The organism is Amycolatopsis sp. SB7-3 (assembly GCF_041021335.1).
GTDB classification, from domain to species: domain Bacteria; phylum Actinomycetota; class Actinomycetes; order Mycobacteriales; family Pseudonocardiaceae; genus Amycolatopsis; species Amycolatopsis japonica.
Genome location: NZ_JBFPJQ010000001.1, coordinates 1015373 through 1129321, shown reverse-complemented (window position 1 = coordinate 1129321; position 113949 = coordinate 1015373). Strand labels below are relative to the sequence as shown.

Below are 113949 nucleotides of genomic sequence, written 5' to 3'. Positions count from 1 at the left end.
CAGCACGCCGACGAGGGCACCTCGATCCGCGAACTCGCGAAGATCCTGGACGTCGACCATATTTCCGAACACATGTACACCTCGGGCCAGCCCGATCCGGATCTGATTATCCGCACCTCGGGTGAGCAGCGGCTTTCCGGATTCCTGCTCTGGCAATCGGCGCATTCCGAATTCTGGTTCACCGAAGCTTATTGGCCCGCATTCCGCCGCGTCGATTTTCTCCGCGCGATGCGCGATTACGCGTGGCGGCATCGGCGCTTCGGTTCCTGACCGGTGACATGACGAAGGCCCCGGCGTGCACTCCGGGGCCTTCGACGTCGTCACTGAAGATCAGTGGTGGTGGTGCTCCAGCGAGTGGGCGATCAGCGCCGGGGTGAGCGCGACGCCCGTGTAGGCACCGGCGACCAGCGAAGCGGCACCGTAGCCCAGCGCGCCGCCGCCCTCGATGAACGTGTTGTAGGCGTCGCCGAACGTGGGGTCCGGGGTGCCGGAGGTGTCACCAGTGGCGGCGAACGCGGTCCCGCCGACCATCATGATGCCCGCGGCGACGGCGGAAACGAAACCAGCCTTCTTCAGCACTTCGCACACTCCTTGGTAGAGATATTCAGGGATCGGGGGCACCGAAATCCGGTGGGGGTGTCCCGCAGTGAGAAAATTACTCGCTATTCAGGAGTTGTGACCGTTGCGTAAGCCCATTGTGTGAGCCCGAAAAGGCGCGTTTCACTCGGTCCGGTTCTCTGTCTCGGGCACAAAATGCGACCGGCTACCAAGCGTGGTAGAACCCTCGATCCCATCAGGTGAACGCCCTGCGTCGCGTTAATCCATCCGGGTCGCATCGACGAGCGTCCCTGAATGGAGATCATCACTACGGACTGTGATGGTGACCAGGCGTTGATGTCACGCGACCGACAGTGAGATGACGGTTTGGCGAATCACCGTGGTGGCTGCCTGCGCGATCGGCCGGACGCAGGTACCTTCCGGAAGTGAGGGTTCGCGTCCCATGCGGACTCTCGCGGGAGGCCCTGGTCGTGGCGGTTGTCGACAGGGCGGCACAGCCGCCCAGTGGATGCACGAGGGGGCCGGCACCCGGCCCTCGCGGCCGTGCCGACTGACGTCGGAAGACGTCGGAAGGAGCGGTTAGCCAGGGAGGTGCCCGGCCCAGCGAGTGCGGGCGTGGTGCCACGCCCACGAGGGAGATGCCGTCGTGACTGCGCAGCGTTCACCCCGCAAGGCCTCTGGCCGTTCTTCGACCGGTGCCTCTGGCCCGGAGAAAGCCTCGATCTCGCCCGAATCCCAGCGGTCCACTTACGTGCTCGACACGTCGGTCCTGCTCTCTGACCCCTGGTCGGTGACCCGTTTCGCCGAACACGCGGTCGTGCTCCCGCTGGTCGTCATCAGTGAACTGGAGGCGAAACGTCACCATCCCGAACTGGGGTGGTTCGCGCGCGAAGCGCTTCGCATGCTCGACGACCTGCGTCGTCAGCACGGCAGGCTCGACGCGCCGATCCCGATCGGTGAGCACGGCGGCACCCTGCAGGTGGAGTTGAACCACTCCGATCCCACGGTGCTCCCGGTCGGCTTCCGCACCGACTCCAACGACCACCGCATCCTCGCCTGTGCGCTCAATCTGGCGGCGGAACGCGCGTCGGTCACGCTGGTGACCAAGGACATCCCCCTGCGCGTCAAGGCGGGAGCCGTCGGCCTCGAAGCCGACGAGTACCGCGCGCAGGAGGTGACGCCCTCGGGCTGGACGGGGATGGCGGACGTGGACGTTCCGCAGACCCTCGTCGACGCGCTGTTCAGCGGCTCTTCGGTGGATCCGGCGGAATTCGGGATGCCCGAGGTCGGTGAACTGCCCTGTCACACCGGGTTGAGGCTGCTCGCGGGCAGTTCGAGCGCGTTGGGCCGGGTCACCGCGGACAAGCGGATCCGGCTCGTGCGCGGCGACAAGGAGGCGTTCGGGCTGCACGGCCGCTCGGCCGAACAGCGGGTGGCGCTGGATCTTTTGCTGGACTCCGACGTCGGCATCGTCTCGCTGGGCGGACGGGCCGGGACGGGTAAGTCGGCGCTCGCGCTCTGCGCGGGGCTGGAGTCGGTGATGGAACGCCGCCAGCACCGCAAGGTGGTCGTGTTCCGGCCGGTCTACGCGGTCGGCGGCCAGGAACTGGGCTACCTGCCCGGTTCCGAGAGCGAGAAGATGCAGCCGTGGGCGCAGGCGGTGTTCGACACCCTCGGCGGGCTGGTCAGCCAGGACGTCCTCGACGAGGTCTTCGACCGCGGCATGCTCGAGGTGCTCCCGCTGACCCATATCCGCGGCCGGTCGCTGCACGACACGTTCGTCATCGTCGACGAGGCGCAGTCCTTGGAGCGCAACGTGCTCCTGACCGTGCTTTCGCGGCTGGGCACGGCCTCGCGGGTCGTGCTCACGCATGACGTCGCGCAGCGCGACAACCTGCGGGTCGGGCGGCACGACGGCGTTTCCGCGGTGATCGAGAAACTCAAGGGGCATCCGCTGTTCGCGCATGTCACATTGACCCGTTCCGAGCGTTCGCCGATCGCGGCGCTCGTCACCGAGATGCTGGAGGACCACGGCTAGGCACATGTCATGAAAGGGTCGTTCAGGACGTTTTCTGTCCTGAACGACCCTTTCATGACACTCACGACACCGGTTTCGCCCAGGGGAGCGGCCGTCCGTCCACGTCGTCGGTGAGTTCCACGCCGAGCATGGCCGAAAGGGTCGAGCCCAGATCGACGACGTCCAGATCCGGCAGTTTCGCGCCCGGCTCGAAACCGGGACCGCTGGCGAGCAGCAGCCCGTCCGGCCGGTGGTCCCCGGTGCGCCAGTGCTCGTCCGGGCCGTAGACGACGCCGGTCTTGGGCGACCAGACGGTCTCGATCGGCCCGGTGCGGGCCCAGTCGATCAGCAGATCCGGCAGCGTGTCGTCGGCTTCCCGGTCGTAGTGGTCGCTCGTGCGGGAAACCTCGCGCACGACGGGTTTCCCCGACGCGACGTTCACCAGCGAGAGCAGGTCTTCGGTCAGTCTCTCGCACACGGCTTCGTATTCGGCACCGGGCCGGACGACGCCGTGCGGTTCGCGGCCGGCCAGGTTGATCCGCACCCCGCCGAAGACGAAGTTGTTGGGAGACAGATAGAACCGCTGCTTCGACCGCTGTTCGGCGGTCGCCCAGTTCGGCACCGCGGGCAGCGGGGAAGAAGCGAGACGCTTGCGCAGCAAGGGCATCGCGGCCGAAGCGAGCTTCGTCCGCAAAGGACGGGGGAGTGCGGAGTAGGCGCGCTTGGCCGTCGTCATCGCACCGCCGCCCCGCAGTCCTTCGGTCTCCACCGTGTCGAGGAGCCGCAGGATTTCGTGCAGCAGATGGCTTCCCTCGTACCGTGATCCCATGCCGTGGCTCAGCAGCACGAAGACCGTGGTGTCCGGTCCGGCCAGCGCGAGATGCTCGCCGATCGCCTCGTCGAGGCCGCGGTAGACCGCGCGGATCGGATCCAGTTCCGCGGCGAGCGCGACGTCGTGGTCGCGGTGGCCCGGGTCGTGCAGATGCCACTGCTGATGGCCGATGCTGTGGGATTCCCCGTACACCGAAAGGAAAAGGTCCCAATCGCCCTCGGCGAGCAGTTTCGTCGACACCTGGGTCTTCTGCCCGATCCCGGCGACGAGGCCGTGGGTCAGCGCGCGTTCCTCGTCCGGCGTGCGGTGCGGTCCCTCGCGGTGGAGGTAGTCGTCCGGCGCCCAGTCGCGGACCAGATCGGGCTCGGCGGTGAGGATGGGAGTGAGCCCGAACTCGGCCTCGATCTCCTTCGCCAATTCCGGTGGCGAGGTGTGGAAGCCGAAATGCCGGTCGTGGCAGGCGTATTCGCTCACCATGGCGCCGTTGATCGGTTTGTCCGCACGGGAATGCGGGACGTCGAGCACGGCGACCCGTTTGCCCGCATCGGAAAGCGTCTCCCAGAACGGGGTGCCCCGGATCTCCAGCGGGCTGGTCAGCCGCCGTTCGTAGGTTTTGGTGTCGACCTCTTCCCAGCAGTGGAACCCGGTCCGCGCGGCGGTGCGCGCGGTGAAGAAACTGCTCCACAACGAGCCGACGAACAGACCGTAGGGATTGTGCGTGGTCGCCGAAGCGCTGGTTTCGAGCAGGCGTGCCAACGTCGGCACCTCGCCCGCGGCGGCGAGTTCGCGGATCGTGGTGGGGTCGCACGCGTCGAGTGCGACCACGAGGATCTTGGCGGGCTCGGTCATACTCGGTGCTCCGGTCCTGAATGCTTGCGGCGGATGGCGGCGAAATCGTCGTCGTAGGTCGGCCCGTGGGAAAGCCGGTCCCCGGAAGTCGTCGTGTAAAAGCAGGAGATCGCCGGGACGACCAGCGGCGCGCGGTCCGCGGTCAGCGCCAGGAGCAGATCCCAGTCGCCCATCTCGACCAGCGATTCGTCGAACCGGGCCTCCCGAAGACCGGCTCGGTGCGCGACGGCGCCGATGTCGGCGAGATTCTCCCGCTCCAGGGTTTCCCGGTCGTAGCGGCGCAGGAACAACGTCGGCAGCCCGCCGATGTCGTCGATGACGAAACCGCCGTAGGCCGCCGTGATCTCCGGATGTCCGCCGAACGCCCAGCCCAAAGCCTTGAGCCACAAGGGATGCATGGTGTTGTCGTCGTCGAGGTAGGCGACCACGTCGCCGGTGACCTCGGCCAGCCCGGCGTTGCGGGCGGCGCAGACACCGCCGTGCTCGACCCGGATCGAACGGATCCGCGGATCCTCGAAACCGGCGATCACCTTCGGCGTGGAATCCGAACTGGCGTCGTCGACGATCACCAGTTCCCAGTTCTCGTAACGCTGCGCCAGCACCGAAGCGACGGCGCGCGGCAGCAGCGCGGCCCGGTCGTGCGTGGGCAGGACGATCGAGATCTTCGGTGCGGCAAGGAGTTCGTGCTGATCGATCCAGTGCGTGAACGTGCGGACGTCACGCGCGGCTTCGAGGTTTTCGGTGCGGAGGTGCAGGCCTTCGAACGCGGTGTCGTGGCCGCCGAGCCAGCCGTCGAGCGCTTCCTGTCGCGCGTCGAGGGCGGCTTGCCGGTCCTCGACGGTGGAGATGCGCGCGTCGCCGTCCCGCAGGGCTTTGCCGTGGTCTTCGAGCCAGGCGGTGCGATGCTCCAGCGTGGCGCGCAAGCGCTCGATCTCCGCCGCCTGCTCCGCGAGCGCGGTCCGCAGCTCGGCGATTTCCCCGTTTTCCGCGTGGCGGCGGTCGTCCTTCGCCGCCGCCACGATCCGTCTCAGGCGTCTCACCCGGTGCACCTTAGTGCTTCGGGTGCGCTGAATCACCAGCCCGACGGCAGCGGACGTCCTTCCGCGAAACCGGCGGCGGACTGGATCCCGAGCAGCGCGCGCTCGTGGAACTCCTCCAGTGTCCGGGCACCCGCGTACGTGCAGGCCGAACGGACACCGGAGCCGATCGAGTCGAGCAGGTCCTCGACGCCGGGGCGAGCCGGGTCCAAGGCCATCCGCGACGCCGAAATGCCCTCTTCGAACAGGCCCTTCTTGGCGCGTTCGAAGACGTTGTCCGTACGCGTGCGGGCGCCGACGGCGCGTTTCGACGCCATGCCGAACGATTCCTTGTACGGCTTGCCCTGCTCGTCGTAGCGCAGGTCGCCCGGGGATTCGTGGGTGCCGGCGAACCACGAGCCGACCATCGCCGCGGACGCCCCGGCGGCCAGCGCGAGCGCGACGTCGCGCGGATGCCGCACGCCGCCGTCCGCCCAGACGTGCTTGCCCAGTTCACGCGCCGCGGCCGCGCATTCGGCGACGGCGGAGAACTGCGGGCGCCCGACGCCGGTCATCATCCGGGTCGTGCACATGGCGCCGGGGCCGACGCCGACCTTGACGACGTCCGCTCCCGCGTGGATCAGGTCGCGTGTGCCCTCCGCGGTGACCACGTTCCCGGCGACCACCGGCACCTGGGGATTCACCGACCGGACGGCCTTGAGCGCGGAGATCATCTTCTCCTGGTGGCCGTGCGCGGTGTCGACCACGAGCACGTCGACGCCCGCCGCGAGGACGGCCTCGGCCTTCGCCGCGACGTCGCCGTTCACGCCGATCGCGGCGGCGACCCGCAGGTTGCCGCCGTCGTCGACGGCCGGGGTGTAGATCTCCGCGCGCAGTGCCGCGATCTCGGTCAGGACGCCCGCGAGCCTGCCGTTCTCGTCGATGCCGAGGGCGAGGCGGCCACCGTGGTCGTGCAGCCGCTCGAACACCTCGCGGGGCGGAGTGTCCAGCGGGACCGTGACGACCGCGGGCTCCGCGACGTCGGCCAGTCGCGCGAAGCGGTCTACGCCGGCGCAGGCCGCTTCGTCGACGACGCCGACGGGCTTGCCGTCCTCGTCCACCACGACGACGGCGCCGTGGGCCCGTTTGCCGACCAGGTTCAGCGCGTCGGCCACCGCGTCGCCGCCGGTCAGCACGAGCGGGGTGTCCCACACGGTGTGACGGCTCTTGACCCAGGTGACGATGTCGGCGACCGCGGCCACGTCGACGTCCTGCGGCAGGACGACGAGCCCGCCGCGCCTGGCGACCGTTTCGGCCATCCGGCGGCCCGCGACGGCGGTCATGTTGGCGACCACGATCGGGATCGTCGCGCCGGTGCCGTCCACAGTGGACAGATCGACGTCGAAGCGGGACTCCACGTCCGACCGGTTCGGCAGGAGGAACACGTCGTCGTAGGTCAGGTCGTGAGCGGGCCGATGCCCGTCGAGAAAGCGCACGAGGCCCCAGGATACCCGCGTGGGACAATGGCGGCATGACGGACCGGGACCGTGACGAAGCCGGACGAGCCCGCAACGCGCGCCCGCGAGACGGTCTCGGCAGGCCGCTCCCGTACGGCGCCGACGGTGTCGAACGGCAGCCCGAGGGCATCGAACGCAGCCCCGAGGACACCATTTCCGAGGCTCAGCGCCTGCTCGACGCGGGCCGTCCGTTCCACGCGCACGAGGTGTTCGAGGACGCGTGGAAATCCACCGACGGCCCGGAGCGTGAGCTGTGGCGCGGCCTCGCGCAGCTCGCCGTCGGCCTGACCCACGCGGCCAGGGGCAACGGCAACGGCGCGGCTTCGCTGCTGGAGCGTGGCGCGGACAACATCGAGCCGTTCCGCGAGGCCGGGCCACACGGGATCGACATCCCGGGATTGCAGGCTTGGGCGCGGGCGATGGCCGAAGAAGTGAAGGTGCGGGCTCGGGTGGAGCCGGTCGCGCCTCGTCTACTGGGCCAGTAGGGCCGAACCCGAGCGGTACAGCTCGATCAGCAGCGGCCGCAGCTCCAGTCCCGCCGGGGTGAGCCGGTAGCTGGTCCGGCTCGGGAAGCCGGGCAGCTCTTCGCGCACGGCGAGGCGTCGCGCGGTCAGGTCGCCGAGGCGTTCCGTCAGCACCTTCGCGGACAGGTCGGGCAACGCCGCGCGTAGGTCGCTGAACGACCGAGGCCCGCCCATCATTTCCCGCAGCACCAGCGTCGTCCAACGACCCGAGATCGCGGCGAGCGCGACCTCGACCGGGCAGTCCGGCTCAGGCCGCCGGGTGCGGCCGCGGGCGTCCGGGACGAGTTCGCCGTCGAAGGTTTCCGTTTGGTGACCTGCTTCGCGGTCGGTTTCGCTGTCCGCATGACGCATTCCCCCAGTGTGCCTTTGACCACCGACCCGGCTGAACATCCCTTCGTCTTCCAGGCCGCCTTCAACACCGGATCCGCCGAAATCCTCGACACGGTCTACGAACCGGACGCCGTGTTCGTCCGCCGGGACGGTGTGCGGGTGAGCGGCGCGGAACGGCGGGCCGCGAACGGTGGGATCCTCGCGCTCGGGCGGCCGATCCGGGTGACGCCGCGCCAGGTGCACGTCGCCGGTGACCTGGTCTTGCTGATCGTCGACTGGAGCATCGAAGGGCACCTCGCCGCGACGGCGACCGATGTCGCGAAGCGTGGCGAGGACGGGCTCTGGCGCTACGTGATCGACAACCCCTTCGGCATCGCCGCGCCTTGAGTACTCGACATACCGCGAGTATGTTACTTCGAGTAGGGATACTGCTCAGTAGGTAACGGCGGGAGAAAGCGCGATGAGCGAGCCCAAGGAACTGCTGGCCGAACCGCTGAAACTGCGATGCGGCGCGACCCTGTCGAACCGGCTGGCCAAGGCCGCGCTCAGCGAGCAGCTCGGCGACCGCCGCAACCGGCCGACCGCCGAACTGGCCGAGCTGTACCGGACGTGGGCTCGCGGCGGCGCCGGGACGCTGATCACCGGCAACGTCATGGTCGATCCGACCGCGCTCGGCGAACCGCGCAACGTCGCGGTGCCGCGGGAACCGGACGCGACCGAGTTCAAGCCGTGGGCGCGGTCGGTCGACGGGACCGAGACCCGGTTGTGGGCACAGCTCAACCATCCGGGCAGGCAGAGCCCGCGTTTCCTGTCCCGTCAGCCGGTCGCGCCGTCGGCGGTGCCGTTCGGCGACCGCGGCATCCGCTCGGTCTTCGCGACGCCGCGCGCGCTCACTGTCGCCGAGATCGAGGCGATCGTCGACCGGTTCGGCGTCGCCGCGCGGACCGTCGTCGACGCGGGATTCGACGGCGTCCAGATCCACGGCGCGCACGGCTACCTCGTGTCGCAGTTCCTTTCCCCGCTGACCAACCGGCGCACCGACGGCTGGGGCGGCGACGCGCTCCGGCGGCGCCGCTTCCTGCTCGAAGTCGTCGCCCGCGTGCGCGCCGAGGTCGGCGACGCCGTGCCGATCGCGGTCAAGCTCAACAGCGCGGACTTCCAGCGCGGCGGCTTCAGCGAGGAGGACTCGCTCGAAGTCGTCCGCGAACTGGGTGAAGCGGGCATCGACCTGCTGGAAGTCTCCGGCGGGACCTACGAGAAGGCCGTCATGATGGGCTCGGCCAAGGCGAGCACCCTCAGCCGTGAGGCCTACTTCCTGGACTACGCCGCGAAGGCGCGGCAGGTCACCGACGTCGCGCTGATGGTCACCGGCGGCTTCACCAGCCCGGAGGGGATGGCGGAGGCGCTGCGTTCCGGGTCGCTGGACGTCATCGGCCTCGGCAGGCCGCTGATCGTCGACCCGGCGCTGCCCGGGCGGCTGCTGGGTGGCGAGGAGGTCCGTGCCCAGCGCACGGCTCCGAAGACCGGTATCCGGCTGGCCGACAGCCTGCTCGAGATCCAGTGGCACACCCAGCAGATGCACCGGGTGGCCGCCGGGAAACCGGTGGACCGGCGGCTCGGGGCGGTGCGGACGCTAGTACGTGCCGGCGTCGCGGATCCGCTCAACGCTTTCCGCCGGGTCCGGGGCTAGGTAGTCGTCGGGCTCGTCGCGGCGGCTGAACGTGCGGTCGAAGCCGACCGCGGCCGCCGCGAGACCGATGAACAGCACACCGATCAGCACGCAGTTGAAGGCGACACCGCCGTAGCTGTTGATGCCCGGGTCGACGAACGGGTACGGGTAGAACCCGATGATCGCGCCGCGCACCAGCGTGACGGCGAGCCAGGCCAGCGGGTACAGCAGCGACCACCACAGCACCCGCCACGACAGCTGGCCGCGCGGCCCGAACAGCAGCCAGCCCGCGACGCACATCAACGGCGACACCTTGTGCAGCATCGTGTCGGCGAACACCGCCCAGCCGTGCAGTTCGTAGAGATCGGCGAGCGCGACCTGGAAGACGACCCCGGTCACGGTGATGCCGACGAGGCCGGTGAGCCGCAGCACGCCGAACAACGTCGACCGGCCCGCGACGCCGAGCGCGAGCAGCAGGCTGCCGGCGCCGACCAGGATGTTCGAGTCGATGGTGAAGAACGCGAGCAGGTTGGCCACCCGGCCGGCCGGGGTGTGGAAGGTGCCGCCGGTGGTGCCCGCGGAGACCGGGATCTGCGCGGCGAGACCGGCGATCACCACCAGCGCCGTCAGGGCGAACCAGGCACGCGCGATCTTGGAAGCCTGCATTCGCCCACTTTATGGGTGATCGGGTGGCGACGTCCCGTCACCACCGCACGCCGCCACTCGATCGGGGGCGGGACGCCGCCGGGTCTTCCCGCCCATCGGGTCATATCGTGGGCACCGATGGACGTCGAGCGGAGGCCCGGACGCCGCGGCCGGGTCGCGCGGGGTCCGGCGGAGGACAGCGGACCCGTCGCCGGGTTCGCGCGACGGCTGTGGGAACTGAAACGGGCCGCCGGTGACCCTTCTTACGACCGGATGCGTGACGAGTACGGCGCGCTCGCGTCGAAATCGGCGCTTTCGGCCGCGGCCCGCGGGGAGCGGCTGCCCAGCTGGGAAACGTCCTGGGAGTTCGTCCGCGTGCTGGCCGTCGGCGTGCTCGGCGGCGACGAGGACGAGGTCCGCCACGAATGGCGCGGCGAGTGGGAACGCGCGCGGGACACGCTGACCGCCGGCGCCGTGCCGGAACCCGCGCCCGAGCCCGCGCCGGAGCGGTCACGGCGGACGGCGTTCGTCCTCGCCGGTGCCGTGGCGCTCGTGCTCGTCGCGGCGCTGGTGTTCGTCTTCGCCGTCCCGTTCGGATCCGAGCCCGCCGCGCCGGCCGGTGACGCGTCGGAATTCGTCGCCGACGTGACCGTGCCCGACGGCAGCGAGGTCGCGGCAGGCTCGGTTTTCGTGAAGACCTGGGAGTTCCGCAACGCGGGAACGGTCGGATGGATCGGCCGCTACCTGGTCCGTGCCGGATCGTTCGGGAATCCGGGCGAATGTGCCACGCCCGAACGCGTCCCCGTTCCGCAGACCGCCCCCGGCGAACATGTCCGCGTCTCCGTCGAGGTGCGCGCGCCCGACCGTCCCGGGCATTGCCAGGTGTACTGGAAGATGGCCGACGAACAGGGCCACATCCTGCTGCCGAACACGCGCGCGGTGTTCTTCTCGGTCCGCGTCATTTGACTTTCCGGGCCGATGGCCAAAGCGCTGACCTGCGCGGACATTGTTCGTTCGGCCATGGCCATTCCGCGGTCGTGAATCGCTTCCGGAGTGGCTTCGGCGGCCTTTAACGTCATCGGCGTCCGGGAATTCCGGGCGGGGATTTTCCGAAACACTCTCACATTATTCGCGGAAAGGGAATCCATGCGTCCGTACGTCAAGGTCGCCGCACTGGGCGGGGCCGCGCTCACCGTGGCGCTCCTGCCGGTCACCGCCGCGCAGGCGGCTCCGGCGCCCGCTTCGGGCAGTGATCCGATCATCACCTGCGAATCCGGCTATCACGGCTGGATGCGCAGGGCCGGGAAGGACGCGATCTGCCTCAAGCCGGGCACGCGCACTTGGGACGTCAAGGTGTTCGAATGCGCCGGGGATCTGACGGTGCATTTCAAGAACGGCGAGAAGGCCTACTGCGGGGGAAACATGAAGATCGGCCTCGATCTGGCCGTCCAGTCCAATGTCGTCAAGACCGTTGTGGGGAACCGATGAAGAAGAAACTGTTCGCCGTCGTCCCGGTCGCGCTGGCCGGCACCCTGCTGATGGCACCGTCCGCTTCGGCGGCGTCGAAGGTCTGTGAGGGCGGACCGCTGATGGGCGGGAAGACGAAGGTCGTCGAGGTGAGCGCGGGGCAGAGCATCGACATCACCGTGCACAACCACGACTACCGGGGAATGCTCGTCCAGATCATCGACGACGTCTTCGACAAGGGCCTCTGGAGCGGGGCCATCGCGCCGGGCAAGGAGCGCACCGTCAAGCACGGCGTGCTCGGGGAGCCGCCGGTGTATCACAAGATCCGCTTCGAGGTGACCTCCAACCTCTCGAACAACTACACCTACAAGATCTCCTCGGACCGCTGCTACTGACGCGTTTCGTCCTCTGGATGCGGTCGTTGCGCGCGCAAGGATCGCATCCAGAGGACTAAATGCGGGGAGGGGTCAGGGCTTCAGGAGGCCGCGCACGGTGTCGATGGTGTCGGCGTCCGCGGCCTCCTTGTCCGGCCGGTAGCGCACGACGCGCGCGAAGCGCAGCGCCAGCCCGCCCGGATACCGCGTGCTCACCTGGGCCGCGTCGAGTTCGATTTCGACGACGAGCTCCGGCCGCACGTGGACCACCCAGTCCGTGCGATGGGTCTCGATCTCCTGGAACGTCTTCGTCTGCCAGGCCAGCAGCTCGTCGGTCATACCCTTGAACGTCTTGCCGACCATGATCGGCGGACCGCCGTCGGGGTCGCGGGCGCCGAGATGCAGATTCGACAGCGTGCCGGTGCGCCTGCCGTGCCCCCATTCCGCGGCGAGGACGATCAGATCGATCGTGTGCACCGGCTTCACCTTGAGCCAGGCGCGGCCCCGGCGCCCCGCCGCGTACGGCGAATTGAGGTCTTTGACCATCACGCCTTCGTGCCCGGCGGCCATCGCCGCTTCCAGCACTCCCTCGGCCGAGGCGGGCCTGACCTCGCCCGGGATGACGTGCTCGCCCGCGACCCGGCGCAGGGCGGCGTTCCGTTCGGAGAGCGGCGCGTCCAGCAGGTCGACGCCGTCGAGGTGCAGGCAGTCGAAGAAGTACGGCCGCAGCAACAGGGCCTTGACCTGCTCCTCGCGGCTGCTGCCGAACCGGCTCATCGTCTCCTGGAACGGCCTGGGCCTGCCGTCGTCGGTCAGTGCGAGGGTCTCGCCGTCGAGCACCACCGACGTGCACGGCAGGGACCGCACCAGGTCCACCAGTTCGCCGACGCTGCCGGTGATCTCCCGCAGGGTCCGCGTGTAGATGTGCACCTCGTCGCCTTCGCGGTGGACCTGGATCCGCGCGCCGTCCATCTTGTACTCGACCAGCGCCTCGGCGTGTTCGGCGGCCGCCTCGTCGAGCGACTCCGCCGGGGAGGCCAGCATCGGCCGGATCGGCCTGCCCAGCGCCAGTTTGAACTCGGCCAGCCGCTCGCGGCCGCCCGTCATCGCGGCCAGGCCCGTCACCGGGAGCTGCCCGGACAGCATGAACGCCCGCCGGACGTCCTCGGCCGGGATCTCGGACGCCGCCGCGATGGCGTCCACCATGATCCCTTCGAGCGCGCCCTGCCGGAGCTCGCCGCTGATCAGCCTGAACAGGAACTCCTGCTCCTCTTTGGTCATCTTGACGAGCAGGGCCCGCAGCGTGTCCGCGCGCAGCTTGACCGACCCCGAACCCGACGCCGCCCCGACCGTGTCGAAGGCCGTGTCGACCTCGGACACGGTCAACGACGGCTCGGTGGCCGGGGTCGCGTCCAGCGCGGCCAGTGTCCGCCAACCGGTGCCGATGCGGCCCTGGGTCAGCTGCCCGGTGAGGAACGCGATGACCGCGGGGAGCTCCAGTTCGCCCGCGGCGCGCAGGACCGCGGCCAGAGTGGCGATCTTCGCCTTCCTGGACCTCGTGGCGGCCAGTTCGGCCGAAGCGGTCACCACCGCGGTGAGCAACATGGATCCATCATGGACCCGGACACCGACAGTTTCGCGTTCAAGCGTGCGCGGGATCGGTGACCCAGCTGGCGAGCAGGCGCAGCGCGCGGTCGCTGTCGGAGCCGGGCTCGGCGGTGTAGATCACCAGGGCCTGGTCGGGATCGTCGGGCAGGCGCAGCGTCTCGTAACGCAGCCGGAGCTCACCCACGATCGGGTTGACCATCACCTTCCACGCGTGCGCCTTCTCGCGCACGGTCTGTTTCGCCCAGAGCTTCCGGAAGTCCTCGCTGCCGAGGGAGAGTTCGCCGACCAGCTGGGCGAGGTACGGGTCGTCCGGATAACGCCCGCTCTCGGAGCGCAGGTTCGCGACGATCTCCTTCGCCACGGTTTCCCACTCGGGATGCAGCTCGCGGGCGTGCTCATCGAGGAAGAACATCTTCGGGATGTTGCGCTCGCCCGCCGGCCGCGAGGCCAGATCGAAGGAGAGCGAGCCGCCCAGGGAATTCCAGGCGAGTACGTCGCCGTAACGGCCGAGGACGATCGCCGGGGAGTGGATGGCGTTCAGCATCATCTGGAGTTCCGGCCGGATCCGCTGAGCCTTCGGCCGCGCGACGCGTTTGCGTTTCGGGGTGGCCAGATTGCGCAGGTAGGTGTCCTCGTCCCGGTGCAGCCGCAGCGCGCGGCTCAGCGAATCGAGGACGGAGTCGGACACGTTGCGTGCCCGGCCCTGCTCCAGGCGCGTGTAGTAGTCGACGCTGATCCCGGCCAGCTGCGCCAGCTCCTCGCGCCGCAGCCCGGTGACCCGCCGCTGGTTGAACCCCGTCGGCAGGCCGAGGTCCGCCGGGTCCAGCGCGGCCCTGCGTGCCTTGAGGAATTCGCCCAGTCCGGCCGTCTCGGTCATGTCTTCGAGTATCCCGGATCTCGCGGGGTGGTTGCCTGGTCCTGGCAGACCCAGGCTGGTTATGGTCCTGTGCGGCGACTCCGATTTGGACCTTCGCTCAGGGCCAAAAACCCGCCATCGTGAAAGGCATGGACAACGACAGAAGAGCCGTGACGATCGGCGTACTGGGGGTGCTGATCGTCGGCGCGTCCGTGCCGGTGACGGGAATGCTCGACGGCTACCCCGTCATCACCGGGCAGGCGCTGCGATACGCGCTGGCGGGAGTGCTCCTGCTGGCGTGGGCGCGGCTGAGCGGACGTCCGCTGCCCTTGCCGGGCGCGCGCGACCTCCCGTCGCTGATCGCTCTCGCGGCGACCGGGATGATCGGATTCCAGGCGTGCCTGCTGTTCGCGCAGCGCTACGCCGAACCCGGTCTCGTCGCCGCCTTCCTCGGCGGGACACCGCTCGTGCTCGCACTCGCCGGTCCGCTGGCGAAGGGGAAACGGCCGTCGTGGGCGCCGGTGACCGGAGCGGTACTCGCGGGGCTCGGGATCGCGGTGCTGTCCGGCGGCGGCGCGGCGCGCTGGCAAGGGCTGGTGCTCGCGGCGCTGGCCATGGTGTGCGAAGCGCTCTTCACGCTGCTCGCCGTCGGCGTGCTCGAAAGGCTCGGGCCGTTGGCGACCGCGACCTGGGGGTGTTTCGCCGCGGGAGCCGGCGGCGCGGTCGTCGGGACGATCATCGACCCGTCCGGCGCCTGGGCGTGGCCGGACGGGCGTGAACTGCTTGCGCTCGGCTACCTCACTGTCGTCGTCACCGCGATCGCGTTTCTTCTTTGGTATTCGGCGGTTTCCGTGCTCGGCGCGGACCGGGCCGGGGTGCTGGTCGGCTTGATGCCGGTCTCCGGGCTCGCCGTTTCACTCCTGCTGGGAATGCAGGATTTCCGCTTCTCGCAGGTGATCGGGGTGGCGCTCGTTTCGTCAGGCGTCGTGATCGGCCTGCGCCGCCGCCAGCTCGACGAGCCTGGCGCACTTGACGTCGAAATGCTTCACGACGTCGCCGCCGATGACCGCGACCATGACCGCGCGCATCGGCCCGCCGAGGGTGATCTCCTGGACGAACTCCGTCCCGCCGTCGACGGCGGTCAGCCGCAGCACGAGATCCATGGCACCGAAGGGAATCGGCTGGCGAAGGGCGATCTCGCGGTCCTGGATCAGGGACGTGATCGTGAACGGCTCGGCGACCCGTGAGTGCACGCGGCCGCGAAAACCGTTCGGGACGAGGAAACCGGTCGTCCCCGTCGCGGCGGGGCCGTGCAGTTCGGCGGCGCTGAGGTCGGGATCCCAGTCGGGCCAACGGCCGAAGTCGGCCAGCGAGGGCCAGAGCGCCGACGGCGGACAGGGAAGGATTTCGCGGGAGGTTCTCGTCCACGTCATACCCGGACGATATACGGAACTGTCAGTCTCGTAAACTGCGGTCATGGCGAGAGGCAGGCCGAGGGAAGAGGGAATCGACGACGCGGTCCGCGAGGCCGTGCGGGCGTTGCTGACCGAAACCGGTTACCAGCGCTGCACGATCGACGCGGTCGCGGCGCGCGCGAGCGTCGGCAAGGCCGCGGTGTATCGGCGATGGCGGTCGAAGGCGGAACTCGTGTTCGCCGCGGTGATCCATCCGGTCGAGCTCGAACCGCCGTCGGACACCGGCTCGCTGCGGGGCGACGTGGCGGCGGTACTCGAAGTGGTCCAGTCCTCTTTGGACGGTGTGGAACTGCGGCAGGCGTTGCCGTCGCTGCTCGCCGACGTCCGGGCGGATCCAGTACTGGAGGCCAGGTTCGGCGAGGTCTTCCTCGGCCGCGAACGTGGCTATCTGGTCCAGATGCTGGATCGGGCCGTCGCGAGAGGGGAACTCTCACGACGGCCCGATCCGGCTCTCGTGCACGCGATCCTGCTCGGTCCGGTGCTGACCTGGCTGCACCTGTTCACCGAGACACCGCCTTCGGGTGGGCTGGCGGCTTCGCTCGCCTCACCGCTTCACGCGGCTGTGGTCGCTCTCGGCGCTTAGCGTCCTCCGCGTGCCATGCGGAGGACGTCGAGTGCTTCGTCCAGTTGCGCTTCGGTGAGCTTGCCGTTCGCGACGTGACCGCGTTCGATCACGACCTCGCGGATTGTTTTCAGCTCTTTGAGGGCCTGCTTCGCGATGGCGGCGGCCTCTTCGTAGCCGATGTACTTGTTGAGCGGCGTGACGATCGACGGCGAACCTTCGGCGTACTCGCGCGCGCGGTCGTCGTTCACCGTCACGCCCGCGAACACCTTGTCCGCCAGCAGTCGCGAGACCGCGGCGAGCAGCCGCGCCGATTCGAGCACGTTGCGCGCGATCACCGGCAGGTTCACGTTGAGCTGGAAGTTGCCCGCCGCGCCCGCGAAGGCGACCGCCGCGTCGTTCCCGATCACCTGGGCGACCACCTGCAGCGTCGCCTCCGGGATCACCGGGTTCACCTTGCCCGGCATGATCGACGAACCCGGCTGCAGATCCGGCAGCGCCAGCTCGGCGAGCCCGGTGCGCGGGCCGGATCCCAGCCAGCGCAGGTCGTTCGCGATCTTGTTCAGCGACACCGCGACCGTGCGCAGATGCCCGGACGTCTCGACGACGCTGTCCTGCGTCGCCTGCGCCTCGAAGTGGTCGCGCGCCTCGGTCAGCGGAAGGCCGGTCACCGAAGCCAGTTCCTGCGAAACGGCCGCGCCGAAGCCCTCGGGCGCGTTCAGCCCGGAACCGACCGCGGTGCCGCCGATCGGCAGTTCGCCGAGCCGCGGCAGACCCGACTTCAGCCGCTCGACCCCGAACCGGACCTGAGACGCCCACGCGCCGGCCTCCTGGCCGAAGGTGATCGGCACGGCGTCCATCAGGTGTGTGCGGCCGGACTTCACGATGTCCGCCCATTCCGTCGCCCGCGTCTCGATAGCGGCCGCCAGGTACTCCAGAGCGGGGATCACATCGGAGAGCACTGCTTCCGTCGCGGCGACGTGGATCGTCGTCGGGAAGGTGTCGTTCGACGACTGCGAAGCGTTGACGTGGTCGTTCGGGTGCACGTCGCGGCCGAGCGCCTTCGACGCGAGCGTCGCGATGACCTCGTTGGCGTTCATGTTCGACGAGGTCCCGGAACCGGTCTGGAACACGTCGATCGGGAAGTGCGCGTCGTGCTCGCCCTCGGCGACCTCGTCGGCGGCCTTCGCGATGGCCTCGGCGACCTCGGCGTCCAGCACGCCGAGCCGCGCGTTGACCCGCGCCGCGGCGGCCTTCAGCAGGCCGAGCGCGCGGATCTGGGCGCGCTCCAGGCCACGGCCGGAGATCGGGAAGTTCTCGACGGCGCGCTGCGTCTGCGCGCGGTAGAGGGCGTCGACGGGGACGCGCACCTCGCCCATGGTGTCGTGTTCGATCCGGTATTCCTGTTCAGCCATACCCCAAGTCTCGCGCAGCGTCTCTCGGCGCGCTCCGTGTCTTTCGGCACGCGAGGGCTAGGATCGAATGTGTTCTCGATCACGCCGCCCACCACCGGCCGGGAGAGTGCCGAATGAGCGAGTCCGCTGGGGAAACGTCGTACGACCTCGTCATCATCGGGGCAGGTCCGACAGGTCTTTTCGCCGCCTACTACGCGGGATTCCGCGGCCTTTCGATGGCCGTCGTGGATTCTCTGCCGGAAGCGGGCGGTCAGGTCACCGCGATGTACCCCGAAAAGATGATCTACGACGTCGGCGGATTCGCCGAGGTCCGCGGCCGCGATCTGGTCCGGGGCCTGCTCGACCAGGCGGCGCCGTTCAAACCCGCGTACTTGCTCGGACGCAAGGCCGAGAAACTCGAAAGCGTCGAAGGCGGCGTCACCATCACCCTCGACGGCGGGCAGGTCCTGCGCGCCGGCGCGGTGCTGATCACCGCCGGGATCGGCGAGTTCACCCCGCGGCCGCTGCCCGCGGGCGACGGCTGGCTCGGCCGCGGCATGGTCCATTTCGTGCCGTCGCTGAAGGCGCACGAAGGACAGCACGTGGTCGTCGTCGGCGGCGGGGACTCGGCGTTCGACTGGGTGCTCGCGCTGCATCCGGTCGCCGCCAGCGTCACCCTCGTGCACCGGCGCGCGAAGTTCCGCGCTGCCGAGTCGATCGTGCGGCAGGCGCGCGAACTCGGCGTGCGGATCGTCACCGACGCCGAAGTCACCCGGTTCCTGGATCGCGACGGCGCGCTTGCCGAGGTCGAGATCCAGATCAAGGGCGCCGAGCCCGAGGTGCTGCGCGCGGACACGGTGGTCGCCGCACTCGGGTTCACCGCGGATCTCGGGCCGATCGAAAGCTGGGGACTCCAGATCGACCACCGGGCGATCGCCGTCGACTCGACCATGGCGACCCCGCGAGAACGGGTCTACGCGGCGGGCGACGTCGCGGCGTATCCGGGGAAGGTGAAGCTGATCGCGACCGGGTTCGGGGAAGCGGCGACGGCGGTGAACAACATCGCGGTCGCTTTGAATCCGGAGGCGCATCTGTTCCCCGGCCACTCGAGCAACGCCGAGTAGCGCGTGCCATGAACGGGACGTTCCTTGCAAATTTCGCAAGGAACGTCCCGTTCATGGCATCTCTCAGGCGGGCGTAGGCGGCGTGATCTTCTCCGCGATCCACTGCGCGTAGGCCACCACCGAAGTCGCGATCGACGGCGAGGTCGCGCACACCGGATCCGCGTTGCCCGGACGGCTGATCGTGCCCAGCAGCACCCACTTCTCGTCGACCTTGGCGATCTCCGGGCCACCGGAATCGCCGTAGCACGAACCCGTGTTCCCACCGGGGTTGTCGGTGCACAACTCGACTGCCCCGTCGAACTTCGCGGTGCAGCGCGTGCCTTCGACGATCTTCGTGTCCAGTTGCTGCAGCTTCGCGGGACCCTTGCCGCAGCCCGAAGTCGGGCACGTCTGGCCCCACCCGAGCAGCCGCGTCGCCGTCCCGGGCGCCACGACGGCCCCGATCGCGATCGGCGCCGTCTTCACCGGGGCGGCCAGCCGCACCAGCGCGAGATCGCCGCCCGCGTGCTCGGGTTCGGGGTTGTAGGACGGATTCACCACGATCTCGGCGAGTTTCGCGATCTCGCCACCCTGGGTGTTGTCGTTGCTGCCGACCCGCGCGCCCAGATTCGCCGGGTTCTTGCCCTCGACGCAGTGCCCCGCCGTCACGAGCCAGTCCGCCGCGATCAGCGTCCCGGCGCAGAAAGCCTTACCGGAGGCCGAATGCAGCGAAACGATGAACGGGTAGTGCTCGTCGGCCTCTCTGCCGCCGACGAGGTCGCCCGCGCCCGTGGCCTGCCCGACCGGCGTGAGGACCATCGCCGCGAGCAGGACCACGAGCACGCGCTTGAGCACGGTTTCTCCTTACGGGAGCGGGGGAACGACGTCGTCTTCCAGTGTGTCGTCGAGGTGGCCGTCGAAGTTGACGGACGAGTACGAGCGGAGTTTGGTCAGCCGGTGGTAGCCGTCGATCATCCGGACCGTGCCGGACTTCGACCGCATCACGATCGACTGGGTCGTGGCGCCGCCCGCGCGGTAGTGCACGCCGCGCAGCAGGTCGCCGTCGGTGACGCCGGTGGCGCAGAAGAACACGTTGTCGCCGCGGACGAGGTCGTCGTTGCCGAGCACGCGGTCGAGGTCGTGGCCCGCGGCCAGTGCCTTTTCGCGCTCCGCGTCGTCCTTCGGCCACAGACGGCCCTGCAGTTCGCCGCCGAGGCACTTCATCGCGCAGGCCGCGATGATGCCTTCGGGGGTGCCGCCGATGCCGAGCAGCATGTCGACGCCGGTGCTCGGCCGGGCCGCGGCGATCGCGCCCGCGACGTCGCCGTCGGAGATGAACCGGATCCGGGCGCCCGCCTCGCGGACCTCCTTGATCAGCTGCTCGTGGCGCGGCCGGTCGAGGATGCACACGGTGACGTCGGAGACGCTGGAGTTCTTGGCCTTCGCGACCCGGCGGATGTTCTCCGCGATCGGGGCGGCCAGGTCGACCTTGCCCGCGGCGTCCGGGCCGACGGCGAGCTTCTCCATGTAGAACACCGCGGACGGGTCGAACATCGCGCCGCGTTCGGCGACCGCGAGCACGGCCAGCGCGTTCGGCATGCCCTTGGCCATCAGGGTCGTCCCGTCGACCGGGTCGACCGCGACGTCGCAGTCCGGCCCGTCGCCGTTGCCGACCTCTTCCCCGTTGAACAGCATCGGGGCTTCGTCCTTCTCGCCCTCGCCGATGACGACGACACCGCGCATCGACACGGTCGAGACCAGCTGGCGCATCGCGTCCACGGCGGCACCGTCCCCGCCGATCTTGTCCCCGCGGCCCACCCAGCGGCCCGCGGCCATCGCGGCGGCTTCGGTCACGCGGACCAGTTCCATCGCGAGGTTGCGATCGGGGGCTTCAGGACGTCGCGAAGAGCTGGCGGACGAGGTGGGGGTGGGCATGCGGCCTCCCGGGTCAGGAACTCGGCGGGGTCCCAGTCTCTCAGATACCCACGGTGGTTCGGTGGCGCAGGAGCATGGTGAACGTCACTGACCGTCGCCGGCCTCGTCCTCGACGGACGACAACGCGGCCTCGATCCGCTCGCGCGCGCCCTCGAGGTGGTGCTCGCAGACCTTCGCCAGCTGCTCGCCCTTCTCCCACAGGGCGAGCGACTGTTCCAGGGACAGCCCGCCCGCTTCGAGCTCGCGGACGACCTCGACCAGCTTGTCGCGGGCCTGCTCGTAGCCGAGTTCGGCGGTCTCGCTCACGCTGTGCTTCCTTCTACCGGACGTCGGTGTTTGCCGATACCCGCGCACACTACCGCGCCGGCCATGGCGTTGTCGTAACCCACGAAGGCGAGAGCGAACTCCTGGCCGTCACCCTCCGCGATCGCCGCGACGAGGTTCTCCTGCGCCCGCGCCACCCGTTTACGGTGCACCGAACCGTCCGCGAACCACCATCGGGTGCCGACGTGCTCGGCCGTCGCTTCGGAGAGTTTGCGCAGCTGGGCGTCGAGACCCCGCTTTGTCGAAAACTCACATCCCGCCAGCAGCACGGTCCAGCATTCGGCGGCCGCGTGGTCGGTCAGCAGCGCGTTGCGCAGGACCTCGGGGGCGTCGGCCCGTCTCGCGGCATCGATGGTCAAAGGCAGGAAACTCGCCGTCAACGCCCCTCCTCCGGCTCTCCCGAGACGACGGCGCCGAGTGCGCCGTCGACCACGCGGACGCGCAGTTTCGCGCCGTCCACGACCTCGGAGACGGACCGGAGTACCTGGAGGTTGCCTTCGGGATCGGTGTACTGCACCACGGCGTAGCCGCGTTCGAGGGTCGCCGCCGGGCCGAGCGCGGTCAGCCGCGCGCGGGCGCTGGCGATCTCCGCCTGGTCCTTCGCGAGCAGCGTGAGCATCGCGCGGCGCCCGCGTTCGCGATGGATCTCGACGTCGTCGGAGCGCCGCTGGATCGGGCCGAGCGGATCGGCGAGCACGGGGCGGCTGCGCATCTGGTTCAGCAGCCTGACCTGGGTGTCCACCCAGCCGTGCAGGGCGCGGCGGCCGCGGTCGCGCATCTGGCGGACGCGCTGGGTCTCCTCGCGCACGTCGGGCACGATCCGCTTGCTGGCGTCGGTCGGCGTCGAACAGCGGAGGTCGGCGACGTGGTCGAGCAGCGGGGTGTCCGGCTCGTGCCCGATGGCGCTGACCACCGGGGTCCCGGCCGCGGAGACGGCGCGGCACAGCGCTTCGTCGGAGAACGGCAGCAGGTCTTCCACGCTGCCGCCGCCGCGCGCGATCACGATGACGTCGACATCCGGGTCACGGTCCAATTTGGACAGTGCCTGGAGGATCTGCGGGACGGCGAGCGAACCCTGGACGGCGGTGTTGATCACCTTGAACGCGACATGCGGCCAGCGGGCCTGCGCGTTCACCAGCACGTCGCGCTCGGCGGCGGACGCGCGGCCGGTGATCAGTCCGATTCCCTTGGGCAGGAACGGGATCTTGCGTTTGCGCTCCGGTGCGAACAGACCCTCGGCGGCCAGCAGCCGTCGCAGCCGCTCGATCCGCGCGAGCAGCTCACCGATGCCGACCGCGCGGATCTCGTTGGCGCGCAGGCTCAGCGAACCGCGGTTCATGAAGAACGTCGGCTTCGCGTGCACGACGACGCTCGCGCCTTCGCGCAGCGGCGGTTCGATCGTGCGCAGCAGACCCATCGGGCAGGTCACCGACATCGAGACGTCCGCGGACGGGTCGCGCAGGGTCAGGAACGCGGTGTTGGTGCCCTGGCGGGCCGAGATCTGCGTGACCTGGCCCTCGACCCAGACCGCGCCGAGGCGGTTGATCCACTCGCCGACCTTGCGGGCGACCGTGCGGACCGGCCACGGGTTTTCGGCCGTGGTGGACGGACCCGCCGTCGCGGAGGTGGGTTCGGCGCTCACTGGCCTTCCGTGCCGTCTCCGTCGGCCTTCTTCACGTTCCCGATGCGCCGCGCGAGCATGCCGACGAACGACGCCCTGTCGGCGTTCGCCTTTTCGTAGGTCAGCAGCTCTTCCAGCTGAGCGAGGTCGAACCGGCGCAGACGGGCGCGCAGCTGCGGCAAGGTGAGCGTGTCGTAGTCGTCGAGCCCGGCCGGACCGGAGGTCACGGGCGCGCTCGCACCGGCGGCACTGTCGAATTCGCCGTCGGGGTGCTCCTCGGCAAGCGCGCGCTCTTCCTCGGCCCACGGGTCTTCGGTGAGCGCTTCGAGGTCGTGGAGGTGGCCGTTGGTCTCGGCGCGAGGCTCGGGAACCTCGGCGTCCTCCCGCAGCGGGATGACGCACGAGTCGCGTTCGTACCGGCGTTCGCCCAGGTCCGGCGGGAGATCTTCGTCGAAGGTCGCCCAGCTGGGCGTGTCCTCGACCGGGCGAAGGCCCGATAGCGCGTCGTCGCCCTTGATGGCGAGCTCGGTGACGTGCTGCTGGACGCGCATGGAGAACTGGAGCACCTGGCTGACCACCGTGACGGGGAGCCCGGTGAGCTGCTTGGGAAGTTCGCGAACCCGCTCGGCGGTGGTGACGGCGAGGCCCGCGGCGACCCGGAGGGGGAGCGGGAGAGGCTTCATACGTCTAGCCTGCCGTATCCGGCCCATCCTGCCCAACCGAACGGGTGTGTCGGCTCACAGGACGTGACTCCCCGCACATACTTTGGAGGGGTTCGCTGGTCACCTGAACGTGAGTGCGAGGAGCCCCCGGGGCAGCCCGTACCCTGGGGGCATGAGTTCTGCGAGTCCCGGAATCACGCCCGCCGGCAGTCCGACGATCACCGAGTCCGGTGTGCCGGCAGGTGGCAAACGTGTCCTGCTCGCCAAGCCTCGCGGCTACTGCGCGGGTGTCGACCGCGCGGTCATCGCCGTCGAAAAGGCACTCGAGCTCTACGGCGCACCCGTGTACGTGCGCAAGGAGATCGTGCACAACCGGCACGTCGTGGAGACCTTGCGCGAGCGCGGGGTGATCTTCGTCGACGAGACCTCCGAGGTGCCCGAGGGCGAACTGGTAGTGTTCTCCGCGCACGGCGTCTCGCCCGCGGTGCACGCCGAGGCGGCCGAGCGCAACCTGCGGACCATCGACGCGACCTGCCCGCTCGTGACGAAGGTGCACAAGGAAGTCAACCGGTTCGCGAAGGACGACTACGACATCCTGCTGATCGGCCACGAAGGCCACGAGGAGGTCGAAGGCACCGCTGGCGAGGCTCCCGACAAGGTGCAGCTCGTCGACACCGCCGAGGACGTCGACAAGGTCCAGGTCCGCGACCCGTCGAAGGTCATCTGGCTGTCGCAGACCACCCTTTCGGTGGACGAGACCATGGAGCGCGTGGATCAGCTGCGGGACAAGTTCCCCGGCTTGGCCGACCCGCCCAGCGACGACATCTGCTACGCCACCACGAACCGCCAGGTCGCGGTCAAGGCCATGGCCGCCGAGTGCGACCTGGTGCTGGTGGTCGGCTCGACGAACTCGTCCAACTCGAAGCGGCTGGTCGAGGTCGCGCTGAAGGCTGGGGCGCGCGCGTCGCACCTGGTCGACTTCGCGCACGAGGTCGACGAAGCCTGGCTCGAAGGTGTCGAGACCGTCGGTGTCACCAGTGGTGCTTCGGTGCCGGACGTGCTGGTCATGGATCTGCTGGCGTGGCTGGCCGAGCGCGGCTGGGACAGCGTCGACGAGGTCACCACCGCGAACGAGAAGATCGCGTTCGCGCTCCCGCACGAGCTGCGCAAGGCCGCGAAGGCCTGACGTTCCTTACGGGAAAGGGCCGTCCGAGGAAGTCCTCGGGCGGCCCTTTTCGCTGGTCAGCGGCTCAAGTGGTAGCAAAGGTCCCTTGCTTCACCGCTCGTCGTCCCACGGCCGGCGGCGGGGCGGCTGCCCTCCGCGGCGCGGGTCGTCGGCACGCGGCGGGCGGCGGCGCGGGGCGCCGGGGGCGCCGGGGGCGCTTTCACCACGGGGATCGCGGCGGCGGGGTTCGCCGTCTTCCGGGCGCGGCCGCCGGGGCTGACGGCCCGGGGGCGGCGGTTTGCGGGCGCCGGGTTCGGCGTCGCGGCGGGGACGGCGCTCGTCGTCGACCGGACGGCGGCGCGGCGGAGCACCGTCTCGCGGCGCGGCGTCCCGGGGCGCACCGCGACGGGAAGGCGGGGGCGGGGTCTGACCGGTCCGGGACGCCGGACGGCCACGGCCCGGCGCGGCGGCCGCGGCGGGACGGGCGGCGGGCTTGGCCTCGTCGCGGCGTTCCGGTTTGGTGCCCGGCTTGACCTTCACCGGGGCCTCGGGATCGCGCTCGCGGTAGATCCGGAAGATGCCGATCGCCAAGGTGATGCCGGTGGTGATGGCCATCGTCGGGAAGCCGTTGATCAGCGGCGTGCCGACGTCGAAGGCTCTCGAAAGAAGGTCCGTGCCCTTGCTGCCGTCCGAGGTCAGGAGGATGACTCCCGGGACGGTCACGGCGAGGACCAGGGGCGGCTGCACCATCGGGCCGAACAGCCCGCGGCGCTGGACGGCCACCACCGCGGCCACCGCGCCGAGCGCGTAGCAGGCCTTGAACAGCAGGCCCAGGTCCTTCTGCATCATCATGTCGACGAAGGCGCCAAGGATGGCGAGCCCGAAGCCCACCAGGACGGCCGCCCACCAGGGCAGCCCACGCCTGGCGCCGACGAGCGGACGCTCGTCCCAGGCAACGGGGACGTCGTCGGCATCAGGATCGCTCTGGCGATCGCGAATCGCGGTCACAGGCTCCACCGTATATCCAAGCTGCGGGCATACCGCCAACAGGCGGTGTGTCTATCGCCTGGTAGTGGTCATTCCGGACCACCCGGACGGACCGTCCGGGCACTTACCGGAAGTACTACGAGTAAGCGGGCGACAAGGTTGTCTTCCGGGCTGAAACGGAGCTCGCGATTCCGGAAACCGCTGGTGGGGCGGGTGTGGTCGGTGTGCTGAGTACCTGCGGTACCTGAAGGCCTCCTTCCTGTACTTAGGCGCAAGTAAGGGGGCCTTCAGGCGCAGCCGCTGTGACTGCTGGTGCTGATGGGGCTTGTGTGACGGCATGCGAGTCCGTGAAGGCCTCCTTGAGGGACCCAGAGTCCCTCAAGGAGGCCTTCACGGACCGGACCTGGACCACTACAGGCGACACCTCACGACGCGGGGAGTTCGTCCGCCTTCCTGATCAGCGGCACCGGTGCCGGGCTGCCCGCGGCGTCCGTCAGCGGCGAGACCGTGCTCCGGAAGCTCTCGAGCGCCTCCAGCTCCCGCCGCCGAGCCGAGATGAAACGCTGCAGGTGGGTGCTCGACAGGTTCAGCGCGTCGACCGCGTTGCCCGCGGCCCGGTGCGCGGCCGCGGCGCCCGCCCGCACCTGCTCGACGTCCTCGACCAGTGCCCGTTCGGTCGCGGCGAACAGCGCGGCGGAGGCCAGTACGGCGAATCCCGTCGGTCCGCACAGGAAGACCCGCCGGTCCAGCATCCAGCGCAGCAGTTCCGGGTCGGTGTCCAGCGCGGCCACGACGGCCGCGTCGGACGGGACGAACATGATCGTCCCGTAGATCGCGTCGGCCCAGCGCTGGTAGCCCTTGCCCGCCAGCTCGGCCGCCCGCGACCGGAGCTGCCGGACGTGGACACGCAGCGCGTCCAGCCGTTCTTCGGGGTCGTCGGTCTCGACGGCCTCGGCCCAGCAGGCCATGCTGGCCTTCGCGTCGACGGGGACCGTCCGGCCGCCGCCGACCCGCAGCACCATGTCCGGTTTCGCGGCGCCGCCGCCCGCCAGATCCGTCTGCAAAGTGAAGTGCAGCTCCTCGCGGAGCCCGAGCGCGCGTGCGGTCTCGAGGAGCACTTGCTCGCCCAACTCGCCTCGGCCGCTGATCGAGGCGAACGCGACCTCGTACCGGCGCAGCGCGAGCTGCTGCTGATCCGCCTTCGCCCGCTCGGCCGCGACCTGTTTCGCCGCCGCGTCCGCCCGCCGCATGCCGTCGTTGTACAGCCGCCACAGCAGCGCGACGGCCGCGAGCAGCAGCAACGCGAGCACGACGGCCGCGGTGGTGATCACCGTCGCCACCGGTACCTCCCCTCCGGATCCGAGTCGGAGGACATCATGGCGGAACCCACCGACAAAACCGGAGCGGCGCGGTCGCGCTCCGTATCTGACCTGCGTCGTCCCCGGCGTGTCGGAAAGCGCAGTGCCGCCAAGGGCGCGCCTCCGCTGTCCGGCCGGTGTGCGGCCCTACCTTGGGCTGCGTGAAGCTCCTGCACACCTCCGACTGGCATATCGGCCGCACCTTCCACGGCGCCGATCTGCTCGCCGAACAGGAAGCCGTGCTGGGTCATCTCGCCGAGCTCGTGGTCGCCGAGTCGGTCGACGTCGTGCTCGTGTCCGGGGACATCTACGACCGTGCGGTGCCCTCGGCGGAGGCCGTCCGCGTGGCCACCACGGCGCTGGGCCGGATCCGGCAGGCCGGGGCGAAACTGGTGATGACCCCGGGCAATCACGACTCCGCGCCGCGGCTGGGCGCGTTCGCCGAATTCGCCGCGGCGGGCGGGCTGCATCTGCGCGCCACGATCGACGGGCTCGCCGAGCCGGTGCTGCTGCCCGACGAGCACGGCGAGGTCGCCCTCTACGGCATCCCGTATCTGGAACCGGAGCCCGCGCGTCACGCCCTCGGCGTCCCCGAGGCCCGCGGTCACACCGGCGTTCTCACCGAAGCGATGCGGCGGATCCGGGAGGATCTCGCCGGGCGGCCGTCCGGGACGCGGTCGGTGGTGCTCGCGCACGCCTTTGTCACCGGCGGCGAGCCGACCGAATCCGAGCGGACCATCGCGGTCGGCGGCGTCGAGCAGGTACCGGGTTCGGTGTTCGACGGCGTCGATTACGTCGCGCTCGGCCACCTGCACGGCCCGCAGACCCTCGCCGAGCACCTGCGCTATTCGGGCAGCCCGCTGGCGTACTCGTTTTCCGAGACACGCCAACGAAAATCGGTGTGGCTGGTGGAACTCGGCGCCGACGGGCTGGCCGAGGTCCGGCGCCACGAACTGCCGGTGCCGCGGCATCTCGCGATGCTGCGCGGCGAGCTGGCGGAGCTGCTTTCGGATCCGGAGCACGACGGCCTCACCGAACATTTCCTCTCGTTCACGGTCACCGATCGGGTCCGCCCGATCGACGCGATGCGCAAACTGCGTGAGCGGTTCCCGTACGCGGTGCACATGGACTGGCAGCCGGAAGGCGGGCACGACGGGGCCGCGCTGAAGTACGCCGAAGCCGTCCGCGGGCGGTCCGACGTCGAGATCACCCGCAGTTTCCTGGAGGACTGCCGGGGCTCCGCGCCGTCGGAGAGCGAGGAGCGGCTGGTGCTGGCGGCGCTGGGCGCGGCGGGCAGGGAGCGCGAAGTATGAGACTGCACCGCTTGGAGGTCGCCGCTTTCGGTCCGTACGCGGGCCGTGAGGTGGTGGACTTCGACGCGCTCGGCGCGGACGGGCTGTTCCTGCTGCACGGTGACACCGGCGCGGGGAAGACGACGCTGCTCGACGCGATCGCGTTCGCCTTGTTCGGCACCGTTCCCGGCGCTCGCGGCGAGGTCAAACGGCTGCGCTGCGACCTCGCCGAGCCGGATCAGGTCACCGAGGTCGTGCTCGAACTGACCGTGCAGGGCCAGCGGATGCGGATCACGCGCAACCCCGAGTACCAGCGGCCCAAGCGCCGGGGCGAGGGGATGACCGTCCAGCAGGCGAAGGCGGTGCTCAGCTGGGTCGGCACGGTGCCCGCCGGCCACGTGGCCGAGGGCATCACACGGATCGACGAGGTCGCGCGCACGGTCGAACGGCTCATCGGCATGACGCACGAGCAGTTCTTCCAGGTGGTCCTGTTGCCGCAGGGCGAGTTCGCACGGTTCCTGCGCGCGAACACCGCCGAGCGCGAGGAGCTGCTGGAGCGCCTGTTCGGCACCGAGCGCTTCTCGGACGTCGAGGACTGGTTCGCGAACCTGCGTGCCGAACGCGGCCGCGAGTTGCAGGCCCGGCAGCAGTCGCTGCGGGAATGGGTCGCCCGGTTCGCGCAGGTCGCGGGGCAGGAAGCGCCCGAAGAGGGGCAGGCCGAGTGGGTCGACGAGGTGCTGGCCGAGTCGGCGCGCCGCGTCGGCGAGGCACAGGAACGTGACACGAAAGCCCGTGCGGCGGCGAAGAAGGCCGAGGCCGTCTGGCAGGAGAACCGGTCGACCGCCGAACGGATCCGCCGCGTGCGCACCGCCTATACGCGCTTGTCGGTGATCGCCGAGCAGGCGGACCAGCGGGCGGAGTGGGCGGAAGAGGTCGAGGCGGCCCATCGCGCGGCCGGGGTGGTCGCCGAGGCCGATCTCCTCGAACGCAGGCTGGACCAGCTCGCGGAGGCCGAAGCGGCCGAGGCTCTCCGGGCCCAGGAGGTTCCTGACGCGGCGGACAGTTCCGCCGCGGAGCTGCGCGCTCGGGCGGGTGGTTTGCGGGAAGAGGCGGGCGCGCTCGCCGAGCTCGTGGCGGAAAGCGAGCAGCAGCAACGGGATCTGGTCCGGCGCGAGCAGCTGACGGCCGCCGCGGGCAAGGCGGAGAAGCAGGCCGAGGAGTTCGCCGCCGAACTGGGTGCCGCGCCGGAGAAGGTCACGGCTTTGCGTGCCGAAGCGGCCGCTGCCGCCGAAGCCGAAGCGAGGCTCGACGGCGCCCGTGCTCGTGTCGACGAGCTGACCGCGCTGGCCCGCGACGCCGACGAGATGCCTCGGGTGAAGCAGGTCGTCGAGCGGGCGCGGGTGGCGGTCAGCGAGGCCGTGGACGGCCATCAGCAGGCCCGGCAGCACCGGCTGGACCTGCGGGAGCGGCGTCTCGAAGGGATGGCGGCCGAACTCGCCGCCGGTCTCCACGACGGCGAGGACTGCCCGGTCTGCGGTGCGACGGACCACCCGTCGCCGGCGACGCATACCGGTGGCCTGGTCGATCCCGAGGACGAACGCCGCGCCGAAATCGCGGAACAGCAGGCGCATATGCGGCGCGAGAAGGCGAAGGCCGCGTTGCAGGAGGCCGAAAACCGCCTGACCGTCCTGATCGAGCGGCTGGGTGAACACACCGCCGAGACGCTGCGAGCCGAACTCGGCGAGGCGCGCGCACTGGTCGCCACACTGTCGGAAACCGCACGCCAACGGCCCGCGCTCGAGACACAGGTCGTCGCCCTGGAACGGAAGATCGAGCAGCTGACCGAACAGCGCGGCGCGGCCGAGCGTCGTGCGGTCGAGATCGCGACCGAGGTACGCGGTCTGACGGAGCGGCTGACCGAACGCGAGCGGCGGTTGGAGAGCGCACGAGGCGAGTTCGCCGATGTCGCCGCCCGGCGGCGGCATCTGCTCGGCGTCGCGACCCGCCTCGACGCGCTCGCCGAAGCGCGGCTAAGTGTCGCGGGTACCCGTGAGCGGCGGGACGAGCAAGCGAAACTGGTCAAGGAAGCGTTGCTGGCCAAGGGATTCGCCGATCTCGACGAGATGCGCGCCGCCGCGCGGCCGGACGAGCAGATCACGAAACTGGAGGCCAGTCTCGCCGATGCGAAGGTGATGGAGCGGGCCGCCCGCGAGGAACTCGCGCAACCCGACCTGTTCGGCATCTCGCCGGAGGACGAGATCGACGTCGGTGCTTCGGCGGACGCGGCGCGGGACACGCGAAGCGAGGCCGAGCAGGCACTCGTGGCGCTGCGAGCGGCCACGTCACGGCACGCCGACCTGACGAAACTGGCCGAGCGGATGACGTCCTTGATGGCGGATCTGGCGCCGGTCGAAGAGCGGTACCTCGAACTGAAGGCGCTGGCCGAGGTGGTCAACGGGCGCGGCCAGAACGCGCGGAAGATGTCGCTGCGTTCCTATGTGCTGGCCGCGCGGCTGGAGGAGGTCGCGGTCGCGGCGACCGCGCGGCTGCGGACGATGAGCCAGGGCCGCTACTCCTTCGTGCACTCGGACGCGGCCGGGGCGCGGGGCACCCGCGGCGGCCTCGGGCTCGACGTGCTCGACGACTACTCCGGCACCATCCGGCCCGCGAAGACGCTGTCAGGCGGCGAGTCCTTCCTCGCGTCGCTCTCGCTGGCCCTGGGGCTCGCCGACGTCGTCGCCGCCGAAACCGGCGGAGCGCTGCTGGACACGCTGTTCATCGACGAGGGCTTCGGCACGCTGGACGCCGAGACGCTCGACATCGTCATGAACATCCTCGACGAGCTTCGCGCCGGAGGGCGAGTGGTCGGGCTGGTGTCGCACGTGGAGGAGCTGCGGCAGCGGATCCCGACGCGGCTACGCGTCCGGAAGGCGCGTACGGGCTCTTCGGTGGAGATCCACGCCGCCTGACCCGCTCCTTGAAATGTCATGAAAGGGCCGTTCAGGACATCTTTTGTCCTGAACGGCCCTTTCATGACACTCGGGACGGGCAGGTCAGGCCGCTTCGTGGGTCAGCAGCCACTGCTTCGCCGGAACACCCCACCGGAAGTTCCCCACACCGCCGCCGGTCCGCACCACCCGGTGGCACGGCACGAACAACGCCGCCGCGTTCTTCGCGCACGCCGACGCGGCCGCCCGCACCGCCGCCGGATTCCCCGCCAGCGCCGCGTACTCCGCGTAGCTCACCGGCTCCCCGGCGGGCACTTTCCGCAGGATTTCCCAAGCGTGCTCCCGGAAAGCGCCGGACCGTTGCCGCACCTCGACATCGGCGACGGCGTCCAGGTCGCCGTCGTGGTACCGGCGGATCGCGGTGCTCACCGGCCCCAGATCCCGTCGTTGCTTCACCTCGCCGGGGGCGAGCGACGGCGAGATCAGCGTCGTCAATTCGGCGACGTCGCCGGTCCAGCCCGAGGCGAGCACGGCCCCGTCACCCGCCACGACGGCGGTGAACGGGCCGATCTTCGTGTCCATTGTGGACCAATACGCGATGCTCATGGTTTTCCTTTCAAGCGCGCAGCAGGTACATGCCGGCGTACGAGGACCAGGGCTGCCAGGCCCGTCCGCGTTCGGCCAGCGTCTTTTCGTCGTCGGGGATGCCCAGCGCCGCCGCTCCACGGCGCAGCGCCGGGTCACCGGTCAGCAGGACGTCGGGCGCGCCGAGCACCCGCATCAGGACGTAGTCCGCGATCTCCGGCCCGATTCCCGGGAGCTCCAGCAGTTCCGCCCGCAGCTCCAAGGGATCGCGGCCGACGTGGACCGACACCTCGTCCGCCAGCGCGCGGGCCACGGCGGCCACCCGTTCCGGGCCGTGTTCGGCGACCTGGGCCGTCGTCGGGAACACCGTGGTCAGCCCTTCGAGTGACTCGTCGCAGCTGGGCACGCGTTCGCCGAGGCTCTCGGCGAGCGCGGCGGTCTCGGCGGGGGAGAGCATCGCGCGCAGCACGAGCTCGTCGCCGTCGACCGCGCCGGGCACCCGGATGCCGGGGATCGCCTCGACCAGCGGTGCGAGGGCCGGGTCGGCCCCGAGGACCCGCGAGACCGCCTCGGGATCGGCGTCGAGGTCGAGCAGCCGCCGCACCCTGGCCACCGCGCTGCTCAGGTCACGCAGGTCGGTGAGCCGCAGGTCGCAGCGGACGTGGTCGTCCTTCGCCGTCAGCCACACCACGCCGATGCCGTGCGCGAGCCGCAGCGTGCGGCCGTAGCCGGTCACGCCGGAATCGTCGCGCGTCACGTGCTCGACGCCGGGGACGGCCCGGTCGGCCAGGAAGTCCAGCACCCCGTCCGCGTCGAACGGCTTCCGGAACGGCAGCCGCAGGCTCAGCCGGGTCCCGGTCGGCAGCTCCTCGGCCTTGCGACGCCGCAGGCTCGCCGCCCGAAGCTGTGAAGGCGTCGTCGCGAAGACCTCTCGGATCGTCTCGTTGAACTGGCGGACGCTGGAGAACCCGGCCGCGAACGCGACGTCCGTCAGCGGAAGCCCGGACATCTCGATCAGCAGCCGCGCCGAATGCGCCCGGTGCGCCCTGGCCAGCGCCAGCGGCCCCGCGCCGAGTTCCGCGGTGAGGACGCGTCCGAGCTGGCGTTCGGAATAGCCGAGCCGTCGCGCGAGCCCCGGGACGCCGTCGCGTTCGACGGTGCCGTCCGAGATGAGCCGCATCGCCCGTGCGGCGAGGTCGGCCCGGATGTCCCAGTCGGGGGAACCGGGGACCGCGTCGGGCAGGCAACGGCGGCAGGCGCGGAAGCCGTGCGACTGCGCGGCCGCCGACGTCGGGTAGAAGCGGACGTTCTGCTGCTTCGGCGTCGACGCGGGGCAGGACGGACGGCAGTAGATCCCGGTGGTGGCGACGGCCATGATGAACTGGCCGTCGAACCGGGAATCACGGGCGGCGACGGCGCGGTAACACCGTTCGGTGTCGCGCCACACGGCCCGTTCGGCCAGGGTCTGCTCGGTCATGACATCGATCGTGCCACCAGGTCGGAGGCGCGGCTGGCGGAAATCCGACACGGCGATCAAGGCCTCGGCGGATGGGGCGGCGGGCGGCACGTAGACTTCTGGCCCGTGAGTCTCACCCTCGGCATCGTCGGCCTGCCCAACGTCGGCAAGTCCACCCTGTTCAACGCGCTGACCCGCAACGACGTGCTCGCGGCGAACTACCCGTTCGCGACGATCGAGCCCAACGTCGGCGTCGTCCCGCTGCCGGACCCGCGGCTGGACCAGCTCGCCGAGGTCTTCGGCTCCGAGCGGACCGTGCCCGCCGTCGTGTCCTTTGTGGACATCGCGGGCATCGTGAAGGGCGCGTCCGAGGGGGCGGGCCTAGGCAACAAGTTCCTCGCGAACATCCGCGAGGCCAACGCGATCTGCCAGGTCATCCGCGTGTTCGACGACCCGGACGTGATCCACGTCGACGGCCGGATCGACCCGGGCAGCGACATCGAGACGATCAACACCGAGCTGATCCTCGCCGACCTGCAGACCCTGGAGAAGGCGCTGCCGCGGCTGGAGAAGGAAGCGCGGACGAAGAAGGAGAACAAGCCCGCGCTCGACAACGCGGTCAAGGCCAAGGAGATCCTCGACGCCGGGCGCACCCTCTTCCAGGCGCAGAAGGAGGTCGACTTCGAGGCGCTGCGCGAGCTGAGCCTGCTCACCACGAAGCCGTTCCTCTACGTCTTCAACGCCGACGAAGGCATCCTCACCGACGAGTCGCGCCGCGAGGAGCTGGCCAAGCTGGTCGCCCCGGCCGACGCGGTGTTCCTCGACGCCAAGGTCGAAGCCGAGCTGCTGGAACTGGACGACGAGGAGTCCGTGCGCGAGCTGCTGGAGTCCGTCGGCCAGCACGAGCCGGGCCTCTACTCCCTCGCGCGCGCCGGCTTCCACACCCTCGGCCTGCAGACGTACCTGACCGCCGGCCCCAAGGAGTCGCGCGCCTGGACGATCCCGCAGGGCGCGACCGCCCCGCAGGCCGCGGGCGTCATCCACACCGACTTCGAGCGCGGCTTCATCAAGGCCGAGGTCGTCTCGTTCGACGACCTGATCGAGAACGGCTCGATGGCCGCCGCCCGGTCCGCCGGCAAGGTGCGCATGGAGGGCAAGGACTACGTCATGGCGGACGGCGACGTCGTGGAGTTCCGCTTCAACGTCTGATGCCCCGAGGAGCCAAGGGCATGAGCGCCGATCGCTGGGGTGTCGAGATCGAAGACGACATCTCCGTCGAGGCCTTCGGCGCGCTCAACGACGATGACGATGCCGAGCACGTCGTCGTCGACATCAACGACAGCGACGACTGGTTCGTCGAGTTCACCCGCCGCTCCGTCTGTTTCCAGCAGGCGGAACGCGGCGGGGAAGTCGTCGGCACCCTCGACTACGCCGACCGCGGCGAGGCTCTTCGCGCACGCTCCTGGAAGTCCGACGGGTGAATCACACGCCGTAGCGGTCCTGGAACATCGTCGCGGGTGCCTCGCCGTGCCGCGCCGTGTAGGCCGCCACGATCTCGTCCGCCACGTCCTCACCGGCCTGAAGACGGACGAGGTACGGAACCGCCCAGTGCAGCTCGGCGGCGTCGAAGTCCTTTTCCCAGAGCGGATCGAGCCCGGTTCGCGTCTCGTCGAGCACAGCGGAGAGCGGAACCTGTCCGCCCGCGTTCACCGGATGCGGGCCCACCGAGATCGAGAAGCGGGAAGCGGCGCCTGCCGGGTTGACGGCCATTTCCATGGGGTGCGGGTGGTGGCCGGGCGCCGTGCGCGCGATCACGAGGAACCGCAACGGCCGCCGTTTCGTCTTCTTCATGCGGCCATTCGAGCACGCCGCCACGGACCGAGGATGAACCGCATGACGAGCCCCGCCCTCTCGCCGCTTGCCCGCGCTCTGGCGCGCACGGACTTCGCGGAGAACTGGTACCGCTGGTGCGACGCCCGGCGCGACTGGGCGGCCGAGGCGACGGGTGTCTACGACGAAGACTCCCTGCTGACCGCCAGCGGCGTCGTGTGCAGCCTGACGGTCCAGCTCGGACGCGGACTCAACTCCCAGGAGTGCCGCCTGGCGGTGCTCGCTAGCGGCGAGCGGCAGGGGGAGCCCGAGATGCTGCACGCGATCACGCGCGCCATCCGGCTCTCCCAGGGCGAGCCGGAACCGGACCCGCCCTACCCTCGGCCGATCATCGGCAGCCGCGGTCAGCTGGAGGTCGTGTCGCGCGAGATCGTCGACGTTCTCGGCCAGGTCGCCCGAGGCTGGGCGTCATGACCGAGGTCCTCTTCGCCCGTGAGAACGGTTGGATCCCGCGAGTGATCCGCGAGAACGGCGAGCTCGTCCTCGAACTCGGCGCCGGAGCCGACGCCAACCACGACCCTCGCAGGTTCACCCTCCCGATTTCGGAAGCCCATTTCGCGGTGATCCGCGGCGATCTGGTCCGGCATCTGCTGCTGTGGAGCGCGATCCTGCCGCTCTGCACGGCCGCCGGGATCCGGCGGCCGCTCGACGAACGCGCGGCGGTCGCCTTGCTGGACCCGATCCGTCTCGGGGCTCCCGCCGAAGTGGAGCTGTTCTTCCAGGACATCCGCTGGGACGTACGGCGGCTCGTCGCCCAGGGCGCGGACGTCGAACTGCTCGGGCGCGGACGGCTCTTCGCCGCGTTGGGTTCCGCGACCGAGCGGTCCGACTGGTCGCTCGTCCAGCGGTACGACGCCAACCGTGGGCGCGCCCGATGAGTTTCCCGCTGTGTTCGGAAGGACGACGATGAGGCCACTGACCTTCAGTGACGACAAGGAAAACGAGCAGAAGTGGGTGCCGGGCGGTGCGCGATCCGCGCCCGACGCGTTCCGGGAGTTCGTCGACCGGCACCGTGCCGACGACAACGCCACGTTCTGCATCGAGGACGAGGAGAACGAAGAGGCGCTGCTGCTCATGTACGACGCCGGCACCATCTGCCGGATCAAAGGCGCGCAGGATTCGCAGGTCGAGTACCGCCTCGTCACCAACGGCGGCGACTACCGGAGCCAGGTGGCGAACTTCGTCCGCGGCGGTTCGGCCGCGCTCGACCGCAGCGGGCCGTGGTTGCCGGACGTCGCCGCCCTCGACCGGGCGAGGCTCCGCTTCGAGTTCGACGGGTCCGTGTTGCGGCGGACCCATCCGCGCGAGCTGCGCCGTCGCCTGGAGATCCTGACCGTCATCGACGGACACGAGCCGACGACGGTCGACGGGGTGACGCACTTCGGCTTCGGCAACGGCGGCGGCGACACGGTCAACGCCTGGTTCACCGCCGACGGACGCGGCCTGGTGACGACCTTCGACCACACCAGCGCGCTCAACTTCTACGAAGACCCGGAGGCACAGGCCGCCCTGTACGACGGTGTGCCGGCGGACCTCCTCGCCATGGTGAAGGACGCGCCCGAGACGGAGACGACGATCGAGGTCGGCGGCCTGGTGGCCGCCGGTGGCATCTTCACCTTCTCGGGACCGTGCACCATGTCGGAAGGACTGGTGTCCCGGCTGCAGGAGGCACGACTGGACGTCAGGGAGACCGGGGTCGGCTGGTTGCTGGAAGGTCTTCTCTCGTTGCAGGACTTCACCCCCGCCGCGGTGGCGGAGGAAGTGGCGTGGTGGAGCGACGAGGACATCGAGAAGGGGTTCGCCGCTGCCCCTCGGGAACAGCCCGCGCCGTTCGACCAGGAGACGGTGGATCGCTTCTGCAAGATCTGGGCCGACTCCGGGTACAACGATCGCTGGGACGTGCACTACGTCCTCTTCGACGGCAACACGGTCGAGGACGTGGGGGAGGCGCGGGACGAGCTCCTGGCCTTGGTCCGGACGCTCGGACTCGAGCGCGTCGACGCCCCGCCCGGAGCCCCCACCGGGGAAGTGTGGGTCCGCACCGACCCCCGTATCGACGCCGAGCTCGAGCGCTGGTCGTGACTTCGTCAGGGAAGGCCCCGGACTTGCCGCCCGGCGGTTCGGATGAACACGGACAGGGTTTCCTGGCTGCGTTCTTCATGCTGTTTCACGGCGGCGAGATCCGGAGCTCGGTGCAGGGCCTCGATCGGCTCGAAGGTGGCGTCGACGAGTCGGAGGATTTCGGAATCGTCGGTGAGCATCTGGATCCTGAGCCGCGCGTGATCGGCCGTCGCCCCGCGCTTGTCGGATTCCGTGTGCGCGGCCCGCATCTCCTCGTCCGGCGCCGAGCGCTGCTTGAGGAACCATTTCGCGATCACGCCTTGCCGCAGTTCGGTCATGGCTTCGGCGAAGGCCACGTACGCGGCGATCCGTTCCTGCCGAAGCCGTTCGTCGCGAGCGGTCCGCTCCGTTCGCCGCGTGTTCAGCAATCCGAGCAGGTACGTGAGGGTCGAACCGGCCAAGGTGCCGGAGATCGCGACCACGCTGGTCAGCACGCCGTTCATGGCCGGGATCGTAGGATCTCCGCAGCCGCGCGGTAACCGAATCCGAGGAGAATAGTGCCGAACGACGACGCCGTCGATCTCATCAGATCGCTGGTCGATGCCACGGGACCGGCCGACGGCTGGGAATCGCTGGCGATGATCCTGGAATTCGGGGAGGGGTTTCGCAGTGCGTATGGGTACGCGTACTCGCCCGGAGACGTCATCGCGCCCGTGGCCTGCAAGTGGTCGAGTATCGAAGCCGCGGTGGACGCGTACCTTGGCGGCTACTACCGACCCGGCGACAAGCTGCCGGTGAAGATCCTCGTGCAGTTCGACCGGACGGCCGGAAAGTACGAAGTGACGTTCGAGGACACCGACGAGGACCGCTGGGCCGTGAAGCCGAAGAACTTCCGGACGATGCGCGAACAGCTGCGCCCGAAGTTCGGCTGAAAGGCGAAGACGATGGCACGAAAGCGAAAGACCCTTCCCAAGGACTTCCAGGAGATGCTGACCTCGGCATCGGTGGACGAACTCAAAGCCGTCTTCGGCAAATGCGAGATCGACGCGCGGGGCGGCTACAGCAAGGGGACCGCGATCGGCTTTCCGGAGTGCCCGGACGAGCTCATCGTCTGGCTGACCGGGCAGGGGCTCGCCGTCGACACCCCGGACAGCTACGGCAGGACACCGCTTCACGCGCGGGCTTCCCGCGGTGCCACGAAGCAGATTCCTTTGCTGCTCTCGCTCGGCGCGGACATCGATGCGGTCGACACCTCCGGGAAAACGCCGCTTCAGGCGGCGGTCGAGAGGCTGAGGACCGAGTCCGTGCGAGTGCTGATCGAGCACGGGGCGTCGACCGCGATTCACGACAGGCGCGCTGACTCGTTGCTGATGCGATGCCTGATCAGTACGGAAAACGCCTACCTCCGCGAGTCCGCCGAGATCGCGAAGCTGCTGCTCGACCACGGAGCGAGCATCACGGCCGAGATGCGCCAGAAGGTCGAACGGATCGGTAGCGGCTTCGAGTTCCACCGCGAGACCTTCAACCGGGACCTCCTCGAAGAGACCGACGCCGCGCTCAGCGAGCTGTACCGGTTCTTCGACGTCGAGCCGGTCGCGCGGCGGTCGAAGCACGACGGGGTTTCGCCGATCGTCGTGCCCGACGGATCCTGGCAGGAGCGGCACAAAGCGCTGTGGGAGCTTCTCGTGCCGTCGAGCGGCGCGGGCGCGACGGTGCAGTGCGAGGCCATCCGCGTCACCGGCCGGATCTCCGACGAGATGTTCCGCAACGGCGGGGCGAACTGGGACCGTGCCTATCGCGCGATGGCCGACGCGTTCCCGGGTTTCCTCGCGCAGGGCGAACCTCTCGGCGAGGAAGAACTCCGTGAGGCCAAGGAGATCGCCAAGCAGATCCGGTCGGGCCGCGGGGCGGACGACCACCTCGATCGCTTGAGCGAGCTCGCCGTCGCCTGGGTCGCGAAGAACCCGGCCCCGATCGCCTTGGGAGCGGTGGACTACACACGTTGAGGGGGTGCCGGGTGTCCCCCGATGAGGACACCCGGCGAGCCTCACTTCCGCAGCAGGCTGTACGCGGCGGAACCGATCAGCTCCAGCGAAACCTGAAGCCGCTCAAGGGAGACGTTGTCCTTGATGGTGTCTTCCGGCGTGTGGTAGGTCGGCTCCAGCAGCGCCGGGCCGGTTTCGCCACGCCAGCTGAAGTTGCCCGAAGCGATCCCGCGTTCGAAGAACGGCACGTGGTCGCTCGAACCGCGCGCCACCGGACCCTTCACCCGCGGGTCGTAGCCGAGCCGCTTGGCGGCGGCGTTGACGGCCGCGGTCGTGGCGTTGTCCGCACCGTCGACCGAAAGCAGCCAGTAGGTGACGGCCGGGTCCCAGCTGGTGGCGACCATGTCGTTCTGGAAGCAGCCCGCGATCCGCTGCGCCTCCGGGTCGGACAGGTTCTTGACGTAGTGCCGCGAGCCGATCAGCCCGTACTCCTCCGAACCCCACAGCGCGAACCGCAGCGTCTTGTTCGTCGGCAGGTACCGCAGGACGCGCGCCAGCTCCAGGCAGAGCACGGTGCCGCTGCCGTCGTCGTTGGCGCCGGGGGAACCGGGGACGCTGTCGTAGTGCGCGGTCACCATGACCACGCCTTCGTCCTTGCCGGGGAACGTGGCCGGCCGCTCGGCGATGACGTTGTACGACGTCAGGTTCTTGTGGTGCGTGGCCGTCGCCTTGACCGTGACCGAGCCCTTGGCGAGCCGTTCGCGCAGGCGCTCCACCTGCACCTGGGCCAGGCCCAGCACCGGGATGGTGACCGGGGTGGCGAGCGTCGGGGAGAAGGCGGACAGCTTGCGGGCCGGGTCGGCGCCGATCCGGCCGAGCAGCACGGCGTCCGCTCCGCGCTGCGCCGCCGTCAGGTACGCGTCGGCCTTGTTCGCGACGGCGGCGATCAGCACGATCTTGCCGGTCAGGTCGTCGGGCAGGGTGCTGCCGTCACCGGCGTCGACGACGACGGCCTCACGGGTGACGTCCTGCGCGCCCTGCGGCGACGAGCCGGTCTGCCAGCTGTCACGTCCGATCGTCAGGGTGCCGAGGAACTTGTCGGCGATCGGGAACGGCTGCAACGTCACCTGGTAGCGCAGGTCGCGAAGCACCTTCGCGATGTAGTCCCTGGCCCGCAGTTCGCCTTCGGTACCGGCGATCCGGGGGCCGATCTTGTCGCTGAGCACCCGCAGGTGTTCCAGCGCCCGCCGCGACCGCACCCGCGCGATCACGGGATAGTCGCCGAAGTCCAGCGACGGCGGGAACTGCGCGCCCGGACGTTGTTGGGTGGCCGCGGCGGCGGTGCCGGGGTTAAGCCCGATCGTCGCCGCGCCCGCCAGTGCCACCGCGCCCGCGAGCACCTCACGTCTGCGCAGACCTGCCATGGAACACCCCTCACTTCTCGAAGAAACTCGTCCGAGTAGCCAATAGTGCGCCGGTCACCGGAGCAACCTCCGATCGTCCCCTTTTTCCGGTTCAGCGCACGGCGGCCCGGCGGTAGGCCGCCGAGACGGCGACGACGCCGGAGACCGCCGCGGCGATCACCCCGCCGATCAGCAGCACGGTCCCGACGAAGGGCCCGAAGTCGCCGACGTCGGCGAGCCGTCCCCAGAACGACCCTTCGAGCAGCGCGCCGACGAGGATGAACACGGGCGCGGCGACGCCGAGGAAGAGGATCCACCGGTACTTGGCGGCCAGCGTCAGCACGAGGATCCCGGTCACGCCGAGGATGAACGGGCCGGGCGGGATGTCCGGGAAACCCGGGACGCCCGAAACGATCTGGATGATCAGGCCGGCGACACCGACGAAGAGGAAGAAGGCGTTGGCGACGGCGGCGGTGGAACGGTTCATGGCGAGCTCCTCACTGGGTTTCAAGACCACTGAAGAGTCCCGCTCACGGCGGCTGGGGGCGTCGGCCCGGAAGCGGCAATCAGGCCTACGCGGTTTTGCGTACGACCTCCTGATACCAAAGAGGCCGCCGCGCGCCGCGTAAGACTTGGTCATCGCGATGTCCACCGGCTCGCGCACCTACCGGGAAGCGGCGGTCGAACTGGCGGCGTGGGCGAGGGTAACTTCGAACGGGTGAAGCCGTTGAGTCCCGACATGTTCGCGCCCGGCTGCCCGTCGAACCTGACCCCGTTCCGGATCGGCGACAAATGGGCGGGCCTGGTCGTGCAGTGCCTGGAAGAAGGGCCGCGCCGGTTCTCCGAGCTGCGTGTGCCCTTGAGAGGAGTCACGTCGAAGGTGCTCACGGAGACCCTCAGGGCTCTGGAGCGCGACGGCATGATCACGCGGACGGCGTACGACGAGACGCCGCCGCGGGTGGAGTACGAGCTCACCCCGCTCGGCCGGACGTTGTTCGAGCCGATGGAGGCGTGCCGTAAATGGGCGGCGGAGCACCTTCCGGAGCTCGTCGCCGCCCGCGAGGCGTACTCCGGTTAGCCGAGGAGGCCCAGTACGACGATCGTCAGCAGCGTGATGGCGGCGGCGAAGGTGGTCACCCAGGCGCGCTGGGCGGCGGTGATGGAGGCGTTGTTCACGGCGGTTCCCCGGGGGAGAGAAGCGACAGGTCCGCCCGGAACAGCGCGTTGATCAGGCTCCGCGTTACCTTCGAAGCGCCGGTGTGATCAAGATCACTGATCGTGCTGGTGATGCCGTTCGCGCGCGGTGTACCAGAGCACTCCGGCGGCCGCCGCCACCATCGCGCCGAACGCCGAGAACCCCACCACGATCGCCTGCGTCATCACTCGTCCTTTCTCGTTGTGTCCCTACCGGGGTGACGTCCGAGAAGCGGGGTTGTGGCGCGGTCGTAGCGGACGTCACATGCCGGCGAGTACCCCGTCGATCTGCGACGCAAGCGAGAAGTCCTTCTCCGTCAGCCCTCCGGCGGAGTGCGTGCTCAGCCGGAACGTCACCGTCCGCCAGCGGATGTCGATGTCGGGATGGTGGTCGGCCGCCTCTGCCAATTCGGCCACCCTGTCCACCGCTTCGATGGCCTTGGGGAAGCTCGGCAGCTTCGCCGTCCGCTCGATCGTCACACCGTCACGGGTCCAGCCGGAGAGCTTGGTCACGGCTTCGTCGGCCTGCTGGTCGTTCAAGATTTCCGCCATGACTCCATGGTGGTACGCCGTCGGCTACGCTGCACGTTTGCCACGGGTCCCCCCTTGAAGAACGCAGGAGGCTAGATGAAACGCGCCCTCCGCACGGTCGTTGCGGCTGGCACGGTGGCCGCCCTCGTCGCGGGCTGCTCGCTCTCCGGGAACACGGGGAACGACCCGCAGGCGCCGGCGACGGTCACGCTCGTGACACACGACTCGTGGCTCGCGCCCCAGGACGTCCTCGACGCGTTCGAGCGGCAGTCCGGGATCAAGATCTCCGTGCTCAAGCAGGGTGACGCGGGCGCGCTGACCAACAAACTGGTGCTCACCAAGGCGAATCCGATCGGTGACGTCGCGTACGGCATCGACTCGACGTTCGCCTCGCGCGCGCTCACCGAGGGCGTTTTCGAGCAGTACACCAGCCCGGAGGCGGATCGCGGCCCGCAGCGCTACTCCGTCGACCCCGGCCACCGGCTCTCCGCGGTCGACCTCGGCGACGTCTGCGTCAACATCGACACGCGGTACTTCGTGGACAAGGGGATCCCGGAGCCGAAGTCGTTCGCGGATCTGACCGACGTCAAGTACAAGGACCTGATGGTCGCCGAGAGCCCAGCGACGTCGTCGCCGGGGCTGGCGTTCCTGCTCGGCACCGTCGCCCAGTTCGGCGAGCAGGGCTGGCAGGGGTACTGGACGCAGCTGAAGGCCAACGGGCTCAAGACGGTCAGCGGCTGGGAAGAGGCCTACTCCAAGGAGTTCTCCGGTTCCTCGGGCAAGGGCCCGCGCCCGATCGTCGTCTCCTACGCCTCCTCGCCCGCCGCCGAGATCGGCGACGACGGCAAGCCGCGCACGAAGGCGCTGCTGGACACCTGTTACCGCCAGGTCGAGTACGCGGGTGTGCTGGCGGGCGGCAAGCAGGTCGAGAAGGCCCGCAAGGTCGTCGACTTCCTGCTGTCGCAGCAGTTCCAGGTCACCGTGGCGAGCAACATGTACGTGTACCCGGCCCGTCAGGGTGTCGAGCTCCCGCAGGGCTGGGCGCAGGCCGCGCCGCTGCCGCAGCAGCCGAAGACGCTCGAACCGGCCAAGATCCAGGCCGGGCGCGAGCAGTGGATCGCGCAGTGGCGCACGCTACTCGAAGGCTGAGCACCCCCAGGCCGACTTTCCGAGGGACCGGGCTGGTCGCACTCGCCGTGCTGCCGCTCGGTTTCCTCGTGGTGTTCTTCGCCTGGCCGGTCGCGGCGATCATCGGCCGGGGCTTCGGCTCCGGCGGCGTCGGTACGGCCATCGGGGACCCACTGACCTGGAAACTCGCGGGATTCACCGTCGCCAGTGCCGGGGTTTCGACGATCGTCGCGGTGCTCGCGGGGCTGCCGGTCGCGTTCCTGCTCGCGCGGGTGCGGCTGCCGGGGGTTTCGCTGGTCCGGACACTCGTGCTGGTGCCGTTCGTGCTGCCGACCGTCGTGGTCGGCCTGGCGTTCCGCGCGCTCTGGCCCGATGGCGGGCTGCTGCCGCTGGTGCTGGCCAACGCCTTCTTCAACGTCGCCGTCGTCGCGCGCACGGTTTCCGGGCTGTGGAGCCATCTCGACCCGCGGACGGTTGACGCGGCCCGTGCGCTCGGCGCGTCGCCGTGGCGCGCCTTCCGTTCGGTGACGCTGCCCGCGCTCGCGCCGGCCGTCGCGTCCTCGGCCGCGGTGGTCTTCCTGTTCTGCGCCACCAGTTTCGGGGTCGTGCTCATCCTCGGCGGGGCGAAGTACCGCACGCTGGAGACCGAGATCTACCTGCGCACCGTCGAACTGCTCGACCTCTCCGGCGCGGCCGCGTTGTCGCTGGTGCAGTTCGCCGCCGTCGTCGCCGCGCTCGTCGTGGGCGCGCTCGCGAGGCGGCGCCGGGAGAACGCGGTGCGGCTGCGTTCGCGGAGCGAGACCGCGCGGAGGCCGAGGGGTGGCGAGTGGTGGGCGGTGGCCGCCGGGCTCGCGGTGATCGCGCTCCTGATGACGCCGATCGTGGCGCTGCTGGTCGAATCCGTGTCCACTTCGGACGGTTGGAGCTTCGCCGGGTACGAAGCGCTCGCCGGGCAAGGCTCCCGTAACGCGCTCCAGATCTCGGGCTGGGACGCGGCGTCGATGTCACTGCGGACGGCGTTCGACGCGACGACGCTCGCGATGATCGTCGGGGTGCTGGCCTCGGTCGTGCTGGTGGCGCTGCGCCGCACGCCCGGCAGGCTGGCGCGGGGGATGGGCGAGACGATGGACGCCGCGCTGATGCTGCCGCTGGGTGTGTCCGCGGTGACCGTCGGTTTCGGTTATCTCGTCACGCTCGACGCGCTGCCGGGCGATCTGCGGACGTCGCCGCTGCTGGTGCCGCTCGCGCAGGCGCTGGTGATCATCCCGCTGATCGTGCGGATGGTGCTGCCGGTGCTGCGGTCGGTCGACGTCCGGCTGCGGCAGGCCGCGTCGACACTCGGCGCGAGCCCCGGCCGGGTGTGGCGCGAGATCGATCTCCCGCTGACGGCGCGTTCGCTGGTCGCGGCGGCCGGGTTCGGGTACGTGGTCGCGCTCGGCGAATTCGGCGCGACGAGCTTCCTGGCCAGGCCGGACGCGCCGACGCTGCCGGTCGCCGTCGCGACGCTGATCTCGCGGCCGGGGGAGCTGAACAACCAGATGGCCTACGCGGCCTGCGCGCTGCTCATGATCGTGACCGTGGTGGCGGTGGTGCTGATCGACCGGTTCGGCGCGGTCCGCGGGCAGAATTCGGTAGGGGAGTTCTAGTGTCGCTGTCGGTACGGGATCTGACCGTCCACTATGGATCCTTCGCGGCGGTGAAGGACGCCCGGCTGGACATCGCCGACGGCGAGGTGCTGGCGCTGCTCGGCCCGTCCGGATCGGGGAAGTCGACGCTGCTGCGGGCGATCACCGGGCTGGAGCCGCTGACGTCGGGCACCGTGCGGTGGGACGGCGAGGATCTCGCCGGTGTCCCGGTGCACCGGCGGGAGTTCGGGCTGGTCTTCCAGGACGGGCAGCTGTTCCCGCACAAGGACGTCGCCTCGAACATCGCGTTCGGCCTGCGGATGCACGACGTGCCGCGCGCGGAGCACGCGGACCGCGTCCGTGCGCTGCTGGAGCTGGTCGGGCTCGTCGGCTACGAGCGGCGGAGGGTGACCGAGCTGTCCGGCGGGCAGGCGCAGCGAGTGGCGCTCGCCCGCGCCCTGGCTCCGGAGCCGCGGTTGCTGCTGCTGGACGAACCACTGTCCGGTTTGGACGCCGGACTGCGGGAACAGCTGGCGATCGACCTCGCCGCCCTGTTGCGGCGCAGCAAGATCACCGCGCTGCTGGTCACGCACGATCAGGAAGAGGCGTTCACGCTCGCCGACCGCGTCGCCGTGCTCGAAGACGGCGAGATCCGGCAGGAGGGCGCGGTGCGCCGTGTCTGGCGGCAGCCGGTGGACGAGGGCGTGGCACGGTTCCTCGGCGTGACCACGTTCGTCGACGGCGAAGCTTCCGGTGGTGTGGTGCGGACTCCGCTCGGCGAGGTCGCGCTGCCCGACGTCGAGGACGGAGCGGTGCGGCTGGGGCTGCGGCCGCACGGACTCCGCGTGGCTCCGGACGGCGTCGAAGGCGAGGTCGTCGCCGTCGTGCACCGGCGAGAGCACGTCCGGCTCGTGGTCGCACCCGGCGGCGATCTGTCCACTGTGGACGCCGTCGCGCCGGTGACCGCCGACCTGCGTCCCGGGGACACCGTCCGGCTCGCTCTGGACCCGGACGGCGTCGCCCAACTCCGCATTTAGTCCTCTGAATGCGGTACTCCGGCTGAATGCGGTACTCCGGCGCGAAACCTGCGGTTTTCCGCAGTGTCCGCGGGGTTCGGCCGCCATACCGTCGTCTCCATGCTCCTGAAGACGATCTTGTCCTTCGTTCTCGCGGTCGTTCCGGCCGCCGCACCGGCCACGCCGGATATCCCGGTCGCCGAGTTGCGCGGCAGGCTCACCGCCCTCGCCGACGGCCGGGACATCACCGCCGGGCTGATCCACGTCCGGAACGGCACCCGCCAGTGGTCGGACGCGGTGGGCGTGCGCGATCTGGCCTCCGGCGCGCCCGCCGTCGCCGGCGGTCATTTCCGGATCGGCAGCGTCACCAAGACCTTCGCGGCCACCGTCCTCCTGCAGCTGACAGACGAGGGACGGCTGGCGCTCGACGATCCGATCGAGCGCCACCTGCCCGGTGTCGTGCCCGACGGCGGTCGCGTCACCGTCCGGCACGTCCTGCAGCACACCAGCGGCCTGCACGACTACATGAGTGAGCCCGGGTACTCGACCAACCGCTGGCGCGCCGATGCCCGCTTCGACGACTACACGCCTTCGCAACTGCTGAAGGTGGCGTTCGCGAAAGGCCCGGACTTCGAGAACCCGGGCGAGTCCTGGCATTACTCGAACACCAACTACGTCGTCGCCGGTCTGCTGATCGAGAAGCTGACCGGACGCCCGTACGGCGAGGAGGTGACACGGCGGATCCTGCGCCCGCTCCACCTCACGCACACCAGCGTCCCGGGCCACCACTCGTCCTTGCCCGTTCCGCACGCCCGCGGCTACGAACCGCTGCCCACGACCCCGCCGTCGATCGTGGACGCCACCGACATGGACCCCTCGCTGGACTGGGCGGCCGGTGAGATGGTCTCCACCACCCGCGACCTGACCACCTTCGCCACCGCCCTGATCGAGGGCAGGCTGACGAGCGAGGCGAGCCTGACGGAGATGCGGCGGATGAGGGAAGCGGTCCCGCTGTTCCGGTACGGCCTGGGCTTGCAGGAGTTCGCGATCCCTTGTGCGACCGGCCCGAAACCGGTGTGGGGGCACACGGGACAGCTGATCGGCTACCTCACCGTCGCCTTCACCGACGGGAAGGGCAAGTCGCTGACCCTGTCCCTCAACCCGCACGGGCGGGACCCGTCCACCGAAGCCGTGGTCTCCATGGCGACGGCCGTCTTCTGCTAGCACTTAGTCCTCTGAATGCGGTGGTTGCGCGTGCAAGGACCGCATTCAGAGGACGAAACGCGGGTCAGCCGTCCCGGGTGGTCAGGCGCGAGTAGGCGATCGAGAGGCCGATGACGATGTAGCAGGCGGCCCGCAAGGCGCCCTCGCCGAGCATCGACAGGTCCAGCGGATCCATCAGCACCGCGGCCGGAGCCTGCGCCCAATCCTTGTTGAGCAGGAACGGATGCAGCCACGAGACCGCGTCCAGGAAGCCGAGGATGGTGAACACGATCGTGCCCGCCAGCACCGAGGCGACCACCAGCATCGGGTGTTCGGTGAACGACGAGATCGCGAGCGCGACCGCGCCGACCGCCCACAGCTGCAGGGTGATCCACAGCGCCACCACCAGCAGCCTGCCCAGCGCGTCCCACACGCTCAGCGTCGAGCCGGTGAGGGTGAACATCGAATCGGCGCCACTGACGATCAGCCCGGTGGCGAATCCGGTGAAGGTCATGGCCAGCACCGCGATCAGCGAGACGGTGGCGACGCCGAACGCCTTGATCGCCAGCAGCCTGCCCCGGCCGACCGGCGCGATGAGCCAGCCCCGCAAGGTGCCGTGCGCGGTCTCACCGGCGATCGCGTCCGCCCCGGCCATCGCCGAAGCGAGCGGCAGGAGCAGCGCCAGGGTCATGGTCAGCGCCGCGACCGGCAGGACGAACCCGTTGTTCATCGCGGAGGCCAGCAGTGCGCCGTCCCGGCCGCCTTCCGCTTCGGACGCGTCGACCAGCGTCAGCGCGACCCCGATCACGATCGGGATCAGCGCGAGCAGGCCCAGCACGGCCAGCGTGCGAGGCCGCCGGAAGATCCAGCGCAGTTCGGCGCGATACAGCCGGAGCAGGCCGATGCTGTCCCGGCCGGTCCTCGCCGCGGGTGCCGCGGCCAGAGCGTGGGTCACGACTCCCCCTCACCGTCTACAGTGGACTCCGGCTGGGTCAGCCGGGCGAACAGGTCTTCCAGGCCGGTCCGGGCCCGCGCCGCCTCGTGCACGGCCACCCCGGCCGTCACCAGATGACGCAGCACGTCGGGCGCCTCGGCGGCGGTGAGGTCCACGCGGACGCCGTCCGGGGTGAGCCTGCTGCCGATCCTGTTCTCCCGCAACGTCTCCACCGCGAGTTCGGCGTCCGGCGTCCGCACCAGCAGCGCCGCGTTCCCCGACTCCAGCAGTTCCGAGAGCTCGCCCTGGGCGATCACGTTCCCGGACTGGAGCACCGCGACATGCGTACAGGTCGCCTCGACCTCGGCCAGCAGATGCGACGACACCAGCACGGTGACACCGTCGGCGTGCAGTTCGGCGATGATCCGGCGGATCTCCCTGGTGCCCGCCGGGTCGAGGCCGTTGGTCGGCTCGTCGAGCACGACCATCCGCCGCGGCACGAGCAGCGCGCTCGCCAGCCCCATCCGCTGCTTCATCCCCAGCGAGTACCCCTTGTAGCGCCGGGTGGCGGCGTCGGTCAGGCCGACGCGCTCAAGCGCCGCGTCGACCGCTCCGGGGATCCCGGCCGAGGCCAGCCTCGGTTCGGCCGCGGCCACGCGCAGCAGGTTCTCGCGCCCGGAGAGAAAAGGGTGGAAACCCGGTCCTTCGACGAGCGCGCCGACATCGGGCAGCGCGTGCGCCGCCTCGTCGGGCATCTTCTTGCCGAAGAGTTCGACCTCGCCCTCCGTGGGCCGCACGAGACCGAGCAACATCCGGATGGTCGTCGTCTTGCCCGAACCGTTGGGGCCGAGCATCCCCAGCACGGCGCCTTCGGGAACGTCGAGATCGACGTGGTCCACGGCCACCGTGCGGCCGTAGACCTTGCGCAGGCCCCTGGTGCGGGCCGCCATGGGTACCGCCGGAGCGGACGCCTCCTGGGAGGCGTCCGTCCCGGCTTCGAAAGTGGTGGTCACTTCGCGGCCAAAGCCTCGAAGAGGACCTGCTCCGGCACCGCGCCGACGGCGTAGCGGCCGTCGTCGGTCAGCACGCCGCTGCCGACCTTGGTGGTCACCAGCCAGCCGCTGCCCCAGGCACCGCTGACCGGCTTGGCGAACCGCGAAAGCAGCGCCTTCGGGTCGACCTGACGGCCTTCCTCGTCCTTGGCCTGACCGGCCTTCGACAGCGCGTCGGCCGGGATCTTGCCCGTGATCGCGGTGTCCCAGCCGTCGCCGACGACCTTGATGTCGGACTTCGCCTGCTCGGCCAGCTCACGGTTCTTCGGGTCGACCTCGGCGGTCTTCTCGGTCACCTTCGCGCCCTTCGGCGGGGTGAACTCGAAGTTCGACGCCGGCTGGGCCGCGAAGTTGATCTCACTGAACGAGACCTCCAGCGCCGGGGACGAAGTGCCGTTCGCCAGCACCGTGACCCGCAGCGGCAGCCGGGTCTGGTCGTCGATCGCGACGCGGATCTCGCGCAGGAGCGTCCGCTCGGTCGGCTTCGGGGTCAGCACCAGTTCGTACGCGGACCGGTTCGCCACCGAGGCCGTCCCGCTGACGGCGATCGTGCTGCTCTCGCGCACCTTGCCGAGCAGTTCCGACGCCACCGTCGCCGGGTCGACGTTCTTGCTCTTCTCCTGGTGCTCCTTGGCCAGCCCGTCCGGGATGGTCACCTTGGTGGCCGAGTTGTCCTTGGAGCTGTACTCCCAGACCGTCTGGCCGTTCCGGACGATGGTCTGCTGGCTGGAGCCCTCGGTGAGCGAAACCTTGCTCTTGCCCGCCCCGTCGGTCGAAATCTGCGCCGAGTCGACGTCGAGCGCCGAGACGCCGGGCAGGGTGCTGCCGACCTGTGGCAGGCCGAGGTCGTTGCTGACCTTGACCTTCCCGTCGAACGCCGACGGCTTCGCGTTGAGCGTCGACTGCACCAGCTCTTCGGCGCTGATCTGCGGCAGGACGGGCGCGTCGCCCGCGGTGGCCGGCATCGCGACGACGGCGAGGCCGCCGACACCGAGCGCCGTGCCCACCACCGCCGCGGTGATGGCCTTCCTCTTCGGATCCATGCTGTCTCTCCCTGTTTCCCCGAACCCCAGTGTGCTCGGGTCTTGGCGACAACGCTTCCCCGGAAACGCTGAGATACCACTCAGACTCCGCCTCCCCGGCTGAGATGGCGCTGAGAGGTCGCGCGTGAGCTGGTGAAAGCGTGAATGATGAAGAGCGTGAAACCTCGAGTACTGGTGGTCGACGACGAACCCGGCGTGCGCAAGGCGTTGCAGCGGGGGCTGCGCGCCGAGGACATGGACGTGGTCACCGCGGCCGACGGGCCCAGCGGCCTGCGGCTCGCGCAGACGGGCTCCTTCGACGTAGTCCTGCTCGACATCATGCTTCCGGGGCTTTCCGGCTACCGCGTGCTCGAACGGCTGCGCGCGCTCGGCGTCACCACGCCGGTGCTGATGATCTCGGCGAAGGACGGCGAGGTCGATCAGGCCGACGGCCTCGACCTGGGCGCCGACGGCTACCTCGTGAAGCCGTTCTCGTTCGTCGTGCTGGTCGCGCAGGTACGCGCGGTGCTGCGGCGGGCGTCGCCGGACGGGACCCGCGGGCCGCTGCGCATCGGCGCGCTCGAAGTCGACCGGAGCCTGCGGCAGGTCCGCTACGACGGCGTCGACGTCGCGTTCAGCCCCCGTGAGTTCGCCCTGCTGGAGGTGCTGGCCGGCCGGGCCGGAACGGTCGTCACCAAGGACGAACTGCTGCGCGCGGTCTGGGGCGACGAGCAGGCCGCGACCCGCAACGTCGTCGAGGTCTACGTCGGCTACGTGCGCCGCAAACTCGACGCGGTCGGCGCGGGCGCCCTGGTCAGGACCGTGCGCGGGCACGGATACCTGGCCTCGGATCCGCAGCTCGACGAAGTGATCGCCCCGGCGGGACAGGGGTGATCGGCTCGCCGTCTTGGTGGCGCCGCCGTTCGCTCCAGGTCCGGATCACCCTGCTCGCGGCCACGGTCACGCTCGGCTTCCTGCTCGGGCTGGCGGCGGTCGCCGGGGACAATCTGCAGCCGCTGCTCATCGGTTCGGTCGACGACGAGCTGAGCGCTCAGCTGGAGACCGCGAAGGCCGACGTCTCGGCCGGGCGGACACCGTCGGGGTCGGCGGTCACCGTCCGCGTCCTCGACACCGCGGGCGGCCCGGTGGACGGTCTGCCCCCGTCGAACCTCGGCCCCACGGACATCCGCGCGCTGAAGGCGGGCGAATCGATCACGACCGGTGGCGAGCACAGCTGGCGCTGGGCGGGCACCGTCGTCACCGCGCCCGACGGTCAGCAACGGCTCGTCGTCGCGGGTGCGGGCCTGGTCGGCTTCGCGACGGCCGTGCACTCCGGCGGGTTGTGGCTGTTCGTGGTCGCGTCGGTCGGCGCGGTGGGCGCGGGGATCGCGACGTGGCTGCTGGTGCGGTTCGCCCTGCGGCCGGTCGCGCGGATGCGCGGATCGGTGCGGGCGCTCCCGCCGGGCGCGCGGCTGCCGCTCCCGGATTCGCACGACGAACTCCGCGCGCTGGCCGAGGAGTTCAACGCGTTGCTGGCGCGGCAGGAAGAGGGCGCAGACCGGCTCCGCCGGTTCACCGGGGACGCCGCGCACGAGCTCCGCTCACCGGTCGCCTCGATCCGCGTCCAGGCCGAGGTCGCCGTCGCCAACCCCGATCCCGACCTCTCGCAGGAGACGCTTTCCGACATCCTGGAGGAGTCGGAACGGCTTTCCGCGCTGCTCGACGGGCTGCTCGCGCTGGCGAGGTCGGACGCGGGGGAGGTCCCGCCCGCGGAACCGGTCGAGCTGGTGAGCGAGGTGCGGGCCGCGGTCGCGCGGATGCCCGCCGACGCACCGGAGATCCGGGTGAGCGGCACGGTCGGGACGGCGTGGGCACTGGCCACGCACGCCGAGGTCGAGCTGGTGCTGAGCAACCTGCTGCGCAACGCCTGCCGGTACGCGCGGAGCGAGATCGTGGTGTCGGTGCTCGCGGCCCGGTCCACCGTGCGGGTGGTGGTCGACGACGACGGGCCGGGCATCGCCCCCGAGCACCGGGACCGGGTCTTCGACCGCTTCTACCGCGTGTCCGACTCGCGTGCGCGATCCTCCGGCGGCACCGGGCTGGGGCTGGCGATGGTCGCGGAGGCCGTCCGGCGGCGCGGTGGCCGGGTGCGCGTCGGCGAATCGCCCGACGGCGGGGCGCGCTTCCAGATCGTCTGGCAGGCGGCGCGCGGTCAGTAGGGTGTGCCGCGTGGTGATCGTGGGCGCCGCCATCGTGCGGGACGGACAGTTGCTGGCACAGCAGCGGGCTTGGCCCGCCGACCACGCCGGGCAATGGGAGCTGCCGGGCGGGCGCGTCGAGGACGGCGAAAGCGACGAAGCAGCCCTGGCGCGGGAATGCCTGGAGGAACTGGACGTCGCCGTGACGGTCGCGGGCCGGGTCGGCGAAGACGTGCCGCTGCCGAAAGGGAAGGTGCTGCGGATCTACGCCGCTTCGCTGGTCAGCGCGGGGGACGAGCCGCGAGCGGTGGAGCACAAGGACGTCCGGTGGATCTCCACGCGCGAACTCGACGACCTCGACTGGCTGCCCGCCGACCGGATCCTCCTGCCCGCCCTGCACGCCCTGCTCACAAGTCCGTGAAGGCCTCCTTCCCTACTTTGAGGGGAGGGAAGGAGGCCTTCACGGAACTTCAGCCGGCGCCGATGAGCCGCAGCGCCGACTGCAGCCGGTGCTCACCCCGCTCCGCGGCCCGGATGGCACCCGCCTTGCGCACCCGCTCCAGCTCACCGGGGTCGGCCAGCAGCGCCAGCGCGCGCTCCCGCACCGGCCGCAGCTCCTCGATGAGCGCCTCGGCGACGGCCTCCTTCACCTGGCCGTAGGAGTCGAACCGGTCCGCGAGGACCTCGGGCTTCTCGCGGGTGCACGCCGCGAGGATGTCCAGCAGGTTCGCCATCCCCGGACGCGTCTCCGGCGCGTAGGCGGGCTTCGACCCGCCGTCGGTCTTCGCGCGTTTGACCTTCCGCCGGACCTGGTCGGGCTCGTCGAGGACGAAGACCACCCCGGCTTCTTCCTTCGTCGACTTCGACATCTTCCGCGTCGGCTCGGCGAGGTCCATGACCCGCGCGCCGGCGGGCGGCAGCACCGCCTTCGGCATGGTGAACACGTCGCCGTAGGTGGTGTTGAAGCGCTTCGCCAGCGTTCTCGCCAGCTCGACGTGCTGCCGCTGGTCCTCGCCGACCGGGACCTCGTCCGCGCCCTGCAGCAGGATGTCGGCCGCCATCAGCACCGGATAGGTCAGCAGGGAGAGCCGGACCCCGGCGCGGCCCTTCGACTTCTCCTTGAACTGGATCATCCTGGCGGCCTCGCCGTAGTTGCAGGTGCACTCGAGGACCCAGTTGAGGGCGCCCAGCTCACGCGCTATGTCGGACTGCACGAACACGCGGTCCGGCTCGATCCCGGCCGCGATCAGCACGGCCAGCTGCTCCGACGCCATCGAGCGCAGTTTCGACGGATTGTGCGCGTTCGTCATGGCGTGCAGGTCGGAGACGAAGTACAGGTCGTCCGGCCCGCCCTCGTCGGCCCACCGCCGGATGGCCCCCAGGTGGTTCCCGACGTGGACGTGGCCGGACGGGGTGATCCCGGACAACCTGATCATCTGCCTTCTTCCTTCCGGATTCGGGCCGCCCCAGGGTCCGGGCACGAAAAAGGCCGCCCGGTGGGGCGGCCTGGTGGTGCGCTCGTCTGGTTCAGCGCAGGACTGCGGGGCCGCCGGAGGGCGGCCACCACTGGGCGTTCTGCGCGCGCATGCCGACGATCGTACCGCAGCCCGAAAAGGAAGGGCAGATCACTCATTCCGGGCACCGCGCGTCAACACTTCATATCAGCCCGGCCAGTACGTCCGTCATATTGGAGATCCGGGTCTACCTTCAACTCATGTTTGTCGTCCTGCTGACCTACACCGCGCCCATCGAAGAAATCGACTACGTGCTGCCCGATCACGCCGACTGGCTGACCAAACAGTACGAACACGGCAATTTCCTCGCCTCCGGCAGGCGCAACCCGCGCATCGGCGGCGTCATCATCACCAAGCCCATGGTCAGGGGAAAGCTGGACGCGATCCTCGCGACCGACCCCTTCTCGATCAAGCACATGGCCACCTACGAGGTGATCGAGTTCTCGCCCACCCGCACCGCGCCGGAACTGCGGGCCATCAACGAGGCGGTGGTGCACTGACGATCTGCTAAGCGGCCTTCGCGATCTTCGTTTTCGCCTTTTTCAGTGCGAGAACGGGGCATTTGCCGCACCGCGACTTCGACCGGCAGCATTTCTTCTTGACCTTGCCGGACTTCATCCATTTGCGCACGAGCTTGTGCGGGTCGTCGGGTAGTTTCTTGCCCACGCGCGCTCCTTCTCCGACCGGTGTCGGCGACCTCTACACGTTAGGTGAGCCTAACCGATCTGGGGGCGTGGGGCTGCTCACAGTCGGGCTACAGGTATCCTGGTGTGGTCCGCGTATGGCCAAAGTCGGCCAGGCGTGTCTCGAACGCGCGAGCGCGGGCACCACACCCGAACTTGAAACCTTTGGAGCCTTCGCGTGCCCGCAGCCAGCGCCACCGCAGTCGATGCCGGCCGCTCGTCCGGCAAGACCCGGCCCGACCTGCGCAACGTCGCCATCGTCGCACACGTCGACCACGGCAAGACGACCCTCGTCGACGCCATGCTCCGGCAGTCCGGCGCCTTCGAGGAACGCGCCGAACTCGTCGACCGCGTGATGGACTCCGGGGAGCTCGAGCGGGAAAAGGGCATCACCATCCTCGCGAAGAACACCTCCATCCACCGCGAGACCGAGAACGGCCCGGTGACGATCAACGTCATCGACACCCCCGGCCACGCGGACTTCGGCGGCGAGGTCGAGCGCGGACTGGCCATGGTGGACGGTGTCGTCCTGCTGGTCGACGCCAGCGAGGGCCCGCTCCCGCAGACCCGGTTCGTGCTCCGCAAGACCCTCGAGGCCGGCCTGCCGGTGATCCTGGTCGTCAACAAGACCGACCGGCCCGACGCGCGGATCTCCGAGGTCGTCGAGGAGACCCACGACCTCCTGCTCGATCTGGCCGGTGACATCGAGGACGCCGATCTCGACGCGATCCTCGACCTCCCGGTCGTCTTCGCCTCCGCCCGGTCCGGCAAGGCGAGCCTCGAGCAGCCCGCCGACGGCGCCGTGCCCGAGAGCGAGAACCTCGACCCGCTGTTCGAGACCCTGCTGCGCCACGTGCCGCCGCCCTTCGCGGACAAGGAAGGCCCGCTGCGCGCGCTGGTCACCAACCTCGACGCGTCGAACTTCCTCGGCCGTATCGCGCTGATCCGCATCCACTCCGGCAACCTGCGCAAGGGCCAGACCGTGGCCTGGATGCGCGAGGACGGCAGCATCCAGAACGTCCGGATCTCCGAACTGCTCGTCACCGAGGCGCTCACCCGCGTCCCGGCGACCGAGGCCAGCGCGGGCGAACTGGTCGCGATCGCCGGTATCCCGGACATCACCATCGGCGACACGCTGGCCGACGTCGAGAATCCCGAGGCGCTGCCCCGGATCGCCGTCGACGAGCCCGCCATCTCGATGACCATCGGCGTCAACACCTCGCCGCTGGCCGGCCGCAGCGGCGGCGACAAGGTCACCGCGCGGCTGGTGAAGGCCCGGCTGGACCAGGAGCTCATCGGTAACGTCAGCATCAAGGTGCTGCCGACCGAGCGCCCCGACACCTGGGAGGTGCAGGGCCGTGGTGAGCTGGCGCTGGCCATCCTCGTCGAGCAGATGCGCCGTGAGGGCTTCGAGCTGACCGTCGGCAAGCCGCAGGTGGTCACCAAGACGATCGACGGCAAGCTGCACGAACCGTTCGAGCGCCTGTCGATCGACGCCCCGGAGGAGCACCTCGGCGGCATCACCCAGCTCCTCGCCGCCCGCAAGGGCCGCATGGAGCACATGGGCGGGCACGGCACCGGCCGCATCAAGCTCGACTACGTCCTCCCGGCGCGTGGCCTGATCGGCTTCCGCACCGACTTCCTCACCGAGACCCGCGGTACCGGTATCGCGAACCACGTGTTCGAGGGCTACTTCCCGTGGGCGGGCGAGATCCGCACCCGTCACTCCGGTTCGCTGGTCGCCGACCGTTCGGGCCCGATCACCGCGTACGCGATGATCCAGTTGGCCGACCGCGGCACCTTCTTCGTCGAGCCCGGCGCCGAGGTGTACGAGGGCATGGTCGTCGGGGAGAACCCGCGTGCCGAGGACCTCGACATCAACATCACCAAGGAGAAGAAGCTGACGAACATGCGTCAGTCCTCCGCCGACGTGATGGAGACGCTGGCCCGCCCGCGCAAGATGGGGCTGGAAGAGGCGCTGGAGTTCTGCTCCGTCGACGAGTGCGTCGAGGTCGCCCCCGACGTCGTCCGGATCCGCAAGGTCACGCTGGACGTCAACCAGCGCGCCAAGGAGCGCAACAAGCTGAAGAACCGCGGCTGAGTCCGCCAGGGCCGAGGTGGGTCGTGAGTGGCGTTTCGGGTTCTAACCCGAAACGCCACTCACGACCACCCGGACCCATCGGCCGCCGTCCGTCTGATCACGCGTGCCGTCCCAACGCCGAAGGGCGCCTGCTCACTCACCGTGAGTAGGCGCCCTTCGCCGTTCCAGGCGCCGAATGCGGTCACGCACCGTATTCGATCGAGCGTTCTTCGTTAAAGAAAGGTCCTTTCCCTACAATTCCAGGGAAAGCCGATCCTCCTTTTCGGACGGTGTTCACAACACCGGAACGGACCCGGCGGATCGACGGCGGAGCGGCCGCTGGCGCCGGTTCGCCGAATGCGGATCCGGACCGCCGCGAAACAAAAGTTCCTAAACGCGTCCGGATAGGACTCGCGATCGCGATCGTTTCGGCCGTGAATCGTGCGGTGGCGAACATTCCGGCCGCCGTTCCGGAATGTTCCGGGTTTGCGGAACCGATTGCCGGAGTATCGCGCTCCGGTGCCGCCGAAAAGCCCCGGCGCGGCAGGAACCCCGAGGGGCTCCCGGACGTCCACCGGGGGAGGACGGCATCCGGTCGGGCGACGACCGGGCCGATATGGGAATCTCGCTGCCGAGGCCATGTCCGGCGTGATAGCTCTATGGCGACGGGGCGAGGGACAAACCAGGAGGATCCAGGCGTGCGGTCACGGACCACAGCGGCACCCATGCTGGCGTGCGCGGCGGTGCTCCTCGCCGCCTGCAGCAACACCCCGCCCCCGCCCGTGGTCAGCTCCTCAGCCTCCCCGGTGAGCACTTCGACCACGAAGACGCCTTCGCAGGTCGTCGTGGGTGTCGACGACGTCCTCGGCGGCTACAACCCCCACAACCTCGCCGACGCGTCCCAGGTGACGTCGGCGCTCTCGCAGCTGCTGCTCCCGTCGGTGTTCCGCCCCAAGGACGACGGCAGCTTCGAACTGGACAAGAACCTGATGAAGTCCGCCGAGGTCGTCTCCCAGCAGCCGTTCACGGTCGCGTACACGATCCGCCCGGACGCCTCCTGGTCCGACAGCGCGCCGATCGCCGCCGAGGACTTCGCGTACCTCCGCGAGGCGATGCGCGATCAGCCCGGGGTCATCGGCGCCGCCGGCTACCGGCTGATCTCGGACATCCAGTCGCGCGAAGGCGGCAAACGGGTCGAGGTCACCTTCTCCAAGCCGTACCCGGGCTGGCAGACGCTCTTCGACAACCTCCTGCCCGCCCATCTGCTCAAGGACGCCCCGAACGGGTGGCAGGGCGCGCTGGCGACGGCGTTCCCGGCCGTCGGCGGCCCCTACTCGATCAAGGGCCTCGACACCGCGCGCGGAGAGGTCACCCTGGAGCGCAACGAACGCTATTGGGAGAAACCCTCCGCCCTCGACCGGATCGTGCTCCGTGCGGCCGACCGGGAGGGCACACTGGCCGCGCTGCGCAGCGGCAACGACCAGTTCGTGATGACCAGGACCGACGGCAACGGCCTCAAACGGCTCGGTGAGCTCGGCTCCGCCGTCCAGTTGCACACGGTCGCGCGTCCCACGGTCGCGCAGATCCTCCTGCGGCCGGTCAGTTCGACGCTGTCGGATCCGAAGGTGCGCGAAGGCGTCACCGCGCTGATCGACCGCGGCAAGCTGATCACCGAGGCGACCGACGGCGGCCCGTCGGACAAGCTCCGCGCCGACGCCCAGGTCCGCGTCCCGTCGGCCCCCGGTTTCCAGCCGACGATCCCGGCACCGGGCCCGCCGTCGGCGGCCGACCCGGTCAAGGGCGAGGAACTGCTCAAATCCGCCGGATACACCAAGGAAGCCGGAACCTGGCGGAAGAACGGGAAGAACCTTTCGCTGGTCGTCGCGTCGCCCGCCAAGCAGGAGCCGTACGCGACGATCGCCAAGGAACTGACGGCGCAACTGGTGGCCGCGGGGATCGAGGTCAACGCGATCGCGCCGCAGCCGAGGGAACTGTTCTCGACCCTGCTGGCCATGCCGGTGCTCAACGGCGTGCAGCAGACGACGCCGGAGGGCGCGGGCAACGTCGGCATCGACATCGCGGTGGTCGGCCAGGTCACCGGGGGCGCGGACGTCGCTTCGGCGCTGGCGTCCACGTTCGGCTGCCGACCCGATCAGCTCACCGAGAAGACCAAGGCCGTCGTCCCCGGCAACCCGCTGGGCTTCTGCGATCCGGCCCTGCAGCCGTCGATCGACGCCGCGCTGACCGGCGCCACCCCGGTCGCGGACGCGCTTTCGGCCCTCGAACCGGAATTGTGGCGCCGGAATGTTGCCATTCCGTTGTTCCAGCTGGCCGATACCCTCGCCATCGGCTCTGGTATTTCCGGAGTAACCGCTGGTCCTCCTATGGTGGGCCCTTTCGGGTCGGCGGTGAACTGGACGAGGGGTCCGAAGTAGCCGTTTCGAGTCCGAGTCCGACCCTGGAGGGTGACCTTTCCCGGCACGTTCGAGTGGCGGACTGATTCCTCAAGGTAACCGGCGTATTTCTTGAAGTCAGCCGCAAGTTACCCTTTGGTCACGATCGCCCCGGAACTGGTGACTGTTCGTGCATTTCCTTTCTAGCGTGCACCCGCAGTGCGCCAAATGAGTGTCGCTTGGCGTGTCATAGGCTCCGGGCCATCTCACCGGAGCGGTGTGGGGTCCTGTTCCGATCTCAGGAGCCCAGTGCTAGGAGGGCACACTTCATGAGGAAGTCCAAGGCAGTCTCCGCCTGGTCGCTGGTCGCGGCCTCCGCGCTTGTGCTGAGCGCATGCAGCGGTGGCGACAGCGGCAGTACCGACCAGAACGGGTCGTCGACCGACATCAAGAGCATGGCGGTCGGCAAGGCGCAGAACGGCGAAAACTTCAAGCTCGCGGACACCCCGGGGTACGAAGGCACCGTCACGGTGGGCATCGACGACGGGTACTCGGGCTACAACAACGACACGCCTGACACCAACACGTCGTACAACACCTACATCCTGACCGCCGTGCTCGCCGGCGCCGATGTGCTCGACGGCAACAACAAGGTGCTGCTGAACAACGACGTGTTCGACTCCTGGGAGGTCACCTCCAAGTCGCCGCAGACCGTCGTCTACAAGATCAAGCCGAACGTCAAGTGGTCGGACAACGAAGCGTTCGACTGCGACGACATGTACCTGTCGTGGCTGGCGCACTCCGGCAAGGCGAAGACCGCCGACGGCAAGCAGGCCTTCCTCGCCGCTTCGACGACCGGCTACCAGCTGATCAACGAGGCGACCTGCAAGGACGACCTGACCTTCGAGACCAAGTACACCGAGCCGTACCTGGACTACAAGGGTCTGTTCAACTCGACCGCGATCATGCCCGCGCACATCGTCGAGAAGAACTCGGGCGTCGCCGACATCACCAAGCTGACCCCGACCAGCGACGCCGCCCAGCTCACCAAGGCCGGTGACTTCTGGACCAACGGCTTCAAGGGTTTCAAGGCCGACGTCATGCCGGCTTCGGGCCCGTACAAGATCACCGCGTTCGACGCCAACCAGAAGGCCGTCACGCTCGAGAAGAACCCGAACTGGATCGGTGGCAAGGGTGGCCCCTCCAAGATCGTCGTGAAGGCGATGGAGGACACCAAGGCCATGGCGACCGCGCTGCAGAACGGTGAGATCGACGTCGCCGCTTCGACCCAGCCCGACGCCACCGCGGCCAACACCATGAAGGGCCTTTCCGCCCAGGGCATCACCTACGGTTCGGCCTCGCAGCTGACCTTCGAGCACATCGACCTCAACTACGGTCGTATGTTCAAGGACAAGGCCCTCCGCAAGGCGTTCTTCGAGGTCGTCAACCGCCAGGAGATCACCGACAAGCTCCTCAAGGAGGTCCAGGCCGACGCGACCCCGCTGAACAGCATCGTGTTCATGCCGGGTGAGCAGGGCTTCAAGGACCTGTACAGCAGCAAGGCCGGTCTGGGCGCCGAGGCCGCGGCCAAGACGCTGACCGACGCCGGCTGGGTCAAGGGTGGCGACGGTATCTTCGCCAAGGGCGGCCAGCGCGCGTCGTTCAAGATCTCGCACAACCAGAACACCCGCCGTCAGCAGACCGTCGAGATCATCATCTCGCAGGCCAAGGCCGCCGGTATCGAGATCACGGACGACCAGGACGCCAACTTCCTGAAGGGTGGCCGTCTCGCGGCCAGCGACTACGACGCCGCGCTCTTCGGCTGGTCCGCCGCTCCGTTCAAGGCCGAGCAGAAGTCGATCTACATCACCCGTGTCGACGACAGCAGCCAGAACTACCAGGGCCTGTCGAACCCGACGATCGACTCGTCCTTCGAGGCGGCCGTGAAGGCCACCGACGAGGCCGTGCAGCTGGAGAACTACCAGAAGGCCGACCAGGCGATCGCGGACGAGTACGCGACGCTGCCGCTGTTCCAGACCCCGTCCATGTGGGCGTTCAAGGGCATCGACCGCACTTACATGCAGTCGTACAACGGTGTCCTGTGGAACGTCGGTGAGTGGGAGCAGAAGAAGTAGGGCCTTCCGCCCCGCTTTTTCACCACTCGCTTACGCGATCCTGGTGGTACGGGGGCCCGGCCACAAGCCGGGCCCCCGTACCCGCCGGAAGTAGCTGTTGACCGTAGGGTTACCGCCACTACGGTGGACAACCGGGCAGCGGTCCAGCACTTCGGCGACCAGGCCCGGATGAGGAGCAGTTCGTTGAACCTGGTGATCTACATTCTTCGCCGTCTGGCGATATCGATTCCCGTCCTGTTGGTCGGGACTTTCCTGTGTTTCGTCATGGTCGCCGGCACCGGTGACCCGCTCGCCGAGATGAAGAGCAACCCGGCGATGAGCAAGGAAGCCATCGCGCAGATGGCCTCTCAGCTCGGGCTGGACCAGAGCATCGTGCCCCGGTACTTCACATGGCTCGGCAACTTCGTCACCGGCGACTGGGGCGTGTCCATCGCACAGGGCAACGCGCAGGCCCCGGTGTTCCCGAAGGTCATGGCCGCGTTCGAGGTCACCTTGAAGCTCGTGGTCGGAGCCGAGATCCTCGCGCTCATCCTCGGCGTCCTCGTCGGTGTGGTCGCGGCGGTCAAGCAGTACTCGATCATCGACTACATCGCCACCACGCTGGCCTTCCTGCTGTTCTCGATGCCGATCTTCTGTGTCGCCATCGTGCTCAAGCGGTACGCGATCGAGTTCAACGGCTGGGTGCGCGACCTGGGACTGTCCGACGTGCTCGGCAATCCCTGGATCCGCACCACGAGTCCGGAATCGCTGAATTTCGACGGTCCAGGCGGATTCCTGGCCAGTTACGTCGGCGCCTATCTGCTGCCGACACTGTCCATCATGGCCATCAGCTTCGCCGCCTACAGCCGGTTCCAGCGCGCTTCGATGCTGGAGACGCTGAACGCGGACTACGTGCGGACCGCGCGTGCGAAGGGACTCGCCAACGGCCGGGTCATCTTCCGCCACGCCTTCCGGAACGCGCTCATCCCGGTGACCACGCTGTTCTCCGTCAACTTCGGTGCCGTGCTCTCGGGCGCGATCATCACCGAGACGGTGTTCAACTGGAATGGCATGGGCAAGCTGCTCGTCGAAGCCGTGACCAAGAGCGATACGCAGGTGATGATGGGGTGGCTGGTACTCATCGCCAGCAGCATCATCATCGCCAACCTGATCGCCGACCTGATGTACGGCATCCTGGACCCGAGGATTCGCGTTGGCTGACTTGAACTCCCTTATCGCGGCGGAAGGCTCCAAGTCCGCCGACGGCACGCTCCCGGAAGAGGCGCTGCCCGAGCCCCAGAGTCAGGGCAAGCTGGTCCTGCGCAAGTTCCTGCGGCACAAGCTGGCCATGATCTGCACCGGCGTCCTGCTGCTGCTCGTGCTGACGGTCATCATCATGCCGATCTTCTGGCCGCACAGCTACGAGGACAGCTCCTTCCCGTCCTTCGCCAAGCCCAGTGCGGAATATCCGCTCGGGACGACGCAGGTCGGCAAGGAAATGGTGTCGCAGATCCTGCGCGGCACCCAGTACTCGCTGCTGATCGCGCTCATCGTGTCGCTCGTCGCCACCACCATCGGTACCGTTTTCGGTGCCATGGCGGGGTATCTGCGCGGCTTCACCGACTCGGCGATCTCCCGCGTGACGGACCTGTTCCTGATCGTCCCGCAGATCGCCGCGGCCGCCATCCTGGCGAAGGTGTTCGGCGGTGGTAGCTGGTACATCGTCGCGATGGTGCTGGCGGCCTTCGGCTGGATGCCGATCGCCCGTATCGCCAGGGCGGAGTCGATGTCGCTGTCCCAGCGCGAGTTCGTGGACGCCGCCCGCGCGTCCGGTGCCGGGACGTTCCACATCGTGTTCAAGCACCTGGTGCCGAACATGGTCGGCCTCATCACGGTCAACGCGACCCTCGCGATCGCGCAGGCCGTGCTGATCGAGGCGGCCCTGTCCTTCATCGGGCTCGGGGTGCAGCTGCCGGACACTTCGCTCGGCCGCGTCATCCTCGAGAACTACGCACAGCTGCAGGCGCGGCCGGCGCTGTTCTTCGGCCCGTTCATCGTGCTGGTGCTGATCTCGCTGACGATCAACTTCATCGGTGACGGCCTGCGGGACGCTTTCGACCCGCGGCAGCGCAAGATGAAGGCGTAAGACCCCTTTAGCGCGTGAAGGCCCCCTTCCCTCGGCTCAGCCGCGGGAAGGGGGCCTTCACGCGCTTCAAGAGGACCCACCGTACAGCGAAGGCCCCCTTCACCGCGTCCAGCGCGGCGAAGGGGGCCTTCGCGTAAGCGTCAGTCGGCCACCGGGGCCAGCTTGCCCGCCTCCCAGGCCGCACGCCGCTCGGCCTGCAGCACCGGGTCCGCGACCGGGGCGGCCGACAGCAGACGACGGGTGTACTCCTCGCGCGGCGAGTGCAGCACCTGGTCACGCGTGCCGACCTCGACCAGCTTGCCGTGCTGCATCACCGCGACGCGGTCGGCCAGCAGGTCGACGACCGCCAGGTCGTGGCTGATGAACAGGCAGGCGAACTGCAGCGAGCGCTGCAGGTCCAGGAACAGGTCCAGCACGCGGGCCTGCACCGACACGTCGAGCGCCGAGGTCGGCTCGTCCGCGATCAGCAGCGCCGGGTCGAGCGCGAGCGCCCGCGCGATGGCGACGCGCTGGCGCTGGCCGCCGGACAGCTCGTGCGGGTACCGGTTGCGGTAGTGGCCGCCGAGCTCGACCTTGTCCAAAAGGGACGCCACACGCTCGTTCAGGGCCTTGCCCTGCAGGAACTTGTGCAGCACCATCGGCTCGGCGATCGATTCGCCGATGGTCATCTTCGGGTCCAGTGTGGACGCCGGGTCCTGGAACACGATCGAGAAGTAGCGGCGCAGCGGGCGCAGCTCCTTGTTCGACATGTTCGTGATGTCCTTGCCCGCGATCGACACGCTGCCCGCGGTCGGGGTCAGCAGGCGGATCGCGCAGCGGCCGACGGTCGACTTGCCGGAGCCGGATTCGCCGACCAGGCCGACGATCTCGCCCTTGGCGATGCTCAGCGAGACGTCGTCCACCGCGCGGTTCTTCGCCTGGCCGCGGCGGCCGGGGTACTCCAGCACGAGGTTCTTGATCTCGAGCGCGGGCGCGTTCTCCTCGATCACCGCGGCGAGCTCGGAGTCCTCCAGCCGGATCTCCTCGGCGATCTTCGTGGCCTCGTCGCTGTCCGCGGAGATGCCTTCGTCGTCGAGCAGGCGGCGGCCCTCGGGGCGCTGGCCGAGCACGGGCACCGCGGCGAGCAGCTTGCGGGTGTACTCCTCCGACGGCGACGCGAACAGCTCGCGCACCGGCGCCTGCTCGACGATGTTGCCCTGGTACATCACGACCACGCGGTCGGCGAGGTCGGCGACGACGCCCATGTCATGCGTGATCAGCACGATCGCGGTGTTCAGGGTGTCGCGCAGCTTGCGCAGCAGGCCGAGGATCTCCGCCTGCACGGTGACGTCGAGCGCGGTGGTCGGCTCGTCGGCGATGATGACCTTCGGGTCGCACGAGATCGCCATCGCGATGACGACGCGCTGGCGCAGACCGCCAGAGAGCTGGTGCGGGTACTGCTTGAAGCGCAGCGGCGGGTTCGGGATGCCGACCATCTCCAGCAGCTCGATGGCGCGCTTGTCGGCGGCTTCCTTCGAGATGTCCTGGTGCGAGCGGAGGGCTTCGCGCAGCTGCCAGCCGACGGTGTAGACCGGGTTCAGCGCGGTCATCGGCTCCTGGAAGATCATCGCGACCTGGTTGCCGCGGATCTTCTGGAGTTCCTTCTCCTTGAGGTCGGCGAGGTTGCGCTCGCCGAGGCGGAGCTCGCCGGCGATCCGGCTCGTCTTCGGGAGCAGCCCGAGCACCGACATCGAGGTCACCGACTTGCCGGAACCGGACTCGCCGACGACGGCGACGATCTCACCCGGCTTGACGTCGAAACCGATGCCCTTGACGGCGTCGACCACGCCGTCGTCGGTCGGGAACGAGACGCTCAGGTCGGAGATGGACAGAACCGAACCCGACACGCCGCCGAGGTCCGACGATGCTGCTTCAGTGCTCACCAAGATGCCCTTCGTGGGGGTACATATGGTCACGACGCAGTGCCCGTGACTCGCGCGAGGATAACCGAGAGTCGCCCGACTAAGGTCGGTGCTCGCCGGCTTCCGTTCCCGACACCCTATAAAGGAAAGCGCGCCGTGTTCGAATTAGTCTTCAAGCCGTGATCTCCGACCGGCCCAAATTGCTCCTGGTGCACGCCCATCCGGACGACGAAAGCATCACCACCGGTGGCACCATCGCGCGTTACGCCGCCGAGGGCGCCGAAGTGACCGTCGTCACGTGCACTCTCGGTGAGGAAGGCGAGATCATCCCGCCCTCCCTCGACGGGCTCGGTTCGTGGGCTTCCGATCAGCTCGGCGGCTACCGCGCGGGCGAGCTGGCGTCGGCCTGCGCGGCGCTGGGCGTCACCCGGCACCGGTATCTCGGCGGCATCGGCCGCTGGCGTGACTCCGGGATGGCCGGGACGCCGTCCGCGGCCCATCCGCGCGCGTTCTCCGGCGGCGACCTCGGCGAGCAGGCCGCTCAGCTCGCCGAGATCCTCGACGAGGTCCGGCCCCAGGTCGTCGTCACCTATGACGCCTTCGGGGGTTACGGGCATCCCGACCACATCCGCGCGCACGAGGTCACGATGGCCGCGGCGCCGAAGGCCGCGTCGGTCGAGCGGGTGTTCCACACCGTTTCTTCCCGTGACGCCGTGACGGCAGGGCTCGCCGCGCTGCGCGGGCGGTCGTCGTTCCGGGTCCCCGAAGACGGCGAACTGCCGGTGACCCCGGACGAGACCATCACGACCGTCCTGGACGTCGCCGCGTACATCCCGGCGAAGGCGGCCGCGCTGCGGGCGCACGAGACCCAGGTCAGCGTGCCCGCCCCGCCGCATCTCGCCGACCATTTCGCACTGAGCAACGACGTCGCGCAGCCGATCACCCCGGACGAGTACTTCGTGCTCGCCCACGGGCCCGCCGAAGGCGCCGCGGCCGATCTGTTCGGAGGGCTCGCGAAGTGAGCGCGCCGCTCACGTCACGGCAGCGGCTGCTGCTCGCCCTGCTGACGTTCGACGCGTTCCTGCTCGGCCTGCTCGAACTGTTCTTCCTGCCGCTCCGCCTCGACGGGATCGTGCTGCCGAAGCTCGGGGACGCGCCCGTCCCGGTGACCGCGGTGCTCGCGGTGATCACGACCCCGCTGCTGGTGCGGACGACCGCCAAAGTGGTCCGGCCCACCTTTTCGGTGATTCCGCTGCTCGTCTGGGTACTCGTCGTACTCGGGATGGGCATGGCGGGCCCCGGCGGTGATCTGGTGCTGATACAGGACTGGCGGGCACTGCTGCTGATCGGCGGCGGGGCGCTGCCGGGAGCGCTGGCGCTGGGCGGAGGCCTGGGCGCCGCGCCGAAGGTCGCGAAGGGAGTCAGCGGTGGGTGAAGCGATTTCGGACCGCCAGGTCGTGGCGGTGCTGCGGCCGTTCGTCCGCGCCTGCGGGCCGATGGTCGACGCGCTGCGGGACGCGGATCCGTTCGGGCTGCAGGCCAGAGGCCGTCGCCACGAGGATCTGGACGGCGTCGAACCCGGGCTGAAGGACAAGCTGCTCAACGGGATCACCTCGGTCAAGGTGCCCGGCACCGCGGCGTGGGCCGAGATGTCGAACTACCAGCGGACCGACTGGTGGGTGAACCGCGTCGGCCGGTTCACCGCGCTGATCACCGCGATCCCCGGTCTCGGTGGCGCGCTCGCCGACCGGCTGCCCGTGCAGGACGCGCTCGGCTCGGCGGCACAGGGGGTGCTGCTGTGCGCGATCGCGGGGGAGTACGGCGTGACCGACGTCGGCGCCCGCGTCCGGCTGATCGCGTGGGTCCTGTTCGAACGCGACATCGATCCGGTGATCGCGGCGGGCAAGCACGCCGAACACGACAAGGCCGCCGAAGACGACGAAGCGGCGAAGCTCACCGAAGAACTCGACGACGCCAAGAAGAAGCACGGCAAGATCACCTTGAAGGCCGCGGCGGGCACGCTCTGGCGGCTCGGCCGGGGACTGCTGGCCATCGTCGACGAACTCGAGAAGCGGCCCCGCGGCCGCCTTTTCCACCGTGCGCTCGGGAAGCTGCCGGTGGTCGGCATGGCGGGCGACTACCTCGGCGAGCGGTCCGGCCTCAAACGCGTCTGGAAGCGGGCGCACGAATGGTTCACCGCACACCCGGACGGCGAGCTCACTTCCAGAACATGAACGCGTCCTGGCCGTACATGGCCGCGAGCTTGAACCCGCCGACGGCGTCGAAGATCGCGAAGGACCCCTGCCACAGGAGCCTGCTCGCACCGTCCACGAGGAACAGCACGGCGAACAACGCGATCGGTGCCCACGGCCGGGCCTTCGCGCCGAATTCCCGCGCGCCGGGCGAGAGATACGGCTCGATCGCGCCCCAGCCGTCGAGACCGGGGATCGGCAGGATGTTCAGGATGAACGTGACGATCTGAAGCAGTGCCAGGAACGAAAGCCCGATCACGAGACCGGACGACATCGGCACGAGCGCGACGACGAGGGTCAGCAGGACACCGACGCCGAGGTTGCTCAGCGGGCCGGCGAGCGACACCCACGACTGGACCCCGCGCGACCGCAGGCGCCCGTGTTCGATCCACACCGCGCCACCCGGCAGCGGGATGCCGCCGATGAAGAGGAATACCAACGGCAGGATGATGGACAGTGCCGGATCCGTGTATTTCCGGACGTCCATGGACAGGTAACCCTTGTGGGCGACGCTGTGGTCGCCGCCGCGGAACGCCACGATCGCGTGACCGAACTCGTGCAGCGTCAGTGACGCGACCCAGCCGCCCGCGACGAGCAGTACGACGCCGGTGATGATGAGCGGGTCGTACTTCTGGCTGGAAATCGTCGTCGTGTCACCGAAAGCCGCCAGCACACCGCCCAGGACGGTGACCGCGAGGATGCCGAGGAAGATCGGGCTTGGCCGCACTGCTGATCTCTGCACCCCTCCAGTCTTCCGTATGCCCGATGTGAAGTTGTCGGCGTGTCCCCTTGCGCGATGAGGCGTGAGTATCCCCCGAACTCGCTACTCCGCTTGACCTGACCGCACTACACGGGTGTAATCACAGTGATGTCATTCGTCGCTGGAAGGGGGCGGCGGATGGTGTTTCAACACCGCCAGCCTGGGGAGTGCGTGGACAGCGAGGAGGCGGACGTGCGGTTGGAAGCAGATGGAAGGGAATGGGGGCAAGTCGTGGGTTGGGGTGAGGTCCCGGAGCAGCAACTGGGCGATCTCACCGAGCTTTTCGACGATGCCTCCGCGGAAGAGCAGGACTGGCAGGAACGGGCCCTCTGCGCGCAGACGGACCCGGAGGCGTTCTTCCCCGAGAAGGGCGGCTCCACCCGTGAAGCCAAGCGGATCTGCCTCGGTTGCGAGGTCAAGGACGAGTGCCTCGAGTACGCCCTCGCGCATGACGAGCGGTTCGGTATTTGGGGCGGGCTCTCCGAACGTGAGCGTAGGAAACTGAAAAAGCGAGCTGTGTGACGGCGATCTCCGGCGGCCTCGGGCACCGGAGATCGCTTCCGTTCGCTTCCATATCGTGGGGCCACCAACGGGTGGCAGGGTCGCGTCGTAGGGTGGCGGCACTCGACTTCGCCGCCACATCTGGAGTGCCCGTTGTCTCGCACTGCCGCGTCATCTGTGCCGCGCACGGCCCCCGTTCTGGCCATTGTGGTCTGTCACAACGGCGAGAACTGGTTGCCACTGGCGCTTTCCGCGCTGCGGCGCAGCGGTGTCCGGCCGCGGCACGTGCTCGCCGTCGACACCGGATCCACCGACGGGACCGCGAAGATCCTCGCCGACGCGGCGGCCGACGGCGATGCGCCGGTCTTGGACGGAATTCTCACACTTTCCGGTGAAGTCGGCTTCGGTGCAGCCGTCGGCGAGGCCGTCGAGCACGCCGTCGAACGCTGGGGCGACCCCGGCGGTTGGCTCTGGCTGCTGCACGACGACTGCGCGCCGGAACCCGGCTGTCTCGAAAACCTGTTGGCAGCGGCCGAAAACGAGCCCGCGGCGACGGTGCTCGGCCCGCTCGCGGTCGACTGGAGCGATCCGCGCCTGATCGTCGAAGCCGGTCTGTCGACCGACGCCATCGGCCATCGGCAGCAAATCTCACCGGATGAGAACGACACCGCCGTCCTCGCCGTGCCGAGCGCGGGATCACTGGTGCGCCGGGAAGTCTGGCACGACCTCGGTGGCTACGACCCCGGGTTTCCGTTGCTGCGCGAGGATCTCGACTTCGGCTGGCGGGCCAACGCCGCGGGCGGCCGCGTGCTTTCGGTGCCGTCGGCCCGGCTGCGGCACGCCCGCGCGCTCAGCACCGGGCAGCGCGAACCGGACGCCCTCGGCCTTTCCCTCGCGACGGCGAACCGCGCGCACGGGCTCCGGGTGTTCCTCGTCAATTGCCCGCCACTGTCCTTTTGGTTCGGCCTTTTTCGAATTCCGGTCTTCGCGGTGTTGCGGGCGCTCGCGTTCCTGCTGCTGCGGCGCACCGGCGAGGCGGGCGCGGAACTCGCGGCCACCTGGCACCTGTTGCGCGGTCGCGCCGGACTGCGCGCCGCCCGCGCGGAACGCCGGAAGACCGGTCGGCCCGGCAAGGTCGGCGGTTTGTTCACCGGACGGATGACGCGGGTGCGCAACGCCGTGCGCGCCGGTGTCGTCGGCCTCGTACGGCGTGGCGTGGAACGGGATTTCGCCCTCGGGACGGTGCCGGAGGGCGTGGATCAGGAAGGCGCCTGGATCCCGCCGGAGGCGTTGAAGGCCGGGCAAGATCGCCCGGTCGGTCCCGGCGCGCTGCCCGCGGGGGCGATGCGCGGTGTCGGCTCGCGGGGGACGGGCCTTCGACGCCCCAGCGCGGTCGTCGCGGTCGCGGTTCCCGAAAAGCCCGCGACGGAGGGGCCGAAGCCGTCGCCGGTGCCGCGGGACGGCGGGCCGCGGCCGGAACCGGAACTCGTCTTCGTGGAGGTCGACCGGAAGCGGGTGCTCGGCGCGACCGTGTTCGCGCCGCCGGTGATCGTGCTCGTCGTGCTGACGGCGCTCGCGTTCGTGGTCAACGGATCCCGCCTCGGACTCGATCTCTTCGGCGGGAAACTGCTGCCGGTCGGCGGGCTCGGCGAGATCTGGTCGTCGTATCTCGCGCCGTGGCACGCGATCGCCGGCGGGACGGCGAGTCCCGCGCCCGCGACGCTGCCGGTGCTGGGCACGATCGGCGCGATCTTCACGCCGATCGGCGGTCCCGCGGCGCTCGTCGCGATCCTGCTGATCGGCGACATCCCACTCGCCGCCCTGAGCGCGTACGTGGCCACTCGGCACCTTCGCGTGCGTCGCTGGGTGCGTGCCGTCGCGGCGGCGGCGTACGGCGTGCTTCCCGCGGCCACGGCGTCGGTCGCGCAGGGACGGCTCGACGTCGTCGTCGTGCATCTGCTGCTGCCTTTGGTGATCGCGGGGATCGTGGGGCTGCTGGTCCGCGCGGACTCGCGCTGGCTGCACGTTTCCGCGCTGAGCGCGATCGGGCTGGCGCTGATCGGCGCCTTCTCCCCGCTGGCGCACGCGCTGGCGCTGGTCGGGCTGGTGATCGGGTTCGTGGTGCTGCCTTCGCCGACCGGGCTCGCGCGGCGGATCGCGTCGGTCGGCATCGTGGTGTTCCTGCCGCTGGCGTTGTTGCTGCCGTGGCCGAGTGTGCTGCTGCGGCATCCGGAACTGCTGTTGCACGGACTCGGCGGTGGCGCCACGGCCGCGTCCGGCGCCGATCTCGCCGGGCTGGACCCGGGCGGCCCCGGCGCCTGGCCGATCGGCGTGGCGCTGGTCGCCGCCGCGATCGTCGCGCTGGTGGTGCGGCCGACGAAGAGCGCGGGCGCCGGTGTGGCGGTCGTCGTGCTGGGCGCGCTCGGGCTCGTCGCGGTGCGCTTCGTGGCGGTGACGCCGATGTCGGGCGGCGCGCACGCGACCGGGTACGCCGGCGTGCCGCTGCTGGTGATCGGCGCGGGTCTGTTGTGGACGGTGCTGGCGACCTGGCAGCGGGGCGGATCCGGGGTCGAGCCCGCGCCGTGGCTGGCGAAGGTCACGGCCGTGGCGGGGGTGCTCGTGCTGCTGGCGCTGCTGACCGGCGCGGTCGTCGCGGGACGGGAAGGGCCCCTGCGGGCGGGCGGGCGTCCCTCGCTGGCACCGGAGATCTCGGCGGAACTGGCTGCGAGTGGCCGCTCGGTGCTGGTGATCGGTGACGTCGCCCGGCAGACCGGCGGCCGGTTGCCGAGTTTCGGCGACGACGAGTTCGCGCCGACGCCGGGCAGCGCCGATCGGCTGGCTTCGTGGCGCCGGGACCTCCTGCAAGGCTCGCCGGACGCGGTGAAGCAGGCCTTCGCGGCCGCTTTGGCCTCAGGGGTGTCGTATGTCGTGCTGCCGAGCGGCGCGGATGGTGGCGCCTTCGTCGAACTCGCGCGCGACCTGGTGGCTTTGGCCGCGCCGACCTCGGACGGGCGTCCGGTGCTGCGGTTGCTGCCCGCCGGGGGGCAGGTGGCGCTGATCTCGCCGGAACTGGCTCAGGCGGCTGTGACCGGGAAGGGAGCGCCGGGAGCGTCACCGGGGGTGGCGCCGGTGCAGGCCGGGCTGCCGGACGTGCGGGTGCGCGTCTCGGAAGGCCCGACCGGGCGGCTGCTCGTGCTGGCCGCGGAGTTCGAGGCGGGCTGGCAGGCGAGCGTGGACGGGAAGGCCGTGCCGATCGTGCGGGCTTGGGGGCATCAGGTGGCGGTCTCGGTGCCGGCCACGCCTTCGGAGGTCGTGGTGGAGCATCAGGGGACGACGCGGAACCTGTTGCTGCTGGCACAGGTGGCGGCGGTGCTGTTCACGCTGCTGACGGCTGTTCCTACGCGGCGGCGTCCTTCTTGAGCTTGCGGGTGTCCTGAAGGCCTCCTTTGAGACGTTGAGCGTCCCTCAGGAGGCCTTCGCGGCTCCCTTTCCTGCGGCGGGGCGCCCCCAATGTGGCATTGGGGACGCTCGGTGACCCCAATGCCACATTGGGGGCGACTCCGGGGTTCGCTTTGGGGCCTTTCGTCGCATGTGACGTAGTGAAAGCTCCCTTCTCTGCATGGCATGCGGTGAAGGGCCCCTTCAGCCCTCATAGGACCTGTGCCGCATCGAGAGGTAGCGCGAAAGCCACTTTCGGGACGTCAGTTGTCCTGAAAGTGGCTTTCGCACACGATCTGGGAGGGCAAGGGCTCTGGGGTTCCCAATGTCGCATTTGAGACGCTGAGCGACCCCAATGCCACATTGGGAACCCTTGAGCCACCTTCAGCGAGTTGTCCACAGCCCCTTCCCCTTGTGGACAACTCCGCCCTCCGGCACCGTTTTCGCAGGTCCCGTCGGTGGGCGGCGATACACTGGGCTGGGGACGCCCCCCGGGGAAGGGCGGGGGCTGGATACGGGGTGGAGGGAGTGGAGAGGGGTCAGTCGCCTTCGATGACGTCGGGTTCGACGCCCAGGTAGCCCGCCACCTGCTCCACGAGGACGTCGTGGACGAGTTCCGCGAGTTCGCCGGGGTCCTTCGCGCGCGCTTCGAGGGGGCGGCGGTAGAGGACGATGCGGGCCCGCGTCGGGAGGCCGGCGCGGTCGACGCCGGCGGGCACGAGCCGCGACAGCGGGACGGCGCCGTCGTGCAGCACGCCGTCGACTCCGGCCGGTGCGCCATCCGAGCGAACTTCGGGGACGTCGTCGACAGCGACGTCGAGCTTCGTCAGCTCGTGCCGCCACCGCGCTTCGATCGGTTCGAGCGCGTCCAAAACCAGCGCGTCGAACCTTTCCGCCCTGCTAGCGGCGGCGGGAAGGGTCGACGGATACAGCGCTCCGCGCAGGCCCCGGCCGTGCCGGTCCCGTCGCATCCGCCGTCGCTGTCGGGAATCACGAGCCGTCGCCACGAACCGAAGGGTACGCGCTCGGCGATTCAAAGCGCGTGTCGCCGGTACGCCGGGCTCGCGACGCGCTATCGTTCTCGATCGTGCGGAGCGTACGAAAGTGTTCGCGAACGGGTTGTCTCGAACCCGCTGTCGCCACGCTCACGTATGCCTACAGCGATTCGACGGCCGTAGTGGGTCCTCTGGCCACCGCGAGCGAGCCGCACTCCTATGACCTCTGCGAGGCCCACGCCCTCCGGCTGACCGTGCCCAAGGGCTGGGAAGTCGTCCGGCATGAAGGCGCCTTCGCCGCCCCGGACCCCTCCGCCGACGAGCTGACCGCGCTGGCCGAGGCCGTGCGCGAAGCCGGCCGCTCCGACAAGCCCGCACCCGAGCCCGAACCCGAGGGACCCTCGGGCAGGCGCGGCCACCTGCGCGTCCTGCCCGGCCGCGCCTGACGCGAGGGCTCGCCGGTAGGCTTTCGAGCGCGCCAGAGGGCGTTGTAACGAGACTATTGGCGGGGAGCAGGCGTGCCAGACCTTTCGGGCATCGTGAAGGCCTACGACATTCGCGGCGTGGTCGGTGAGCAGCTGGACGCGGCACTCGTCCGCGACCTCGGATCGGCGTTCGCCCTGTTGATCAAGCCCGAGTCCGACTCCGTGGTGATCGGGCACGACATGCGCGACTCCTCGCCCGAGCTCGCCGCAGCCTTCGCCGACGGCGTGACCTCGCAGGGCCTCGACGTCGTGTCGATCGGCCTCGCCAGCACCGACCAGCTGTACTTCGCGTCCGGTTCGCTCAACCTGCCCGGCGCCATGTTCACCGCCAGCCACAACCCGGCGAAGTACAACGGCATCAAGCTGTGCCGCTCCGGCGCCGCCCCCGTCGGCCAGGACTCGGGTCTCGCGGAGATCCGCGACACCGTCGAGCAGGGCGTGCCCGCCTTCGCGGGCCAGCGCGGTTCGGTGACCGAGAAGGACGTCCTCGCGGACTACGCGGCGTACCTGCGCAATCTCGTCGACCTCTCGGGCAGCCGTCCGCTGAAGGTCGTCGTCGACGCCGGCAACGGCATGGGTGGCTACACCGTCCCCACGGTCTTCGCGGGCCTGCCCATCGAGGTCGTCCCGATGTACTTCGAACTCGACGGCAACTTCCCGAACCACGAGGCGAACCCGCTCGACCCGAAGAACATCGTCGACCTCCAGGCGAAGGTGCGCGAGGAAGGCGCCGACGCGGGTCTCGCCTTCGACGGCGACGCCGACCGTTGCTTCGTCGTCGACGAGCGCGGCGAGCCCGTCTCGCCGAGCGCCATCACCGCCCTGGTCGCCGTCCGTGAGCTGGAGAAGGAGCCGGGCGGCACCATCATCCACAACCTGATCACGTCGAAGGGTGTCCCGGAGATCGTCGCCGAGCACGGCGGCAAGCCGGTGCGCACCCGGGTCGGGCACTCGTTCATCAAGGCCGAGATGGCCAAGACCGGCGCGATCTTCGGCGGCGAGCACTCCGCGCACTACTACTTCCGCGACTTCTGGCGCGCCGACACCGGCATGCTGGCCGCACTGCACGTCCTCGCCGCCCTCGGCGAGCAGGCGGGCCCGCTGTCCGAGCTGACGGCGGAGTACTCGCGCTACGCGGCCTCCGGCGAGATCAACTCGACCGTCGACGACCAGGTCGCCCGCATGCTCGCGGTCAAGGACGCCTTCGGCGCGCGTGACGGCGTGGAGATCGACGAACTGGACGGGCTCACCGTGCAGCTCCCCGGTGGTGGCTGGTTCAACCTGCGCCCGTCCAACACCGAGCCGCTGCTCCGCCTGAACGTCGAGGCCGCCGACGCCGAGGCCGTCCGGGCGCTGACCGAAGACGTATTGGCGATAGTCCGTGGGTAACGAATGTGTCGTGAAAACACACATAGAGATGTCCCACAGGTAGGGAGTAACCATGGCCGTCACGTTCGACGCACAGTTGCTGGAGATCCTGGCCTGCCCGTCCCCCGATCACGCGCCGCTGCGGCCGGGGACGCCGGCCGATCCGGAGGCCGATTCGCTGACCTGCACGGAATGCGGTCGCGTGTATCCGGTCCGTGATGGAATCCCGGTACTGTTGCTGGACGAAGCCACCGAGCCGACGACCCCGGATGGCGCCCATGCCGACGGTCCCTGACGATTCCCTGCTCGACGACCCCGCGAGGCTGGCCGAGGCCGACACCGCGGGGCTTCTCCGTGCCGCCGCGATGGCGGGCGCCCAGGTCCGGGCGACCGCCGAAACCGCGGCCGAACTCGAGCTGAGCGATCGCCTGGACGTCGGGCGCCCGCGCTCGCTCGTGCTGATCGACCGGCCGGGGGTCAGCCGGACGCTGACCCGGCTGGTCGCCGCGCTCCTGACCCCGTCGTGTCCGGTGCCGGTGGTCGTCGCCGAGGTGGTGCCGAGCTGGATCGGCGCGCTCGACGTGGTCTTCGCGCACACCGACGACGCCGGCGATCGCGAGCTGGCCGCGTCACTGGAACGCGCCGCCCGCTTCGGCGCGACCGTCGTGCTGTCCGCGCCCGCCGAAGGCCCGGTCGCGGCCTCCGTCGCGGGCAAGGGACTGCTGCTCGCGCCCAGGCTGCCGGTTCCGCCGGAGATGGCCTTCCCGCGCGGGCTCGCCGCGGCCCTGCTCACCGCGAACGCCCTCGGCCTGCTGGTGGCCGACCTCGAGCAGCTCGCGGACCACCTCGACGCGGAAGCGGAGAAGGATTACCTGGCCAGGGACTCGTTCGCGAACCCGGCCAAGGCGATGGCGCTGAAGCTGGCCGAGCGCCAGCCGCTGCTGTGGGGGCTGGACCCGGTCGCGGTCGCCGTCGGCGAGCACGCGGCCCACGCGTTCGCCGCGCACGCCGCCGTCGTCTGTGACGTGGAGGACTACCGCCAGGCACTGGCCAGGCCCGCTTTGCGGCGGGCGGCGTTGTCCGGCGGCGTGGATCGCGATATCTTCGCGGACCCTGAGGAGGGGGCCGGCCCGACGCCGAGGGTGCTGCTCCTCTCGGTCCGGACCGGGCCCGCCGCGGAGGCGGCCCGCTATCAGGCGGAAGACCTGCTGCCCGGTGGCGACGTGATCGCCCCGGCCGAAGAGATCGAAACGGACGAGATCGTGCGTGCGGCCGTTCTCGCCCTGCGTTTCGAGCTGGCCGCGGTCTACCTGGGGCTGGCCGTCGGCAGCATCGGCGGCGCCGGGAGGTACACGCCTGCAACGGCGTGAGTCCCGAGCGCGACGTAAGCAATGAGGGCCGGCACCACCCGTGCCCGGCGAGGAGTTGAGGTGACAGTGGAGCTGCTGCGCAATGCCGTGCGGCCCTACGCGTGGGGGTCCAGAACGACGATCCCCGAGCTGCTGGGGCGTCCGGTGCCGGCGCCGCATCCGGAGGCGGAACTGTGGATGGGCGCCCACCCCGGCGACCCGTCCCACGTCATCGGCCCGGACGGCACCGAGCGGAGCCTGCTGGAGCTCGTCGAAGCCGATCCCGTCGGCCAGCTCGGCACGACCTGCGCCGGCCGCTGGGGTGGCAGGCTGCCGTTCCTGCTGAAGATCCTCGCCGCCGAAGAGCCGCTTTCGATGCAGGCGCATCCGTCGGCCGCGCAGGCGGCGGAGGGGTACGCGCGCGAGGAGTCGGCGGGCATCCCGCGCGACGCCTCGAATCGCAACTACCCGGACCCGACGGCCAAACCGGAACTGGTCTGCGCGCTGACGGAGTTCCACGCGCTCGCGGGCTTCCGCGACCCGGAACGCACGATCGCGCTGCTGAAGGCGATCGAGACGCCCGGGCTGGCGAAGTACGCGGTGCTGCTGGAGGCCCAGCCGGATCCGGCCGGGCTGCGCGCGCTGTTCACCACGTGGATCACGCTGCCGCAGGCCGCGCTCGACGAACTGCTGCCCGAGGTCCTCGATTCGTGTGTGAAGCACGTCCGGGAACGTGGCGAGTTCGACGTCGAATGCCGGACCATCCTGGAGCTCGGCGAAGCGCATCCTCGCGACGCGGGGGTGCTCGCGGCGCTGCTGCTCAACCGGCTCACGCTCAGCGCGGGCGAGGCGATCTACCTGCCCGCCGGCAACCTGCACCTGTACCTGCACGGCACCGCCGTCGAGATCCTGGCGAACTCGGACAACATCCTGCGCTGCGGGCTGACCCCGAAGCACGTCGACGTGCCGGAGCTGCTGCGCGTCGTCGACTTCGCGTGCGGGGAGATGCCGGTCCAGAGCGGAGAGCGCGAAGAGCGGCTGTCGGTGTACCGCACCGACGCGCCGGAGTTCGAGCTCTCGCGGATCGAATGGGAGGCAGGGGACGACGGCGAGGTCGCCGTCCACGACGTCGGCCCGCAGATCCTGCTGTGCACCGCGGGTGGCCTACTGGTGACGGCCGACGACGGCGAGCAGGTCGAACTCCGCCGCGGCCAGTCGGTGTGGCTCCCGGCCGCCGACCCGGCGGTCCGCGTGCGGCCGCTGTCCGGTGAACGCACCCAGGTGTTCCGCGCCACCGCCGGCACCTGCTGATCCTCCTCCCGCGTTTCGTCCTCTGAATGCGGTCCTTGCGCGCGCAAGGACCGGATTCAGAGGACGAAACGCGGGCTTGGCCGAAGTGTGTGCGTTCCGTGTGGCGGCTTCCGCGACTATCGACCGAAGGGGTGACCCGGCGCTTGGCGTCGGCTCCTCCCGGACATCGATAGCCAAGGAGCGACAGCAGTGACTTCCCATCCCGGCGCGGCGAGCGGACGTGCATTCCGGGGGCCGGTTCCCGTGCGCCCCACCGTCCTGCTCGCCGCGCTCGGATTCGCCGTCGTGACCGCGCTCGTCCCGGTCGTCGACCTGGTCCTCCCGGTACCGAGCGGCCAGGAGCTGGTCGGCTCGGCGCAGGCGATGGCGGGGCTCGCCGGTGACGCGATCGAGTCGGTCAAGGCCGCGGGGAGCGGCCTGCAGGTGCTCGCGGCGGGCGCGGAGAGCAGGCTGAACCTCCCGCTGGTCGTGCTCGTCTCGCTCGGCGCGCAGGTGCTGCTGACCGCCGCGCTGGTGGTGACGGGCACCCAGCCCGTCCGCGTGATGTTGACCGTCGCGGGGTTGATCAACATGTTCGCGGTCTCACGGCTCGGGGCAGCCTCGCCGCCGGTGTGGGACGCCGTGGCCAACGGCGTGCTGGCGATCACGCTGGCCTGGTTCTCCGCCGGACGGCGGGAACCACGGCACGCCGCCTGGTGAAGTGCAGGTGACTTCCGGGTGGTGCCCGTCTGAGGGGTCGGGCACCACCCGGTCAGGCCGGGGCGGGTTCGGTGAGCGACAACAGCAACCGGACGAGGGTCGAAGCGTTGGCGTCGTGGGGGACTTCCAATCGCTTCGCCTCTTCACCCGCCGCCTCGGCCGCTTCTGTTTCCCCGACGGCCTCGTACGCCCTGCGCAGCACGTGCAGGGTGAGGCCGGTCGCCGGTTTCCCGCCCATGGCGCGGAATTCGTCGAGACATCGGTGCAGTACGGGGATCGCGCGGTCGGCCCGGCCGTCGCCGATCCAGCTCGCCGCGATCGCGCGGGTGCAGGAAAGCTCTCGCGGCCGTTCTTCGAGCGCTCCGGCCAGGCGCCGCGCGTTCTCGTAGGCCTTCACCGCGCTGTCGCGCCGCCCGGCGCCGGCGAGGATCGCGCCCTGGGTGCGCAAAGACTTCGCGAGCGCCGATTTCGCCGTCGTCCGGCGAAGGACGCGGACCGATTCCTCGATCGTCGCCAGTGCCTCCTCCTGGCGGCCGTCGAGCATCAGCGACCACGAAAGCCCTTGCAGGGCAACACCGAGCTGTCGGTCGTCGGCGGATTCCCGCGCCTGGACGAGGATCCGGCGATCGATCTCCAGCGCTTCGGAGATCTTGCCCAGCCGGTGCAGGGCGGCGGATTCCGCTCGTCTCGCGTGGGTCCCGGAATCCTCCACAGTGGACATTTCGCGGGCCTGGGTGGCGGCGTGCAGCGATTCCCCGGCCCGGCCGAGCCCGACCAGGCAATGCGCCAGATTGGTCTCCACCCACGCCCGGGTGGCGAGGTCGCCCAGCTCCGCCAAGTCCTTCGAGCACGCGCGATAACCGTCGGCCGCGCGTTCGTACTCACCGCGAACATGCAGCAGTACCGCCAAATTCGCGTCCGCGATGACGGCGATGTGCCGGTCGTCCGCCTCGCGGGCGGCGTCGCGCAACGTCTCGTACGACGTCCGCATGTCGGTGTAATGACTGTGCAAGTACAGGTACGCGCTCAGTCTTTCCAGTACCAGCAACGCTTTCCGTCGCCAGCCCACGGCGCACAGCGACGAGACGGCGGAGACCAGGTTCGCCCGCTCCACGGAGAACCAGGTGCCGGGATCACGCAGCAACCGCTCGACCAGCTCGGCCTCCAGCGGCTGCGCGGGGACGTCGTGATCCGACAACGGCATCGGCACCGTCCTCGGCAGGCGGCGGGCCGCCGTGTCGGCGAGACACAGCGCCGCGTCCGACACCTTCGCGACGGTGGCCACCCGCTCGGCGCGGGTTTCCTGCTCCCGGCCGAGTTCCGTGGCGAACACGCGGACGAGGTCGTGCACGCGGAACCGCTGCTCGCCCGTCGGATCGAGGCCGGTGGCTTCGAGCAGGCTGGCCTCGACGAGTTCGTCGATGGCCTCGTCGGCGCCTTCGTCATCGATGAGCGTCGTCACCGCCCACGCGGGCAGGTCGAGGGTGCGGCAGCGGCCGATCAGCCGGAACGCGCGCCGCGCCGCCGGGCTGAGCGCCTGATAGCTCAACGCGATGCTGCCGCGGACCTGGAGATCGCTGACCTGGAGCTCGTCGAGGCGCGAGACCTCGTCCTCCAGCCGTCCGGCGAGCTTCCCCAGCGGCAGGCCCGGCCGCATCGCGAGCCTGCTGCCCGCGATCCGCAACGCCAACGGGAGATTGCCGCAGGCCTTGGCGATCCGTTCCGCGTCCGCGCGTTCGGCGCCCACGCGATCCGGCCCGGCGAGGCGGGCGAGCAGCGTCATCGCCTCGGCGCCGGACAAGGGCGCGAGGGGGAGACGATCCGCCCCGGCGAGCCCGGAAAGCCGTCGTCTGCTGGTGATCAGGACGGCGGTGCCCGGTGTGCCCGGCAGCAGCGCGCGGACCTGCTCGGGGCTGGCGGCGTCGTCGAGCACCACGAGGACCCGGCGATCGGCGAGACGGCCTCGATAGACCGCCGCCCTGGCTTCGACGTCGTCCGGGATGGCGGGCCCGGTGACGCCGAGCGCGCGCAACAGGTCGCCGAGGACGTCGGAGAGGTCGCGAGGGTCGGAGGCGCCGGCCAGCGGGACGAACAGCTGTCCGTCCGGAAAGGACCGGCGGAGCCTGTGCGCGGTGGCGACCGCGAGCGTGGACTTGCCCGCGCCCGGCTCGCCGGTGACCACCGCGACCGGGACGCCCGTGCCGTCGCCGAGCAGCCCGGAGAGCTTCGCGATCTCGCTCTCGCGGCCCGCGAGATCCGCGATGTCCGGCGGCAGCTGGCAGATCGGGAAGATCGGCGTGGCCTTCGCCGAGGGCACCGGATCCTCACCGCGCAGCACGGCGGCGTGCACCCGGCGGACCTCGGCGCCGGGCTCCACACCGAGCTCCTCGACGAGGGTGGCGCGCAGCTCGCGGTGGACGGCCAGCGAATCGGCCTGCCGTCCGGCGCGGTGCAACGCGATCATCAGCTGCGCGGCCAGCCGCTCGCGCAACGGATGTTCGGTGATCATCGCCTGGAGCTCGCCGGTGAGCTCGCCGTGCCTGCCGTCGGACAGCTCGGCGTCGACACAGTCTTCGAAGGCGGCCAGGCGCTCCGACTCGAGGCGGGCGACGTCGGCGTCGAGCCGGGGGATGTGCAGCCCGGACAGGACCGGGCCGCGCCATTCCGCCAGGGCCCGGCGGTAATGGCCCGCGGCCGACGCCGGATCGCCCGCCCGCGCCGCGGCCTTCCCCGCCGCGGCGGCTTCGCGGAAGGACAGCAGATCGAGGTCGGCGGGCGCGACGACCAGCCGGTAGCCGTGCGGATCCCGCTCGATCTCCAGCCCCGCGAACCGGGCCCGCAGACGGGAGACGTACGTGTGCAGATTCGAGGAGTACGACTTCGGCGGCGTGTCCGGCCAGAGCGTCTCGACCAGGGCGTCGACCGGGACGGACGAGTTCGCGTTCAGCAGCAGGACGGCGAGGAGGGCACGCTGATGATCGCCGCGCGGCGTGGTGCGCCGCCCGGGCGGATCCTCGATCGTCAACGGTCCGAGCACGCCGAATCGCGGCACGGGCACCTCCCCAGGTCATGAGAGGGGCGAGACTAGCGAGGGGCCCCGACAATTCTGTGACCTGTCCCGCCCGGCGCGTACCGGCTCATCTGCACTGCTAGCCTTCGAACCCGGCATATCGGGACACCATTTGGGGAGTTGCAAGTGTCTGCAGGTGGCGGAACCAAGGCGATCATCGCCGCGCTCGTGGCGAACGCCGGAATCGCGGCCGCGAAGTTCACCGGCTTCCTCATCACGGGGTCGTCCTCGATGCTGGCCGAGTCCGTGCACTCGCTCGCGGACACCTCGAACCAGGGCCTGCTGCTGCTCGGCCAGAAGACCTCGCAGCGCAAGGCGACCCGCGCCCACCCGTTCGGTTTCGGGCGGGACCGGTACTTCTACTCGTTCATCGTCGCGCTGATGCTCTTCAGCCTCGGCTCGGTGTTCGCGTTGTACGAGGGCATCCACAAGATCTCGCATCCCGAGGACCTGACCTCGCCGCTGGTGGCGGTCGGCATCCTCGTGGTCGCGATCGGGCTGGAGTCGTACTCCTTCTACACCGCGATCCAGGAGTCGAAGAAGATCAAGGGCGACGTGGGCTGGTGGGCCTTCATCCGCCAGGCCAAGACCCCCGAACTCCCGGTGGTGCTGCTCGAAGACGCGGGCGCGCTGCTCGGCCTCGTGTTCGCGCTCGCGGGCGTCGGGCTCTCCGTCGTCACCGGGGACCCGGTGTGGGACGGCATCGGCACCGTGACGATCGGCCTGCTGCTCGGCGTCATCGCGATCATCCTGATCATCGAGATGAAGAGCCTGCTGATCGGCGAGGGCGCCTCCGAGACCGACCTCGACGTGATCGTCGACGAACTCGCCGCCGGAAAGGTCGAGCGGGTCATCCACATCCGGACGCTGTACATCGGACCGGACGAGATGCTGGTGGCCGCGAAGCTCGCGCTGGTGCCGGGGTTGGAGACCGCGGAAATCGCGCAAGCCATCGACGACGCCGAAGCGCGTGTGCGGGCGAAGGTGCCGACGGCGAAGCTGATCTACCTGGAGCCGGATCTGGACCGCGCGCTGGCGTGAGCCGGTCTCCGCTCGCTTCACGGATGTCATGAAAGGGCCGTTCAGGACGTTTTTCGTCCTGAACGGCCCTTTCATGACATCTGGGCCAGGCAGTGCGCGACCACCATCCGGAGCAACTCTCCGTACTCCGCCGACTACCGCCACGACCTCCGCGTACTTCGTTGCTCTCCCACCGCGCTGCCGTCACGACCGGGCGATAGGGTCCGTTGAACCGCAGTCAGGTGTAGGAGGTCAAGGGTGCCCGGAAACGGTCTGTGGCGTACGAAATCCATCGAGCAGTCCATCGCGGACACCGACGAGCCGGGGACGAAGCTCAGGCGGAACCTGAGCGCGTGGGACCTGACCGTCTTCGGCGTCGCCGTCGTCATCGGTGCCGGTATCTTCACGCTCACCGCGCGCACGGCCGGCGACTACGCGGGCCCGTCGGTGTCGCTTTCGTTCGTCTTCGCCGCCATCGCCTGCGCGCTGGCGGCCCTCTGTTACGCGGAATTCGCGTCGACCGTCCCGGTGGCCGGGAGTGCGTACACGTTCTCCTACGCCACCTTCGGCGAGTTCATGGCGTGGATCATCGGCTGGGACCTCATCCTGGAACTCGCGGTCGGCGCGGCCGCGGTGTCGAAGGGCTGGTCCGCCTACCTGGAAACCGTGCTCTCCTACATCTTCGGCAAGGGCACGAAGACGACGTTCGAGATCGGCGGTGTCCCCGTCGACTGGGGCGCCCTGGTCGTGGTGCTGGTGCTGGCGACCCTGCTCGCCCTCGGCACGAAGCTGTCTTCGCGGTTCTCGATGGTGATCACCGGGATCAAGGTCGCGGTGGTGCTGTTCGTGATCGTGCTCGGCATCTTCTACATCAAGGGCTCCAACTACAGCCCCTTCATCCCGGAGGCCCAGTCCGGCGCCGAATCGTCGGCCACCGGGGTCGACCAGTCGCTGTTCTCGGTGTTCGCGGGCAGCAGCAGTAGCTCGTTCGGCGTCTTCGGTCTGCTGGCCGCGGCTTCGCTGGTGTTCTTCGCGTTCATCGGTTTCGACATCGTCGCGACCACCGCCGAGGAGACCCGCAACCCGCAGAAGGCCGTGCCCCGCGGCATCTTCGGCTCGCTCGCCATCGTCACGGTGCTCTACGTCGCCGTGTCGCTCGTGGTCGTCGGCATGGTCAACTACAAGGAACTCGCCACCTCGGCAGGCGACGGCGGCAAGAAGACGCTCGCGTCCGCGTTCGCGGCCAACGGCGTCGACTGGGCGGCCAACATCATCTCCGTCGGCGCCCTCGCCGGTCTGACGACCGTCGTCATGGTGCTGATGCTGGGCCAGATCCGGATCATCTTCGCGATGTCGCGCGACGGCCTCATGCCGCGTTCGCTGGCGAAGACCGGCGCGAACGGGACGCCGAAGCGGGCGACCATCGTCGTCGGCGGACTGGTCGCCGTCGCCGCGACCTTCTTCCCGGCCGACAAGCTGGAAGAGATGGTCAACGTCGGCACGCTGTTCGCCTTCATCCTCGTTTCCGCGGGTGTCATGGTGCTGCGCAAGACCCGACCGGATCTGCCCCGCGCCTTCCGGGTGCCGTGGGTGCCGGTGGTCCCGATCCTGGCGATCCTCGCCTGCCTGTGGCTGATGCTGAACCTGACCGTTTTGACCTGGTTGCGGTTCATCGCGTGGATGGTGCTGGGTGTCCTCATCTACTTCGTCTACAGCCGCCGCCATTCGCTGCTCGGCAAGCAGAAGAAGGACGAGGTCCCGACGTCCGTTTCGGACTGATCATTCTCGTTTCGACGGCCCACCATTCCTTTGTGGATGGTGGGCCGTTTTCGTGCGCGGGCCGTCCGGTCTCGGAGCGATAACACCCGGGGGTCCCGATGCCGCCGTAAAATCCGTGTGCGATACCGTCCGGGACCTGCTTCCCCCTGATGGGTTAACGCGACTCCTGCAGAAACACCGCGAGTTGACCGCGTTCCCTCGGAGGTGGCACCACGCTTTGCTCGTTTGTCCCCCGATCGGTACAGGAGAGCTCTGAATGCAGATCATTTCCGCGCGGCGTGTCCGCTCCGCCGCCACCGTCGTCGCGCTGGCGACGGCCGCCCTGCTCGGCGTCACGGGCACCGCGCTCGCGTGCCACACCGACGACCCCCGCGCCATCCCGACTCCGAAGAACGTCAGCACCTGTGAGAAGGCGAAGCTGCCGGGCACCGAGATCTCGACGAAGGACCTGACCTTCACCGGTGGCACGGAGAAGGACAAGTACCTCAACATCACCGCGGTCGGTGAAGGCGTCACCGTCACCGCGATCGTGGTGAAGGGCGGCGACGGCTACAACATCTACGAGCCCGGCAAGCGCGGCCTCGGCCAGACCCCGCCGTGGGAGAAGCTGCGTTCGCCGATGAACGGCGGCGGTCAGCAGGCCGACATCAGCCACTGGTTCGCCTGTGGCGAGAAGAAGACCAAGCCGTCGGAGCCCACGAAGCCGAGCGAGCCGACGAAGACGACGACGGCCAAGCCGCCGACGAGCGCGCCGACCACCACGGACAAGCCGTCCGAGACCTCCGCGCCGTCGAGCACCGCGGTTCCCGCCCCGAACGTCGGCGGTAACGGCGGCAACGGTGGCGGTCTCGCGGACACCGGTTTCGACAACGCCTGGCTGCTGTGGGCCGGTGGCCTGCTGGTCCTGGCCGGTGCTGGCGTCCTGGTCCTGCTGCGCGTGCGCCGCGGCAAGACCGACTGAACCAGCTGACGCCTGAAGGCCCTCTTCCTCGCGAAGGGGGCCTTCAGCGCATCTGCGGGAAGTCCCCGAACAGCGAACCCTGCTCGCCCCAAGGATTCTTCGGGCGGGGGCGGCCGAGACCGGCGGCCATCGCGACGGCGTTGTCCCATTCGGCGTCGACGACGTAGTCCGTGTGCTTGAGAACGCCGGGCGCCCAGCGGTGCCGTCCGGTCGGCCCGCGCATCGGGTCGGGCAGCCAGTGATCGCCGCCGAGCACGAGGACACCCTGCTCGTCGGGTTCGGCGGCCAGCGGTCCGGTGCCGCCACCGGGCAGGTAGCCGTCGCCCAGCAGTTTCCCGCCCACCACGCGATGCCGCCACGTCGTGACGCCGCCACCGAAGATGTCCGTACCGCGGCACAGCGCGCGCCAGCGGCCGTCGAGACCTTCGTAGAGCCCGGCCAGCTGCGTCTGCGGCAGCATCGCGGGGAACGCGCGCTGATAACCCCATTGCAGTGGTGAGCCCGCGGTCAGCAGTCCGACGCGGTCACGGTCCTCCGGCGGGAGGTCGGCGATGACGCGCGCGGCGGCGAGCACGGTCAGCAGGCTGCCGAGGTTGTAGCCGGACAGCACGACCCGCGTGCCGGGGTCGGCCAGATGTTCTTTGACGCGGTCCGCGAGTTCCGGGACGACCCGGAGTGCGTAACTCGGCGGCACGGTCGGATGGGCGGCACGCGGCCAGAAGCAGACGAGATCCGCCAGCGCCCCGAGGTGACGGCTGCGTTTGGGGGTCGTCGCGGCGGCGAACACGACGCGCAGCAGCCCCGCCGCCATCGCGCCGAGCGCGAACACGCCGATCGCGGAGATCGGCTTGGACCAGGCGCCCAGTGGGCCGAAACCGAAGCGCAGCACCAAGAGCACGCCGCCGCCCGCCGCCATCGCGAGCGCCACGGTGAGCGCGAGATGGTGCAGATGCTTGCGTTCCCACGAGGCGCGGGCCCATACCCGGGCTGCCTCTTCTTCCTGCGCCTCGCTGATCTCCATGAGCGCGACGATCTTCGGGATGCCCCGGCGCAGCCGTCGCAACGGGACGGCGACCGCGAAGCCCAGCACGCCGAGCACGAGGGCGAGCGCGAGACCGGCACCCCACAGCACGGTCACCAGGGAGTACGTGTCGGGCAGCCGGAGTTCGCTCGCGCCGACCAGCTGCCGTAGCGCGACCGCGAGCCCCGCGCCGAACCCGCCACCGAGCAGCCCGGCCAGCGCGACGACCGGCGCCGCGGCCCAGCCGCCGAGCCAGGGCCGCAGCCGGTGCGGCAGGTGTTTCCACGTCGATCGGCCGAGCAGGGCCGCCGGGACGAGGATCAGCGCGAACAGCACGGTCACCGTGACCATCGCCGCGCCCAGTGCTTCGACCGTCCCGTCCGCCCCGCCGAGCCCGCCGCCCGGCAGTCCCGCGGGCAGCGGCGTCCGGCGCACGACGGCGATCCCGACCAGCACGACGGCGAACGCGATCAGCCCGCCCCGGATCACCGGCCCGGCCGAGAAGCCGACCGTCGAGGCCACCAGCGCGGCGAGGACGAGCGCCAGCGCGCAGATCCAGACGACCAGGTCGAAGGTCGCGGACGGCAGCCGGAACGGCCCGCCGAGCAACGGAAGCGCGACGCAGGTCAAGGCGGCGACGGTGTGCAGCGTGCGCAGCCCCGGCGTCCGCGGCAGATCCTGGGGTTGCAGGGGGCTCGAACTGCGGGCGCGATGCACCCGGTTCCGTGAGCGCCAGTCCGACGACGGGATCCGGTCGAGCAAGAAGATCAGCGCCAGCAACGGCAGTACGCCGATCGCCGTGCGCAGCGGCGCGAAATCGCGCAGGAACGACGGCGCTCCTTCGAGACAGGTCGAACCCGGCGCGAGGCACTGCGCGGCGAACAGGTCGAGCGAGACCACCGCGAGCTGGCTGATCAGCAACATCGTCAGCAGCAGCGAGGCCACCCGCAGCAGCCCCCGGCAGACACCGCCGAGCAGCGCCGCGGACCGCCTGCCCTCCGGGACCGGCGGCAGCATCCAGTGCGCGACGTTCGCCAGCGAGAACGGGAACAGCAGAGCCCAGGTCGCCTTCGCCGCGCCACCGGAGGTCATGCCGCTCCACAGGTAGCCTTCGAGGATGCGCGGGATCGAACGGCCGAGCGCGGGCAGCACCGGACCGGGAGCGGGACGGCGCAGCCGGTCCGACGGCCGGATCAGCCTGCCGACGCCGTCGCCCGCGACGTCGACCACCGACGTCGAATCCAGCAGGCTTTCACCGCTCGTGCCCACTAGCCCGGGTACGCGTATTTCGACGACGCGGGTATCGGGACCCGGCATGACCACGGTGAAGCCTCCAAACCGTTCCAGTGGGGACTGAACCGACAACGGTACTGTTCAGATGTCATCCAACCTTGGAGGAAGCGCGCATATGACCCCCGAAAGCGTTGCCAAGCGGCACGACACCCGCAACGGCATCGAGTTCGCCGTCGCCGATCTCGAGGCCGCCGAGTTCGGCCGCAAGGAGATCCGCCTCGCCGAGCACGAGATGCCGGGCCTGATGGCGCTGCGCCGCGAATACGCCGAGGTGTATCCCTTGCGGGGAGCCCGCGTTTCGGGCTCGCTGCACATGACCGTACAGACCGCGGTGCTGATCGAAACCCTCGTCGCGCTGGGTGCCGAGGTGCGCTGGGCTTCCTGCAACATCTTCTCCACCCAGGACCACGCGGCCGCGGCGATCGTCGTCGGCCCGCACGGCACCCCCGAGGAGCCCAAGGGTGTCCCGGTGTTCGCCTGGAAGGGCGAGTCGCTGGAGGAGTACTGGTGGTGCACCGAGCGGATGCTGACCTGGGACGGCGAAGGTCCCAACATGATCCTCGACGACGGCGGCGACGCCACCATGCTGGTGCACAAGGGAACCGAGTACGAGAAGGCCGGTGTGGTGCCCACGCCGGACGAGGACACTTCCGACGAGTTCCGCGTGTTCCTCGAACTGCTGCGGGCCTCGGTCGCCGCCGACACCGGCAAATGGACCAAGATCGGCGAAGGCGTCCGCGGGGTCACCGAGGAGACCACCACCGGCGTGTTGCGGCTCTACCAGCTCGCCGCCGCCGGTGAGCTGCTGTTCCCGGCGATCAACGTGAACGACGCGGTGACCAAGTCGAAGTTCGACAACCGCTACGGCATCCGCCATTCGCTGATCGACGGCATCAACCGCGGCACCGACGTGCTGATCGGCGGCAAGGTCGCGGTCGTCTGCGGTTACGGCGACGTCGGCAAGGGCGCCGCGGAATCGCTGCGCGGCCAGGGCGCGCGGGTGATCGTCACCGAGATCGACCCGATCTGCGCGCTGCAGGCGGCGATGGACGGCTACCAGGTCAAGAAGCTGGAGAACGTCCTCGGCGAGGCCGACATCATCATCACGACCACCGGGAACAAGGACGTCGTGCTCGTCGAGCACATGGCGCGCATGAAGCACCAGGCGATCCTCGGCAACATCGGCCACTTCGACAACGAGCTCGACATGGCGGGCCTGCAGCGTTATCCGGGCATCCGGCGCATCAACATCAAGCCGCAGGTCGACGAGTGGGTCTTCCCGGACGGCAAGAGCATCATCGTGCTGTCCGAGGGCCGCCTGCTGAACCTGGGCAACGCGACCGGGCATCCGTCGTTCGTGATGTCGAACAGCTTCTCCAACCAGGTGATCGCGCAGATCGAGCTGTTCACCAAGCACGAGGAGTACGACAAGGAGGTCTTCCGCCTCCCGAAGAAGCTCGACGAGAAGGTCGCGAAGATCCACCTCGACGCGCTCGGCGGTGAGCTCACGAAGCTGACCAAGGAGCAGGCGGAGTACATCGACGTGGACGTCGAAGGTCCGTTCAAGACCGACCACTACCGGTACTGACCGCTGCAATGAAAGGTCCTTTCCTCGCAAATTTTGCGAGGAAAGGACCTTTCATTGCATGGGGACGCTACTGCCACTCCACCTCGATGCCGGCCAGCCCCGGGCCGGCATCGCTGAAGAAACCACTGGTCACGCCGCCCATGTCGAGCGGCAGCTCCTCGGACTCGACGGGCACGGCGTCGTCGCGCGTCCGGAACTGCCTGGTGCAGCGGGCGGGCAGCGCGCCGAGCGCGAACTTCAGCTGCACCAGGTAGCTGGCGCACTGGTCCCGCAGCATCCGGAAGTAGCCGGGCGAAGCGGTGCCGGAGTCGTCACGGACCTCGAAGCAGAACACGTGGATCTCGCCCTCGGCGAGTTTCCGGTCGAAGAGCAGCTCGGTGGCCATCGTCTCGGCTTCGGCGTTGCGCCGGATCCGGCCGACCCGGCAGCCCTCGGCGGTGATCAGCTCGACGTCGCCGATGTTGCAGCCGGGGTCGCCGTTGTAGACGGTGACGTACCGGTCCGGGCCGTGCCGCCGGGCCCGGCACACCAGCCGCGTCTGGAGGCCGACCTGCCGGTGCGCGGCGTCGAAGGTGATCGTGTCGTGCACCGCGAGCATCTCGAGGTCGGCGTTGTACCGGTTGGAAGACGGGTACGCGCCCAGCTCGGCCAGCAGCTGGTCGACGATCGAGCCCATGTCGCCGGACCGGATGTCGTGGAACGACGCGGCCATCTGGTGCCCGCGCGCCCGGGCCGTCCGCGGTCCGATCAGCACCACGAGCGCGTCCGCCGGCAGCTGCAGCACCGATTCCAGCGCACGCACGGCCGGGAGCGCCTTGGGTACCTCCGGCTGGCGCAATCCGCGCTGCCAGTAGCTCAACGTCGACTGTCCGATTTGGACACCGCGGAGCCCCAGGTGGGCACGGAGCCGGGCCAGCGACAGGCCGCGATAGGCGATCGCCTGACGGAGCGCGTGGTGGAATTCGCCGCTGCGGAGTGCCTCGACGAGTTCCTTGGGCAAGGCTTCGAGCGGTTGACGGCGCGTGCCGTCGATGATCGTCGGGGTGTCCACGTCCGAGGCAAGCCTTCCCGCCGAGGACGTATCAGCACCGTCTCGTGTCACCGCTCGTCCCTTCACCAGACCAGTGTGTGCGCTGAGCGTGAACACCGCGGAACGTTCACGTTAGCAGCGCACTGTGAACACTACGTCCCCCGTTCGGGGTTGTTGACCCCGGAAGAGTGACCGTTCCGGGGTGTGGAAACGCCCCGGAACGGTCCGTTCCGCCGAGTGCCCATCTTGCTCAGTGTGAGCCTGCTGTTCACCGTTGTGACCACATTGGTTCGCCATGGTGACCAGGAGGCCCGTCGTGCCTGTGTTCTCGAGGAGGGTTTGCGCCGCCGGCGCCGCGAGTCTCGTGGCGTGGCTGGCGATCCAGACCCCGGCGAGCGCGCTGCCGTCGCCGCCTGCCCGCCAGCACCCCATCGCCATGCAGGCGCAGGAGAAGTCCCAGTGGTGCTGGGTGGCTTCCGGCAACACCATCGCGGCGCACCACGGCGTGGCCCTCACCCAGAACGAATTCTGCCGGATCGCCCACGACGAGCGACGCCGGGAGTGCGCCGACAAGCCCGGAACGCTGGGCGACGTCCGGCGCGCGTTCGGCAAGCTCGGCTTCTCGGCCCCCGGGAACTACGTCAAGGGCCGCATCCCCTTCGCCGCCGTCCAGGCGCAGACCGGCGACGGCAAACCCGTCCAGACGCGGGTCGGCTGGGCCTCGGGCGGCGGCCACATGCACGTCCTCTACGGCGCGGACGCCGGCCGGAAGTGGGTCTCGTGGGGGGATCCACTGCCCACCGGCAACCGGTACAACTGGTCGACCTACGACTTCTACTCGGCCAACAAGTCCTTCACCTGGACCCATACGCTCACCGGGATCCGGCGATGAGCGCGCGGCGGTTCCTCGGGCTGGCCGGGCTGGTCGCGGTCGCGCTGCTGGTCTCGGCGCCCGGAGCGCGCGCGGATCACCTGTCGGGTGAAGATCTCGCGGCCGCGAAGGCGGCTGCCGACGACCCCACGCTCCGTGCGGAGCTCGGCCGCTTCTTCACGCAGATGGGTGGTTCGAGCCACGCACCGTCGGTCAGCGTCATCGACGAATCCTTCCCGGTTTACGAGCTTTCGAGGGATTTCGTCGCCGGTGACGGCGCGATCGCCGGACGGCTCGCCTACGTGGCGGTGCCGGTGACGGCCTCCGACGGGCAGACCGCGACCGTGTGGTCGGTCCGCGGCGACGACGGCGCCTGGCGCGTCGGCAACATCGCGTCGGGCGACCGGGAAAGCGAGCTGGCGCGGCGATTGCCCGCCGGTGCGACGCTGCTCCACGAACCCCAGGTCGACGCCTGGTACGCGCTGCGCGACGGCCAGGTGACGCTGCTCGACTCCGGCGCCAGCGGCTCGGCGACGGGCACGTCGGCCACCCTCGCGGAGTATCAGAAGACCGTCTCCGGCCGCTACGGCGACATGCTCGCGAGCTCGCCGTACGCCCAGGAGGGCAAGGCCGGCGGTTACAACGCCCAAGTGATGCCCCGCGGCGACGGCGGCCCCGCGCCCGACGCGCAGGACACCGGCTTCGTCCCGCTGCTGATCTTCGGCGGCTTGCTCCTCATCGGTGTCGCAGGCTTCTTCCTGCACTCGAAGAGGCGCGTCCCCTAGCGGACCGGTGGGCCGGACGTGAGCTGACCCGTCTGGCCCGCCGGTCGACCACGGCACTTTATCCATCCATGCCCCCGCCACCGCCCTCAATGGAACCGCTTCGCGGTGCTGGTCATATTCTTGGCCCGTGGGACGACTCGTGGTGATCGAAGGTCTGGACGGCGCGGGCAAGCGCACCCTCGCCGACGCGCTGACCGGCGCGCTGAACGCGGCCGGGGCGAGCGTCACGTCCATCGCGTTCCCGCGCTACGGCGAAAGCGTGCACGCCGACCTCGTGAAGGAAGCGCTGCACCGCGGTCACGGCGACCTCGCCGACTCCGTCTACGGCATGGCGATGCTCTACGCGCTCGACCGACGGGGCGCGGCCGACGAGATCCGCGCGCGGCTCGGCGATCACGACGTCGTGCTGCTCGACCGGTACGTCGCGTCGAACGCCGCGTACGGCGCCGCCCGCCTCCATCAGGGCGCGGACGGCGAGTTCGTGCGCTGGCTCAAGGAACTGGAGATCGACCGGTTCGGTCTGCCGGTGCCCGTCGCGCATCTGCTGCTCCGGGTCACCGCCGACGTCGCCGCCGACCGCGCGCAGCGCCGCGCGGAGACCGACGCCGACCGCGCGCGGGATTCCTTCGAGACCGACGACGCGCTCCAGAAGCGGTGCTCGGTGGTCTACGACGAACTCGCCGCGACGGACTGGCTCGCGCCCTGGCACGTTCTCGACGGCGTCGCCGGTGTCGACACCCCGGCCCTCGCGACGTCCCTCCTCCGCGCTTAGTCCTCTGAATGCGGTCCTTGCGCGTGCAACTACCGCATTTCGTCCTCTAAATGCGTGGCTTCTAAACGCGTGAGCAGCCAGGTGTGGAACTCGCCGATGTGGTGTTCCGAGGGCATCAGCACGCCACCACCGCGGTAGGCGCGGGACGCCATCGCGGGCTGGCAGCGTTCGCAGGCGTCGAAATCCTGCTCGTTGACGCGGTGGAACAGCTCCACCGACCGTGACACGTCCCGCCCCGACGCCACGACCTCCTCCGAATAGAGCCAGTCGCATTCGACGACCGTGCGGTCCGGCGCGAGCGGGTACATCCGGTGGAAGATCACGTGGTCCGGCACCAGGTTAACGAACACCTGCGGCCGGATGGTGATCGCGTAGTACCGCCTGTCCTGGTCGTTCGCGACACCGTCGAGCCGGTCGAAACCCGAGCGGCCGTCGATGGTGAACCCCTCCACGTCCTCGCCGAATTCGGCGCCGTGGCCGACGTAGTACTGCGCCGCGTACCCGTCGGCGAATTCCGGCAGCACCTCGGTCAGCTCCGGATGGATGGTCGCGCAGTGGTAGCACTCCATGAAGTTCTCGACGATGAGCTTCCAGTTCGCCTTGACGTCGTAGGTGATCCGGCGCCCGACCGAGAGCTTGTCGAGGCGGTACCGCTCGATCGACTCCAGATCGCCCAGCCGTTCGCGCACCGCGCCTTCGACGTCGGCCTCGAACGACGGCGGGTCCGCGGCGAGGCAGACCCACGCGTACCCCAGCCATTCCCGCAGGTGCACGGTGTGCAACCCGTACTCGGTCCGGTCGATGTCGGGGAGGTTCGCCAGATTCGGCGCCGCGATCAGCTTGCCGTCGAGCCCGTACGTCCACGCGTGGTACGGACACTGGAACGCGCGTTTCACCGTGCCGGCTTCCTCCGTGCACAGCCGCGCGCCACGATGGCGGCAGACGTTGAGGAACGCCCGCAGCCCGCCGTCCCGGCCTCGGCTGACGAGCACGCTCTCCCGTCCTACCTGGACGGTCCGGAAGTCACCGGCCGACGGCAGATCCGCCGACCGGACCGCGCAGAACCACCGGCGTTCGAAGATCTTCTCCTGCTCGGCCGCGAAGATCGCGGCGTCGGTGTAGTAGCCGCCGCCCAGCGTCGGGATGAGACTGGTCATCTCGCGACTCCGGCGAACCGGGCGGGGTCGAACAGGCCGATCGGCTGGGCGGTGGTGCCGTCCACGACCAGGTCGGCGAGTATCTCACCGACCACCGGGACGAATTTGAAGCCGTGCCCGGAGAAGCCGCAGGCGACCACCACCCGCTCGTGCTCGGGATGGCGGGAGATGACGAAATGCTCGTCGGGCGTGTTCGTGTACATGCAGGTCGCCCCGCGCAGGAACGTGCCGGGCAGTGCCGGCATCTTCCGTCCGACGAACTCCGAGATCTCGGCGACCTCTTCGGCGTGCACCGTCCGGTCGATGGTCTCGGGCGTACAGGGCTCGCCGCCGCGGAAGAACGCGACCTTCACGCTTCCGGCGTCGTCGTGGGAGGGGAAACCGTAGAACTGGCGGCCGCCTTCGCCTTCCCAGACGTAGATCGGATGCCGTTCGGCGCGGAACGGCGCGACCCCGCCCGACGGTGCGAACCAGTACTGGACCTGGCGTTCGATGGTGAACTCGATGCCGAGTTCGGTGAGCAGGCCCGGTGCCCAGGCGCCGGGGCAGATCACCAGCTGCTCGGCGGTGTAGAAGTTCTGCGACGTGCCCACCCGGACCCCGGTGGACGTCTCCCGCCAGGAAAGGACCTCCTCCTCGTGGTGCAGGTCCGCCCCGGCCCGCGCGGCGAGCTGGAGATGCGCCGCCACACTGCCTTCCGGCACCACGAAGCCGGCGTTCTCCTCGTACAGCGCGATTTCGTGGTCCGCCGGGTTCATCGTCGGGAACCGGCGCCGGATCTCGGCCGCGTCGAGGAGTTCGTGCGGCAGATCCCAGGTCCGGGCGCTGGCCAGGCTGCCCGACACCGTCCGCGAATCGGGGCCGCCGAGCATGATCCCGCCGCAACGGGTGAAGATCTTCCGGCCGGAATCGCGTTCGACGCCCTCCCACAGTTCGTGCGCCCGCAGCAGGAGCGGGACGTACGCGGGATCCTCGAAGTACGCCTGCCGGGTGATCCGCGAGCCGCCGTGGCTGGACCCGAGGTTGTGCACGGGCGCGAACCGGTCGATGCCCAGCACGCGCTGTCCCCGCCGGGCGAGCCGGTACGCCGCGGCGCTGCCCATCCCGCCGAGGCCGATGACGATGACGTCGTAGTGACTCATGCGGCACTCCTGATCCGGGCCATGGCGGGATCGAACAAGGGCTCGTTCGCGACGACGGCGGAGATGCGCTCGCCGAAGTACTCGATCTCCAGCGGCCTTCCCGGCTGGGCGAACTCGACCGGAAGCCAGGCGTACGCGATGTTCTTGCCGACGGTGTAGCCGTACGCGGCGCTCGTGACATATCCCGCGGGACGGCCGTCGGCGAACACCGGTTCCTTGCCGAGCACGACGGAGTACGGATCGTCGACGGTGAGGCAGGTCAGCTTCCTGGTCACCGTTTCCTCGGAACGGCCTGCCAGCGCGTCACGGCCGATGAAGTAGCCCTTGTCCATCCGCACGGCGAAACCGAGACCGGCCTCGTACGGATCGTGCTCGGTGGTGACGTCCGTGCCCCACAGCCGATATCCCTTCTCCAGCCGCATACTGGAGAAGGCGTCCCGCCCGGCGGCGATGATCCCGTGCGCCTGCCCCGCCTCCCAGATCGTGTCCCAGAGTTCGCGGCCGAGGTCGGCGCTCGTGTACAGCTCCCAGCCGAGTTCGCCCACATAGGACAGTCGCATCGCGGTCACCGGCACGTGGCCGACGTACGCCTGTTTCGTCTTGAAGTAGCCCATGGCCTGATGCGAGAAGTCCGTTGTGGACAGTGGTTGCAGTACGGCTCTCGCGAGCGGGCCCCAGAGCCCGATACAGCAGGTGCCAGGGGTGGTCTCGTGGATCTGCGCGGCGCCGTCGCCGGGGAGATGCCGCCGGAGCCAGTCGATGTCGACGGCGCTGTTGACACCGACCTGGAACCGTTCGGCGCCGAGCCGGGCGACGGTCAGATCGCTGCGCACGCCGCCGTCTTCGTCGAGCAGCAGGGTGTAGGTGACCGAGCCGGGTTTCTTGCCGAGCTGGTTCGTGGTCATCGTCTGCAGGAACGGCAGCGCGCCGGGGCCGGTGACCTCCACCCGTTTCAACGACGTCATGTCGAACATCGCGACCCGCTGCCGCGCGACCAGCGCCTCGGCGCCGCCGATCGGCGACCAGTACCGCGCGGCCCAGTCGTTGCGCGCGGGGACGCGGTCGATCTCGAGGAGGTTCGCGTTCGCCTCGTACCAGTGCGGACGTTCCCAGCCGCCCGCTTCGAGGAAGAACGCGCCGAGTTCGGCTTGCCGTTCGTAGAAGGGACTCGTCCGCAGCGGCCGTGGTTCTTCCATGGGCTGCAAGGGATGGACGATGTCGTAGACCTCGACGAAGCTCTGGCAGCTCCGTTTCATGACGTGGTCCGGCGCCAGTTGCACCCGCTCGAACCGCGCGAGATCGCAACCGTGCAGATCCGTTTCGGACCTGCCGTCGACCAGCCATTGCGCCATGGCGCGCGCGACCCCGGCCGAATGCGTGATCCAGACCGCTTCGGCGACCCAGAACCCGTCGAGGCCGGGGTGTTCGCCCAGCAGCGGCATGCCGTCCGGGGTGAAGGAGAACAGGCCGTTGATGCCCTCCTCGACCTTGGTCTCGCCGAGTGAAGGCAGCAGGTCGACGGCGGCGGCCCACGACGCTTCGAAGTCCGCGGGGGTGAACGTGAGCTCGGAGGGCATTCCCTCGCCGGAGCCGATCTCCTTGGCGGGCAACGGCATCGGCCGGTGACCGTACGCGCCGATGCCGATCCGGTCGACGTGCTCGCGGAAGTACAGGTCGGCGTCCTGATGTCGCAGGATCGGCCTCGTGGCCTCCTCGGTCGCGCCGGCGAGTGACGGCAGGGGACTGGTGCGCGCGTACTGATGCGCCATCGGCACCAGCGGGATCGTGAGGTCCACCAGTTCGCCGAGCACCGGCCCCCACATCCCGGCGCACGAGAGCACGATGTCCGCGCGGAAGCTCCCGGTCTCGGTGGTCACGCCGGTGACCCGGCCGGCCGACCGTTCGACGCCGACGACCTTCTGCCGCGCGAGGAATTTCGCGCCGCGCCCGATCGCACGGCGGGCCTGTGCCTCGGCCGCCCGGAGGGGATGGGCCAAACCGTCGGAGGGGATGTGGAATCCGCCGAGCACCTTGGCCGGATCGAGCAACGGATGCAGCGTCGCGCATTCGCCGGGATCGATCAGCCTGCTTTCGACGCCCGATGCGGTGGCCCAGCCGTGCCGCCGCGCCAGGTCGGCGAGCCGTTCCGGCGTCGTGGCCACCTCCAGCCCGCCGACCGGGCGGAAACAAGGGTTCCCATCGAGGTCGAGCGTGCCGTATTTGTCGACGGTGTAGCGGGCGAACTCGGTCATCGTGCGGCAGGCGTTGGTCTGGAAGACCAGACCGGGCGCGTGCGAGGTCGACCCGCCGGTGGCGAACAGGTCGCCCTGCTCCAGCACGGTGACGTCGGTCCAGCCGCGTTCGGTGAGTTCGTCGGCGAGCGCGCAGCCGACGATGCCGGCGCCGATCACGACGACGCGGGGTACGGGGGGCATGGTGAGGGGTACCTCCTGCCTGCCCGGAAAGTCCACAAAGGACGATCGGGCATCGGGGTGACAGGCGCTGTTGCGGATGAGGCACGTTGTTCCGTCTTCAGCAACAAAGTGCGGCACCGGCGGGCGCGCTGTCAAGAGCCCGAAGAGGTCGGCCTCTTCAGTCGGCGAAGTACCCCAGCTGCGCCGAAAGATCAGCCGACGCCTCGGTCAGCGGCCGCACGATCTGCCGCACTCGCTGTTTCGAAAGCCGGTACGACGGGCCCGAAGCGCTCATCGCCGCGACGACGTCGCCGCCGGGCCCGTGCACCGGCACCGCGACGGCGTGCATCCCCAGCTCCAGCTCCTCGAAACAGGCCGCGTACCCGTCCTCGGCGACCCGCTCCAGCTCCGCGGTCAACTCGTCCGGATCGACCGTGGTCCGCGGTGTGAACTGTTCGAGTTTCCGCCGGAGCAAGCGTTTGCGCTCGACGTCGCCCATGTACGCGAGCAGCACCTTCCCGCTGGACGTCGCGTGCAGCGGCGTGCGCTGCCCGGTCCAGTTCTGCGTGGTGATCGCGGCCGAGCCGCGGGCCTGGCTGACGTTGATCGCGACGCCGTCGTCGGCGATCGCGATGTTGACCGTCTCGCCGAGCGTCTCCGCCAGGCCCTGGCAGGTCTGCCTGCCCAGTTTCGCCAGGTCCATCCGCCCGGTGGCGGCGCCGGCGAGCCGGACGACGCCGAAGCCGATCGCGTATTTGCCCCGTTCGCCGAGCTGCTCGACGAGGCCGCGGTTCTCCAGGACGCTCAGCAGGCGGGAGGCCGTCGACTTGTGCACGCCGAGCTCGCCCGCGATCTCGGTGATCCCCGTTTCCCCGTTGCGTGCCAGCAGTTCCAGCACGCTGATCGCGCGGTCGACGGACTGCACCTGGCTGGATGTTGCGTTCCCCGCGTCCTGGTTCCGCATGACGCAACAGTAGCCGTTTGGCCCGGATCCGCTCGGCTGAGTGGGCGAATCCCTTGACGCACCGGCCCCTCGGGGGTGATTGTTGCGCAGAGCACGTCCCGTCTCGTAATACGCAACATCAACAACCGTCGGTCCTTTCCCCGGAGGCCCCGATGATCCGTGCCTGCTCCGTCTCCGAACTGCCCGAAGGCGAAGCCGTCCGCGTGGCGGGCCCTGTGCCCGTCTCGGTCTTCCATTCCGAGGGCGCGTATTACGCGCTCGACGACACCTGCAGCCATCAGGACGCGTCGCTCGCCGACGGCTGGATCGAAGGCTGCTACGTCGAATGCCCGCTGCACGCCGCGCGGTTCGATCTGCGGACCGGCGCGCCGGACTGCCTGCCGGCCAAGAACGCCGTGCGCACGTACCCGGTCGTGGTCGCCGACGGGGTGATCTACGTGGACACCGAGGTGCGGCAGGACGTCGCTTGAGAACCGTCGCCGTCGTCGGCACTTCCTTGGCGGGGCTGCGCGCGGCACAGGAATTGCGCGCCCAAGGTTTCGATGGGCGCCTGGTGATGATCGGTGCCGAACCGCCGTACGACCGGCCGCCGTTGTCGAAGGATTTCTTGCTGGGCAAGGTTTCCGCCGACGACATCGCGCTCGCCGGGCAGAACGACCTCGACGCGCTGGCCGCCGAATGGCACCTTGGCGTCCGCGCCGAAAAGCTCGGCCGCGAGGGCGTGACATTCGGCGACGGCACCACGATCGCCGCCGACGGTTACGTCATCGCGACCGGTGCGGTGGCCAGAACCCTGGACGCGGCAAGGAATCTGGCCGGTGTGCACACCTTGCGAACGCTCGAAGACGCGGTCGCCCTGAAACAGGCCCTCGCGGCCGGGCCTTCCGCGGTCGTCGTCATCGGCGCGGGATTCATCGGCGCGGAAGTCGCGTCCGCGTGCCGCCTGCTCGGCCACGAAGTGAGCGTGATCGAGGCGATGCCCGTGCCGCTCGCCCCCGTCCTCGGCGCGCGGATGGGCGCGGTGTGCGGGGAACTGCACGCCGAGAACGACGTCCGGCTGATCACGGGCGTCCCCGTCGCCGGGTTCACCGGGACCGGCCGGGTCACCGGTGTACGGCTCGCCGACGGCCGGGAGATCCGCGCCGATCTCGTCGTCGCCGGAGTGGGGGCGCGGCCGGCCACCGGATGGCTGACCGGCTCCGGGCTCGCCGTCGACGACGGGGTGCTGGTCGATTCCGGCTGTGTCACAGCGAATCCCCGAGTGATCGCGGTGGGTGACGTCGCGCGGTACCGCTGCCCGCTGCGTGGCGTACGCGTCCGTGCCGAGCATTGGACGGCGGCCGGGGAACAGCCGGGCGTCGCGGTCGCGAACCTGCTCGCCGGCTCGACCGTCACGCATTTCGCACGACACGGTTACTTTTGGTCCGATCAGTACGGACGGCGGCTCCAATTCGCCGGAGTGGCCACGGAAGACGTGCGGATCGCCGAAGGTGACGTGGCTTCGAAGCGCTTCGTCGCGACCTATCACCGCGGCGATGTGCTGACCGGTGTCTTCGCGATCGACTCCCCGAGGCCGTTCACCAGGCTCCGCCGCGGTCTCTAGGGCCCGAAGACCCTACTCGGATGGAGCAATTTGCCCGATTCGATGATCTTTCTGGTGGTCACATCGCCGGGTCGCGCGCCCGCGTGGGGAAACTAGTGCGAACATAGGTTTATGAAGGCACGTGTTCTGGTCGTCGACGACGACCCTGCTCTCGCGGAGATGCTCACCATCGTGCTGCGTGGGGAGGGGTTCGACACAGCCGTCGTGGCCGACGGCTCACGGGCGCTGCCCGCGCTTCGTGAGCTGAAACCGGACCTGGTCCTCCTCGACCTCATGCTGCCCGGCATGAACGGCATCGACGTCTGCAAGGCGATCCGGGCCGAATCCGGCGTGCCGATCGTGATGCTCACCGCCAAGAGCGACACCGTGGACATCGTCCTCGGGCTCGAGTCGGGGGCCGACGACTACGTGGTCAAGCCCTTCAAGCCGAAGGAACTCGTGGCCCGCGTCCGTGCCCGGATGCGCCGCACCGAGGCCGAGCCCGCCGAGTCGCTGACGATCGGCGACCTCGCGATCGACGTCCCCGGCCACGAGGTGACGCGGGAGGGCAAGGCCATCCCGCTGACCCCGCTCGAGTTCGACCTCCTGGTCGCGCTCGCCCGCAAACCGCGTCAGGTGTTCACCCGCGAGGTGCTCCTCGAGCAGGTGTGGGGCTACCGCCACGCCGCCGACACCCGGCTGGTGAACGTCCACGTCCAGCGGCTGCGGTCGAAGGTCGAGAAGGACCCGGAGCACCCCGAGGTGGTGTTGACCGTTCGCGGTGTCGGGTACAAGGCCGGCCCGCCGTGATCACCCCATGACCGGACGCTTGCGAAGGCTCGCCCAGACCACGATGCGCCAGTTCCGGCGCATCGTGGTTTTCGTGCGCCGCAAGATCGTGTCGTTCAACGAACTGTGGCGGTATTCGCTGCAGTTCCGGGTCACCGTGTCCACGCTGGCGCTGTCGTCGGCCGTGGTGTTCGTGCTGGGCATGGTGCTGCAGAACCAGATCACCGATCGGCTGGTCGAGACCAAGCAGAACGCGGCGATCGCCCAGACCAGGGCGGTCGTCGAGACCGCGGCCGCCGAGCTGGTCGGTGTCGGCACCGAAAGCCCGGAAGCGCTCACCGCGCGGATGAGCAACGCGCTGAAGAAGATCTCCAGCACGACGTCCTCACAGGACGGCGCGGGATCGACGGCGGGCACCTTCGAACCGGTGCTGGCCGCGGGCGGCCGCGACCAGTCCAGCAAACCGGTGGCCGCCGGTCCTTACGACCGCGTGCCGGTGCGGCTGCGCCAGTTCGTCGAGACCGAGCAGCTCAGCTATCTGACCCACACGGTCACCGAGGCCGACGGCGGCAAGACGACGTATCTGATCGTCGGCGCGCCGGTGAGCACGATGATCAACCCGCTCCAGCTCTACCTGCTGTACCCGCTGACCAGTGAGCAGAACACCGTCTCGACGGTGCAGAACACGCTGCTCGTCGGCGGGCTCGTCCTGCTGCTCCTGCTCGCCGGGATCACGAACCTGGTCACCAGACAGGTGGTCCGGCCGGTCCGGCAGGCCGCCGCGGCGGCCGAACAGTTCGCGGGCGGGGAACTCGACCAGCGGCTCGCCGTGCTCGGCGAGGACGATCTGGCCAAACTCGCCGTGTCCTACAACGAGATGGCCGCGAGCATCCAGCGGCAGATCCGCCAGCTGGAGGAGTTCGGCGGGCTGCAGCGCCGGTTCACCTCCGACGTCTCGCACGAACTGCGCACCCCGCTGACCACCGTCCGGATGGCGGCCGACGTGCTGCACGCGTCGCGCGAGCAGTTCCCGGCCGGGCTCGCCCGCTCCACCGAACTGCTGGTCGACGAACTCGACCGGTTCGAGGCACTGCTCGGCGATCTGCTGGAGATCAGCAGGCTGGACGCCGGTGTCGAGGAGCTCTCGGCCGAGCTGATCGACGTCCGCCCGATCGCGACCAGGGCCGTCGAGCAGGTCCGGGTGATCGCGGGCAACGCGGGAAGCTCGGTCGAACTGGTCCTCCCGGACGAGGAGGCGCCCGCCGAAGTCGACGCGCGCCGCGTCGAGCGGATCCTGCGCAACCTGCTGGCGAACGCGGTGGACCACAGCGAAGGGAACCCGGTGGTGCTGACGCTGGCGGTCAACGAGACCGCGGTCGCCATCACCGTGCGGGACCGCGGCGTCGGGCTCAGGCCCGGTGAAGCGGAACTGGTGTTCAACCGGTTCTGGCGCGCCGACCCGTCCCGTAACCGCCGGACCGGCGGCACCGGCCTCGGCCTCGCGATCAGCCAGGAGGACGCCCGGCTGCACGGCGGCGTGCTCGACGCCTGGGGCGAGCCCGGCCATGGTGCCTGCTTCCGGCTCGTGCTGCCGCGGCGCCAGGACACGCCGATGGGGGAGAGCCCGCTGCTCCTGCCCCCGCCCGATCACAAGGCGACCGACACGCACGGGTCGTCCGGACTGCTCGAAGTCCGGCCCGCGCCCGACGCGATCCTCGCCGAGCCCGAGGAGGTCGGCCGGTGAAACGGCTGCTGGCCCTGCTCGCGGTGTTCCTGCTGGTCGCAGGCTGCGCGAACATCCCGCTCGAATCCCAGCCCGTCGTCGTGTCCGGGGACAAACCCGGCCAGGCGCCGGCGGACGTCCCCGAACCGGCGGCCGGGATCGACCCGCTGACCGTCACCCGCCAGTTCATCCGCAACTCGGCGGCGCCGGGTACGGCGAGCGCCGCCGCGCGCGTCTACCTCGACGACGACGCCCGGCGTAACTGGAAGCCGTCGCCGGGGCTGACGATCATCGACGACACCTTCGGCACCGTTTACGACACGTCGTCTTCGTCGGGGAACCCGGACGAGCAGGTCGTGAACGTCCGCGGGTTCAAACTCGGGACCCTCAGCCCCGACAGCGCGTTCCTCCCGGTGAAGGCCGAGTACTCGCAGCAGTTCAAGCTGCGGAAGCAGCAGAACGGCCAGTGGCGGATCGTGGACCCGCCGCAGGAACTCGCCGTCACCGACGAGGACTTCGCGCTCAGCTACTTCCGGGTGCCGATCAGCTTCTACTCGCCGGACTCCGGCGCCTTCGTCCCCGACCTCCGGTACGTCGCGGCGAAACCGCAGGCCGGATTGCCCGGCCGGGTGATGGACCTGGTGCTGCAGGGCCCGTCGGAGGGGTTGAAGGGCGCGGTCAAGGATCTGCTCGGCGACCAGGTGACCATCGAAAGCAACGTGCGCAGCACGGACGACGGGACACTGGACATCAACCTGACCGGCGTCGGCGGGGCCAGCCTCGTGGACCGGAACCTGATCGCCGCGCAGATCGTCCTGTCGCTGCAGACGGTGACGCTGAGCCGGGTCCGGCTGCTGGCCGACGGCACCGCACTGGTGCCGGAACACGAATACTGGCGCTCCAGCGAGCTGCCCAACTACAACGTGGACATCGCGCCCAACTCCGAACTGCTGGGCCTGATGACCGTGAACGGGCGGGTCCGGTCGCTCGGCGACGGGCAGCCGGTCGGCGGGCCCGCGGGCAACGGCGGGTACAAGGTCGTCAGCGCCGCGCAGTCCGTCGACGGCAAACGCCTCGCCGTGGTCGAAGAACGCGACGGCAGGCAATGGCTGCGGGTCGGCGATCTGGGCCACGACCTCGCTTCGGTGGACCTGTTCGGCGGCAGCCTGAGCCGCCCCACCTGGCGTCCGGTCGCCCGTGGCGGCGGCGGGGTCTCAGGCGAGGTCTGGACGGTGGTCGACCACAACACCGTCGCCCGGGTCACGCTGGCCGCGGACGGCCGCTGGGTGAAGGCAGGCGTCGACGCGACCATGCTCACCGGGCTGGGGCAGATCACCGAACTGCGCCTTTCGCGGGACGGATCCCGGCTCGCCGCGGTGGTCAACGGGCAGCTGGTGGTCGCCTCGATCGTGCGGACGGCGGACTCGGTGGCCCTGCGGGCGCCGCGGAAACTGCAGGAACGCGACCTCAAGGACGTCGTCGACGTCGACTGGGCGACCCAGGACCACCTGATCGTCGCGACGTCGTCGAATTCGCTGCCGGTGGTCAAGGTGCCGCTGGACGGGCAGCGGATGGACCCCTTCAGCGGCTCGAACCTGACCCCGCCGGTGCACGGCGTCACCGCGGCGCCGAGCAGGCAGAACCTGGTCGCGGACGCGGGTGGGCTGTGGGTCGCCTCCGAGCTGGGCGAGGTCTGGCGGCCGCAGGCGCACACCGTCACCGATGCGGACCCGTTCTATCCGGGCTGAGGTTTCGGGCTCGGGCGCGCAGGTCATGCCCTGAAGGCCACCTTTGAGACGTCCAGCGCCCTGAAGGTGGCCTTCAGGACAGCGCCAAGGGGAGCAAGGGACCTTCTCCACGATTGACTTTTTCAACACTGGCCCCCTGACGCCGCGAAGTGTCCAAACCGGACCTCTCACACCCCGGCGGCGCCCGGAACTGTCGGAGCCCCGGCCGACACTCGCCCCATGCCCAAACTCCTGGACCTCCTCATCCCCGCCCGTTGCGCGTCCTGCGGAGCACCGGGCGCGCCCTGTTGCGCGACCTGTCAGACCGCCTTGGGTTCGCTCAGCGAGATCATCCGCGGCCCGACGACTGGTCTCGTCCCCGTCTACGCCCTGGCCCCCTACGCCGACGACGCCCGTCGCCTGATCCTCGCGTACAAGGAACGCGGCCGCCGCGACCTCGCCCCCTCCTTCGGCCGGGCCGTCGCCGAAGCCCTCGTCCACCTGCCCGAACCGGAGCCGGAACCGTGTCTCGTCCCGGTCCCTTCGCGACGGTCCGCCTCGCGTGTCCGGGGTGGACCGCACGTCCGGCGCATCGCCGAGGAATGCGTGAAAGCACTGGCGGACAAGGGAAAGCCGGCGACGGTGGCAGCTGTCCTCAAGCTCGGGGCCGGTGTCCGTGATGCGGTGGGGCTCACCAGGATCCAGCGATCGGCGAACCTCGACGGCCGTATTCGCCTGGTCCCGGGAGCCTGCCCGGAGAAGGTCGTTCTTCTTGACGACGTGATCACAACCGGAGCGACCGCCGCCGCTTGTACGCGCTTTTTGGACATAAGCGGAATTCACGTTTCCGCGGTGGTAGCGCTGGCCGCCGCCGGGTGATCGGAGCGTCACCTACAAGAGTGATGAATGATCGGGAACGGGAATGGGTACATGGGCGTTGACGGGATATGAGGGACCTTCTGGGGAACACTCCGACGGCCCGCCACTCCACCGGGGTGGCGGCGGATTCCCCCGGGCACGGCCCACTGGGCACCCTCCGCATTTTCCTGTCCGAAGGCTTGCGCCGTCCGCGTGAAAAGAAATCACGGGGACGACGCCCGACAAGCCGGATTGTCCCGCTGGCCACAGCGTCGTCGTCGCGTGCGGTGACGAGGTCTCACGTCCTGATATCCCCCGGCTCGGGGGCTGTTGCTCGCGGCGTGATGCAGCTAACGTGCAGCGCTATCAGCAATCCCGGCAGGCAGGGAGGTGACCAGCCCATGTCCCTGGCGCCGGAGCCGCGCTGAGTCCGCGCTCGGACATCCGACACGAGACGTCGTGGCCGTATGCCGAGTTCCCTCACCGCCCGCGATCCGGGCTTCGTCCCCGCATTACCGGCGCCCTAGTGAACACATCTACAGCTCGCAGTCATTTCAGCGAGGGAGGTCGTGTATGGACATCGTCGTTAAGGGCCGCAACGTGGAGGTGCCCGACCACTATCGGGCACTCGTCAGCGAAAAGCTGGCCCGGCTAGAGCGCTACGACAAGAAGGTCATCCGTTACGACGTGGAGCTCTTCCACGAGCCCAATCGCCGGCAGTCGAAGAACTGCCAGCGCGTCGAAATCACCGGTAAGGGCCGTGGCCCCGCCGTACGCGCCGAAGCGTGTGCCGGCGACTTCTACGCAGCGCTGGATTCCGCACTGAACAAGCTCGAGAACAGGTTGCGGAAGACACACGACCGCCGGCGCGTGCACTACGGCCGCAGCCGCCCGGAATCCGTCGCCGAGGCGACTTCGATGGCGGCCGCCGGTGGAATGACCACCGACACCCGACATCTGGCGGGTACCGCTGTGCTCGAAGCGCCCGAGGCCGAACCCATGGCCAACGGTTTCGCTGTCGAGAGCGGTGAGTTCGAGATGCCCCAGCAGCAGCGCTGGGATGACGGGGTGACCGAACACCAGCCCGGTCGCGTCGTCCGCGAGAAGAAACATGACGCGGAGCCCATGACGGTCGACCAGGCTCTCTACGAGATGGAACTGGTCGGTCACGACTTCTATCTGTTCAACGACTCCGACGCCGGGTGCCCGAGCGTCGTCTACCGGAGGCGAGGCTTCGACTACGGCGTCATCCGGCTCAGCTAGCCGGCCCCTACTGCCCTGACGGCGGCCCGCACGCGTCCCGTGCGGGCCGCCGTCATGTCCGGATCAGGCGGGACCCGCCCCCGTCTCGTCAGGTACCGACAGACGGTGCGTGCGCGAACACCGAGGTGTTCCCTACGATGGGGGCGGACGGTGGTGCGTTACCAGGCACCGCCGCGGACGAGATTGCCCGGGACCGGCTCGGGTGCGATCACAATCAGCTAGTGAGGTCGACCGGATGGTGCTGAACCGCCTGCTCCGCGCGGGCGAGGGCAAAATGGTGAAGCGGCTGCGCAACATCGCCGATCACATCAACACCCTCGAAGACGACGTCAAGGAACTTTCGGACACCGCGCTGCGGGCCAAGACCGAGGAGTTCCGTAAACGGCACGCGGACGGCGAGTCACTCGACGACCTCCTGCCGGAGGCGTTCGCGGTGGCGAGGGAAGCGGCTTGGCGCGTGCTCGGCCAGCGCCCCTACGACGTCCAGCTGATGGGCGGCGCCGCGCTGCACCTCGGCCAGGTCTCGGAGATGAAGACCGGTGAGGGCAAGACCCTGACCCAGGTCCTCCCCGCGTACCTGAACGCCATCTCCGGCAAGGGCGTGCACGTCATCACGGTGAACGACTACCTCGCCAAACGTGACGCCGAGTGGATGGGCCGCATCCACCGCTTCCTCGGCCTCGAGGTCGGGGTCATCCTGGCCGACCAGACGCCCGAGGTCCGCCGCCAGCAGTACGCCGCCGACATCACGCACGGCACGAACAACGAGTTCGGCTTCGACTACCTCCGCGACAACATGGCGTGGAGTCTCGAGGACTGCGTGCAGCGCGGCCACAACTTCGCGATCGTCGACGAGGTGGACTCCATCCTCATCGACGAGGCCCGGACGCCGCTGATCATCTCCGGCCCGGCCGACCAGTCCTCGCGCTGGTACGTCGAGTTCGCCCGGATGACGCCGCTGATGAAGCCGGACATCCACTACGAGGTGGACATCCGCAAGCGCACCGTCGGTGTCACCGAGAAGGGTGTCGCCTTCGTCGAGGACCAGCTGGGCATCGACAACCTCTACGAGGCCGCGAACACGCCGCTGGTCGGCTACCTGAACAACGCGCTGAAGGTCAAGGAGCTCTACAAGCGCGACAAGGACTACATCGTCCGCGACGGCGAGGTCCTCATCGTCGACGAGTTCACCGGCCGCATCCTGCACGGCCGCCGCTACAACGAGGGCATGCACCAGGCGATCGAGGCCAAGGAAGGCGTCGAGATCAAGGCCGAGAACCAGACGCTCGCCACGATCACGCTGCAGAACTACTTCCGGCTCTACGACAAGCTGTCGGGCATGACCGGTACCGCCGAGACCGAGGCGGCCGAGTTCCACCAGACCTACAAGCTCGGTGTGGTGCCGATCCCGACGAACAAGCCGATGGTCCGCGCCGACCAGGCCGACCTGATCTACAAGACCGAGCAGGCCAAGTTCGAGGCCGTCGCCGAAGACATCGCCGAGCGGCACGAGAAGGGCCAGCCGGTGCTGGTCGGCACCACGAGTGTCGAGAAGTCCGAGCACCTGTCGAAGCTGCTGCTCAAGCTGGGTGTCCCGCACGAGGTCCTCAACGCGAAGCACCACGACCGGGAGGCCCTGATCGTCGCCCGCGCCGGGCGCAAGGGCGCGGTCACCGTCGCCACCAACATGGCGGGCCGCGGTACCGACATCGTGCTCGGCGGCAACCCGGACATCATCGCCGACGAGGTGCTGCGCGCCCGCGGCCTCGACCCGGTGGAGCACTCCGAGGAGTACGAGGCCGCGTGGCCGAAGGTGCTCGAAGAGGTCCAGGCCGACACGAAGGCCGAGGCCGAGGAGGTCCGCGAGGCCGGCGGGCTGTACGTGCTCGGCACCGAGCGGCACGAGTCCCGCCGGATCGACAACCAGCTCCGCGGTCGTTCCGGCCGTCAGGGCGACCCGGGCGAGTCCCGGTTCTACCTTTCGCTCGGTGACGAGCTCATGCGCCGCTTCAACGCGACGATGGTCGAGCGGGTCATGACCACCATGCGGCTGCCGGACGACGTGCCGATCGAGCACAAGATGGTCTCCAAGGCGATCAAGAGCGCTCAGACGCAGGTCGAGCAGCAGAACATGGAGATCCGCAAGAACGTCCTCAAGTACGACGAGGTCATGAACGAGCAGCGCAAGGTGATCTACGCCGAGCGTCTGCGCGTCCTCGAAGGCGAGGATCTGCGCGAGCAGATCGAGCACATGCTGGTCGACGTCATCAACGCGTACGTCACCGAGGAGACCTCCTCGGGCTACGCGGAGGACTGGGACCACGAGAAGCTGTGGACGGCGCTGAAGCAGCTGTACCCGGTCAAGGTCACCTGGGAAGAGCTCACCGAGGACGACGACCTCGACGCCGACAGGCTGCGTGAGGCGCTGCTCGAAGACGCCCACCGCGCGTACGACGAGCGCGAGGCCGAGATCGACGGCAAGGTCGGCGAAGGCGCGATGCGGAGCCTGGAGCGTCAGGTGATGCTCACCGTGCTCGACCGCAAGTGGCGTGAGCACCTCTACGAGATGGACTATCTCAAGGAGGGCATCGGCATGCGTGCCCTGGCGCAGCGCGACCCGGTCATCGAGTACCAGCGCGAGGGCTACGACATGTTCCGCGCGATGCTGGAGTCGCTGAAGGAGGAGGCCGTCGGCTTCCTGTTCAACCTCCAGGTCGAGCAGGCCGAGCCCACCACCCCGGCGCCGGAGTCCGCGTCCGCGCTGCCCGCCGGGGTCGGCTCCGGGAACGGCCAGGCCGCGAACGGCGACGGCAGGCACGCCCGTCCGACGCCGCCGCAGGGTCCGGCGACCGACACCAAGTCCGTGCCGTCCGCCTTGCGCGGCAAGGGACTCGGCGGTGGTTCGCAGTCCGGGCTGACCATGTCGGGCCCGTCCGAGGACGGTGGCGTCGAGTCGCATTCGGACAGTGCCGGCAGTGCCGGTGGCGACCAGAGCGGAACCCGCCGGGAGCGTCGCGCCGCGCAGCGCGCCTCCCAGAAGAAGGGCAAGAAGGGCCCGCGCCGCTAACGGCCCCAAGCGCGTGAAGGCCCCCTTTCCTCGGCTCAGCCGAGGAAAGGGGGCCTTCACGCGCATCAGGCCGCGAGCGCGGAGACCCGTCGCGGTGGCTTCAGCAGATGGAAGCGGGTGCACACCCAGCCCGACGGCGTCCGCTCGAAGCGGGCGGCCAAGGCGAGGCAGCGTCCGTTCTGTTCGACGGTCGCGCAGGCTTCGACGACGCCGTCCGCCGGGTGACCCAGGTGGACCGACTTCGGCCGGTAGCCGCCCGCCGGACGACGAAGGCCGCTTTCGAGCAACGCGTGGTGGAGCGCCGGGTCGAGGATCGGCCGCACCTGGACCGGCGGACGGCGGCCGTCACAGGCTTCGAGGATGGTGGTCAGCAGCCTGCCGATCTGCCTGCCGTCCGGGGTGTCCGGTGACGGCCGCGGTTCCTCCACGACGCTTTCCCCGGCCAACGGCAGATCCAGCACGAGCTGGTTGTCCGGCGCCGCCGCCCGGTGCGTCAGGCCGTCGGGCCGGTCGGCGACCCGGTACGGCGGTTCGTACGGTTCGAGCCGTCTCAGTACGTACGACTTCATCGAGCAGTCCCCCTCCGCGGCCCCCTCGGCCACGCCCAGCAACTAAGGGGCACGCGGCGGGCGAAGCCGCGACAAGGACCGCCCGAGAGGATGAACCGGGCGGTGATCGCTTGTGTACGGTGGGCGCGTGCTGAAAGGGCTGGTCGTCGACTACGCCGGGGTGCTCACGGACGTGGGCGCGGACGAGCTGTACGCCTTCCTGCGCTCGGTCAGGGAGCGCGGTGTCAAAACGGCCTTGCTCTCGAACGCCCCCGGCGCGTCGGACGAGGCCAAGCGGTCACTCGGCCCGTTCTTCGACGCGCTCGTCTTCTCCGGCGAGGTGGGCGTGGCCAAACCCGACCGCGAGGTCTACCTGCTCACCGCGGGACTGCTCGACCTGCCCGCCGACCGGTGCGTGTTCGTCGACGACGCCGCGCACAACGTCCGCGCGGCGGTCGCGGCCGGGATGGCGGGAGTGCACCACACATCGGTCGAGGAGACGCTCTCCGAGCTCAGCGCGTTGTTCCCGAAGCCTTAGCCCGGCGCACCAGCTCGAACGACAGCACCGCGGCGGCGGCGGAGACGTTCAGCGACTCGACTTCGCCGGGCATCGGGATCGACACCCACTCCGTCACCAGTTCGCCGACCTCGGCGCCGACGCCGTTCGTCTCCCCGCCCAGCACGAACGCCGCGCGCTGCGGCAGTTCGACGTCGAACACCGAGCTGCGCGCCGAAGCGCCCAGCGCGTAGATCCCATAGCCGGCTTCGGTGAGCATCTCGGCCGCTTCGCGCGCGCTGCCGCACCGCAGCACCGGCGCGCGGAACGCGACCCCGGCCGAAGCCTTGACCACCATCGGGTCGAGGGCGGCGACGCCGCGCCGCGGCACCACGACCCCGTCCAGCCCGGCGGCGGTCGCCGTGCGCAGGATCATCCCGACGTTCGCCGGGGTGGTGATGCCGTCGAGCAGCAGCACCCGCGACGGCGGCCTGCCGTCGGACAGCGCCGCGTGCAGCGATCGCATACGCGGGGCGACGACGTCGGCCAGCACGCCCTGGTCCTGTTTGCCGTTGCCCGCCAGCACCTTGACGCGATGCGCGCTCGCCCGTTGCACCGGCACTCCGGCGGCTTTCGCGGCACGCTCGATCTCGGCGGCGTTCGGCCCGCGCACGGTGTCGGCGAGGATCACCTTGTCCACCTCGAGCGCCGCGTCGTCCAATGCCTCGAGCACCGGTTTGCGGCCGTACACGGTCAGGAACCGGTCTTTCGGCGAGATCACCGACTCATCACCCACACCGGCGAGTGTCCCACTGTGTAAGGATCGGCCCATGCCCGACCGCCTCTCCGCGCTGGACGCCTCGTTCCTGTACGTGGAAGACCACTCGACCCCGATGCACGTCGGCGGCGTGGCGATCTTCGAGCGACCGCGCGAGGGCTTCACCCACGAGCGGCTGCTCGACCTGATCGGGCAGCGCCTGGCGTTCCTGCCGCGCTACCGGCAGCGGGTGCTGGAGGTGCCCGGTCACCTCGCCCGGCCGGTGTGGGTCGACGACGTCGACTTCGACCTCAACTATCACGTCCGGCGGTCCGCGCTGCCCCAGCCGGGCTCCGACGGCCAGCTGTTCGACCTCGTGGCGCGGCTGATGTCGCGTCGGCTCGACCCGGGAAGGCCGCTCTGGGAGGCGTACTTCGTCGAGGGGCTCGCGGGCGACCGCGTCGCGCTGGTGACCAAGACGCATCAGTCGGTCGTGGACGGGATCGGCACCATCGAGATCGGGCAGCTGATCCTCGACGCGACCCCGCAGGAGCCGGAGCCGTTCGACGACACCTGGCATCCGCGCCGGGAACCGAGCCGCACACAGCTGATCCTCGACGCGGTCGCCGAGACCGTGCAGCGGCCGACGGAGCTGGTGGAGAACGTCCGCTCCATCGCCCACGACGCCACCGCGATGGCGGGCAAGGTCACCGAAACAGTCGGAGATGTCGCTTCGGCGCTCAAGACCATGGTGAATCCGGCGCCGTCGGGGCCGCTCAACGTCCGCACCTCCGGCGGCCGCATGTTCGCCGGGGTCCGCACGCGGCTGGAGGATCTCCGCAAGGTCCGCGCCGCGCACGGCGGCACGGTCAACGACGTCGTGGTCGCGGTGATCACCGGCGCGCTGCGGGAATGGCTGCTCTCACGCGGCTCGAACCTGACCGCGACGACCACCGTGCGCGCGCTGGTGCCGATGGCCGTCCGCGACGCCGAGACGGCCGAGTACTCGACGCCGGCGCTGGTCGGGAACCAGGTCGACGCCTATCTGGTCGATCTCCCGGTCGGGGAGCCGAACGCGGTGCTGCGGCTGCAGCACATCGGTCACGCGATGGCGGACCACCTCGACTCGGGCCGTTCGGTCGCCGCGCGGGGGCTGCTGACGGTCGGCGGGTTCGCCCCGCCGACGCTGCATTCGCTCGGCGCGCGGGTGGCCGGGTCGATGTCGGGACGTATTTTCAACGTGCTGATCACGAACTCGCCGGGCCCGCAGGTGCCGCTCTACGCGGGACAGGCGAAGATGGTGGAGATGTTCCCGGTCATGCCGCTGGTGCGCAATCAGGCGCTGGCGATCGGGGTCACCTCGTATCACGGCGGTGTCTACTTCGGACTGAACGGCGATCGCAAGGCCGTGTCCGATGTGGACGTGCTCGCCGGGATGATCGAGGAATCGTTGGAAGAGCTGAAGGGTGCGCACTGGTGAGGGTCTATCTACCCGGGACGATCGCGATGCTCCGTGAGCTCGAAACCGCCGGAGAGCTCCGCGCGCGCAGCGGCACGGGATTCGCGCTGACCCCGGCGCTGCGGGAGTCCTACGCCAGCGGATCCGACGAAGAACTCGAGTACGCCGCGCTGCTCGACGCCGCCAGGGCGTCCCTCCGGCTGATCGCGGCCGAGGAGAAGCCCGAGCCGCGGCGGGTGGTGATCTCGGCCGACATCGACGAGGTCACGCTGCGCCCGGATCTCGACGCCGCCGTCGTGCGGCTGGCCGGGCCGGTGAAGATCGCCGACGTCGCCGCGATCCACGTCGACGCGGCCGAAGCCGCCGAGTCCGTCCAGGCCGCCGCCGCGGTGATCGACCAGGCCGACCTCGGCGACCCGGACGCCGAGTTCACCCTCGGCGACGCCGAAGACCACGAACTCGCCTGGTACGCGCCCCAAGAGCTCCCTTTCCTGCTGGAACTCCTTTAGCCTCCCTCGCGTTTCGTCCTCTGAATGCGGTCCTTGCACGCGCAACGGGGGAGCGGAACGTGACGGATCAGCCCGCCGGGATCTCCCCGATCTCCTCCGGCGGAGGCGCTTGGATGTCGGCCTGCGTTCCCCACTCGCTGTAGCGCGTGACGATCTTGGCGGTCGCACTGTCCGGGGCTCCCGAAGCGGCGAGGACGGGGGCGAGGTCGAGCACGATCTGCAGCGGCAAGCGCGCGTCGTCGAGCCAGACCTCCATGGGGAGCTTCCCGACCTTGCCCCGCAGCTCGGCGACGGCCTCGGCCGACAAACCGGCGGGCAGGTCACCGCCCAGCGCGGCCAGGTCGACGTCCAGCCGATAGCGCTCGGCGGACATCCCGTCGAGTTCGCCGTGCTCGGATCCGGTGACCGTGCCCGCCTTCCGCACCTGGTCGAGCGCGCGGGCGGGATCGTTCTGCTTCGCCAGCTGATCGATGCTGCCGCCGGCGACCTGCGAGAACGGGTCGGCGCCATCGGGGGAGACCTTGACCCACGGTTTCCCGCCGGGCACCTCCTCGCGGGCGGTCTCGGGGACCTTGGCGAAGACGATCTTGTCGACCAGCCGGAGTTCGATCGGCTCGCCGAGGAAGTCCGTGGTCATGGCCAGTGCGGTACCCGTTCCCGCGACTTTGGCCTGCCCCTGGCTCTTCGACCGCATCGTGCCCGCCGTGACGTCGGTGGTGAACTTCGCGGCCTTGCCGGTCATGGCGGACGTGGCCCCATCGGCGAGCGCGCGGGCGTCGGCGAACGAGACGGCGTCACCGTCACAGGCGGCGAGCAGCACACCGAGTACGAGCACGACGGTGGACAGGGCCGTTCTCCGCATGAGGACCTGCTTTCGATCGCGGGCACCCAAGCGAAACACAGCCAAGGGCCACGCCTCGATCGGGGGAACGGCTCAGCGGCTG

The 113949-nt window shown here is 69.6% G+C and carries 107 protein-coding genes and 1 pseudogene (2 of these 108 only partly in view); 64 read left to right on the top strand and 44 right to left on the bottom strand.

From position 1 onward, the window contains the following. Window positions 1–270, top strand: the 3' portion of a protein-coding gene (locus AB8M46_RS05460) for an isoprenyl transferase (protein WP_037306485.1). It extends 507 nt beyond the left edge of the window; only the last 270 of its 777 coding nucleotides appear in the window; the start codon falls outside the window, past its left edge; it ends in the stop codon at window positions 268–270. A 60-nt stretch (window positions 271–330) separates the two neighbouring features. On the opposite strand, the gene AB8M46_RS05455 is transcribed toward AB8M46_RS05460, so the two are convergent. Beyond that, window positions 331–579: a hypothetical protein gene (locus AB8M46_RS05455; RefSeq protein ID WP_037340855.1), complete on the bottom strand. Its 249-nt coding sequence runs from the start codon at window positions 577–579 to the stop codon at window positions 331–333. A gap of 730 nt (window positions 580–1309) precedes the next feature. On the opposite strand from AB8M46_RS05455, the gene AB8M46_RS05450 reads away from it, so the two are divergent. Then, window positions 1310–2596, top strand: coding sequence for a PhoH family protein (locus tag AB8M46_RS05450; RefSeq protein ID WP_016337181.1), 1287 nt, complete (start codon window positions 1310–1312; stop codon window positions 2594–2596). A gap of 61 nt (window positions 2597–2657) precedes the next feature. On the opposite strand, the gene AB8M46_RS05445 is transcribed toward AB8M46_RS05450, so the two are convergent. The 3 genes from AB8M46_RS05445 to AB8M46_RS05435 are packed head-to-tail and all read right to left on the bottom strand — an operon-like array spanning window position 2658 to window position 6768. Further along, entirely contained in the window at window positions 2658–4256 is a 1599-nt protein-coding gene (locus tag AB8M46_RS05445; protein WP_394359702.1) for an alkaline phosphatase family protein, read from the bottom strand. Further along, window positions 4253–5296, bottom strand: coding sequence for a glycosyltransferase (locus AB8M46_RS05440; RefSeq protein ID WP_394359701.1), 1044 nt, complete (start codon window positions 5294–5296; stop codon window positions 4253–4255). The genes AB8M46_RS05445 and AB8M46_RS05440 overlap by 4 nt, the downstream gene beginning before the upstream one ends. Before the next feature lie 32 nt (window positions 5297–5328). Next, window positions 5329–6768 carry a GuaB1 family IMP dehydrogenase-related protein gene (locus AB8M46_RS05435; protein ID WP_037340859.1) on the bottom strand — a complete coding sequence of 480 codons (1440 nt, stop codon included), beginning with the start codon at window positions 6766–6768 and terminating at the stop codon, window positions 5329–5331. Between the two features lie 35 nt (window positions 6769–6803). Here AB8M46_RS05435 and AB8M46_RS05430 point away from each other — a divergent pair, with 35 nt between their 5' ends. Further along, window positions 6804–7274 (top strand): DUF309 domain-containing protein, encoded by a 471-nt coding sequence (locus tag AB8M46_RS05430; RefSeq protein ID WP_037340862.1) that lies wholly within the window; start codon window positions 6804–6806, stop codon window positions 7272–7274. Here the strand turns inward: AB8M46_RS05430 and AB8M46_RS05425 are convergent. Further along, on the bottom strand, window positions 7260–7664 hold the full coding sequence (locus AB8M46_RS05425) for a winged helix-turn-helix transcriptional regulator (protein ID WP_394359700.1): 405 nt from the start codon (window positions 7662–7664) through the stop codon (window positions 7260–7262). The genes AB8M46_RS05430 and AB8M46_RS05425 overlap by 15 nt on opposite strands. Between AB8M46_RS05425 and AB8M46_RS05420 the strand changes: the two genes are divergently transcribed. Both AB8M46_RS05420 and AB8M46_RS05415 read left to right on the top strand, forming a co-directional pair. Further along, window positions 7656–8030: a YybH family protein gene (locus AB8M46_RS05420; RefSeq protein WP_394359699.1), complete on the top strand. Its 375-nt coding sequence runs from the start codon at window positions 7656–7658 to the stop codon at window positions 8028–8030. The genes AB8M46_RS05425 and AB8M46_RS05420 overlap by 9 nt on opposite strands. Window positions 8031–8103: 73 nt before the next feature. After that, a complete protein-coding gene (locus AB8M46_RS05415; protein ID WP_394359698.1) occupies window positions 8104–9333 on the top strand; it encodes an NADH:flavin oxidoreductase/NADH oxidase family protein in 1230 nt (409 codons plus the stop codon). Here AB8M46_RS05415 and AB8M46_RS05410 read toward each other — a convergent pair. Beyond that, the gene (locus AB8M46_RS05410; protein ID WP_394359697.1) at window positions 9277–9978 is read right to left on the bottom strand and encodes a Pr6Pr family membrane protein; all 702 of its coding nucleotides are present in this window, start codon (window positions 9976–9978) and stop codon (window positions 9277–9279) included. The genes AB8M46_RS05415 and AB8M46_RS05410 overlap by 57 nt on opposite strands. Before the next feature lie 117 nt (window positions 9979–10095). Between AB8M46_RS05410 and AB8M46_RS05405 the strand changes: the two genes are divergently transcribed. The 3 genes from AB8M46_RS05405 to AB8M46_RS05395 all read left to right on the top strand — a co-directional run bounded on the left by AB8M46_RS05405 (window position 10096) and on the right by AB8M46_RS05395 (window position 11819). Beyond that, complete coding sequence (locus AB8M46_RS05405) at window positions 10096–10923, top strand: NBR1-Ig-like domain-containing protein (RefSeq protein ID WP_394359696.1); 828 nt, start codon at window positions 10096–10098, stop codon at window positions 10921–10923. Window positions 10924–11103: 180 nt separating this feature from the next. Next, the gene (locus AB8M46_RS05400; protein ID WP_394359695.1) at window positions 11104–11445 is read left to right on the top strand and encodes a hypothetical protein; all 342 of its coding nucleotides are present in this window, start codon (window positions 11104–11106) and stop codon (window positions 11443–11445) included. Continuing rightward, window positions 11442–11819, top strand: coding sequence for a hypothetical protein (locus AB8M46_RS05395; protein ID WP_037340871.1), 378 nt, complete (start codon window positions 11442–11444; stop codon window positions 11817–11819). The genes AB8M46_RS05400 and AB8M46_RS05395 overlap by 4 nt, the downstream gene beginning before the upstream one ends. 72 nt (window positions 11820–11891) lie before the next feature. On the opposite strand, the gene AB8M46_RS05390 is transcribed toward AB8M46_RS05395, so the two are convergent. Both AB8M46_RS05390 and AB8M46_RS05385 read right to left on the bottom strand, forming a co-directional pair. Continuing rightward, window positions 11892–13403 carry an ATP-dependent DNA ligase gene (locus AB8M46_RS05390; RefSeq protein ID WP_394359694.1) on the bottom strand — a complete coding sequence of 504 codons (1512 nt, stop codon included), beginning with the start codon at window positions 13401–13403 and terminating at the stop codon, window positions 11892–11894. 37 nt (window positions 13404–13440) lie between these two features. Next, window positions 13441–14283, bottom strand: a complete 843-nt coding sequence (locus AB8M46_RS05385; protein ID WP_037340875.1) for a helix-turn-helix transcriptional regulator — start codon at window positions 14281–14283, stop codon at window positions 13441–13443. A gap of 128 nt (window positions 14284–14411) precedes the next feature. Here AB8M46_RS05385 and AB8M46_RS05380 point away from each other — a divergent pair. Continuing rightward, window positions 14412–15242, top strand: a pseudogene (locus AB8M46_RS05380) (DMT family transporter); the annotation flags it as partial. Here the strand turns inward: AB8M46_RS05380 and AB8M46_RS05375 are convergent. After that, window positions 15240–15695, bottom strand: a complete 456-nt coding sequence (locus tag AB8M46_RS05375; protein ID WP_394359693.1) for an SRPBCC family protein — start codon at window positions 15693–15695, stop codon at window positions 15240–15242. The pseudogene AB8M46_RS05380 and the gene AB8M46_RS05375 sit on opposite strands and share 3 nt — an antisense overlap. A 43-nt stretch (window positions 15696–15738) precedes the next feature. Here AB8M46_RS05375 and AB8M46_RS05370 point away from each other — a divergent pair, with 43 nt between their 5' ends. Then, the gene (locus tag AB8M46_RS05370; protein WP_394359692.1) at window positions 15739–16320 is read left to right on the top strand and encodes a TetR/AcrR family transcriptional regulator; all 582 of its coding nucleotides are present in this window, start codon (window positions 15739–15741) and stop codon (window positions 16318–16320) included. Here the strand turns inward: AB8M46_RS05370 and AB8M46_RS05365 are convergent. Further along, window positions 16317–17714: a class II fumarate hydratase gene (locus AB8M46_RS05365; RefSeq protein ID WP_394359691.1), complete on the bottom strand. Its 1398-nt coding sequence runs from the start codon at window positions 17712–17714 to the stop codon at window positions 16317–16319. The genes AB8M46_RS05370 and AB8M46_RS05365 overlap by 4 nt on opposite strands. 113 nt (window positions 17715–17827) lie before the next feature. Between AB8M46_RS05365 and AB8M46_RS05360 the strand changes: the two genes are divergently transcribed. Continuing rightward, complete coding sequence (locus tag AB8M46_RS05360) at window positions 17828–18817, top strand: NAD(P)/FAD-dependent oxidoreductase (protein ID WP_394359690.1); 990 nt, start codon at window positions 17828–17830, stop codon at window positions 18815–18817. A gap of 63 nt (window positions 18818–18880) precedes the next feature. Here the strand turns inward: AB8M46_RS05360 and AB8M46_RS05355 are convergent, their stop codons facing one another. The 6 genes from AB8M46_RS05355 to AB8M46_RS05330 form a co-directional block, all read right to left on the bottom strand. Beyond that, the gene (locus AB8M46_RS05355; protein WP_394359689.1) at window positions 18881–19651 is read right to left on the bottom strand and encodes a S1 family peptidase; all 771 of its coding nucleotides are present in this window, start codon (window positions 19649–19651) and stop codon (window positions 18881–18883) included. A gap of 9 nt (window positions 19652–19660) precedes the next feature. Next, window positions 19661–20731 (bottom strand): class II fructose-bisphosphatase, encoded by a 1071-nt coding sequence (glpX, locus tag AB8M46_RS05350; protein ID WP_037340889.1) that lies wholly within the window; start codon window positions 20729–20731, stop codon window positions 19661–19663. Window positions 20732–20815: 84 nt separating this feature from the next. Continuing rightward, complete coding sequence (locus AB8M46_RS05345) at window positions 20816–21037, bottom strand: exodeoxyribonuclease VII small subunit (protein ID WP_037340891.1); 222 nt, start codon at window positions 21035–21037, stop codon at window positions 20816–20818. Then, on the bottom strand, window positions 21034–21435 hold the full coding sequence (locus AB8M46_RS05340; protein WP_037340892.1) for a hypothetical protein: 402 nt from the start codon (window positions 21433–21435) through the stop codon (window positions 21034–21036). Before AB8M46_RS05340 ends, AB8M46_RS05345 begins: the two co-directional genes overlap by 4 nt. After that, window positions 21432–22697: an exodeoxyribonuclease VII large subunit gene (gene xseA, locus AB8M46_RS05335; protein ID WP_394359688.1), complete on the bottom strand. Its 1266-nt coding sequence runs from the start codon at window positions 22695–22697 to the stop codon at window positions 21432–21434. The genes AB8M46_RS05340 and xseA overlap by 4 nt, the downstream gene beginning before the upstream one ends. Beyond that, window positions 22694–23359, bottom strand: a complete 666-nt coding sequence (locus tag AB8M46_RS05330) for a lipid droplet-associated protein (protein ID WP_394359687.1) — start codon at window positions 23357–23359, stop codon at window positions 22694–22696. Before AB8M46_RS05330 ends, xseA begins: the two co-directional genes overlap by 4 nt. A gap of 151 nt (window positions 23360–23510) precedes the next feature. Here AB8M46_RS05330 and AB8M46_RS05325 point away from each other — a divergent pair, with 151 nt between their 5' ends. Beyond that, the gene (locus AB8M46_RS05325) at window positions 23511–24524 is read left to right on the top strand and encodes a 4-hydroxy-3-methylbut-2-enyl diphosphate reductase (RefSeq protein WP_037340897.1); all 1014 of its coding nucleotides are present in this window, start codon (window positions 23511–23513) and stop codon (window positions 24522–24524) included. Window positions 24525–24614: 90 nt separating this feature from the next. Here the strand turns inward: AB8M46_RS05325 and AB8M46_RS05320 are convergent, their stop codons facing one another. Both AB8M46_RS05320 and rmuC read right to left on the bottom strand, forming a co-directional pair. After that, window positions 24615–25511: a DUF6542 domain-containing protein gene (locus AB8M46_RS05320; protein ID WP_394359686.1), complete on the bottom strand. Its 897-nt coding sequence runs from the start codon at window positions 25509–25511 to the stop codon at window positions 24615–24617. Between the two features lie 404 nt (window positions 25512–25915). Further along, a complete protein-coding gene (gene rmuC, locus AB8M46_RS05315) occupies window positions 25916–26830 on the bottom strand; it encodes a DNA recombination protein RmuC (RefSeq protein ID WP_016337155.1) in 915 nt (304 codons plus the stop codon). Window positions 26831–27009: 179 nt separating this feature from the next. Here rmuC and AB8M46_RS05310 point away from each other — a divergent pair, with 179 nt between their 5' ends. Together AB8M46_RS05310 and AB8M46_RS05305 are read left to right on the top strand one after the other, a co-directional pair. Then, on the top strand, window positions 27010–28161 hold the full coding sequence (locus tag AB8M46_RS05310) for an exonuclease SbcCD subunit D (RefSeq protein WP_037340902.1): 1152 nt from the start codon (window positions 27010–27012) through the stop codon (window positions 28159–28161). Further along, window positions 28158–31109: an AAA family ATPase gene (locus tag AB8M46_RS05305; RefSeq protein ID WP_394359685.1), complete on the top strand. Its 2952-nt coding sequence runs from the start codon at window positions 28158–28160 to the stop codon at window positions 31107–31109. Before AB8M46_RS05310 ends, AB8M46_RS05305 begins: the two co-directional genes overlap by 4 nt. An 84-nt stretch (window positions 31110–31193) precedes the next feature. On the opposite strand, the gene AB8M46_RS05300 is transcribed toward AB8M46_RS05305, so the two are convergent. Both AB8M46_RS05300 and AB8M46_RS05295 read right to left on the bottom strand, forming a co-directional pair. Then, window positions 31194–31694, bottom strand: coding sequence for a methylated-DNA--[protein]-cysteine S-methyltransferase (locus AB8M46_RS05300; protein WP_394359684.1), 501 nt, complete (start codon window positions 31692–31694; stop codon window positions 31194–31196). Between the two features lie 10 nt (window positions 31695–31704). Beyond that, window positions 31705–33150, bottom strand: coding sequence for a DNA-3-methyladenine glycosylase 2 family protein (locus AB8M46_RS05295; protein WP_394359683.1), 1446 nt, complete (start codon window positions 33148–33150; stop codon window positions 31705–31707). 105 nt (window positions 33151–33255) lie between these two features. Between AB8M46_RS05295 and ychF the strand changes: the two genes are divergently transcribed. Together ychF and AB8M46_RS05285 are read left to right on the top strand one after the other, a co-directional pair. After that, complete coding sequence (gene ychF / locus AB8M46_RS05290; RefSeq protein WP_037340910.1) at window positions 33256–34338, top strand: redox-regulated ATPase YchF; 1083 nt, start codon at window positions 33256–33258, stop codon at window positions 34336–34338. A gap of 20 nt (window positions 34339–34358) precedes the next feature. Continuing rightward, window positions 34359–34610 (top strand): hypothetical protein, encoded by a 252-nt coding sequence (locus AB8M46_RS05285; RefSeq protein ID WP_394359682.1) that lies wholly within the window; start codon window positions 34359–34361, stop codon window positions 34608–34610. A gap of 1 nt (window position 34611) precedes the next feature. Here AB8M46_RS05285 and AB8M46_RS05280 read toward each other — a convergent pair whose 3' ends face one another. Beyond that, window positions 34612–34980, bottom strand: coding sequence for a hypothetical protein (locus AB8M46_RS05280; protein ID WP_037340914.1), 369 nt, complete (start codon window positions 34978–34980; stop codon window positions 34612–34614). 42 nt (window positions 34981–35022) lie between these two features. Between AB8M46_RS05280 and AB8M46_RS05275 the strand changes: the two genes are divergently transcribed. From AB8M46_RS05275 to AB8M46_RS05265, 3 genes are read left to right on the top strand one after another with little or no spacing between them, the layout of a single operon-like run. Beyond that, window positions 35023–35433 (top strand): hypothetical protein, encoded by a 411-nt coding sequence (locus AB8M46_RS05275; RefSeq protein ID WP_394359681.1) that lies wholly within the window; start codon window positions 35023–35025, stop codon window positions 35431–35433. Next, complete coding sequence (locus AB8M46_RS05270) at window positions 35430–35897, top strand: DUF6357 family protein (protein ID WP_394359680.1); 468 nt, start codon at window positions 35430–35432, stop codon at window positions 35895–35897. The genes AB8M46_RS05275 and AB8M46_RS05270 overlap by 4 nt, the downstream gene beginning before the upstream one ends. A 28-nt stretch (window positions 35898–35925) precedes the next feature. Continuing rightward, a complete protein-coding gene (locus tag AB8M46_RS05265) occupies window positions 35926–37101 on the top strand; it encodes a DUF6357 family protein (RefSeq protein WP_394359679.1) in 1176 nt (391 codons plus the stop codon). A 5-nt stretch (window positions 37102–37106) separates the two neighbouring features. Here the strand turns inward: AB8M46_RS05265 and AB8M46_RS05260 are convergent, their stop codons facing one another. Continuing rightward, window positions 37107–37583: a hypothetical protein gene (locus tag AB8M46_RS05260; RefSeq protein ID WP_073844768.1), complete on the bottom strand. Its 477-nt coding sequence runs from the start codon at window positions 37581–37583 to the stop codon at window positions 37107–37109. Between the two features lie 54 nt (window positions 37584–37637). On the opposite strand from AB8M46_RS05260, the gene AB8M46_RS05255 reads away from it, so the two are divergent. Then, window positions 37638–38012: a hypothetical protein gene (locus AB8M46_RS05255; protein WP_037340921.1), complete on the top strand. Its 375-nt coding sequence runs from the start codon at window positions 37638–37640 to the stop codon at window positions 38010–38012. A 12-nt stretch (window positions 38013–38024) separates the two neighbouring features. After that, entirely contained in the window at window positions 38025–39086 is a 1062-nt protein-coding gene (locus AB8M46_RS05250; RefSeq protein ID WP_394359678.1) for an ankyrin repeat domain-containing protein, read from the top strand. Between the two features lie 41 nt (window positions 39087–39127). On the opposite strand, the gene AB8M46_RS05245 is transcribed toward AB8M46_RS05250, so the two are convergent. Together AB8M46_RS05245 and AB8M46_RS05240 are read right to left on the bottom strand one after the other, a co-directional pair. Further along, window positions 39128–40489, bottom strand: coding sequence for a M20/M25/M40 family metallo-hydrolase (locus tag AB8M46_RS05245; RefSeq protein ID WP_394359677.1), 1362 nt, complete (start codon window positions 40487–40489; stop codon window positions 39128–39130). A gap of 91 nt (window positions 40490–40580) precedes the next feature. Continuing rightward, window positions 40581–40955, bottom strand: a complete 375-nt coding sequence (locus AB8M46_RS05240; RefSeq protein ID WP_394359676.1) for a hypothetical protein — start codon at window positions 40953–40955, stop codon at window positions 40581–40583. Window positions 40956–41207: 252 nt separating this feature from the next. On the opposite strand from AB8M46_RS05240, the gene AB8M46_RS05235 reads away from it, so the two are divergent. Further along, window positions 41208–41546 carry a helix-turn-helix domain-containing protein gene (locus AB8M46_RS05235; protein WP_037342472.1) on the top strand — a complete coding sequence of 113 codons (339 nt, stop codon included), beginning with the start codon at window positions 41208–41210 and terminating at the stop codon, window positions 41544–41546. Between the two features lie 377 nt (window positions 41547–41923). On the opposite strand, the gene AB8M46_RS05230 is transcribed toward AB8M46_RS05235, so the two are convergent. Beyond that, window positions 41924–42214: a 4a-hydroxytetrahydrobiopterin dehydratase gene (locus tag AB8M46_RS05230; protein ID WP_394359675.1), complete on the bottom strand. Its 291-nt coding sequence runs from the start codon at window positions 42212–42214 to the stop codon at window positions 41924–41926. A 75-nt stretch (window positions 42215–42289) separates the two neighbouring features. Here AB8M46_RS05230 and AB8M46_RS05225 point away from each other — a divergent pair, with 75 nt between their 5' ends. The 4 genes from AB8M46_RS05225 (at window position 42290) to AB8M46_RS05210 (ending at window position 47186) form a co-directional block, all read left to right on the top strand. Next, complete coding sequence (locus tag AB8M46_RS05225; protein WP_394359674.1) at window positions 42290–43342, top strand: thiamine ABC transporter substrate binding subunit; 1053 nt, start codon at window positions 42290–42292, stop codon at window positions 43340–43342. A gap of 47 nt (window positions 43343–43389) precedes the next feature. Next, entirely contained in the window at window positions 43390–44967 is a 1578-nt protein-coding gene (locus AB8M46_RS05220) for an ABC transporter permease (RefSeq protein ID WP_394360846.1), read from the top strand. Next, window positions 44967–45983 (top strand): ABC transporter ATP-binding protein, encoded by a 1017-nt coding sequence (locus tag AB8M46_RS05215; protein WP_037340935.1) that lies wholly within the window; start codon window positions 44967–44969, stop codon window positions 45981–45983. The genes AB8M46_RS05220 and AB8M46_RS05215 overlap by 1 nt, the downstream gene beginning before the upstream one ends. A gap of 99 nt (window positions 45984–46082) precedes the next feature. Further along, the gene (locus tag AB8M46_RS05210; RefSeq protein ID WP_394359673.1) at window positions 46083–47186 is read left to right on the top strand and encodes a serine hydrolase domain-containing protein; all 1104 of its coding nucleotides are present in this window, start codon (window positions 46083–46085) and stop codon (window positions 47184–47186) included. A 64-nt stretch (window positions 47187–47250) separates the two neighbouring features. On the opposite strand, the gene AB8M46_RS05205 is transcribed toward AB8M46_RS05210, so the two are convergent. The 3 genes from AB8M46_RS05205 to AB8M46_RS05195 are packed head-to-tail and all read right to left on the bottom strand — an operon-like array spanning window position 47251 to window position 50194. Further along, window positions 47251–48120 carry an ABC transporter permease subunit gene (locus tag AB8M46_RS05205; protein WP_350597244.1) on the bottom strand — a complete coding sequence of 290 codons (870 nt, stop codon included), beginning with the start codon at window positions 48118–48120 and terminating at the stop codon, window positions 47251–47253. Next, window positions 48117–49112, bottom strand: a complete 996-nt coding sequence (locus tag AB8M46_RS05200) for an ABC transporter ATP-binding protein (RefSeq protein WP_240599807.1) — start codon at window positions 49110–49112, stop codon at window positions 48117–48119. The genes AB8M46_RS05205 and AB8M46_RS05200 overlap by 4 nt, the downstream gene beginning before the upstream one ends. Continuing rightward, window positions 49109–50194, bottom strand: a complete 1086-nt coding sequence (locus AB8M46_RS05195) for a DUF2092 domain-containing protein (protein ID WP_038508511.1) — start codon at window positions 50192–50194, stop codon at window positions 49109–49111. The genes AB8M46_RS05200 and AB8M46_RS05195 overlap by 4 nt, the downstream gene beginning before the upstream one ends. Before the next feature lie 144 nt (window positions 50195–50338). Here AB8M46_RS05195 and AB8M46_RS05190 point away from each other — a divergent pair, with 144 nt between their 5' ends. The 3 genes from AB8M46_RS05190 to AB8M46_RS05180 are packed head-to-tail and all read left to right on the top strand — an operon-like array spanning window position 50339 to window position 52792. Then, entirely contained in the window at window positions 50339–51067 is a 729-nt protein-coding gene (locus tag AB8M46_RS05190) for a response regulator transcription factor (protein ID WP_037340943.1), read from the top strand. Further along, window positions 51064–52392, top strand: coding sequence for an ATP-binding protein (locus tag AB8M46_RS05185; RefSeq protein ID WP_037340945.1), 1329 nt, complete (start codon window positions 51064–51066; stop codon window positions 52390–52392). The genes AB8M46_RS05190 and AB8M46_RS05185 overlap by 4 nt, the downstream gene beginning before the upstream one ends. Before the next feature lie 10 nt (window positions 52393–52402). Continuing rightward, on the top strand, window positions 52403–52792 hold the full coding sequence (locus AB8M46_RS05180) for a (deoxy)nucleoside triphosphate pyrophosphohydrolase (RefSeq protein WP_378428135.1): 390 nt from the start codon (window positions 52403–52405) through the stop codon (window positions 52790–52792). 49 nt (window positions 52793–52841) lie between these two features. On the opposite strand, the gene trpS is transcribed toward AB8M46_RS05180, so the two are convergent. Continuing rightward, window positions 52842–53807 (bottom strand): tryptophan--tRNA ligase, encoded by a 966-nt coding sequence (gene trpS / locus AB8M46_RS05175; protein WP_037340950.1) that lies wholly within the window; start codon window positions 53805–53807, stop codon window positions 52842–52844. A gap of 278 nt (window positions 53808–54085) precedes the next feature. On the opposite strand from trpS, the gene AB8M46_RS05170 reads away from it, so the two are divergent. After that, the gene (locus tag AB8M46_RS05170; protein ID WP_394360845.1) at window positions 54086–54385 is read left to right on the top strand and encodes a YciI family protein; all 300 of its coding nucleotides are present in this window, start codon (window positions 54086–54088) and stop codon (window positions 54383–54385) included. Window positions 54386–54392: 7 nt separating this feature from the next. Here the strand turns inward: AB8M46_RS05170 and AB8M46_RS05165 are convergent, their stop codons facing one another. Next, window positions 54393–54551 (bottom strand): hypothetical protein, encoded by a 159-nt coding sequence (locus AB8M46_RS05165; RefSeq protein WP_007028942.1) that lies wholly within the window; start codon window positions 54549–54551, stop codon window positions 54393–54395. Window positions 54552–54746: 195 nt separating this feature from the next. On the opposite strand from AB8M46_RS05165, the gene typA reads away from it, so the two are divergent. The 5 genes from typA to AB8M46_RS05140 all read left to right on the top strand — a co-directional run bounded on the left by typA (window position 54747) and on the right by AB8M46_RS05140 (window position 63301). Further along, the gene (gene typA, locus AB8M46_RS05160) at window positions 54747–56669 is read left to right on the top strand and encodes a translational GTPase TypA (protein WP_037340955.1); all 1923 of its coding nucleotides are present in this window, start codon (window positions 54747–54749) and stop codon (window positions 56667–56669) included. Between the two features lie 704 nt (window positions 56670–57373). Continuing rightward, window positions 57374–59083: an ABC transporter family substrate-binding protein gene (locus AB8M46_RS05155; RefSeq protein ID WP_037340956.1), complete on the top strand. Its 1710-nt coding sequence runs from the start codon at window positions 57374–57376 to the stop codon at window positions 59081–59083. A 287-nt stretch (window positions 59084–59370) separates the two neighbouring features. After that, window positions 59371–61176 (top strand): ABC transporter family substrate-binding protein, encoded by a 1806-nt coding sequence (locus AB8M46_RS05150; RefSeq protein WP_037340957.1) that lies wholly within the window; start codon window positions 59371–59373, stop codon window positions 61174–61176. A gap of 183 nt (window positions 61177–61359) precedes the next feature. Further along, on the top strand, window positions 61360–62376 hold the full coding sequence (locus AB8M46_RS05145; protein ID WP_037342474.1) for an ABC transporter permease: 1017 nt from the start codon (window positions 61360–61362) through the stop codon (window positions 62374–62376). Then, window positions 62369–63301 (top strand): ABC transporter permease, encoded by a 933-nt coding sequence (locus tag AB8M46_RS05140; protein ID WP_125733609.1) that lies wholly within the window; start codon window positions 62369–62371, stop codon window positions 63299–63301. Before AB8M46_RS05145 ends, AB8M46_RS05140 begins: the two co-directional genes overlap by 8 nt. A 140-nt stretch (window positions 63302–63441) precedes the next feature. Here the strand turns inward: AB8M46_RS05140 and AB8M46_RS05135 are convergent, their stop codons facing one another. Further along, window positions 63442–65223, bottom strand: a complete 1782-nt coding sequence (locus tag AB8M46_RS05135; protein WP_052120758.1) for an ABC transporter ATP-binding protein — start codon at window positions 65221–65223, stop codon at window positions 63442–63444. A 158-nt stretch (window positions 65224–65381) separates the two neighbouring features. Here AB8M46_RS05135 and mshB point away from each other — a divergent pair, with 158 nt between their 5' ends. From mshB to AB8M46_RS05120, 3 genes are read left to right on the top strand one after another with little or no spacing between them, the layout of a single operon-like run. After that, a complete protein-coding gene (gene mshB / locus AB8M46_RS05130; protein ID WP_037340958.1) occupies window positions 65382–66224 on the top strand; it encodes an N-acetyl-1-D-myo-inositol-2-amino-2-deoxy-alpha-D-glucopyranoside deacetylase in 843 nt (280 codons plus the stop codon). Further along, window positions 66221–66637 (top strand): hypothetical protein, encoded by a 417-nt coding sequence (locus tag AB8M46_RS05125; protein WP_037340960.1) that lies wholly within the window; start codon window positions 66221–66223, stop codon window positions 66635–66637. Before mshB ends, AB8M46_RS05125 begins: the two co-directional genes overlap by 4 nt. Beyond that, entirely contained in the window at window positions 66630–67436 is an 807-nt protein-coding gene (locus AB8M46_RS05120; RefSeq protein WP_037340963.1) for a hypothetical protein, read from the top strand. Before AB8M46_RS05125 ends, AB8M46_RS05120 begins: the two co-directional genes overlap by 8 nt. Here AB8M46_RS05120 and AB8M46_RS05115 read toward each other — a convergent pair. Next, entirely contained in the window at window positions 67420–68181 is a 762-nt protein-coding gene (locus AB8M46_RS05115) for a site-2 protease family protein (RefSeq protein ID WP_037340966.1), read from the bottom strand. The two genes, AB8M46_RS05120 and AB8M46_RS05115, sit on opposite strands and share 17 nt — an antisense overlap. A 171-nt stretch (window positions 68182–68352) precedes the next feature. Here AB8M46_RS05115 and AB8M46_RS05110 point away from each other — a divergent pair, with 171 nt between their 5' ends. Beyond that, window positions 68353–68736 carry a WhiB family transcriptional regulator gene (locus AB8M46_RS05110; RefSeq protein WP_007028952.1) on the top strand — a complete coding sequence of 128 codons (384 nt, stop codon included), beginning with the start codon at window positions 68353–68355 and terminating at the stop codon, window positions 68734–68736. Window positions 68737–68868: 132 nt separating this feature from the next. Beyond that, window positions 68869–72135 (top strand): glycosyltransferase, encoded by a 3267-nt coding sequence (locus tag AB8M46_RS05105; protein WP_394359672.1) that lies wholly within the window; start codon window positions 68869–68871, stop codon window positions 72133–72135. 557 nt (window positions 72136–72692) lie between these two features. Here the strand turns inward: AB8M46_RS05105 and AB8M46_RS05100 are convergent. Further along, window positions 72693–73124 (bottom strand): metallopeptidase family protein, encoded by a 432-nt coding sequence (locus AB8M46_RS05100; RefSeq protein ID WP_005150818.1) that lies wholly within the window; start codon window positions 73122–73124, stop codon window positions 72693–72695. A gap of 116 nt (window positions 73125–73240) precedes the next feature. Here AB8M46_RS05100 and AB8M46_RS05095 point away from each other — a divergent pair, with 116 nt between their 5' ends. The 6 genes from AB8M46_RS05095 to AB8M46_RS05070 all read left to right on the top strand — a co-directional run bounded on the left by AB8M46_RS05095 (window position 73241) and on the right by AB8M46_RS05070 (window position 78360). After that, window positions 73241–73594, top strand: a complete 354-nt coding sequence (locus AB8M46_RS05095) for a DUF3499 domain-containing protein (protein WP_073848429.1) — start codon at window positions 73241–73243, stop codon at window positions 73592–73594. Between the two features lie 72 nt (window positions 73595–73666). Continuing rightward, window positions 73667–75022: a phosphomannomutase/phosphoglucomutase gene (locus AB8M46_RS05090; RefSeq protein WP_394359671.1), complete on the top strand. Its 1356-nt coding sequence runs from the start codon at window positions 73667–73669 to the stop codon at window positions 75020–75022. A 52-nt stretch (window positions 75023–75074) separates the two neighbouring features. Next, complete coding sequence (locus AB8M46_RS05085; protein WP_038508557.1) at window positions 75075–75296, top strand: Trm112 family protein; 222 nt, start codon at window positions 75075–75077, stop codon at window positions 75294–75296. Beyond that, window positions 75280–76371 carry a hypothetical protein gene (locus AB8M46_RS05080; RefSeq protein ID WP_394359670.1) on the top strand — a complete coding sequence of 364 codons (1092 nt, stop codon included), beginning with the start codon at window positions 75280–75282 and terminating at the stop codon, window positions 76369–76371. The genes AB8M46_RS05085 and AB8M46_RS05080 overlap by 17 nt, the downstream gene beginning before the upstream one ends. Before the next feature lie 66 nt (window positions 76372–76437). Then, window positions 76438–77661 (top strand): mannose-6-phosphate isomerase, class I, encoded by a 1224-nt coding sequence (gene manA, locus AB8M46_RS05075; protein ID WP_394360844.1) that lies wholly within the window; start codon window positions 76438–76440, stop codon window positions 77659–77661. Between the two features lie 189 nt (window positions 77662–77850). Further along, the gene (locus tag AB8M46_RS05070) at window positions 77851–78360 is read left to right on the top strand and encodes a hypothetical protein (protein ID WP_378429448.1); all 510 of its coding nucleotides are present in this window, start codon (window positions 77851–77853) and stop codon (window positions 78358–78360) included. 52 nt (window positions 78361–78412) lie between these two features. Here the strand turns inward: AB8M46_RS05070 and AB8M46_RS05065 are convergent, their stop codons facing one another. Beyond that, window positions 78413–81412, bottom strand: coding sequence for a BTAD domain-containing putative transcriptional regulator (locus tag AB8M46_RS05065; RefSeq protein ID WP_394359669.1), 3000 nt, complete (start codon window positions 81410–81412; stop codon window positions 78413–78415). Between the two features lie 144 nt (window positions 81413–81556). On the opposite strand from AB8M46_RS05065, the gene AB8M46_RS05060 reads away from it, so the two are divergent. From AB8M46_RS05060 to AB8M46_RS05050, 3 genes are all read left to right on the top strand, one after another. Further along, window positions 81557–82471: a cation diffusion facilitator family transporter gene (locus tag AB8M46_RS05060; RefSeq protein WP_037340985.1), complete on the top strand. Its 915-nt coding sequence runs from the start codon at window positions 81557–81559 to the stop codon at window positions 82469–82471. A gap of 237 nt (window positions 82472–82708) precedes the next feature. Continuing rightward, entirely contained in the window at window positions 82709–84229 is a 1521-nt protein-coding gene (locus AB8M46_RS05055; protein ID WP_037340988.1) for an amino acid permease, read from the top strand. A gap of 256 nt (window positions 84230–84485) precedes the next feature. After that, window positions 84486–85190, top strand: coding sequence for an LPXTG cell wall anchor domain-containing protein (locus AB8M46_RS05050; protein ID WP_052120760.1), 705 nt, complete (start codon window positions 84486–84488; stop codon window positions 85188–85190). Between the two features lie 43 nt (window positions 85191–85233). Here the strand turns inward: AB8M46_RS05050 and AB8M46_RS05045 are convergent, their stop codons facing one another. After that, complete coding sequence (locus tag AB8M46_RS05045; protein ID WP_394359668.1) at window positions 85234–87528, bottom strand: hypothetical protein; 2295 nt, start codon at window positions 87526–87528, stop codon at window positions 85234–85236. 91 nt (window positions 87529–87619) lie between these two features. Between AB8M46_RS05045 and ahcY the strand changes: the two genes are divergently transcribed. Next, window positions 87620–89092 carry an adenosylhomocysteinase gene (ahcY, locus tag AB8M46_RS05040; protein WP_037340993.1) on the top strand — a complete coding sequence of 491 codons (1473 nt, stop codon included), beginning with the start codon at window positions 87620–87622 and terminating at the stop codon, window positions 89090–89092. 67 nt (window positions 89093–89159) lie between these two features. On the opposite strand, the gene AB8M46_RS05035 is transcribed toward ahcY, so the two are convergent. Continuing rightward, window positions 89160–90194: a hypothetical protein gene (locus tag AB8M46_RS05035; RefSeq protein WP_052120762.1), complete on the bottom strand. Its 1035-nt coding sequence runs from the start codon at window positions 90192–90194 to the stop codon at window positions 89160–89162. 250 nt (window positions 90195–90444) lie between these two features. Here AB8M46_RS05035 and AB8M46_RS05030 point away from each other — a divergent pair, with 250 nt between their 5' ends. The 3 genes from AB8M46_RS05030 (at window position 90445) to AB8M46_RS05020 (ending at window position 92550) form a co-directional block, all read left to right on the top strand. After that, the gene (locus AB8M46_RS05030; RefSeq protein ID WP_037340996.1) at window positions 90445–91014 is read left to right on the top strand and encodes a papain-like cysteine protease family protein; all 570 of its coding nucleotides are present in this window, start codon (window positions 90445–90447) and stop codon (window positions 91012–91014) included. Further along, window positions 91011–91778: a hypothetical protein gene (locus AB8M46_RS05025; RefSeq protein WP_394359667.1), complete on the top strand. Its 768-nt coding sequence runs from the start codon at window positions 91011–91013 to the stop codon at window positions 91776–91778. Before AB8M46_RS05030 ends, AB8M46_RS05025 begins: the two co-directional genes overlap by 4 nt. Before the next feature lie 139 nt (window positions 91779–91917). Then, window positions 91918–92550, top strand: a complete 633-nt coding sequence (locus tag AB8M46_RS05020) for a dTMP kinase (protein ID WP_394360843.1) — start codon at window positions 91918–91920, stop codon at window positions 92548–92550. A gap of 29 nt (window positions 92551–92579) precedes the next feature. Here the strand turns inward: AB8M46_RS05020 and AB8M46_RS05015 are convergent, their stop codons facing one another. From AB8M46_RS05015 to AB8M46_RS05000, 4 genes are all read right to left on the bottom strand, one after another. Then, complete coding sequence (locus AB8M46_RS05015; protein WP_394359666.1) at window positions 92580–93707, bottom strand: aromatic ring-hydroxylating dioxygenase subunit alpha; 1128 nt, start codon at window positions 93705–93707, stop codon at window positions 92580–92582. Further along, window positions 93704–94849, bottom strand: coding sequence for an N-methyl-L-tryptophan oxidase (gene solA / locus AB8M46_RS05010; protein ID WP_394359665.1), 1146 nt, complete (start codon window positions 94847–94849; stop codon window positions 93704–93706). Before solA ends, AB8M46_RS05015 begins: the two co-directional genes overlap by 4 nt. Next, window positions 94846–97284 carry an FAD-dependent oxidoreductase gene (locus tag AB8M46_RS05005; protein WP_394359664.1) on the bottom strand — a complete coding sequence of 813 codons (2439 nt, stop codon included), beginning with the start codon at window positions 97282–97284 and terminating at the stop codon, window positions 94846–94848. Before AB8M46_RS05005 ends, solA begins: the two co-directional genes overlap by 4 nt. A gap of 157 nt (window positions 97285–97441) precedes the next feature. Continuing rightward, complete coding sequence (locus AB8M46_RS05000) at window positions 97442–98227, bottom strand: IclR family transcriptional regulator (protein WP_037341007.1); 786 nt, start codon at window positions 98225–98227, stop codon at window positions 97442–97444. Window positions 98228–98379: 152 nt separating this feature from the next. On the opposite strand from AB8M46_RS05000, the gene AB8M46_RS04995 reads away from it, so the two are divergent. The 8 genes from AB8M46_RS04995 to secA all read left to right on the top strand — a co-directional run bounded on the left by AB8M46_RS04995 (window position 98380) and on the right by secA (window position 109236). Then, a complete protein-coding gene (locus AB8M46_RS04995; protein ID WP_394359663.1) occupies window positions 98380–98697 on the top strand; it encodes a bifunctional 3-phenylpropionate/cinnamic acid dioxygenase ferredoxin subunit in 318 nt (105 codons plus the stop codon). Beyond that, entirely contained in the window at window positions 98694–99830 is a 1137-nt protein-coding gene (locus tag AB8M46_RS04990) for an NAD(P)/FAD-dependent oxidoreductase (RefSeq protein WP_394359662.1), read from the top strand. The genes AB8M46_RS04995 and AB8M46_RS04990 overlap by 4 nt, the downstream gene beginning before the upstream one ends. Window positions 99831–99941: 111 nt before the next feature. Next, on the top strand, window positions 99942–100619 hold the full coding sequence (gene mtrA / locus AB8M46_RS04985) for an MtrAB system response regulator MtrA (RefSeq protein WP_005150760.1): 678 nt from the start codon (window positions 99942–99944) through the stop codon (window positions 100617–100619). Window positions 100620–100626: 7 nt separating this feature from the next. Next, a complete protein-coding gene (gene mtrB, locus AB8M46_RS04980; protein WP_037341016.1) occupies window positions 100627–102342 on the top strand; it encodes an MtrAB system histidine kinase MtrB in 1716 nt (571 codons plus the stop codon). Then, window positions 102339–104069, top strand: coding sequence for an LpqB family beta-propeller domain-containing protein (locus tag AB8M46_RS04975; RefSeq protein WP_394359661.1), 1731 nt, complete (start codon window positions 102339–102341; stop codon window positions 104067–104069). The genes mtrB and AB8M46_RS04975 overlap by 4 nt, the downstream gene beginning before the upstream one ends. 219 nt (window positions 104070–104288) lie before the next feature. Further along, window positions 104289–104927, top strand: coding sequence for a ComF family protein (locus tag AB8M46_RS04970; protein WP_394359660.1), 639 nt, complete (start codon window positions 104289–104291; stop codon window positions 104925–104927). Between the two features lie 552 nt (window positions 104928–105479). Then, window positions 105480–106169 (top strand): ribosome hibernation-promoting factor, HPF/YfiA family, encoded by a 690-nt coding sequence (gene hpf / locus AB8M46_RS04965; RefSeq protein ID WP_037341024.1) that lies wholly within the window; start codon window positions 105480–105482, stop codon window positions 106167–106169. A 235-nt stretch (window positions 106170–106404) separates the two neighbouring features. Then, window positions 106405–109236 (top strand): preprotein translocase subunit SecA, encoded by a 2832-nt coding sequence (secA, locus tag AB8M46_RS04960; RefSeq protein WP_037341027.1) that lies wholly within the window; start codon window positions 106405–106407, stop codon window positions 109234–109236. A 65-nt stretch (window positions 109237–109301) separates the two neighbouring features. Here the strand turns inward: secA and AB8M46_RS04955 are convergent, their stop codons facing one another. Further along, window positions 109302–109805, bottom strand: a complete 504-nt coding sequence (locus AB8M46_RS04955; RefSeq protein ID WP_037341031.1) for an Rv3235 family protein — start codon at window positions 109803–109805, stop codon at window positions 109302–109304. 112 nt (window positions 109806–109917) lie between these two features. On the opposite strand from AB8M46_RS04955, the gene AB8M46_RS04950 reads away from it, so the two are divergent. Further along, window positions 109918–110322: an HAD family hydrolase gene (locus AB8M46_RS04950; RefSeq protein ID WP_394359659.1), complete on the top strand. Its 405-nt coding sequence runs from the start codon at window positions 109918–109920 to the stop codon at window positions 110320–110322. On the opposite strand, the gene AB8M46_RS04945 is transcribed toward AB8M46_RS04950, so the two are convergent. Beyond that, window positions 110297–111076 (bottom strand): TrmH family RNA methyltransferase, encoded by a 780-nt coding sequence (locus AB8M46_RS04945; protein ID WP_394359658.1) that lies wholly within the window; start codon window positions 111074–111076, stop codon window positions 110297–110299. The two genes, AB8M46_RS04950 and AB8M46_RS04945, sit on opposite strands and share 26 nt — an antisense overlap. 34 nt (window positions 111077–111110) lie before the next feature. Between AB8M46_RS04945 and AB8M46_RS04940 the strand changes: the two genes are divergently transcribed. Together AB8M46_RS04940 and AB8M46_RS04935 are read left to right on the top strand one after the other, a co-directional pair. Continuing rightward, entirely contained in the window at window positions 111111–112517 is a 1407-nt protein-coding gene (locus tag AB8M46_RS04940; RefSeq protein WP_350597804.1) for a wax ester/triacylglycerol synthase family O-acyltransferase, read from the top strand. Then, window positions 112514–113005 (top strand): DUF6912 family protein, encoded by a 492-nt coding sequence (locus AB8M46_RS04935; protein WP_125733624.1) that lies wholly within the window; start codon window positions 112514–112516, stop codon window positions 113003–113005. The genes AB8M46_RS04940 and AB8M46_RS04935 overlap by 4 nt, the downstream gene beginning before the upstream one ends. 67 nt (window positions 113006–113072) lie before the next feature. Here AB8M46_RS04935 and AB8M46_RS04930 read toward each other — a convergent pair whose 3' ends face one another. Both AB8M46_RS04930 and AB8M46_RS04925 read right to left on the bottom strand, forming a co-directional pair. Further along, entirely contained in the window at window positions 113073–113867 is a 795-nt protein-coding gene (locus AB8M46_RS04930) for a hypothetical protein (protein ID WP_037341042.1), read from the bottom strand. A gap of 72 nt (window positions 113868–113939) precedes the next feature. Next, window positions 113940–113949, bottom strand: partial view of a hypothetical protein gene (locus AB8M46_RS04925; RefSeq protein ID WP_394359657.1) — the 3' portion only. It continues 671 nt past the right edge of the window; the window shows 10 of its 681 coding nt (coding positions 672–681); its start codon lies off the right edge, out of view — the gene reads right to left on this strand; its stop codon occupies window positions 113940–113942.

Coding starts and splice junctions, on each gene's coding strand:
- AB8M46_RS05445 (WP_394359702.1), bottom strand. CDS start 4,256: ATGACCGAGCCCGCCAAGATCCTCGTGGTCGCACTCGACGCGTGCGAC.
- AB8M46_RS05430 (WP_037340862.1), top strand. CDS start 6,804: ATGACGGACCGGGACCGTGACGAAGCCGGACGAGCCCGCAACGCGCGC.
- AB8M46_RS05420 (WP_394359699.1), top strand. CDS start 7,656: ATGACGCATTCCCCCAGTGTGCCTTTGACCACCGACCCGGCTGAACAT.
- AB8M46_RS05425 (WP_394359700.1), bottom strand. CDS start 7,664: ATGCGTCATGCGGACAGCGAAACCGACCGCGAAGCAGGTCACCAAACG.
- AB8M46_RS05415 (WP_394359698.1), top strand. CDS start 8,104: ATGAGCGAGCCCAAGGAACTGCTGGCCGAACCGCTGAAACTGCGATGC.
- AB8M46_RS05410 (WP_394359697.1), bottom strand. CDS start 9,978: ATGCAGGCTTCCAAGATCGCGCGTGCCTGGTTCGCCCTGACGGCGCTG.
- AB8M46_RS05405 (WP_394359696.1), top strand. CDS start 10,096: ATGGACGTCGAGCGGAGGCCCGGACGCCGCGGCCGGGTCGCGCGGGGT.
- AB8M46_RS05400 (WP_394359695.1), top strand. CDS start 11,104: ATGCGTCCGTACGTCAAGGTCGCCGCACTGGGCGGGGCCGCGCTCACC.
- AB8M46_RS05395 (WP_037340871.1), top strand. CDS start 11,442: ATGAAGAAGAAACTGTTCGCCGTCGTCCCGGTCGCGCTGGCCGGCACC.
- AB8M46_RS05390 (WP_394359694.1), bottom strand. CDS start 13,403: ATGTTGCTCACCGCGGTGGTGACCGCTTCGGCCGAACTGGCCGCCACG.
- AB8M46_RS05385 (WP_037340875.1), bottom strand. CDS start 14,283: ATGACCGAGACGGCCGGACTGGGCGAATTCCTCAAGGCACGCAGGGCC.
- AB8M46_RS05375 (WP_394359693.1), bottom strand. CDS start 15,695: ATGACGTGGACGAGAACCTCCCGCGAAATCCTTCCCTGTCCGCCGTCG.
- AB8M46_RS05370 (WP_394359692.1), top strand. CDS start 15,739: ATGGCGAGAGGCAGGCCGAGGGAAGAGGGAATCGACGACGCGGTCCGC.
- AB8M46_RS05365 (WP_394359691.1), bottom strand. CDS start 17,714: ATGGCTGAACAGGAATACCGGATCGAACACGACACCATGGGCGAGGTG.
- AB8M46_RS05360 (WP_394359690.1), top strand. CDS start 17,828: ATGAGCGAGTCCGCTGGGGAAACGTCGTACGACCTCGTCATCATCGGG.
- glpX (WP_037340889.1), bottom strand. CDS start 20,731: ATGCCCACCCCCACCTCGTCCGCCAGCTCTTCGCGACGTCCTGAAGCC.
- AB8M46_RS05330 (WP_394359687.1), bottom strand. CDS start 23,359: ATGAAGCCTCTCCCGCTCCCCCTCCGGGTCGCCGCGGGCCTCGCCGTC.
- AB8M46_RS05325 (WP_037340897.1), top strand. CDS start 23,511: ATGAGTTCTGCGAGTCCCGGAATCACGCCCGCCGGCAGTCCGACGATC.
- AB8M46_RS05305 (WP_394359685.1), top strand. CDS start 28,158: ATGAGACTGCACCGCTTGGAGGTCGCCGCTTTCGGTCCGTACGCGGGC.
- AB8M46_RS05300 (WP_394359684.1), bottom strand. CDS start 31,694: ATGAGCATCGCGTATTGGTCCACAATGGACACGAAGATCGGCCCGTTC.
- AB8M46_RS05295 (WP_394359683.1), bottom strand. CDS start 33,150: ATGACCGAGCAGACCCTGGCCGAACGGGCCGTGTGGCGCGACACCGAA.
- AB8M46_RS05285 (WP_394359682.1), top strand. CDS start 34,359: ATGAGCGCCGATCGCTGGGGTGTCGAGATCGAAGACGACATCTCCGTC.
- AB8M46_RS05280 (WP_037340914.1), bottom strand. CDS start 34,980: ATGAAGAAGACGAAACGGCGGCCGTTGCGGTTCCTCGTGATCGCGCGC.
- AB8M46_RS05275 (WP_394359681.1), top strand. CDS start 35,023: ATGACGAGCCCCGCCCTCTCGCCGCTTGCCCGCGCTCTGGCGCGCACG.
- AB8M46_RS05270 (WP_394359680.1), top strand. CDS start 35,430: ATGACCGAGGTCCTCTTCGCCCGTGAGAACGGTTGGATCCCGCGAGTG.
- AB8M46_RS05265 (WP_394359679.1), top strand. CDS start 35,926: ATGAGGCCACTGACCTTCAGTGACGACAAGGAAAACGAGCAGAAGTGG.
- AB8M46_RS05260 (WP_073844768.1), bottom strand. CDS start 37,583: ATGAACGGCGTGCTGACCAGCGTGGTCGCGATCTCCGGCACCTTGGCC.
- AB8M46_RS05250 (WP_394359678.1), top strand. CDS start 38,025: ATGGCACGAAAGCGAAAGACCCTTCCCAAGGACTTCCAGGAGATGCTG.
- AB8M46_RS05245 (WP_394359677.1), bottom strand. CDS start 40,489: ATGGCAGGTCTGCGCAGACGTGAGGTGCTCGCGGGCGCGGTGGCACTG.
- AB8M46_RS05240 (WP_394359676.1), bottom strand. CDS start 40,955: ATGAACCGTTCCACCGCCGCCGTCGCCAACGCCTTCTTCCTCTTCGTC.
- AB8M46_RS05235 (WP_037342472.1), top strand. CDS start 41,208: ATGTTCGCGCCCGGCTGCCCGTCGAACCTGACCCCGTTCCGGATCGGC.
- AB8M46_RS05230 (WP_394359675.1), bottom strand. CDS start 42,214: ATGGCGGAAATCTTGAACGACCAGCAGGCCGACGAAGCCGTGACCAAG.
- AB8M46_RS05225 (WP_394359674.1), top strand. CDS start 42,290: ATGAAACGCGCCCTCCGCACGGTCGTTGCGGCTGGCACGGTGGCCGCC.
- AB8M46_RS05210 (WP_394359673.1), top strand. CDS start 46,083: ATGCTCCTGAAGACGATCTTGTCCTTCGTTCTCGCGGTCGTTCCGGCC.
- AB8M46_RS05195 (WP_038508511.1), bottom strand. CDS start 50,194: ATGGATCCGAAGAGGAAGGCCATCACCGCGGCGGTGGTGGGCACGGCG.
- AB8M46_RS05190 (WP_037340943.1), top strand. CDS start 50,339: ATGATGAAGAGCGTGAAACCTCGAGTACTGGTGGTCGACGACGAACCC.
- trpS (WP_037340950.1), bottom strand. CDS start 53,807: ATGATCAGGTTGTCCGGGATCACCCCGTCCGGCCACGTCCACGTCGGG.
- AB8M46_RS05170 (WP_394360845.1), top strand. CDS start 54,086: ATGTTTGTCGTCCTGCTGACCTACACCGCGCCCATCGAAGAAATCGAC.
- AB8M46_RS05155 (WP_037340956.1), top strand. CDS start 57,374: ATGCTGGCGTGCGCGGCGGTGCTCCTCGCCGCCTGCAGCAACACCCCG.
- AB8M46_RS05150 (WP_037340957.1), top strand. CDS start 59,371: ATGAGGAAGTCCAAGGCAGTCTCCGCCTGGTCGCTGGTCGCGGCCTCC.
- AB8M46_RS05110 (WP_007028952.1), top strand. CDS start 68,353: ATGGTGTTTCAACACCGCCAGCCTGGGGAGTGCGTGGACAGCGAGGAG.
- AB8M46_RS05100 (WP_005150818.1), bottom strand. CDS start 73,124: ATGCGACGGGACCGGCACGGCCGGGGCCTGCGCGGAGCGCTGTATCCG.
- AB8M46_RS05085 (WP_038508557.1), top strand. CDS start 75,075: ATGGCCGTCACGTTCGACGCACAGTTGCTGGAGATCCTGGCCTGCCCG.
- AB8M46_RS05080 (WP_394359670.1), top strand. CDS start 75,280: ATGCCGACGGTCCCTGACGATTCCCTGCTCGACGACCCCGCGAGGCTG.
- AB8M46_RS05050 (WP_052120760.1), top strand. CDS start 84,486: ATGCAGATCATTTCCGCGCGGCGTGTCCGCTCCGCCGCCACCGTCGTC.
- AB8M46_RS05045 (WP_394359668.1), bottom strand. CDS start 87,528: ATGCCGGGTCCCGATACCCGCGTCGTCGAAATACGCGTACCCGGGCTA.
- ahcY (WP_037340993.1), top strand. CDS start 87,620: ATGACCCCCGAAAGCGTTGCCAAGCGGCACGACACCCGCAACGGCATC.
- AB8M46_RS05025 (WP_394359667.1), top strand. CDS start 91,011: ATGAGCGCGCGGCGGTTCCTCGGGCTGGCCGGGCTGGTCGCGGTCGCG.
- AB8M46_RS05015 (WP_394359666.1), bottom strand. CDS start 93,707: ATGACCAGTCTCATCCCGACGCTGGGCGGCGGCTACTACACCGACGCC.
- solA (WP_394359665.1), bottom strand. CDS start 94,849: ATGAGTCACTACGACGTCATCGTCATCGGCCTCGGCGGGATGGGCAGC.
- AB8M46_RS05005 (WP_394359664.1), bottom strand. CDS start 97,284: ATGCCCCCCGTACCCCGCGTCGTCGTGATCGGCGCCGGCATCGTCGGC.
- AB8M46_RS05000 (WP_037341007.1), bottom strand. CDS start 98,227: ATGCGGAACCAGGACGCGGGGAACGCAACATCCAGCCAGGTGCAGTCC.
- AB8M46_RS04995 (WP_394359663.1), top strand. CDS start 98,380: ATGATCCGTGCCTGCTCCGTCTCCGAACTGCCCGAAGGCGAAGCCGTC.
- mtrA (WP_005150760.1), top strand. CDS start 99,942: ATGAAGGCACGTGTTCTGGTCGTCGACGACGACCCTGCTCTCGCGGAG.
- mtrB (WP_037341016.1), top strand. CDS start 100,627: ATGACCGGACGCTTGCGAAGGCTCGCCCAGACCACGATGCGCCAGTTC.
- AB8M46_RS04970 (WP_394359660.1), top strand. CDS start 104,289: ATGCCCAAACTCCTGGACCTCCTCATCCCCGCCCGTTGCGCGTCCTGC.
- hpf (WP_037341024.1), top strand. CDS start 105,480: ATGGACATCGTCGTTAAGGGCCGCAACGTGGAGGTGCCCGACCACTAT.
- secA (WP_037341027.1), top strand. CDS start 106,405: ATGGTGCTGAACCGCCTGCTCCGCGCGGGCGAGGGCAAAATGGTGAAG.
- AB8M46_RS04955 (WP_037341031.1), bottom strand. CDS start 109,805: ATGAAGTCGTACGTACTGAGACGGCTCGAACCGTACGAACCGCCGTAC.
- AB8M46_RS04940 (WP_350597804.1), top strand. CDS start 111,111: ATGCCCGACCGCCTCTCCGCGCTGGACGCCTCGTTCCTGTACGTGGAA.
- AB8M46_RS04930 (WP_037341042.1), bottom strand. CDS start 113,867: ATGCGGAGAACGGCCCTGTCCACCGTCGTGCTCGTACTCGGTGTGCTG.